This is a genomic window from Pseudidiomarina homiensis (assembly GCF_003987225.1).
Classification (GTDB): Bacteria; Pseudomonadota; Gammaproteobacteria; order Enterobacterales; family Alteromonadaceae; genus Pseudidiomarina; species Pseudidiomarina homiensis.
In genome coordinates this window covers 690919-804846 of sequence record NZ_PIPX01000001.1, presented here as the reverse complement: position 1 = coordinate 804846, position 113928 = coordinate 690919, and the positions used below count along the sequence as shown (strand labels likewise).

Genomic DNA, 113928 nt, shown 5'->3' with positions numbered 1-113928 from the left:
TTTTTACCGGCGATAATAAAGCCCATGGCGATAAATGCACCTGGTGGCAGAATAGCGAGCAACAGTGGATAGTCCACAGAGAAAATCTCGATGCGGAGCGCTGCAGCCCAATCGCCGAGAAGTAAGTCAGCGCCGTCGAACAGCGTACCGTTACCTATCACTTCGCGTATGCCACCGAGCACAATCAGCACGAGGGTAAAGCCGACGCCCATCATCAGGCCGTCAAAGGCGGCTCTTCGCCAAGGATTCTTCGAAGCAAAGGCTTCGGCGCGGCCAATAATCGCGCAGTTGGTAACGATCAATGGGATAAAAATTCCGAGTGACTGATACAAGCCGTAGACGTAGGCATTCATCAGCAGTTGAATCACGGTAACGAAGGTGGCGATGACCATCACGAAGACGGGGATGCGAATTTCTTTCGGGACCCATTCGCGCACGAGCGATACGGTGATATTCGAGCCCACTAACACTAATAAAGTTGCTAAACCAAGACCTAGGGCGTTAGTCACTGTGGCGGTGACCGCCAAGAGTGGACATAAGCCTAACAGTTGGACGAGGGCGGGATTATTCTCCCACAAGCCATTCCACGAGATTTCTTTGTAACTCATGCAGCACCTCCACAGTTCGTGGGTTGTTGCGCCCATTGTTCTTTGTTGGCTTTAAAGGTTCGCACAGCGCGGGCCACGGCTTGCACTACCGCGCGCGGGGTGATGGTCGCCCCCGTAAACTGGTCGAATACGCCGCCATCACGCTTTACAGCCCAACGTGAGTCATCACTGCCTTTCACCGTCATGTCGTTAAAACTGGTGATCCAGTTACTTTTACGACGTTCGATTTTATCGCCAAGTCCTGGGGTTTCTTGATGTTTAAGCGTACGCACACCGGCCACACTGTCGTCCCAACGAATAGCGACAAGCAGACGAATGGCTCCGGAGTAACCATTCGGTGCCACCACTTCAATCCCCGCCGCAGTCGGCTCGCCGGCCAAGGTGGCAAGGTACATCGGTGTCGGTTCGTTAGCGAGTGCATCGTGCTCAATCAAGCGACATGAGGCATACAAGTCGTTGTCGTGAATCTCGGCTGGCAGCAACTGGTTAAGTACTTGCAGCAACTCGCGTTGTTCCTCACGGGCGATAGGTTCGGCGGTCAAACGCGCGGTTAACATGACCAGTAGCGTTGCGACAATGGCAAAGGCTGCAAGGATCAGACCATTCCGTTGCATGCTTTTAGCAATCATGAGCGACCTCCGTGACCATAGGCAACGGGTTGTGTGTATTTATCGATAACCGGCACTGTCATGTTCGCCAGCAATACCGCAAAGGCCACGGCGTCGGGGTAACCTCCCCAAGTACGAATCGCGAAGACGATAAAACCAATTAGCAAGCCGAAATAAAGTCGGCCGCGATTTGAGGTTGCTGCGGTAACCGGATCGGTGGCAATAAAGAAGGCGCCGAGCATGGTTGCGCCACTTAACAAATGCATTACTGGCGATACACTTTGATCGGGTGCGAACATCCATGCCAACGTCGCAGGAACCATAAGCCCTAACAGCATCCCGCCTGGGATGTGCCAGCTGATAATACGTTGTTTCAGGAGCACCAAGCCACCCAACAAGAAAGCAAGGTTTACCCATTGCCAGCCAAGCCCAGCGAGATCGCCAAAAATCGGCTGTTGCAGCGCCTCGCCCACAGTTAACTGATGATTCAACGCTGTCCGCAGGCTATCGAGCGGCGTCGCCATGGTTAAACCATCGGCCCCCATACGCAGTTGCTCAAGGTTATAACCGGCAGGCGTGAAACCGGTGAAAATCACTGAAGCACTATCAAGAAAGCTTAACTCAAATTGACTAATTTGCTGTGGGAGCGGCCAACTGGTCATTTGCACTGGAAAGCTAATCAGCAGCAAAACATAACCGGCCATCGCTGGGTTGAAGATATTTTGCCCAACGCCGCCGTAAACGTGTTTCACGACAATGACCGCAAATGCCGTACCGATCACAATCAGCCACCACGGCGCAAGGCCAGGAATACTGATGGCTAGCAGAATAGCGGTAACTAGAGCGGTATGATCGCGCCAAGCAAAGCCAATGGGGCGACCACGTAAACTCATGCACGCAGCTTCCGCCACCCACGCGGTAATGATAGCGAGGCCAAGTTGCCAGATCACGCCCCACCCAAAGAAGTAGATTAACGCCAACAGGCCTGGAATCAACGCCATGTAGACCCAACGCATAACTTGCTGTGTAGTTCGGCGTTGATGGCTATGTGGTGAGGCCGCGAGTTTAAAGGTCATGCGTTGTTCTCTCCATCGTTAGCCTCGTTCTTGCCTTCATTCGTGGCTTCATTCGTTGCTTGCTCAGCCGCCGCTTTTTGCTGTGCGGCTTTGCGTGCTTTAGCGCGGGCAATCGCAGCTTGGACTGCATCTTGCGGATTATCGCCGCCAGAGTTCACCTGTTCTGCTTGTGCTTTCTTGCGCGCCTCAGCAGCTTTGCGGTGCCGCTCTAAACGCTCTTCCTTCTCGCGTTCGAGACGTTCTTGGCGTGCTTCGAAACGTTCGCGAGCGATCTCAGCCTTGGCTTTTTCACGCGCCATATTGCGCACTTCTGCTTTCGCTTTACGGTAATAGTGGACCAGCGGGATTTCACTGGGGCACACATAAGCGCAAGCGCCACATTCGATACAATCAAACAGATTTTGCTGTTCAAGACCGTCGTAGTCTTTCGCTTTTGCCAACCACTGCAATTGTTGCGGCAAGAGTTGCGCAGGGCAGACATCCGCGCAGGCGCCGCAGCGAATACACGGCATTTCTTGTTGCGCTGGGGCAAGCTCGCTAACGCTAGGTAGGAGCAAACAGTTGGTGATTTTGACCACCGGAACATCAGTGTCGGGCAGGGTGAAGCCCATCATGGGACCACCCATGATAATTCGCTGTTCTTCACTTTGCCGCTCAAAGCCAGCTTCGCGTAACACTTCGGCAACTGGGGTACCAATGCGCACCCAATAATTACCAGGACGTCTTACCGCTTCGCCAGTTACAGTCACTACTCGTTGCGTTAACGGCTCACCATCGCGAATTGCGCGGCTCACCGCATACGCAGTACCAACGTTTTGCATCAGCAAGCCGATATCAATCGGTAAGCCACGGCTTGGTACTTGGCGTCCTGTCAGCAATTGAATCAGTTGCTTTTCGCCACCTGACGGATATTTGGTCGGAACCACACGCAAACTAAATTGCGGGTAGTCCGCGAGTGCTTCTTTTAGTGCAGCAATGGCTTCGGGTTTGTTGTCTTCAACGGCAACCAAGCCTTTCTTGGCATCCGCTAAGTGCAATAATATTTTGGCGCCGTCTAAAATCGTCTTTGCATGTTCACGCATTAAACGGTCGTCGGCGCTAATGTAGGGTTCGCACTCAACGCCATTAATGATCAAGTAGTCAATCGGCCTTTGCAGGGCGAGCTTTTGTGCGGTCGGAAAGCCTGCGCCGCCTAAACCTGCGATGCCTGCTGCACGAATGCGTTCGAGCAAATCAGCGCGCGCTACCTGCTCGTAATCAGTTAATCCGGTGTGCGCTATTGCTTCATCGTGGCCGTCGGCAGCAATACGAATGACGATGTCGGCCATTCCTGAAGGATGCGCAATACGCCCAGGACCAATCGCGGTAACCGTTCCCGAGGTGGGGGCATGCACGGGTAAGCCCATGCTCACGCCACTCTTGGTTAATGGCTGGCCACGTAATACACGATCTCCGACCGCTACTGAGATTTCACCGGCAGCGCCAGAGTGCTGCTTGATCGGCACTATGTAGTTGTCGGCGATGGGCATTTCAGCGATCGGCGCTTGATTGGATAGTTCTTTGCGCTCGGGTGGGTGAATACCACCAGGAAACGACCAAATTTGGCCTGCTTCAATCGCTTTAATGTTTGCGCTTGAGGACATTACTGCTTCGCCTCCACAATTTGCACTGGGATTTGTTCTAAATCCCACTGCCAGTTTTCTGGTCGCGTCGGAACCGGCACCATATCAATACAGTCAACGGGGCAGGGCTCAACACACAAGTCACAGCCCGTGCACTCGTGTGCGATGACGGTGTGCATTTGCTTGGCAGCACCAAGGATTGCGTCGACGGGGCAAGCCTGAATACATTTGGTGCAGCCAATACATTCGTCTTCGCGAATAACCGCAACTTTTTTGACGTCTTCTTCACCGTGCGCGGCGTCTAACGGTTTTGCTTCCACGCCAAGCAAGTCAGCAAGCGCTTTAATGGTGGCTTCACCACCTGGTGGACATTTATTAATTTCGTCACCATTAGCAATAGCTTCGGCATAGGGGCGACAGCCAGGGTAACCGCATTGGCCGCATTGGGTTTGTGGCAGAATGGCATCGATTTGGTCGACGATCGGATCGCTCTCGACTTTAAAACGCACCGCGGCAAAGCCCAGCACGAGGCCGAATACCAGCGCTAAAATACCAATAGCAATAAGGGCAGAAACTAAACTCATGAGAGCGTCACCAAGCCGCTAAAGCCCATAAATGCGAGTGACATAAGGCCTGCGGTGATCATGCCTACGGCTGCTCCTTTGAATGGCAAAGGCACATCGGCTGCAGCCAAACGCTCACGCAGTGCTGAGAATAAAATCAGCACCAGTGAAAAACCAAGGGCGGCACCGAGACCGTAGATAATGGATTCGATAAAGTTATGGTTCTCATTAATATTCAATAACGCTACGCCCAACACGGCACAGTTTGTGGTGATCAGCGGGAGGAAAATACCAAGCAGGCGATACAAGGTCGGGCTGGTTTTATGCACCACCATTTCGGTGAACTGCACGACCACGGCAATAACAAGAATAAAGCTTAAGGTCTGTAACGCCATCAGATCGAGCGGTAACAGTAAATAATGATTGACCAAATACGAGCAAACCGAGGCAAGAGTCAGCACAAAGGTCGTCGCCGCAGACATACCCACAGCGGTTTCAAGCTTATTGGATACCCCCATAAATGGGCATAAACCAAGAAACTTTACCAACACGAAATTGTTCACTAGTACCGTTGCCACAAGCAACAGCAAGTATTCACCCATGTCTCTCGTCCAAATTTGCGCAAATAACTTGCGTATTATCGAATGTTTGAAGCTTTGAAACAACCGACAGACTGTAGTGTTATTCGACTTTTGCGGAATTTTTCGGCAATTGTCATCGAATTTTCACAAGACTGTCGCATAAACGCCATGTTTGCCGCGTACTTTAGCTGCAGTTACAGGAACCAAGGAGCCTGTTATGGTGCGTTGGCTAGCTACCTTAAGCCGTTACGACCAGCAATGGTTTTGTTGGTGTTCTGAGCGGTCGCAAAGCTTTCAGCAACAGTTCTGGATTCGCTGGGTGTCGCGCTCCGGAGATGGTTATGTTTACGCCATTGTTGCCTGCCTACTCTACCTTACTGAGCCTAAAGATGGCAGTGTTTTGCTGCAGTTACTCGCACTAGGCTTTGCTATTGAAGTTCCCCTATTTATCGCAATTAAACGTGTGCTAAAGCGCGCACGACCGTATCAGAAATTGTCGATTCAAGCCGTTATCCAGGCCCATGATCAGTTTAGCTTTCCGTCGGGGCATACCACTGCCGCATTTTTATTCGCTGGCTTAGCCGCGAGTTTCTTTCCTCAGCTTTCGTGGTTGTGGTTCAGTTGGGCCACAGCAGTAGGCTTATCTCGCTTGTTATTAGGTGTTCATTATCCGGGCGATATCGTCGCTGGTGCCTTATTAGGCACCGCATTAGCGCAATTTGTTAGGAGTTACGCATGCGAATTCTTATTGGAGTGCAGGGTACTGGCAACGGCCATTTGAGTCGTTGCAGTGCGCTTGCCGAAGCCTTAGCTTCAAAAGCCGTACAAGTCGACTATTTAGTTTCGGGGCGGGCGCCTGAACACTTCTTTGATATGGAGGCCTTTGGCACTTGGCAATGGCGTAAGGGCTTATCATTTGCGGTCAAAGACGGGCGCATCGACTTGAAGGCGACAGTGCAACAGAACGATTGGCGCCAGTTTTGGCGTGACGTTAACGCCTTAGATTTAAGCCCATACGACCTCGTTGTGACGGATTATGAGCCGGTTATTGCTTGGGCCGCTAAACGTCAAGGCAAGCGCTGTATTGGTATGGGCCGTCAGTATGCTTTTATGGGAAAGACCAAGTCGTTACAGTTGCCATGGATGTATCAGCAAATGCTGCGCTGGTTTGCGCCTGCTACAGACATCGTTGGCATGCATTGGATCAGTGATGGCGCACACATTGTGCCGCCAATTGTGCATCAACGCGTGGCAGCACAACAGCCGGAAGTAGGGCATTATCTGGTGTATTTGCCGTTTGAGTCGCTACTGAGCGTGCACCGTCTATTGGTCAAGTTTCCGCAGTATAGTTTTAGCGTCTTTCATCCCGAGGCGAAGCGGCAACGTATTGCTGGAATTGAATACTATCCGCCTTCGCGGCTACGTTTTGCTGAGCAGATTGTGCGCGCAGCTGGAGTTATCAGCAACGCTGGCTTTGAAACGAGCTGTGAAGCACTTACCTATGGCAAAAAACTGTTGGTGCGGCCGTTAGCCGGCCAATTTGAGCAGCTAGCCAATGCGCGATGTTTAGAAGAACTTGGTTTGGCGACACAGCTCACCAGTCTAACTGAGCAGGGGTTGGCGGATTGGTTCGCTACAGCTGCTACAGCTGAAGCACAACAGTGTTATTGGCCAGATGTAGCTGAAGCTTTGGCACAATGGCTTACGTCAGGTGCGCAAGAGAGTGTGGCTGAGTTAAGTAGACGTTTGTGGAAGCGTGCTGAGGTCGATAACTATCGTGCACTTTTGCGTTCGGAGTTGCTTGCTTAAAGCTTGGCTCCCCAGGTTGGATTCGAACCAACGACACATGGATTAACAGTCCACCGCTCTAACCAACTGAGCTACTGGGGAATCGATAGGGAATGTGTTGTTTAATGCTATTGAATGATGATGCTGGCTCCCCAGGTTGGATTCGAACCAACGACACATGGATTAACAGTCCACCGCTCTAACCAACTGAGCTACTGGGGAACACATCAAACAACGGATGCGAATGTTAAAGGTGCCCGCGCGGGCTGTCAATAGTAAAAACAAGCAAAAATGCGCGTTTGCACGTTTTATGTGCAGGGGCTCTGAGAATTGTTTTTGTCAAGTCGTAAAAAGCGTTGCGACTATAACATAACTCATAATACGCAATCGGTCGCGGTTATCCACAGTGAGGGCAAACTCGCGCCACTCGTGGGGTTGCCGATCTTATCCACTAAATCTGTGGATAACCTTGTGGGCAAATATGTGAGAAGCCTTGAAACTCGTGCTGTAGGGCGGAATTAAGAGGTTGCTTAAAAAGTAACTCTTGATTTTTAATCCCTTTAAAATCATAAGGTTACAGTAAGTCTTTGATTTGCGCCCAAATACATTTACACAAACTAAAAACTGTATAGCAAAGCAACAGGGGTTGTGTATTTCTTCATAACTTTGGTGAATTTTTGACAGCTCGCAAAGCCTGAAACGAAGCTGTTTCAGGCTTTGTTATAAAAAGTTCATATGACAGGACTGTCGTCTTTGTTAACGGACGTTGCTTGCGAATGCTTTAATGCGTGCGACAGCCTCTTTTAAGGTGTCTAAGTCGGTTGCAAATGACAAACGGCAGTGACCAGGGGCGCCAAACGCAGAACCAGGTACTAATGCAACCTTATTCTCGTTTAACAGCGCCTCACACCATTCAACATCGGTACTTAGGTTTTTAGCCTTCATCATTTCTTCAATATTAGCGAAGGTATAAAAGGTACCGTCGCCCTCAATGCAACGAACGCCAGGGATGTCATTCAGGGCTTTCACCAAATAATCATGACGTTCTTTGAACGCTTTGATCATGGTATCGATGCAGCTTTGGTCGCCATTTAGCGCTGCGAGCGCTGCATATTGACTGATGCTTGCAGGATTTGAGGTACTCTGTGACTGAATCTTCTTCATGGCTGCAATGAGTGGCGCTGGGCCAGCTGCGTACCCGATTCGCCAACCGGTCATGGCATAGGCCTTAGAAACCCCCGAGAGCAGTACGATGCGATCTTTAAGGTCAGGTGCCGCCATGGCGATGTTGGCAAACGGAAAATCTGCCCAGAGAATATGTTCGTACATGTCATCGCTGGCAATTAACACCTGTGGGTGCTGACGTAACACCTCAGCAAGCGCTGCGAGCTCTTCTTTGGTGTAAGCGGTGCCAGTTGGATTCGATGGGCTATTCAAAAACAGTAAACGGGTTTTTGGCGTAATTGCCGCCGCCAACTGCTCCGGGGTGATCTTGTAGCGTTGCTCAATGCCAGCTTGAATAAACTTAGGCTCGGCGCCAACGAGCTTCGCCATGTCTGGGTATGACACCCAATAAGGGGCTGGCACCAAGACTTCATCACCGGGATTCAGCCATGCGCTGAGTAGATTAAAAATACTATGCTTACCACCCGCAGAAATCAGGATCTCATTCTTTTCATAAGTAAGCTGATTGTCGCGTTTAAACTTGTCGATGACCGCTTGTTTAAGCTCGACAATACCATCTACCGCAGTGTACTTGGTGTAGCCTGCATCAATGGCTTGCTTGGCGGCCTCTTTGATGAAGTCAGGCGTATCAAAATCAGGTTCACCTACACCTAAACCAATCACATCATGGCCAGCAGCTTTAAGTTCGGCCGCCTTTTGCGAGACAGCAAGGGTAGGAGAGGGTTGGATTGCATTAACACGATCAGACAATGTGTAGTTCACGGCGATTTCCTGTGGATCTAACATAAGCAGGTGGTTCGTAAGAAGGTATGTACTATATGATCCTCACTGATTGTTGTCCATGATCGGAAGTGGATCTAGCTTGAATTTTCCGCGCTTACATGGCGCCTAAAAACGATATCCGTTACACTAGGTGACTTTATATTTGACCCGCGCAAACACTCTAGGAAGCTCAATGGCGTCAGCAGTATCGGCACGATCTTTGGTAAATGACCCTATCCCACGCACGTTGTGGCAGATGACGTGGCCAGTGATCATAGGGGTGCTGACCTTGATCAGTTTCAATGTGGTCGACACTTTCTTTGTTGGTATGCTGGGTACCGACCCGTTGGCCGCGGTCAGTTTTACCTTTCCTGTCACCTTTACCGTGGTTAGCTTGGCGATTGGTCTTGGGATTGGTACCTCCGCGGTGTTAGCCCGTAAACGTGGTGCCGGGCGCGAAGAACACGCGCGTTTTGACGGCACCATTGCGTTAGTTGCTTCGGCGTTGTTAGTGGCAAGCTTGTCGGTAGTGGGCTTGCTGTTAATGGATCCGATTTTTGCTGCGCTACAGGCACAAGAGCGACTGTTGCCACTGATTCATGACTACATGTACATTTGGTTCGCTGGGGCGACGTTATTGGTGATTCCAATGGTCGGGAACGCAGTTTTGCGCTCGTCGGGCGATACCCGAACCCCCTCATTGATTATGGCCTCCGGCGGTTTGCTCAACGCGATTTTTGATCCGATTTTGATTTTTGGTCTCGGTCCCGTGCCCGCTTTGGGCGTGCAAGGAGCAGCATTAGCGAGTCTTATCAGTTGGACCATCGGTACGGTCTTGGTGCTGTGGTATCTGAAGTACAAGGACCTGATTAGTCTTAAAGTTCCGCAAGATGCGCATCCGTTACGGTCAGCGCGACAAATTTTAGCGATTGGCATGCCGGCCGCCGGCGCTAATATGTTGACTCCACTTGCGATGGCCGTCCTCACAGCCATTATTGCTGGCTATGGTGCACCGGCGGTTGCGGCCTTTGGGGTAGGCACGCGACTTGAGTCCTTAGCTAGCGTGATCATTTTGGCGCTGTCGATGAGTTTACCCCCGCTGATTAGCCAGAACTTTGGGGCGATGCAGTTCCAACGTGTTAAGGACGCCTACACCACCGCGCTACGCGCAGTGATTGTCCTGCAACTCGGTATCTACTTACTGCTGTTGGTGACCGCGCCTTATATTGCAATGGTGTTCACCGATGACCCTGAAGTAGCGCGTTTGATTCGTTTGTTTATTTACATCATGCCGTTAGGCTACGGTATGCAGGGCGTTATCATCTTGACCAATTCGAGCTTCAATGCCATGCATGCGCCGATGTCAGCGCTTTGGCTGAGTATTGTCCGGCTCTTTGTCATGTTTGTACCACTAAGTTATATCGGCTCGTTACTGGCGGATATGACGGGGCTGTTCATTGGTGGTGTGGTTGCTAATTTTATCACTGCAATGTTGGCATGGTATTGGTTTAGACGTTTCTTGCAGAAAGAATGGGCACAAGATGTGCAAAATTCGCAACAGGAGGCTGTGTAATGGCGCGTGCTTTTGAACTGGTTTCCGATTACCAACCCGCTGGGGATCAGCCGCAGGCAATTGAAAAGCTTGTTGATAATCTCGATGCGGGGTTGGCGCACCAAACCTTACTTGGCGTAACAGGTTCGGGCAAGACGTTTACCATGGCGAATGTGATCCAGAAGATCCAGCGACCAACGCTGATCCTTGCGCACAACAAAACGTTGGCGGCCCAGTTGTACGGTGAAATGAAAGAGTTCTTTCCGAACAATGCAGTCGAATACTTTGTGTCGTATTACGACTATTACCAGCCTGAAGCCTATGTGCCAACGACCGATACCTTTATCGAGAAAGATGCGTCGATTAACGACCACATTGAGCAAATGCGCTTGTCGGCTACCAAGGCGTTGATGGAGCGTCGCGACGTCGTCTTGGTCGCATCCGTTTCATGTATTTATGGCTTGGGCGACCCTGAGTCGTACATGAAAATGATGCTGCATCTGCGCCGTGGTGACATCATTGACCAACGTGATATTTTACGCCGCCTGGCACAATTGCAATACAAACGTAACGATGCCGCGTTTGAGCGTGGTACTTATCGCGTCCGTGGTGAAGTGATTGATATTTTTCCGGCTGAATCGGATGAAATGGCGGTTCGGGTGGAATTATTCGATGACGAAATCGACCGTATTAGCTTTTTCGAGCCGTTGACCGGGCAGGTCATGCAAGCTGACGTAGCGCGCGCGACGATTTACCCGAAAACGCACTATGTCACGCCACGTGAAACCTTATTAAAAGCCATCGAGAGCATCAAAGAAGAGCTCAAAGAACGCCGTCAGCAGTTGCTCGATGCGAATAAATTAATCGAAGAGCAACGCATCACGCAACGCACGCAATACGACATTGAAATGATGCTCGAGCTGGGCTATTGCTCGGGGATCGAGAATTACTCACGCTATCTGTCGGGCCGTGCACCTGGCGAGCCGCCACCAACGTTATTGGATTATTTGCCAGACGACGCCTTGATGATTATCGACGAGTCGCACGTTACCGTGTCGCAAATCGGTGCTATGTACAAAGGTGACCGGTCGCGTAAAGAGAACCTCGTCAATTATGGCTTTCGCTTACCATCGGCGCTCGACAACCGGCCGTTGAAGTTTGAAGAGTTTGAAGCCATTGCACCGCAGCGCGTTTATGTGACTGCGACACCCGGTCCCTATGAACTGGAAAAGTCGGCCGGCGAAGTTATTGAGCAAGTTGTGCGTCCAACGGGCCTCGTTGATCCGACGATTGAAGTGCGTCCAGTGGCAACGCAAGTGGATGACTTGATGTCTGAGGTACGTGAGCGCGTGGAACGCAATGAACGTGTGTTGGCGACCACCTTGACGAAGAAAATGGCTGAGGATCTCAGTGATTACTTGGACGAGCATGGCATCAAGGTACGCTACTTACATTCCGATATCGACACCGTGGAACGTATGGAAATTATCCGCGACCTGCGCTTAGGCGAATTTGATGTGCTAGTAGGTATCAACTTGCTGCGTGAAGGCCTTGATATGCCGGAAGTCAGCTTAGTGGCGATTCTTGATGCCGATAAAGAGGGCTTCTTGCGTTCTGATCGGTCACTGATTCAGACCATGGGGCGTGCCGCCCGAAACGTGAACGGTAAAGCCATTCTTTATGCCGATAAAATTACCGGCTCAATGCGGCGCGCTATGGATGAAACCGAACGCCGTCGCGCGAAGCAGATCGCCTATAACGAAGAACACGGCATTACTCCGCAAGGTTTGAATAAACGCGTCACCGATGTGATGGACTTGGGTGGTGCACGGCAACGTCGGCGCAACTATGATGAACGCAAAGCCATCGCTGAGGCCGAAGCTAAATACGATGTTAATCTGAATGATCCCGTGGCGATCATGAAGGTCCTCGAGAAAAAAGAAAAAGAGATGTACCAAGCTGCCAAAGACCTTGAGTTTGAAAAGGCTGCGCAATTGCGTGATGATGTCGCGAAGCTGCGCGAACGCATTAAGTTATTGGGGTAGGGATGCAACTGCAATTCGGCGACGAGCGTTATCTAACCAATGATGGTCAATTGAAAACACCGCTAGCGTTGGTGTTTGTGCTGGCGTTGTTCTTGCGTGGCTACATTGCTTGGATTATCTCGCTGACCTTTAGTGAAGATCGCAGTCGGCTGTTGCAGTTTTTTTATGCGAATACGGAACAATTTGTACTGACGCTGAGCGTTGGTTTACCGGCGTTGGCTGTGCTAGTGATGTTGACCCAAATGAAGAATGAGTTGCCGGGTTGGGTGCCTAAGTTTGCTCGAATAGCGCCATGGCTATTGTGGGCGAGCTGGTTGGCTGATGGTGTACTGCTGGTAAGTTTGGTTGCGGGCAATTGGCCACATTTTGCTTTTGTGAAAGCGTTGATTATTTTTTCGTGGTTAGTGGCGTTTTGGTTGTTGTTGTATTCGCGGCATTTACGGCGGTTTTTTCAGTTGTTGGCAAGTGACCAACATCGCGAAAAGGGGTAATCTGCCCCGTAGTAGAACTACGGGCTACGAACAGCGGTGCTTCAAGGAAGTGGTGGATGGTACTGGGCTCGAACCAGTGACCCCCGCCTTGTAAGGGCGGTGCTCTCCCAGCTGAGCTAACCATCCTGGGATCGGTCTGCAGAGAAGTTAAAGAGTGGTGGATGGTACTGGGCTCGAACCAGTGACCCCCGCCTTGTAAGGGCGGTGCTCTCCCAACTGAGCTAACCATCCGTTTTCTCTGCGTTGCGGGGCGGTATTATAGGGCGCTTAGCAAGCCTGTCAACAAAAAATAATACCCGCAAGTACTGTTTGCTGTCTTTTTCACCGATTCGCGCGAGTTTCGAGCAATTCAGCTAAAAAGTCCTTCGCTTTTCGCAAAACCAGTGATGCGGCTACCCCCAGTTATTGCTAAACTACGCAGCAAAATAACCCGAATGATGCGGAGAAAGCAACTAATATGACGGTCGTAACTCGATTTGCCCCAAGCCCAACTGGTTATCTTCACGTTGGTGGCGCACGTACAGCGCTTTACTCATGGCTCGTAGCAAAAGCTGCTGGCGGAAAGTTTGTTCTACGAATTGAAGATACCGATCGTGAGCGTTCCACACAGCCAGCCATTGATGCCATTTTAGAAGGTATGGAATGGTTAGGTTTGAATTGGGACGAGGGCCCGTTTTATCAGACCAAGCGTTTTGACCGCTACCAACACTACATTGATAAGCTGCTTGAAGAAGATAAAGCTTATAAGTGTTATTGCTCTACTGAGCGTCTTGAACAAATGCGTGAAGAGCAAATGGCGAAGGGCGAGAAGCCGCGTTATGACGGCCACTGTCGTGATAACCCTAATGTGGGTGGTGATCGCTACGTGATTCGTTTTCGCAATCCGCAGGCGGGCTCAGTCAAGTTTAATGACCACATTCGCGGACCGATCGAATTTGCCAACACCGAGTTAGATGATTTGATTATTGCTCGCAGTGACGGTACACCAACCTACAATTTCTGTGTGGTGATTGACGATTGGGAAATGAACATCACCCATGTGGTGCGTGGTGAAGATCACATCAACAACACACCGCGCCAGATTAATATCTTACAAGCGCTTGGCGCTCCAGTGCCTGAGTATGCGCATGTATCCATGATCCTTGGCGACGACGGTAAGAAGCTATCGAAGCGTCATGGTGCGGTAAGTGTGATGCAATACCGCGATGACGGTTATTTACCACAAGCGGTGTTGAATTATCTGGTGCGATTGGGGTGGTCCCATGGTGACCAAGAGATTTTCAGCGTCGATGAAATGGTCGAGAAGTTTAAACTCGATGACGTCAACAAAGCCGCCTCTGCTTTTAATACTGAGAAGTTGAATTGGTTGAATCAGCACTACATGAAAGCATTGCCAGTAAGTGACGTTGCTGAGCATCTACAGTGGCATTTCAGCGATCAAGCCATTGACGTCAGTAAAGGCCCTGCGCTGGAAAAAATTATTCCGTTGCTGGCGGACCGCGTGAAAACGCTGAAAGAAATGGCCAGCTCAGCGCGTTATTTTTATGAAGAGTACGAAAGCTTTGATGAAGCCGCAGCGAAAAAACACTTACGTCCAGTCGCACGCGAAGCTTTAGAAGCAGTGCAAGACCGTTTGGCCAGCGTAAGCGAATGGAATGCGGAGCACATTCAAGCCGCGATTCAAGCAACTGCCGATGACTTAGGTGTTGGCATGGGTAAAGTAGGGATGCCATTACGTGTGGCGGCAACTGGCTCAGGCAACTCTCCCTCGCTGGATGTAACTTTAGAACTTCTTGATCAAGAGCAAGTGGTTGCCCGCATCGCCCGTGCAATTTCGTTTATTATGGAGCGCGAACAAGCGCAACAATAGGAAAATTCGAATGCCAAAAGTTCGGCAACTGATTGCCAACAACAAAGAATGGGCGAAATTGATGATCGAAGAAGATCCGCAATTTTTTGCGGATCTTGTGGCCCAGCAAAGCCCTGAGTATTTGTGGATTGGTTGCTCCGATAGCCGGGTTCCGGCGAATCAAGTGGTAGGTATGGCACCCGGTGAACTTTTTGTGCATCGCAATGTGGCTAACCAAGTTATTCAAACCGACTTTAATTGCTTATCCGTGGTTCAGTACGCCGTGGATGCCTTGCAGGTGAAGCATATTTTGGTGGTCGGGCATTACGGGTGTGGTGGCGTGCGAGCAGCCACCGAAAACTGTACGCATGGTCTTGTCGATCACTGGCTGTACCCGATCAAAGACATTTACCGTGATCACCATTTGGAGCTTGAAGCGTTAGACGAGAGCGCACGCATTGATCGTTTGTGTGAGCTTAACGTGATTGAGCAAGTGCGTAACTTGGCAAAAACCACTATCGTGCAGAACGCCTGGGAACGTGGTCAAGAGTTGGCGATTCACGGTTGGGTTTACAGTTTAGAAGACGGTTTAGTGCGCGATATGGAAGTTACCGTACAAGATCGTGAATCCCTTGAGCGTATCTATCATTTTGCCGAGTAGGGTGGTTTTTTCCCATTCGCTGGTGAGCATTTGTGCGAACTGCCTAATTTTTTAGCAAACGATTCAAATTGCCGAAAAAAAGGGTTGACGGTTAGCAACGATTTACCATAGAATTCGCCCCGCTGTCAGGGTACTGGGGCTATAGCTCAGCTGGGAGAGCGCTTGCATGGCATGCAAGAGGTCAGCGGTTCGATCCCGCTTAGCTCCACCACATACTTTGATAGGTTTGGAAGACTGCGTCCCCTTCGTCTAGAGGCCTAGGACACCGCCCTTTCACGGCGGTAACAGGGGTTCGAATCCCCTAGGGGACGCCACTTTCAAAACCGTTGTTCGCTATTCGCACGCGCACTGCGTTCGCCCTTCGTTGTTTGTTTAAACCAACAGCGAACAGCAAATAGCAAACATCGCAGTTTAGTCCGGGGTCCCCTTCGTCTAGAGGCCTAGGACACCGCCCTTTCACGGCGGTAACAGGGGTTCGAATCCCCTAGGGGACGCCAACAATTTAAAACGTTGTTCGCTATTCGCACGCTCACTGCGTTCGCTTCTCGTTTTTGGTTTAAACCAACAGCGAACAGCAAATAGCAAACATCGCAGTTTAGTCCAGGGTCCCCTTCGTCTAGAGGCCTAGGACACCGCCCTTTCACGGCGGTAACAGGGGTTCGAATCCCCTAGGGGACGCCACACTTCCAAAACCGTTATTCGTTATTCGTCCGTTCGGCTTCGCCTCACTGTTCGTCCGCTCACTGCGCTCGCTCTTCGTTGTTTGTTTAAACCAACAGCAAACAGCAAATAGCAAACATCGCTTTTAGCTCTCAGTCTTTTCCTAATAATTCCAGTAGATGCGGTTCCATGATGTCCGCAATGTCGTCCTGAGCTTCACGATTCGGATGAATTCCGTCGTTTTGCATCAATTCAGGCTTCACCGCAATCTGTTCCATGAAAAATGGAATCAATAACGTCTTAGTGCTTTCCGTAACGTCAGGGAAAATATCAGCAAACATATCGCTGTAACGGCGACCGTAGTTCGGCGGAATCCGCACCTGACTCACCGCAACTTTGATGTCTTGCTCTTGCAAACGCTCAATGATTTGTAACAAATTAGATTTAATTGCCATAGGCGTGAAACCACGTAAGCCATCATTACCACCGAGCTCAATAAAGACCGCATCGGGTTGATGGGTCTCCAGTACTCCGTTGAGGCGGTTTAAGGCACCTTGGGTGGTATCGCCACTGATGCTCGCATTGACGAGCGTGATGGAGGGGTAGGTCTGTTGCCAGCGTTGCTGTAGGATGCCTACCCATGATTCCTTTTGTGACATGCCATAACCGGCACTAAGACTATCGCCGAGCACGACCAGTGAGACATTTGCCGAAACTGGACGTATAAGGACAACGACGAACAGAATTAAACCCAATTTAACTAGGAAGTTTTTCATAGATGCTTATTCAAACCACTCGATTAAAAAAAGATGTAGAAACTAGTGAGGGTATTTTACACATTTTGCAACCCACTGACCTGCAAATTACTGCGGGCGAAACCGTTGCCATTGTAGGCGCTTCGGGTTCAGGTAAATCCACACTATTAAGTTTGCTTGCAGGCTTGGACCTCGCTAGTGCCGGTAATGTTTCTATAGATAACGTAAATTTGGGCGATTTGGATGAAGAACAACGGGCGAAAGTTCGTGCGGATAAAATTGGTTTTATCTTTCAATCCTTCTTATTGATCCCAAGTTTGACTGCGCTCGAAAATGTTATGTTGCCAGCCGAGTTGGCGGGCAACAAGGATGCCGAAAAGCAAGCTCGTGAGCTACTTACCAAGGTTGGCTTGGGCGATCGCTTAACCCATTACCCAAATCAACTTTCTGGTGGCGAACAGCAGCGGGTTGCGATTGCGCGTGCTTTTGTTGGCACTCCAAAGATTTTATTTGCTGACGAGCCGACCGGCAACCTGGATGCTGCTACGGGGCATAAAGTGGAAGACCTGTTGTTCCAGATGAATGAAGAGTCGGGTACTACCTTAGTGATGGTGACGCATGACAGCGAACTCGCTGAGCGTTGCCAGCGTGTGTTGCGTATGGAAGCTGGGCAACTAACCGAGGTGGAACGCGATGTGGCATAAGATTTCGTGGCGGCTATTAAAGCATGAACTACGCCGCGGAGAATTGACAATTATGGCTGCGGCCATTGTGTTGTCGGTTACAGCGGTATTGTCATTGGCATTGTTTACCGATCGCCTTCAGGCCGGGCTTACCGAGCGTAGCGCTGAGTTTTTAGCGGCTGATCGCGTCTTAAGTTCGCGTCGTGAAGTCAGTGAAGACTGGATTTCAAGGGCGCAAGATGAAGGCTTACAGACCGCTCAGCGCGTGGTCTTTAATTCCATGGCATTTGCTGGTGAACAGCTGGCATTGGTGGACGTTAAGGCGGTGAGTGACGGTTATCCGCTGCGTGGCGAACTCCGCGTGGCCGACCAGCCTTATGCACAAGATCGACTGGCAACAGGTCTCCCAGCTGCCGGAGAAGCTTGGGTGGCAGCAGCTTTGTTCCAAGAGCTGCAGCTAGAAGTCGGGGATACCATTGAAATCGGTGATAGTGATTTCAATGTAACACGGGTGCTGACTTATGAGCCTGATGTAGGTTTCTCGGTTTTTACCGACAGCCCAAACGTTTTAATCAACTACGCCGAGCTTGATGCTACGGGGTTGATTCAGCCGGGCAGTCGCGTGCGCTTTAATGTCCTTTACGCCGGTGATGCCGCTGCGCTTGACGCCTACGAAGAATGGTTGCGTCCGCAACTCAATGACGATACCCACAATTGGCGTAGCGTTGAAGACGGTGACTCGCCGCTAGCGCGCAGTTTGCGTCGTGCTGAGCGCTTTATGCTGTTAGCCAGTTTGTTAGGTGTGGTATTGGCGGCAACTGCTGTTGCTGTCGCAGCGCAGCGCTACTGCCAACGTAACTATGACGTGGTGGCGATTTTCAAAACTATGGGTGCACAGCGTCGTCAAATTCAAAAGATTTTCATTCTGCATTTGCTGTTACTGACCACCTTCAGTATCGGCATTGGCGTGGTGCTAGGCTGGTTAATTCAAAGCCAAGTGGTTGATCTCGTTGCCAAGTATTTCGATGTAAACTTACCGGCTGGCAGCGGACGTGGTTATTTGTTAGCCATTGGTACTGGCTTGGTCAGTGCCGTAATGTTCACGCTCTATCCGCTACTACGTCTGGTTGGCATTCCACCATTACGGGTACTGAATCGGCAATTAACTGGTACGGATCGCCTACGCTGGCTGCATTGGGTAGCTTCAGGCGGCACCATATACCTGTTGTTATGGCTCTACAGCCAACAATGGCTCTTATCAACGGCATTGTTTGTTGGCGGTGCACTGGCCGCCGTTTTGTTGCTGCTGGTCGGTCGTTTGTTTATTCGTGCGAGTCGGCAAGCAGGTATGCAAGCGGGCAGTGCTTGGCGCCTCGCTATGGCCGGACTGCAACGACGCGCACAAGCGAACAGTGTGCAAATGCTAAGCTTTTCCACCGCCATCATGCTGTTGTTATTGGTACTTGCGCTGCGGCATGAATTGTTGGCGGATTGGCAACGGCAATTGCCCGACGATGCGCCGAATTATTTTCTCGTGAATGTTGCCCAAGGTGATGTCGAGCAGCTCCAGCAACGCTTTGTGGAACGTAACGTCGAAGCTGACGACATGTACCCCATCGTGCCGGGGCGGATGACGGCAGTGAACGGCGTGCCAGTGGTGGATGAAGTTAGCAAAGAAGAACGTGAAAGTGATGCCGAAGTGCAAAGCGAGCAACGTGAAGGCTTTGGCAGAGAATTGTCATTGACTTGGCGTGACACTCTTCCACCGAATAACGAAGTGGTTGCTGGCGAGTGGTGGGGCGACAATGCTGAGCCACAGGTGTCGATCGAAAGTGAGGTGGCTGAGCGAATGCGTGTTGGCGTTGGCGATGAACTTGAGTTCAATATCGGTGGTGAGGTATTCACAGTGCCGATTACCAGTGTGCGTGAAGTCAACTGGGGCTCGTTACAACCCAATTTCTTCATGATCTTCAATACTTCGACGCTAGAAGACTTTCCCGCGACTTATATTTCGAGCTTTAACTTGCCGGAAGAGCGTAAGAAAGAGCTTTATGAATTGTTTAAGCCATTCCCACAGGTGTCGCTGATCGATCTTGATGCAATTATGGATCAGTTACGGGACGTGATTGAACAGGTCAGTGTGGCCATTCTTTTTGTCTTAATTCTAGTGATTGTTGCCGGTATCTTGGTGCTGTTAGCACAGGTGCAGGCGTCACTTGAGGAGCGCGAAAAAGAACTAGTGATTTTACGTACCCTGGGTGCACCGGCGAAACTGTTGAGTCGCGCGGTTACCTACGAGTTCGTGATTCTCGGCGCTATCAGCGGGCTTATTGCAACGCTAGCGATGGAACTGTCCTTGTACATTTTACAAACCCAAGTGTTTGAGCTTGGCGCGACGTTCCACTGGCGTTTCTGGTTGGTGGGACCGCTGGCTGGGGCAGTGATTGTGGGGCTCATGGGCCGTTTGGCTTGTGCGCGACTGATCCGTCGCAATACGGCGCAGTTGATTCGGCGCCTAGCTTAGCGCCGAGCTAGTCTTTGGTTGGTAGCGTCGCCGTCAATTGCGGCGCTAGCAACTTTTCCCAAAGTTCTTGCGCACGTGGACGAAAGAGCGAAAAGTGCCGAATGGCGTCCACTTCAAGCTGTGCCGGTGTGACAAAGTGCCGTCGTTGTGGTGCATTCGCGTAAAAGTCGTGCATAGCCGTGATATTACGCTGGGTGAGCAGCTCATCGTCACTAAATGCCAAACTAATGATTGGCGTCGACACCTCGGCGTAGCGCTGGTATAGGTTTTCGGCACCAACCAAATAATCAGGGTGCAAGCACCATTTGCGCCACTGTGCCATGGCACTGCGGGGTACATTGCCGACAATCCCAAGTCGCACGCCAGGAAAGTACCCCACCAACGGTAATAACCAGGGCACAATACCGTGCCACAACACCCATGACTTGTACTTTAAACTTGGTTTGGTGTCGCGCCAGTAGCCGGTACCAGTTGCGACGGTGACCATGCGTTCAACTTCATCGTGCCGCTCTAACATGCCGAATAGTTGCCCGCCAATGCTATGCGCAAACCACACCACCGGTACTGAAAAATGGCTAAGTGCATAATTTAATACGGCTTGCGCGTCGTAACGTGCCCAGTCGGTGATGGTGCTGTCAACTTGACGCAGCTGCTCACCGTGGCTCGCGCCAATCGCGTAGTAGTCAAAACTTAAGACGTGATAACCCTGCTGGGCGAGCCACTGACAGAAGTCATGATAATAGCTTTGCGGCACGGCCATGGCAGGTGCCATGATCACCACCTTTTGGGCGTTATCAGCACTAAAATGGTGAACGGTGATGTGCCTGCCGGCTGCGCTTTCAAGGGTGAACGGCTTACTCAATTTCTTCCGCATCCTTGTCGCGATCAGTGTGATGCTTGAACATGTAAGCACCGGTGAAAATGGTAAATACCAAGGTCGCACCTAAGGTACCGAACACTTTGAAATTCACCCAGGCATCAAGGCTCATGTATTGCGCGATATACAGGTTTACTGCGGCGAGGGCCAAGGTGAAAATGACCCATGCGTAGGTAAGCCGCCGCCAAGCGAAATCAGGCAAATTAATCTCTTCGCCCAAGAATTGCTGGAGTGGGCTGCGTTTTTTCCACTGCTGACCAATGAGCAAAAACAAAGCGATGGCGACGTAAATGACACTGACTTTGATCTTAATGAACCATTCGTCGTGTAGAAATAACGTGATGGACCCAAAAATGAGTACCATCCAGAGAATGATCCAGTGGCGCGGCGTGATCACTTCGCGCATAAACTTAAGGGCGATGATCTGTAACACCGTACCGAGCATGAGCACGCCCGTGGCAAGAAAAATGTCGCCCAATAGGTAGAAAATAAAAAACAGCGCAATAGGTAAATATTCAAGTACAAACAGCATGGTGGTTTCCGTTCACATTTTATGTGTTCGAGTTTGCCAGAAAAGTTTGTTGTCGACTACCAGCAATGACTACACTCTATTAAAGAGAAAGGTAGCTGAACGAGGAAAGATTGCATGAAACTTTTAATCACCGGTGGTACCGGCTTGATTGGTACAGAACTCGTCAAGCGACTGCGTGAGCGCTATAGCATCACGGTGTTAAGCCGCAAACCGAAGCGCGCGATCGAGCATTTCGGTAAAGGAGTGCACGCTTTAGCGAGTTTAGACGAAGTACAAAACATTGGTGATTTCTACGGTGTGATTAACTTGCAGGGCGAGGGTATCGCTGACAAACGTTGGAGTGAGCGACAAAAACTACGTATTCAACAAAGTCGCTGGGGGATAACGCGTCAGCTTACTGAACTCATTCAACAAAGTGATACGCCGCCGCAAGTTTTCATCAGTGGTTCTGCGATTGGTTATTACGGTGACCAAGGTAGCCAAACGATGACCGAGGATGAGGTGGTCGAACGCCCCGAGGATTTTGCCCAGCAACTTTGTGCCGAATGGGAACGCCTTGCCTTAGCTGCGCAATCGGAAAAAACGCGCGTGTGTATTGTGCGTACTGGGGTGGTCTTAGCAAGTGAGGGAAGTGCCTTACAAAAAATGCTTCCGCCTTATTTGTTAGGCCTTGGTGGGCCGTTGGGCTCAGGCAAACAGTACTTTTCGTGGATTCATTTGCAAGACATGGCGCGACTGCTTGAGTTTTTGCTTGAGCAAGACAGTTGCCACGGTATTTACAATGCCACTGCACCAGAGCCCGTACCGCAGGCAGAGTTTAGTGAGACGATTGCGAAAGTTTTACGCAAATCGCATTTTATGCGGGTGCCTGCTTGGACGCTCAAGTTGCTGTTGGGTGAAATGTCGCAAATGTTGCTGACTGGCCAGCGGGTGGTGCCGGCCAGGTTACAGCAAGCTGGCTTTGAATTTAACTATCCGAGCCCTGCAGTAGCGCTGCGCGATTGTTTGTTGCCGCCTTCATCGCGGCCACAAAGTTCGTAAGTTCGGTGGTCATCCGCTGCGGGTTATCGAGATGTTCGGCAATAATATTCACCACAGCTGAGCCGCTGATGGCACCCGCCGCACCTGCTGCTAAGGCAGCCTTAACATGTTCCGGTTTGGCAATACCAAAGCCGAGCAAAGGCGGTGCACTATTGGCGTCTTTCAGGGCATCAATGACCGCCGTAGCAGGGCGCTGCATACCGGTCTCGGCGCCAGTGACGCCAGCGCGACTTAACAAATACACATAGCCTTCACTTAGTTCCGCAATGCGTTGTAAGCGTTCGGCGTTCGCATCTGGCGGCGCGATGAAAATAGGTTCAATGCCGCTCGCTTTGGCTGCAGCGATAAAATGACCACTTTCACGGGCTGGTACATCAGCGATCAAAACCGAGTCGACACCAGCCTCAGCACAGCGTTGGTAAAAACGCTCGAGCCCTGAACTTGCCACTAGATTCGCGTAGACGAGCAAACCGACCGGAATGTCCGGATGACGGCTACGTATTTTGCTCAACATGGCAAAGCAGTCGGCAATTTTGGTTCCCGCGCTTAATGCACGAATCGCGGCTTTTTGGATGGTAGGGCCATCAGCCACGGGGTCTGAAAAGGGAAAGCCCAACTCAAGTGCATCAGCACCGCCAGCAACCAAAGCATCGATGATCGCAAGACTTTGTTCTGGATTAGGGTCACCCAGCGTTACAAAAGGAACGAAAGCGCCTTGGTCGGCAGCTTCGAGTTTATTGAACATGGCTTGATAGCGGCTCATGAGCGGTCCTCCGTTCCCTTTTGAGCTTCGGCCTGCGCAGCAAATATGCGACGTACATGGTCAATATCTTTGTCACCACGGCCTGACAGATTCAGTAAGAGTATTTCGGGTGCATCGGGCTCTTGCGCGCGACGGATGGCGTAGGCAAGCGCATGGGCCGACTCGAGCGCCGGAATAATCCCTTCTTTTTCAGCTAGCAGTTTAAAGGCTTCGAGCGCTTCATCGTCAGTGACGGATTCATAGCGTGCGCGACCAATACTCAGTAAGTAAGCGTGTTGTGGGCCGACGCCTGGGTAATCTAACCCGGCAGAAACGGAGTAGCTTTCTTCAATCTGGCCTTCGTCGGTTTGCATTAGAAATGACTTACAGCCATGTAAAATGCCTGGCTTGCCAGCCGTTAGGGTTGCGCCGTGATGAGCCGTTTTCACACCTTTCCCGGCAGGCTCCACGCCGACGAGGGCGACGTCTTTTTCATCAATGAAATCGGCGAACATGCCAATCGCGTTGGAACCGCCACCGACGCAGGCAATGACTTCGTCAGGCAAGCGCCCGGCTTGTTCAAGGATCTGCCGCTTGGCTTCGGCGCCAATCATGCGATGAAATTCACGCACGATGGTAGGGAATGGGTGTGGGCCCGCCGCGGTGCCGAGCAGGTAGTGAGTATCATGGTAGCTTGCAGTCCAATCGCGCAAGGCTTCGTTGACAGCATCTTTGAGTGTACCGCTACCAGTATCGACGGGGACCACTTTGGCACCCATCAGCTCCATCCGAAATACGTTCGGTTGTTGGCGTTCGACGTCTTTTTTGCCCATGTAGATGGTGCAGTCTAAGTCGAGCAGGGCGCAGGCTAATGCTGTTGCGGTACCGTGCTGGCCAGCGCCAGTTTCTGCAATAATGCGATGCTTGCCCATACGCTTCGCCAGTAACGCTTGGCCGAGTACCTGATTGGTTTTGTGGGCGCCGCCGTGCAACAAGTCTTCACGCTTAAGGTAGATTTTTGTGCCGTTTGGGCTATCCACCGGTAGGTTGCGACACAAAGAGACGGGTGTCGGGCGCCCCAAATAGTTTTTTAATAGGTCACTGAACTCTTTTTGAAACTCAGGATCTTGCTGAGCATCGTTAAAAGCCTGCTCGAGTTGGTCGAGCGCCGGCAAAAGAATTTCTGGCACAAACTGGCCACCAAATTCGCCAAAGTACGCTGGGTTATCACTCATGGTTTGTTTTCCCATACTGTCGAATGTGTTGAAAGAGCTGCAGAATTAAACCTGCATCTTTATCGCCTTTGCTGCGTTCAAGGCGTGAATTAAAATCAAACCGTGTCAGCCCAGTGGTTTGGGCCGCAACTAAGTTTGCTGGCCCTAAACCGCCAGCGAGAATGCAGCGTTGCCGCTCGTCCTCGGTGAGCTCACTTAACAACTCCCAATCAAACTGCTGTCCGCTGCCACCACTGACGTTATCAAGCAAATAAAAGTCAGCACCAATGGCGGGCAGTTGAAACGGTGGTGCAACCGATAACGCGCGCCAAATTTCCACTGTGGCGGGCAACGCCTGACGTAATTGCGTTACGTAATCAACATCTTCATGGCCGTGGAGTTGCACGGCATGAAGTTTCAGCTCCTTGGCGCTCGCCACGATGTTGTCCAGTGGTTGATCGGCAAACACCCCCACCCATGCTAATTGCGGTTCGGTAGCGATAAGCTCCGCTGCTTGTGCAACGGTTACCGCGCGCGGCGAAGAGGGGACGAATAGGAGTCCACCATAGGCCGCGCCTGCTGCGCGCACGACCATTGCATCTTGTGGTTTGCTGAGCCCACAAACTTTGTGCTTACCATACACCAACTCGCGGCAGGCCTGATCGATGTTGGCTTGTGCGGTTAACGCACTGCCGATTAAAAAGCCGTCGACAAATGGCGCACTGTCCCGTACTTGTTCATTGTTGGCATACCCTGATTCAGCCACGAGTAAGGCATTTTGCGGCGCCAACTTGCTGAGTGTTTTGCTACGCTGCGGATCAACACTAAGATCATGCAGGTTACGGTTATTGATGCCGATGATGGTCGCACCAAGTTGTTTCGCCCGCGCCATTTCCTCTTCATTGCTCACTTCAGTAAGCACGTCGAGTTGCAGTTCAGCGGCTAAGCTCGCGAGTTGTCGATACTGTTCATTGTCGAGGATCGACAGCATCAGCAAAATAGCGTCGGCACCAAAATGGCGAGCAAGCAAGACTTGCAAGGGCTCAACAATAAAGTCTTTGCATAGAACAGGCACGTCAACACTGGCGCTTACCGCACTTAAATAGGCGAAGTCACCTTGGAAAAAGTCGGGCTCGGTGAGGACCGAAATGGCATCGGCGTAACGTGCGTAGGTCTGGGCGATTTGGACTGGATGAAACTGTTCACGAATCAGCCCTTTTGATGGCGATGCCTTCTTACACTCCAGAATAAAGCTGCTACGCGGTTTTGCTAAAGCGCTGGCAAGACTTCGCGTGCTCGGGCGCAAGCTTGCCCGTAAGGCAGGTTCAGAGTAGTGCTGCGCTAGTTCAACAAGACGCCCGCGACGGCGCGTAACAATGGTGTCTAAAATACTTTTAGCCACGATTAAACTCCTGTAACTGCTGCAAGTGTTGCATGGCTTTACCACTTGCCAGGTGGGCAATGACCGCTTGGGTGGCTTCTTGCAACGTTGCATAGTGGCCGGCTAAGTAAAGTAAACCGGCGGTACTGATGGCAACCGCATCACGTTGAGCTACCGGCGCCTCGCCGGAGAGGACTTTGATCAGGGCAGCGGCATTAAAGTCTGCGTCGCCGCCACGTAACTCGCTTACTGGCGCTTGTGCAACGCCAAAGTCCGCAGGGCTAAGTTGGTATTCATGCAGTTCATTATCGCGTAATTCGACCACTTGTGTGGTGCCGTGTAAAGCGATTTCATCAAGGCCCGAACCATGTACCACCATCGCCCGTTGGCATCCTAATAAACGCAGGGTTTCCGCGAGTGGGCGTAACCATGCTGGGTCATACACTCCCAACTGTTGCACGTCAGGACTGGCGGGATTCACTAGCGGACCGAGCAGATTAAATAGCGTTCGGGTTTTCAATGTTTGGCGCACTGGCATGGCGTAACGAATGCCGGGGTGGTAATGCGGTGCAAACAGAAAACAAAAATTAAAGCGATCAAGTTGTTCAGCTGCGATCTCCGGATCTTGGGTAACTGACAAACCTAAGCTCTCAAGCACATCCGCTGAACCGGACCGTGACGATACACTGCGATTACCATGTTTAGCGACGGTCAACCCCATGCTCGCGGCGACTAATGCGGCGGTCGTCGAGATATTAATGGTGTTACTGCCATCACCACCAGTGCCGCAGCTATCCACAATTAAGCGCGCAGGTCGTTTAAAAGACTTTGCCGCACGGCGTAAAGCTAAGGCTGCCCCAGCCATTTCTTGCGGCTGTTCACCGCGCATCTTCATGGCGGTGAGGAGGGCGGTGATTTGAATTTCGTTGAGTTCACCTTTGACGAGTCGATCAAAGAGTTGCTCGGTTACCTCAAGTGAGAGGCTCTCACCAGCGAGTAGTTGTTTGATGACTTCCATTACTGCAGCTCCGTGGTAAGTAGATAGTTGACACTTTGCGCAAGCAACTGTGTGCCGCGCCCAGTTAAGATAGATTCTGGGTGAAATTGAAAGCCGACCGCATGGTGGCTCGGGAAATAGGCTGCCATAGGAATGACTTGTCCGGCGGCCTCGACGTCTGCGAGAACTTCAATTTCGTCGGGTAAGTCATAACCCGCAAGGCTGTGATAACGAGCGACCACCAGAGGATTGGGTAACTCAGCGAAAACCGCATGGGACTGACAGCGGATAGAAGAGCTCTTGCCATGTAAGGTTTCGCCGCACCGTTGCACTTTTGCGCCATAAGTCTCGAGCAACGCTTGAAAGCCTAAGCAAATGCCGAGTAGCGGATAACGCCCACGGGCATAATCAATGACTTCCATTAAATTCCCTGCTTGGCGCGGGTGGCCAGGTCCAGGTGATAAGCAAATCAATTGTGGACCTCTAAAACTATCGAGCTCAGCCTTAATAGTCGCTAGCGAAACCGTGTTGCGATACACCTTTAGTGGATAACCAAGTTGGCGCAGTTCGTCGACCAAGTTGTAGCTAAAGGAATCAATATTATCGATTAAAATAATGCGTGCTGAGCTCATGCCGGCGCCTCCATTTCACTTGAATACGTTGCTTGGATAGCGGCGATCACAGCGCGCGCTTTATTTTCTGTTTCGGCGATTTCGGCTTCAGCGACCGAGTCAGCGACGACGCCCGCACCAGCCTGGACGTGAGCCACTCCGTCCTTAACAAAGGCGGAACGAATAACAATACAGGTATCCATATCACCACGCCCATTAAGGTAGCCAACAGCGCCGCCATAGCTACCGCGGCGTTGTTGTTCGTAGTGGCGAATGAGCCGAGCAGCGCTTACTTTCGGTGCACCCACCAAGGTACCCATGTTCATACAAGCACGGTAGGCATGGAGCGCATCAAGCTCATCATCCAGTTGCGCGACCACCCGTGAGACCAAGTGCATAACATGCGAATAGCGATCGACTTGCAACAGGTCAGCAACGTAGCGCGTACCCGGTTGGGCGATGCGTGCAAGATCGTTGCGCGCTAAGTCGACCAGCATGAGGTGTTCTGCTAGCTCTTTTTGATCACAACGAAGTTCAAGCTCCAAACGGCTGTCCAAGTCTGGATTAATAGTGCCATCGTTGTTTTTTCCCCGCGGCCGCGTGCCGGCAATAGGGTAAAGCTCAACTTGATTGGTCTGCGCAGTGTACTTGAGCGCCGACTCTGGCGATGCACCGAATAACACAAAGTCGTCGCTTTGCAGGTAGAACATGTACGGCGATGGGTTGCTTGCTTTCAGTTGTTGGTAGGCCGCCAAACTATCGGGACAGGCTAAGCTGAACTGACGTGACGGAACCACCTGAAAAATATCACCGTCGGCAATGTGCTCTTGCAGTTCCTGCACCCAGCTGGCGTATGTTGGGCGGCTAGGTGAAGCGCTCACCGACCGGTCTTTGGGCGCGGTCGTCGCGTGGTTGGCCGCTGGCAGTGCCGGTAGTTGGCAATGTGCTGCAATTTCGCCAAGTTGCGCCGCGATTCGCGGGTAATAATTGGCCGATTCAGGACCACTAAGAAGGGTTGCAAGCAACTCTGTTGTTTGCGCTTGGTGATCGATCACAACCAAACTTTCGGCAAGGTAAAACTGATAATCTGGGCAGCTATTTGCGCCAGTAGGAACCTTAGGTAAATCTTCCATACTGGCAATATAGTCATAGCCAAACACGCCACCGATAAACAGCGCAAAGTCATGGTCGTGACTCGCCGCCAACGGCTTGAGCTGTTGTTGCAAAATACGTAGTACGTGTTCTGTTGAAGCTTGCCGTAGGCGTTGCACCTCGTCGATATCCTGAGTGGTTACGGCGTTGAAATAACACTGGAGGCTATCGCTATTGCCAGTGCACTTGGCATAGGGCGCAAGTTGTTGTGCCATGAAGGGTAATAATTGGGCACCGTTGGCAGTTAATGCGCGCAAGGTGACCTGTTGTGCACGACAGGTGATTTGCAGTGACGCTTGTGTCATTAACAGGCTTTTAAGGTGTTGGCGCGACTGAATCTCGGCTGAATCAAGCAGCAATGTGTGCGGCTTATTACCACACAAGGTCGCAAACAGCTGCTGCGTTGTTGCGCTGTACGGAAGTTGCATGTGCAACGTCTGGTAGTAGCCTAGTTGATTTTCAAAATGCACTTTTTTGCCCTTGTCGTTGTTTAATGACTGCGCGGGCAATAAAAAACCCGCTGATGCAGCGGGTTTCTCATGAATCGACGTGTAAACACGCACAGATGCATCGCCCGCTAGTTCGGGAAATGCCACCACCACTGTGCTGATTGTGTAGCTTGCGCTGGTACAAAGGTGTTCATCACGTTACTCAATTTAATCCAAAAAAGAAGTTGTCTAATAACTTTGGAAGCTAATTTACGGGGACAACGGCAGGCTGTCAACCCGTGCAAAGTAAAAAAATCAACGTACGCTATGTTTCAAGATGCGAGATTTTTGTCGTTGCCAATCCCGCTCTTTAATGGTGTCGCGCTTGTCGTGTGACTTTTTACCTTTCGCCAGATAGATTTCAAGCTTAACTAAATGACGCTTCCAATACATAGCGGTAGCGACAATGGCATAGCCTTCACGTTCGCTAGCACCGATCAACTTGTCTAACTCGCGTTTTTTCAACAGCAGCTTGCGTGTACGCTCGGGGTCACAGACCACATGCGACGATGCCGACAGTAAAGGCTGAATTTGCGCACCCAATAGGTAAGCTTCACCGTCTTTGACGATGACGTAAGTGTCAGCGATATTCACCTTCCCGGCGCGGATGCTTTTGACTTCCCAGCCTTGTAAGGCAATACCAGCTTCGAATTTATCTTCCAGGAAATACTCATGGCGCGCTTTTTTGTTAAGCGCGATAGTTCCTGAATTTGCGGGGGATTTTGCTTTGCTCATGGCGGCTATTATACGCATCCAATAGTAAAAGAAAATTCGTTTCTGCAGAGAAACCCATAGGACAATTGAGAATGGATGATCACACCCTGAAATTACGGTATCATGCGGGCATTTTAACGGAAGGCAAGGAATCGGTATGCCCAGCATTGAACGAAGCGCATTAGTGCCCTATAGCGATGAACAGATGTATGCGTTGGTCAATGATATTGAAAGTTATCCGCAGTTTGTGCCTGGCTGTCGTTCGGCGCAAGTACTGGAGCAGGCTGAGCAAACGAAAGTCGCCCGTTTAGATATCAGTAAAGCTGGGGTCGGGAAATCTTTTACTACCCGTAATACACTTGAGCCACCGCACCGCATCGGTATGGAATTAGTCGATGGGCCGTTTCGTTATTTGCGTGGTGGTTGGCGTTTCCAACCCCTAGATGAAAATGCTTGCAAGATTATTTTGGAACTCGAATTTGAATTTGCCAATCGCTTGCTTGGTTTAGCATTTGGTAATATCTTCAATGAATTACAAAGCCGCATGGTTGATGCTTTTGTAAAGCGTGCGGAACAGGTTTACGGGACTCCCTAAATGAGCCAAGACCAAATCCAGATCGAAGTTGCTTATGCTACTCCGGAGCGGCAGCAGATCATTCCTTTGCGGGTTCGCAAAGGAACTTCTGTGGCGGACTGTATTTCGCAGTCACAAATTACCCGTTATTTTCCTGAAATCGATCTAAACGAGCAAAAAGTCGGTATTTGGAGTAAGGCGGTTAAGCTGGAACATGAACCACGCGACGGCGACCGTATCGAAATCTATCGGCCTTTGATCGCTGATCCCAAAGCAATTCGGCGCAAACGTGCTGAGCAAGCGAAGGATGATGGTCGTGCCGACCCCGTCACCGGTGGACGTCGTCGCCGCGTTGAGAATACCGATGGTGATGAAGAGTGAAACAGCAAAGCTTTAAGCAAGTGAAGTTGTACATTATGCGCCATGGTGAGGCGATGCCCTCGCAAGCGCTGCAAGGCGATGCCATTCGACCACTAAGTCCGTACGGTGAACAAGAAGTGGTCATGAATGCGCAATGGCTGCAACAATGTCTTGCCGAGCAGGGCGTTGAGAAACTCGATTGGTTATTAGTTAGCCCCTATGTTCGTGCCCGGCAAACTGCCGCGATTCTGACGCAGCAGGTGAAAGCTGCCGAGCAGCTTGATTGTGCCGATATTACGCCGGAAGGGAATGCGCAACAGTTTGCCGACTGGCTCTTTGTGCAACTGCAGCGCCGCGGGCATGGAACACATCATGTTGCCTTGGTTTCACACATGCCATTTGTAAGTTATTTGGTGGCTGAGCTTGATGCGCGTATGGAGCCCATCTTGTTTCCCACGGCGGGTATTGCTGAGCTCACGCTTAATGCTGATGCTATGCAGGGTACCTTTGAACGTATGGCGGTTGCCGAGCCTGCCTAATTTATTTCTTTATCCGAGTGGAGAACAACGTTGACGCAGTTTGCTGAAACCACTACCGAACATTTAACTACGATTGAAGACTTCTGGCGCTGGGGAATAACTTGCCTGCACAGTGCTGAAGTATTCTTTGGGCATGGTACCGACAATGCCGATACCGAGACCCAGGTGCTATTGGCACATGTTCTTCATCTTGACCTTGCGCAATTGGATGCTTTTCGCCGTGCGACGATGACGCAGGCAGAGCGTGAGCAGTTTTTACAATTGCTTCAGCAACGGATTGAAGCGCGTAAACCAGCGGCATATTTGATCGGTGAAGCTTGGTTTGCAGGGCTGCCGTTCAAAGTTGATGAACGGGTATTGATCCCGCGCTCGCCGATTGCTGAACTGATTGAAAATGAATTCCAGCCGTGGTTAAGTCAACCGCCTCAGCACATACTTGATCTGTGTACGGGGAGTGCGTGTATTGCCATCGCGTGTGCGTATGCTTTCCCAGATGCAGAGGTGGATGCGTTAGATATTTCACCTGACGCGCTGACGGTTGCTGAAGAGAATATTGCCGCCCATCAGTTAGAACATCGGGTGTTCCCAATGGTTTCTGATCTTTACAGTGCGGTACCCGACCAACGCTACGACTTGATTGTGACCAATCCACCTTATGTGGATGCAGAAGACATGGCTGACTTACCGGCAGAATTTCATCATGAACCTGAATTAGGCCTCGCGGCCGGTGAGGATGGTCTTGACTTGGTCCGTACCATTTTGCGTGAAGCACCAGACCATCTCACCGAGCATGGCATTCTGATTTGTGAAGTTGGTAACTCAATGGTTCACATGATGGAGTTGTATCCAGAAGTACCATTTACTTGGTTGTCTTTCGAACGCGGTGGTGATGGCGTATTCTTACTGACACGACAAGAATTGCTGGAGCATCAAGCCAGCTTTTAACCTTTAGCACGTAGGATCTTCTATGCCCGGTAATAGTTTTGGTGAACTTTTTCGCGTCACTACCTTTGGCGAGAGTCATGGCCCAGCGTTGGGGGCGATCATTGACGGCTGCCCGCCGGGGCTGGAGTTGAGTGAAACTGATTTACAGTATGAGCTCGATCGTCGTAAGCCCGGGCAAAGTCGTTACACCACAGCTCGTCGTGAAGCAGACCAAGTGCGTATTTTGTCAGGCGTATTCGAGGGTCGCACCACCGGCACGCCGATTGGCTTGATGATCGAAAACACCGACCAACGTAGCAAAGATTATTCGACTATCAAGGACCTTTACCGGCCCGGTCATGCCGACTTCACCTATGATAAAAAGTACGGTTTCCGTGACTATCGCGGGGGTGGACGTTCATCTGCTCGCGAAACCGCAATGCGCGTAGCAGCCGGAGCTATTGCTCGAAAACTGTTAAAAGAACAGTTTGGGATCGAATTTTTCGCCGGCGTTACGCAAATTGGCCCGCATAGTGTTGCTCGCGATAGCGCTGACTTTGCCTGGCCGCAGGTTCATGAAAATCCTTTGTTTATGCCGAGTGCAACAGTTGCTGAAGCCGCCGGTGAGTACCTCAAAGACTTGCTTAAGCAAGGTGATTCGGTGGGAGCCAGAGTGCGATTGGAAGTGACCGGAGTCCCTGCAGGTCTAGGTGAACCGGTGTTTGATCGCTTTGATGCTGATTTAGCAAAAGCACTGATGAGTATTAATGCGGTGAAGGCCGTAAGTATCGGCGATGGTTTTGCCGTTGCTGGTCAACTCGGGAGTGAACATCGTGATGAAATTAGCCCCGACGGCTTTTTAAGTAATCACGCTGGAGGTGTGCTTGGTGGCATTAGCAGTGGGCAGACAGTCATTGCCGAAGTAGCGTTTAAGCCTACTTCAAGTATCACCAAGCCCGGGCAGACCATCGATCGCTTCAATCAGCCGCAAACAGTAGTCACGCGCGGTCGTCACGATCCCTGTGTCGGCATTCGTGGCGTTCCGATCGTAGAAGCGATGGCGGCGCTGGTCATTGCTGACCATTGGCTACGTCAACGTGCGCAAAATGGAAAGTAAGCAGCGAAAGGATTATGAGTAGTAAACATTATTCGACGCTTATCGAGCTTTTTCATCGTTGTTTCTATCAGGATTATCGTACGGTATTAGTCGCCGGTGACGATGAGCCATGGTATCGGCCTGCAGCAAACGCCACCGAAGATCACCAAATTCTATTTGCCCACGGATTTTTCGCTTCAGCGCTGCATGAGGTTGCCCACTGGTGTATAGCTGGCGCCCGACGCCGCCAACTGGAAGATTATGGCTACTGGTACGAACCCGATGGCCGCGATGCTTCACAACAAGCGCAATTTGAAAAAGTTGAACGCAAGCCGCAAGCCCTTGAATGGTTATTCTCGCGTTGTGCTGGCGTACCTTTTCAAGTGAGCGTTGATAATCTTGGCGGGTGTGAAGTGAATCGTGAAGCGTTCACCCAAGCCGTGCATGATCAACTATGTGATTACTTGGCCAGCGGATTACCCGTACGTGCGGAGCGTTTTGCGCGCCTACTCGCCGAGCATTATGGGCAACCCTGGCCGCAACTTGCTGAGCTGCGAGCGGAACGCAACCACATCCATGAACTGCAGGGGGTAGCATGACTGAATTTCGCTTAGGCTTGGTGGTTAATCCTGCTGCCGGACTTGGCGGTAGTGTTGCGCTAAAAGGCAGTGATGGTGCCGAGACTGCGGCGCGAGCGCGCGAACTGGGAGCTGAACCCAAAGCATCGAAACGCGCAGCCCAAGCCTTAAAGGAACTGGTCAATGGCAAAGTTGATTGCCGTATTTTTACTGGAGCCAATGGTCTAGGCGAGGACAGTTGTGCGCTAGCTGGGGTCCCCTGTGAAGTGATCTTCCACGGCCACGAACCAAGCACTGCTGACGACACCAAAGCGCTCACTCAGGCATTAGTTGAGAGCGGCGTCGATTTACTGTTATTTGCTGGCGGCGATGGTACGGCGCGCGACGTTTATGCGGTAGTGCCAAGTGAACAGCCGGTACTAGGTATTCCTGCTGGCGTGAAAATACATTCTGGCGTGTACGCGGTAAGTCCGCGGGCGGCGGGCAAAGTCGTGGTGCAGATCCTGCAAGGACACCTGACCACCGTGACTCATGCTGACGTGATGGACATCGATGAAACGGCATTTCGTTCTGGCACAGTGCGCGCTAAGCGCTATGGGGAAATGTTGGTACCGGAAGAATTGCGCTATGTGCAAGCGGTAAAAATGGGCGGCAAAGAGAGCGATGAACTCGTTCTTACCGACATTGCCGCTGATGTTATTGAACGCATGGAAGACGACGTACTTTACATCATGGGCTCCGGGTCAACGGTGGCTGCGGTGATGGACGAGCTGGGTCTAGCGAACACCTTGTTAGGTGTTGATGTGATTAAAAACGGTGAGCTCGTGGCGAGTGATGTTACTGCTCGTCAGCTGGAACAATGGGTGGTTACTGAACAGCAACCCGCACGCTTGGTGGTGACGGTTATTGGTGGGCAAGGCCATATTTTTGGCCGTGGCAATCAGCAACTTAGTTCGGCACTACTGGCACAGCTACTGCAAGCCGAAGGCAAAGAAGCGATTTGGGTCGTGGCGACGAAAGCAAAATTACAACAGTTAAACGGCAAGCCGTTGTTGGTTGATACCGGTGATGCTGAGGTTGATGAACAGCTCGGTGGTCTGATCCGTGTCACCACCGGTTATCATGACGAAGTCTTTATGCAGATCGATGCGCCTTAGAATTGCGAGCGCGGCATGTGCACGGTAATACCATCAAGCTCTTCAGTCATTTCGATTTGACAGCTTAAGCGGCTGTTATCTTGCGGTTCGACAGCCATGTCGAGCATGTCTTCTTCGCGTTCTGACGCAGGCGGAAGTTTGTCTTGCCATTCCTTGGGTACGTACACATGACAGGTGGCACATGACATTACGCCACCGCATTCGCCAAGAATGCCATCGATCATGTTATCTACCGCACCTTCCATAAGGTTCTGACCTACCGGTACATCTGCTTCAAATTCGCCACCATTGGCATCGATATAGATTACTTTAGGCATGAAAACTCCTTACTGCCGATCATTTTGGGGCGATTCTAACATAATTCTAAAGGAGATAGACCGAGCAATTTTGCCTGCTTTCAGGTACACTAGCGCAATTTTTTAAAGCGGTTCATTTGTGAGCGACAGAGTGGGGGAGTTGCGTGTGAGTGGATTCCAATCGGTATTGGAAAAACTTTTTAAAATCAAAGCTCAAGGAAGTTCGGTAAAGGCGGAAGTGATTGGTGGTATCACAACCTTTTTGACCATGGCTTACATTATTTTTGTGAATCCATCGATTTTGAGTCAAGCGGGTATGGACCAGGGTGCTGTCTTTGTCGCAACCTGTTTGGCGGCTGCTATTGGCTGTTTGATCATGGGCTTGTGGGCCAACTATCCAGTTGCGCTGGCACCAGGAATGGGGCTGAATGCCTTTTTTACCTATAGCGTCGTGCTGGGCATGGGCTACACGTGGCAAGCTGCGCTTGGTGCAGTGTTCTTTTCTGGGATTCTATTCTTCTTACTTTCTGCGTTACGTATTCGCTCGTGGATTATCAACTCGATACCTGCCACTTTACGCCTTGCCATTGCCGCCGGTATCGGCGCATTTTTGGCGCTCATTGGCTTGCAAAATGCCAATATTATCGTGGCCCACGAAGCCACTCTGGTAACCCTTGGCGACATGTCACAGCTGTCGGTATTGCTTGCCGGCTTAGGCTTCTTTTTGATTATTGGTTTGGTGGCACGACAAATACAAGGCGCCGCCTTAATCAGCATCCTGTTGATCACATTTATTGGCTGGATGTTGGGCGATGTAACCTATAACGGTATTGTCGCGGCGCCGCCAAGTTTAGCGCCAACCTTTATGCAGCTTGATATTGCCGGAGCTTTTGATGTAGCGATGTTGAGCGTGATTTTTGCGTTCTTATTTGTCGATTTATTCGATACCTCGGGCACCCTGATGGCCGTCGCGCAACGGGCGGGTATGACCGATAAAAACGGTAAGCTTCCGCGCCTAGAAAAAGCGCTTATGGCTGACTCGACCGCTTCAGTGGCGGGTTCGATGCTCGGTACGTCGACGACGACAAGCTATATCGAATCAGCCTCAGGGGTTGCCTCAGGCGGTAAGACAGGTCTCACTGCTGTGATTGTTGGTGTGCTTTTTGTACTGGCTATTTTCTTTGCGCCTTTGGCGGGAATGGTGCCAGCCTATGCCACCGCGGGCGCTATCATTTACGTGTCTGTGTTAATGTTGTTCACGCTACGTTCAGTAAACTGGGACGATGTGACCGAAGCTGCGCCGGTGGCGGTGGTACTGCTAATGACACCACTCACATACTCGATTGCTGACGGTATTGCACTTGGTTTTATCAGTTATGTCGTCGTAAAAGCACTGGGTGGACGTTATAAAGAGTTAAATTGGAGTGTTGCCGTATTGGCAGCGTTGTTTGTCGCAAAATTCATTTGGTTGGGGTAAGACATCATGGGATGGCATACAAATCGCGAATTTTTCGTTTCTTGGGAAGAGTTGCATCGGGCAACGAAAGAGTTGGCTCGGCGCCAGCTTCCAGCGGAACAATGGCAGGGCATTATCGCGGTGAGTCGCGGTGGTTTAGTCCCTGCGGCAATTGTTGCACGTGAGCTAAACGTGCGTTTAGTGGAAAGCGTCTGTGTAAGTTCTTACGATCACGATAGTCAACGCGATAGCGTTACGCTATTGAAAGATGTGAGCTGTACGGAAGATGGTGAAGGCTTCTTGGTGATCGACGATTTGGTGGATACCGGCAATACGCTTAAGTTCCTCCGTGAGCGTTTACCCAAAGCTAAATTCATCACGGTTTATGCGAAGCCAGCGGGTATGGAACTGGTTGACGATTATGTCGCTGATTTGGAGCAGGAAACCTGGATTCACTTTCCGTGGGACATGCACTTGCACTACGTTGAACCGTTAGCAGGCCAAGAGAGTTAAGGTAGCCCGTGGTTCTACCACGGGGCTGGCTACACGTTTGGACCATGTTTGCCTAGAGAGTAAACGTAGCCCGTGGTTCTACCACGGGACTGGCTACACGTTTGGACCATGTTTGTTCAATTCGATATAACCCGCAGTAGAACTGCGGGGTACAACGAAGTGTTTAGATAGAACCCGCAGTAAAACTGCGGGCTACAGGGCGTTTTGAACGGTAGCGACGGCGTCGCTGATGGCCACCTTGGTTTTCTCACCTGAGCGGCGATTCTTATATTCCACCGCTTGCTCGTCTAGATTACGCTCACCGATAACGATTTGATGTGGGATACCAATCAGCTCCATGTCGGCGAACATCACGCCTGGACGCTCTTTGCGATCATCGAATAAAACATCCACCCCCGCAGCTTTCAGTTCGCTGTAGAGCTGTTCTGCGGTTTCTTGTACGCGCACCGACTTGTGCATGTTCATCGGTACAATCGCAACTTGGAATGGTGCTAGAGCTTCCGGCCAAGTAATCCCGAACTTGTCGTGATTTTGCTCGATCGCGGCGGCAACAATGCGTGAAACACCAATGCCATAGCAACCCATCAGCAAATTCTCATGCTTCCCAGTTTCGGTAAGCACGCCCACTTTCATGGCGTCCGAGTACTTTTTGCCTAACTGGAAAATGTGGCCTACTTCAATGCCACGTTTAATTTGTAAGTTGCCTTGTCCACATGGGCTCGGATCACCTTCAACGACGTTGCGCAAGTCCGCAACAACTGGCAGAGGGACATCGCGCTCCCAGTTAATATTAAAGAAATGGAACCCATCTTCGTTGGCGCCGGCGCCAAAGTCCGCCATAACTGCAACGCTTCGATCAATGACCAACTCAAATGGCAAGTCGACAGGTCCTAATGAACCCGGACCCGCGCCAATAGCAGCACGAATTTCTTCGTCACTGGCAAATACCAGTGGGCTGGCCACTTGCTCGAGCTTGGCTGCCTTAATTTCGTTAAGAGAGTGGTCGCCGCGGACCATGAGTGCCACGAGTTTGCCTTCTTCACTGCCATGCACAATCAGTGTTTTAACTGTTTGCGTCATTGGCAGTTTGAATTGCTCGACCAAGGCATCGATGGTTTTCGCGTTTGGTGTGGCGACTTTTTCCATTGCCGCAGATGGCGCAGGACGCTCTGTCGCAGGAGCCACAGCTTCGGCTAACTCAACGTTGGCCGCATAATCAGAGCTATCTGAGAAGGCGATATCGTCTTCACCTGAGTCTGCCAGAACATGAAACTCGTGTGACGAACTGCCGCCAATTGAACCGGTGTCGGCAATCACTGGGCGATAATCGAGGCCGAGACGCTCAAAAATGCGGCAGTAGGCTGCATGCATGGCATCATAGCTTGCTTGCAGGCTTGCTTGATCAAGGTGGAAAGAATAGGCATCTTTCATGATGAATTCGCGCGCACGCATCACGCCAAAGCGTGGTCGAATCTCGTCACGGAATTTAGTTTGGATTTGGAACAGGTTCAAAGGGAGTTGCTTGTAACTGTTTACTTCTTTACGAACCAACTCAGAAATCACTTCTTCGTGGGTTGGACCAAGCACAAAGTCACGTTGGTTACGATCTTTTAAACGCAGCAATTCTGGACCGTAATCTTCCCAACGACCTGATTCTTCCCATAAATCGGCCGGTTGCACCATCGGCATCAACACTTCAAGAGCGCCAGCTCGTTCCATTTCTTCGCGCACCACCGCCTCAACTTTACGTAACACACGTAAACCGGTTGGCGTCCAAGTATAAAGTCCCGCTGCGACTTTACGGATCATACCGGCGCGCAACATAAGTTGATGGCTGATGACTTCGGCGTCAGCAGGAGTTTCTTTGAGTGTGCCCAAAAGATAGTGACTGGTCCGCATGATATCCCTTTTTGTATTCGTTCAGTTGCCGAGAATTCTACCAGTAGCGGCGCCCCGTCAAAAGTCTTTCGTGATGTTTATGACAAGGTTTTGTTGATCTTCGACGCGCCATTGAATGTTGAGGTCATAAAGTTGCATGCCATAAATTTGCTCTGAGGCTTTATTGCGTTTATACGCCGGCCGAGGATCTTGTTGTAAGACTTGGGTTATGAGCTCTTCTAGATTGGCGTATGCGTTGGCAAGTTCGCGCAATTGTTGCAGCGCCTGCGGTGCATAAACGACCGTTAAATGCTGTTCCGGAGCGGTATGAGCATAGCCGCCTTGCGCCGATGGGATCGCATCGACGTAGGGCAGGTACGGCTTAATATCGATAACTGGGGTACCGTTGACCCAATCGCCGCCCCGTACCAGTAATTTGGTTTTGTCATTGTGTTGCTGAATAGCGAGCAATTCGACCACTGACATACCAATACCATTGGGTCGAAAGGTAGAACGACTGGCAAAAACACCGACTTTTGTATTGCCGCCCAAACGCGGTGGACGCACCAGCGGCTGCCAACCTTGGGCTAAATTTTCATGAAACAAGAAGAACACCCATATGTGGCTGAAGTCGGTTAAACCGCGAACTGCTTCACCGTCGAAACCGGCGTAGAGTTCGATCTCAGCGCGAGCGGCGGTAACGAGACCTGGCTGCCGCGGGATTGCAAATTTTTGCGCATAGGGCGAATGTATCACCCCCACAGCTTCGATAGTGTGCGTCATGATGTTGGTGCTACTGAAATGGTTGGTGAATTTCAGCATATTTTTGTGGTTTTGGCGAATCATAGTACGACTACGCCTTCCGTTTTAAACTGTAGTAACTTTATAAGTTGCTGAATAAAAACAAATAAAAAAAGTTGGCACAGACCCTGCATAAGCTTTAGAGAACCTAAAAGTTTCTTAGTGCTGTCAACTTATTGAAGTTCATCAGCGTCTTAAGAGCCAAAGCGAACAACAAAAATTGCTAAATGTGGGAGAAATACAATGACACGCCAACAGTCTGTTTGGTTTTCCGCCTTCTTTTTAATCGCGTCTGTTACCGCGTTGAGTTTGCCTTTTGCGAGCACAGCCAATGCCCATGAACGTACCTTTAACGCTACCTACGAAGTCACCAAAGCAACCAGAATTGATATTGAAAGTGGCGTTGGTACGGTGACCTTCGAACGCTCAAGTGGTGATGAGCTGGAAGTTGAGCTGGTCGCGGAAGAAGGGGATTCAGCCTTTTTCAACGATGGTAATTTAGATGCCGTAGAGCTGGCCGCTGAGCAAAGCGGCGACACCTTGCGCTTACGTGTCCCTGAACAGGAAGATATTGAATTGCACTGGGTCATACGGATGCCGCAAGTCGCTGAAATAGATTTAGATTTGGGCGTTGGTGAAGTTAGTGGCGAATTGGATGCAGCTGATCTGCAGATTGACCTTGGCGTTGGCGAGGTAGACTTGGCTATTTACGGTGCTATCGCTGATGTTAAAACTGATGTCGGTATTGGTGAGGTGAAAATTCGCGGTGGCGACCATACCAATAATGAGCGTCACTTTATTAGCGCTTCAGGCCGTGCTTCAGGTGATGGCGATGCGCGCATTAATATCGACGCGGGCATTGGCGAAATTACCATCACGCTGCACGACTAATTAAGTATTGCCATAGAGTTTCTGACGAGTTTGACGAAGCTCGCGATCGCGCTCCAGTGATAGAAATGAACACTGGGGCTTTTTTGTGATTATTCGATATCCAACTTACCGCTAAAATCAGTTAGTCCGCCCCATTCGCAGTATACGGTTGCTTGATAGTTTACTCGTTACTTGCTAGTGATCTTATTAGATTCGTTAAATGGGAACGATAATAATATGAAAAGATACTTTTTTGTTGCCTTAGTTACATTATCAGTTAGTCTGCCATCATTGGCTGGGCAACTATTAAAAACTGAGCAGTGGCTTGATTTTGAGCGTCCTAGTGATGTTCAAGTAGCGCCTGATGCTAGTCTCGTACTTTACAATAGAACCCGCATCGATAAGTTCAACGACACATTAGACAGCGAAATATGGCAAGTGCAACCGGATGGAACCAAGCATGCTTTTTTGCTGAAGGGTAGCAACGCTAAATGGTCACCGAATGGTGACCGTATTGCTTATGTTGCTTCTGGGCAGAATGGCTCTCCGCAGCTCTTCGTGCGATTTATGGATAGTACTGCTGCTACATCGCAAATTACACATCATGCATTAACGCCGCGTAATTACGCGTGGTCGCCAGACGGTAAATACATTGCTTACATTGCACGGACAATTAAGAGTAATAAGTGGAGTATGGAACTACCCGGAAAACCACCAGGGGCAAAATGGAATGACGATCCTTTGGTAATGGATACCTTGCACTATCGGCAAGATCGTATCGGTATGACGAATACCGGCTTTGATCACGTTTTCATCGTACCGACTGATGGAGGAACAGCAAAACAGTTAACGCATGGAGAGTGGAATGTATCTCTGCGTCGGCTTGGGGCTATAGCGACTGGGGGGAACCTATCTTGGAGTGCAGATGGTAAATACCTTTACTTCGATGGACAACCCCAAAAGAATTCCGATATCGATGTTTTTAAATCTCTAATATACCGAGTTAAATTATCCTCGGGTGAGGTCGAAGCGATGACTTCGCACGATGGTTATTTCCACTCTCCGATGGTATCACCAGATGGCAAGCACGTTGCTTACATTGGTGCACCGGAATGGGCAGATGATACGTACCGACATACTCACATGTACATCATGAACATTGATGGCACTCGGCAACGTCGTTTGGTGGGAGACTTAGCTGGCGCACCGGAAGCTATGTTATGGGATGAAAGTTCTACGTCTCTTTATTTTACTTATGGTAAGCATGGGAGTATCAACATACACCGAGTCAATCTCCAAGGCGAGGTTGAGGCAATTACAAGCGGCGAGCAAGTTGTTGGCTTAGATTCTATTGCGAAAGATGGTACCTTGGGATACGTGCGCTCATCAGCTCAGCAGCCCGCCGATGTCTATATTGATGGTAAATCTGCGCCGAAAAAATTAACTGAACTTAATAATGACATTTTTGCGAATACGGATTTCGGAGAAGTGAAAGAAATCTGGTACGACAGCGACGATGGCACGCGAGTTCAAGGCTGGATGGTCATGCCGCCCAACTACGAGGAAAATAAACAATACCCTATGGTGCTCTATATTCATGGCGGACCTCACGCTATGTATAACGTTGGTTTTAACTTTACCTTCCAAGACTTTGCCGCTAATGGTTACATTGTGCTGTACACCAATCCTCGGGGGAGCACTGGGTATGGCGCCGAATTTGCGAACGCAATCCAAGGAATGTACCCCGGCCCCAAAGATGGTAGCGATTTACTCTCTGGTGTAGATACTGCTATTGAAACTGGCTTGGTAGACCCTAATCGCTTATTTGTAACCGGTTGTTCTGGGGGAGGAGTGCTAACCACTTACTTGGTTGCGGTTACTGATCGATTCAATAGTGCTGTATCCCGTTGTCCTGTTACAAGCTGGATCGCTATGGCAGGCTATTCTGACGTACCGGCTTGGGTGTATCGATTTTTTGATGAACCATTTTGGGAAAAACCTGACGCTTGGCTGAAAGATTCAACATTGCAGATGGTTGGCGATGTCAACACACCTGTTTTATTAATGACAGGGGATAAGGATCTCCGCACACCTTTTGAAGAAGCTGAGCAATATTTCTCAGCATTAAAAATGCGTGGGGTGCCAACTCGGCTCGTTGCTATGAAAGGCGAATATCACGGAACAGGTTCGATTCCCTCTAATTATTTACGTACGCAATTAATGACTCGTGATTGGTTCGAGAAGTACGACCCTGAGCTTAAGAAAGCCTCTGAAGAGGCTTCTGAATAAACGAACATCGACGAAACAAGTTGGCTCCGCTTGCACCTGCGAGCGGAGCCCGATATTGAGTTTATTAAATAAGGTAATCGTCGAGACTTTTACCTTTGGCCAATGCATCTTTCAATGCGTTGGGCATGCGACCTTGGCCGGTCCAAGTTTTGCGTTCGCCATTCGCATCAACAATGGCATATTTTGCTGGCTTAGGCGCACGCTTGCGTTTAGCTTTGCTGGTGCTTGTAACCTCGCCTTGCAATAGCTCTGATGCGTCGATTCCGGCAGCAGCCATTGCTTCACGAAGCTCTTCAATTTTTCGTTGTTTTTCAGCTTCAAGTTTCTTCAATTCGGCCTGTTCTTCACGGCGGTCAGCAATAACTTTCACTAACTTTTGTTCGACTTGTTCTAATTCTTGAATAGATAATTCCTTTACCGCAGCTTTAAGACGACGTCCGTGCGTCAGGATATCTAAAAAGTCACTCATTGTTGTTACTTCCAAAGTTATAAAAAGAAATTACATTAGATGAAAAAGAAACGCCGACGACAATCTTATTTTGTCGTCGGCGATATCATACAGCGAGTGCGAATTGATAGAAAACGTATTTACATATTAGGGTAATTAGGACCGCCGGTGCCTTCTGGAGTTACCCAAGTAATATTTTGGCTTGGATCTTTAATGTCACAGGTTTTGCAATGAATACAATTCTGCGCATTAATCTTAAAGACCGCTTGCCCATCTTCTTCAACGACTTCGTAAACGCCAGCAGGGCAATAACGTTGTGCCGGCTCTGCATACTCCGGTAAGTTTACCGTCAAGGGAATATCAGCATCCTGAAGTTTTAAATGGCAGGGCTGATCTTCTTCGTGATTGGTATTCGATAAATAGACCGACGATAGGCGGTCAAAGGTTAATTTATTATCGGGTTTTGGATAATCAATCGGTGAATAGGTACTCGCTTTTCCTAAACTCGCATAATCGGCAGTTTGATCTTTGATCGTAAAAGGTAATTTACCGCCGAAAAAGTTTTGATCAATCGTGTTATACGCTCCGCCAAACCAAGTACCAAACTTATGAATAGCTGGACCGAAGTTGCGTGAGCGATAAAGTTCATCGTAAAGCCATGACGCTTTAAAGTTATCAATAAAGCCAGTAAGTTCAGTCTGCGCCTGCTCAGCAGTTAAGGCTTCGTGAATCGATTCAGCCGCCAACATGCCGGATTTCATTGCCGTATGATTACCTTTGATTTTTGCGAAGTTCAACGTGCCAGCATTACAGCCTACTAGCAAGCCACCCGGCATGGTCATTTTAGGTAGCGAATAAAAGCCACCTTTAGCAATCGCTCGTGCGCCATAAGTCACCCGTTTACCGCCGTTCAAGACTTTGGCAATCTCTGGATGTGTTTTAAAGCGCTGAAACTCTTGGAACGGGTTCAAGTAAGGGTTTGCGTAATTAAGGTCAACGATAAGGCCGACATAAACTTGACCGTCTTCGGCGTGATAAAGATAACCACCGCCCGTAGCATCGTCATTTAATGGCCAGCCTGTGCTGTGGACCACAAGACCCGGTTGGTGCTGTTCAGCAGGAATATCCCAAATTTCCTTGAAGCCGATGGCATAGTGCTGTGGCGAAGCGTCGTCGTTGAGTTTGAACTCATCTTGCAAGCGTTTGCCTAAGTGACCACGGCAGCCCTCAGCGAAGACGGTATACTTCGCTCGGAGCTCCATTCCTGGTTCGAAACTCTCTTTTTGCTCGCCGTCAGCAGCAATCCCCATGTCGCCGGTAATGACGCCCGCTACTTTGCCGTCTTCAATGATGACATCAGCGGCCGGAAAACCAGGAAAAATTTCGACACCCAGAGCTTCGGCCTGTTCAGCTAACCAGCGGCAAACGTTGCCCATGCTGGTGATGTAATTGCCTTCATTGTGGAAGGTTTTCGGCACCATGAAGTTGGGTAGCCGACGTGCGGACTCGGCACCGTTAAAGTAAAAAATGTGGTCCTCGGTGACCGGTGTCGAAAGTGGCGCGCCAAGTTCCTTCCAGTTGGGCAGTAACTCGTCAAGCGCGCGGGTTTCAAAAACCGCGCCAGAGAGAATATGTGCGCCGACTTCTGAGCCTTTTTCAACGACGCAGATCATGCGTTCTTGTTCTTGCTCTTGGGCAAGTTGCGCAAGGCGGATTGCAGTGGCAAGACCTGCGGGACCTGCACCTACAATGACGACATCAAACTCCATACTTTCGCGTTGCATAATGGACTCCTATAAAGACGCTGATGGTGGCTGTTGCCCGACGAATGGAGCGCTTAACAGCCGACCTAATTGTGCTGCCGTAAGCGGTGGGGCTAGCAAGTTCCCCTGCGCTAGATAACAGTTTCGTTGTTTTAGAAAGTCGATTTGCTGTTGATGTTCAACGGCAACAGCAATGACCTGACAATGTGAATTTTGCGCTAGACGGATGATGCTTTCAACGAGTTCGGTTTGCACGACATCGTTAGGGATTTCCGCAATTAATTCCGGCGCTATTTTAAAGGCCTGTGGCGTACAACGTTCCATGGCCTGAAGCAATTGATGACTCACCCCTAACAGGTTAACACAGAGTCGTACGCCAAGCTTTTTAAAGCAATCTAAGGTGCTGTGATGATGTTGGCAAAGTTGCAGAAACACGGCCTCATTAATATCAAGCTGCAGGTGCTCAGGGGCGAGTTGGGCACGCTTGATGTGTTGCTCGAGAAGTTGCGGTAGCTCGGGCATAGTGAGTTGGCGTAAGGAAAAGTTCAGGCTCATAGTGAGTTGCTCTATACCTTCGCTATGCCATTGTTTTAACTGTTGGCACGCCGTTCGAATGGCAAATTCAGTCAGCGAAAAAATGAGTCCGGTTTGCTCCATCAGGTGCAAAAATTGCTGGGGTTCGATGACTTGTCCGGTTTTAGTGCGCCACCGTATGAGCCCTTCAACTCCCTCAGCACGTTGGTTTCGGAGCTGGATAATCGGCTGGTAGCTTAACTCCAACTCTTGTTTATCGAGCGCAATTCGCAACGCATGTAATCGTTCGCGGCGCTCACCTAGCGCATAGCGTTGTTCCGGTTGGTATTGTTCAATGCCGAAAAAGCCTTGTTGCTTGGCTTTATAATGGGCGGCATCGGCATTATGCAGGAGCGTCTCGAGTTGGTAGTTGGCGTCTTTCGCAAGTGCAATGCCTATGGATGTCGAACAGTAAATTTCGTGTTCATCAATAAACAACTGCGGACGAATCGCTTCACGAATTGTTCGTGCGAGGTCGAGTGCTAAATGTCCCCAGTCCTCGGTAGTATTCACGGCAACAAAGGTATCAATGTTGGTGCGCGCCAAAAATACCGACGCCGGTACGGCTTTGTTGATGCGCTGGGCAATGCGTTGAATGATTTCATCGCCAACGGGATGGCCAAGCGCGTGATTGAGCTCAGCTAACGAATCAATACTAATGATCAGTAAACTTAAGTTCTTTTGTTCGGTGGCGCAGCGCTCGAGCAGGCCCTCAAGATGGTGGGCTAAGCCATTTTTATTGGGCAATTCAGTTTGCGCATCGTGGTCGGATAAAAAGACCAACTGAGCTTCGGTCGCATGCATGTTTTTCAGACGCTTGCGCAACTGTTTTACTTCTTGATGATGCTCTTTCACCGCTTTGTGTAAACGATGCGAACGCCAGCCAAGTACTAACCCGCCCGCGGTCAGTATTAATCCTCCAAAAAAGACCAGCTTAGCGCTCGCTGAATACATGTCGGCAAGCTTTGCTGCCGTCGGCCAAAGCTCTAATTCCCATGTATTAATTGCAAACACCAAAGGCCTTTCGATTAACCACTTATCACGCAGATCGTCAGTGCCAGCAAAACGATAAATGGTCTGTTCATTCAGTTTTACCGCAACTTGATACCCTTCAGTAATTTGCTGGCGGATCAACTGATCGAAAAGTTTATGAATGTTGACGACCAAGAGTAGGTAATGCGTCTGCTCTGCAGTATTGAACGGCAGTGCAATGACAATATCGGCTGGGTTTTCAGAAAAGTTCTGTGCCGGTGCACTTTGTGCGTGCGGCAAGGCGGGTTCTTGGCGTAAGTTCTCAGCAATGATGCTGGTTGAAAAGTCTTGCGCCGGTAGCGCTTGTTCAGCATCGCGGAAACGTTCAAATTGCTTGTTGAAATCAGTGTCGAAAACCAGAATGCGTTGCAAAGAAGGGTAATAAAGAAATAGCGAAGCTGCTTCGTCACTAAGTTGTTTAGCATAGTCGATACCACCAACTTCAAGACTACGCGCAGTCCACTCGGTAGCAAAGGCATAGTTGAGCATCATCTGGCGTAATTGATGCTCAACCTGACGGCTGTCGTCGCTTAAACGTTGGCGGATGGTTTGTTCTTCGGCGAGCAAAATGAACCGGGTTGACACTAGGGTCAACACACAGCCGATAAAAAAGATCAGCAGTAACCGTCGCACCAACCGCCAACGCACTTGCATCTTGCTGACTACTCCTGCAGCTCAGAACGGTTGGCGAACTCACGCAGGGCATCCGGATTAGCTAGCGCGTCAGTGTTCTTGACTTGCTCACCGTGAATCACCTGCCGTACGGCAAGCTCAACAATCTTACCGCTAATCGTCCGTGGAATGTCATTGACCTGAGCAATCACCGCAGGTACGTGCCGAGGTGTTGCATTGGCGCGAATGGTGCTACGTATTTGCTGTTGCAACTCGTCGTCGAGGGTTATGCCATCACGTAACCGTACAAATAGCACTACACGTTCGTCATCTTGCCAGTGCTGACCGACCGCAATACTTTCGAGTACGGCATCAATTTTTTCGACTTGGCGATAAATCTCGGCGGTGCCAATACGCACACCACCCGGATTGAGTACGGCATCGGAACGGCCATAAATAATCACGCCGTCGTGATCGGTAAGCTCGGCGTAGTCACCATGGGCCCATGTGTTGTCAAAACGCGCAAAATAGGCATTAAAGTAGCGCTCACCACTGTCGTCGTGCCAAAAGCCTAACGGCATACATGGGAAGCTATTGCGACACACGAGTTCGCCTTTTTCGTTGCGTACCGCTTGCCCTTGTTCATTGAAAATTTGCACATCGAGGCCTAACCCGCGGCATTGCAGCTCACCACGGTAAACGGGCAGGATAGGGCAACCCAAGGCGAAGCAAGAAACGATATCGGTACCACCTGAAATGGATGATAAACAAAGATCAGTTTTGATATCCCGATAAACATAATCAAAGCTTTCAGGTGCCAAGACCGAACCTGTGGTAAGGATAGCCCGTAAGTCGTCAAGTTGGTGGCTGGTGCGTGGTTTACACTCGGCTTTTTCGAGCGCAGACAGGTATTTTGCACTGGTGCCAAACACGCTAATACCTTCTTGGTCGGCAATGTCCCACAACACGCTCGGTTGCGGGTAAAAAGGTGAGCCGTCGAACAGCACCAACGTGGCGCCTTGGGCAAGGCCAGACACGAGCCAATTCCACATCATCCAACCACAGGTGGTGAAATAGAAAAACACGTCATCGCGGTTGATGTCGGTGTGCAGCGCATGTTCTTTTAAGTGCTGCAATAAGGTGCCACCGGCGCCGTGCACGATACATTTGGGCACGCCGGTAGTGCCTGAACTAAACATGATGTAAAGCGGATGATTAAAGTCTGTCTGCACGAATTCTAAAGCGGGCGTTTCATGCTTGCTCGCAACAATAGCGTGCCAACCGGAACTGGCTTCGGGGAGCTCTTGCTCGAGCTCGGCGAAGGCGACAAAAATCGTCTGTTTGAGGCTTGGTAATTGCGCGCGAATGGCACTGGTCTTGTCGCTGATATCGATGGTTTTGCCATTGTAGAAGTAACCATCAACGGTAAGTAAAATCTTCGGTTCAATTTGACCGAAACGGTCGAGTACGCCTTGCACACCAAAGTCGGGTGAGCACGATGACCAAATGGCGCCCAAACTGGTGGTGGCCAGCATAGCGATAATCGTTTCACAGCAATTGGGCATCATCGCGGCAACACGGTCGCCTTTTTGTACCCCTAAACTGCGCAGATGCGCTGCAACAAGAGCAACTTGACGGTGTAACTCTTGGTAGCTCAATGCTTGACGTGCGCCATTTTCACCACGGAACACTAAGGCGATGCGCTCGTCGTTGTAGCGCATCAGATTTTCGGCGAAATTTAGGCGAGCATCAGGGAACCAACGTGCGCCTGGGAGCTTGTCCTGGTCGACCACCGTACGGTTGCCTGGCTCGCCGATAACCTCAAGATAATCCCATGCATAACGCCAAAAGTCTGCACTGTGCTCGACCGACCATTGATGTAAATCGTGGTAGTTGGCGAGCGCTAAGTTTTGGTCTTGATTCAGACATTGCATAAAATGCGTCATACGCGCATCGGCAATAGTGTCCGCTGAAGGTTGCCACAGCATTTTCGTTGTCATTTTCTGGCCCCCGTAGATTTAATTTGAGTGTTTGGCGATTTCGGCTAGCGCAACGTTTGAGCGTGGTTGTTGGCCCAAGTTGCTGCAGATACGCTTTCCAGCAGTGATCAGTTGCGCTAAATCGATACCGGTGTCGTAGCCCATACCATGAAGCATGTACACGACATCTTCGCTAGCAACATTGCCACTGGCGCCTTTGGCATAAGGACAGCCACCGAGTCCGGCAACAGCACTATCAATGGTACGAACGCCAAGTGGCAAACAGCTGGCAATGTTAGCCAGCGCTTGTCCGTAGGTGTTGTGAAAGTGCAGCGCAAGTTTTTCCATCGGTACTTTGGCGGCGACGGCTTCGAGCATGCGCTGGGCTTTTAATGGCGTGCCAACGCCAATCGTATCGCCTAATGAGACCTCGTAGCAGCCCATTTGATAAAGCTTTTCTGCGACCCATGCAACTTGATCCGGTGCGATGTCGCCGTCATAGGGGCAACCTAACACGCAGCTCACGTAACCGCGGACTTTTAGACCATTGTCAGCCGCCGCAGCTAAGACCGGGGTAAAGCGCTCGAGACTTTCAGCAATGCTGCAGTTGATGTTTTTCTGACTGAAGCCCTCTGAGGCCGCACCGAAAATCGCAACTTCGTCAGCGCGCGCGGCCATCGCGGCCTCGAAGCCTTTCAGATTTGGCGTCAATGCTGCGTAGGTAACGCCAGATTGACGTGAGATCCCGGCAAAGACGTCGCCGCTGTCAGCCATTTGCGGCACCCATTTGGGACTCACAAAAGAGCCTGTTTCGATGTAATCGACACCGGCAAGCGCGAGATCATTCACCAGTTGAATTTTGGCGGCAGTAGTAACAGCCTGCTCATTCTGCAGGCCATCGCGTGGGCCAACTTCAACAATTTTAATGCGTTCCGACATTATTCTGCCTCTTCTGCTTTGATGCTGACTAACTCAGCGCCATCGCTAACAAGGTCACCTGCGGCGTAAAATACTTGCTCAACGGTACCGGCGTGGCTGGCACGAATGGTGTATTCCATTTTCATTGCTTCCATGATCACGACGGCCTGATCAGCTTCGACGTTATCGCCTTGCTTCACGAGCACTTCAACGATGGTACCGTTCATCGGAGCATTCATCGAACCCGCAGCCGTGTCTTGCGCTAAGGTGTCGGCGACTAAATGCCGAGCAAAGCGTACACTCAAGGCGCTCGAAAATACGGTAATATCGTGTTCAGTATGCATCACATAGACGTTAAAGCTATGTCCGTCTTTGCTAACCTTGAGCTGGTCGCCGTAAAGTTCGCCCTGCCAACTACTGTCATTGTAGTTGCTCCGCCAACCGGTTGCTGTTGCCGTGAGGCTAACATTGTAGTCCTGCTCATTATGTTGCAGTTGCAAGCTAAATTGCGCAGGTTGATTCAAACGGAAGTTACGGGCATGACGCCACACATCATTGGCAGAACTTTGTTCAATCAGGTTCTCGGCTAAGGTAGCGAGCACGGCGTAGTCTTCAATGGTTGCCGCGGTAGGCGCTTGGAACAATGCATCGTGATGCTTTTCAATGAAGCGCGTGGTGAGTTCAGCACGTTGAAAGTCCTTGTGTCGCGCAATCGCGCGCAAGAAATCAATGTTGGCGCGTACGCCAGCAATCCGATAGTCATCCAAAGCTTGCAGTAAGCGGCGCAGCGCAATGGTGCGATCTTCACCCCAGACCACGAGTTTGGCGATCATTGGATCATAAAACGCGCTCACTTCGTCGCCTTCGACGACACCGCTATCAATCCGCACATGTGCTGAGGTTTGTGGCGTACGCAAATGATGCAAGGTACCGGTGCTTGGTAAAAAGTCGTTGGCCGGATCTTCGGCATAAATCCGCGCCTCAAAGGCATGGCCATGCAACATGATTTGATCTTGTGCGAGTGGTAATGTTTCACCGCTAGCAACGCGCAATTGCCACTCGACAAGGTCTTGGCCGGTGACCATTTCGGTCACTGGATGTTCAACCTGCAAACGGGTATTCATTTCCATGAAGTAGAAGCTGTTATCCGTGTCGAGTAAGAACTCAACGGTACCGGCACCTACATAGTCGATGGCTTGTGCCGCGCGCACGGCAGCTTCACCCATGGCCTTGCGCGTACGTTCGCTAAGGGCCGGGGCAGGGGCTTCTTCAATGACTTTCTGGTGGCGACGCTGTACGGAGCAATCGCGTTCCGCTAAATACACTGCATTGCCATGTTGGTCGCAGAATACCTGAATTTCGACGTGGCGTGGGCGTGTGATAAATTTTTCCACCAGCATCTTATCGTTACCAAACGAGGCTTTTGCCTCACGTTTGGCAGACTGTAAAGCTTCATCGAAGTCTTTGGCGCTTTCAACCACGCGCATGCCTTTACCACCGCCACCGTAGGCTGCTTTCAGTAGCACCGGGTAACCGATAACGTCGGCTTCAGACTTGAGTTTCTTAACACCTTGTTCGTTGCCGTGATAACCCGGCACTAAAGGTACTTCAGCTTCACTCATGATCGACTTGGCGGCGCTTTTTGAGCCCATGGCAGCGATTGCACTGGTTGGCGGGCCAACGAAGATGATGTTGTTATCAGCACAAGCATCGGCAAAGGCTTCGTTCTCAGATAAAAAGCCGTAGCCGGGGTGAATCGCATCGGCGCCAGTTTGTTTGGCGGCAGCAATGATTTTATCGATCACCAAGTAACTCTCGGCACTCGGTGCAGGACCAATGAAAATGCTTTCGTCGGCCATTTGCACATGTTGTGCGTGGCGATCCGCAGCCGAGTAGACAGCAACGGTACTGATGCCCATCGCTTGCGCCGTGCGCATGATGCGGCAGGCAATTTCGCCGCGGTTAGCAATTAGCAATTTATTGATCATTGCGGATCCTTTTTCCAGTTCGGGCTGCGTTTTTCTAAAAAAGCAGTTAGGCCTTCTTGACCTTCGGCTGAGACACGGATCTCAGCAATGCGCTCAATGGTGAGACGCTGACTTTCAGCGGCAATGGGTTGTTGGTCGATGTCAGCGATGAGTTGCTTACAGGCGCTAACAGCTGCAGGACTATTCGCCAAAAACGTGGCAAGTAAGTCATCGAGGGCGCTGTCAAAATCATCGACAATATCGTGCACCAAGCCCATTTGTTGTGCTTGGGCGGCACTAAATCGTTCCGCCGTGAGCATATAGCGGCGTGACTGTCGGGTACCGATGGCACGCATAACGTAAGGGCTGATCACCGCGGGGATGAGGCCAATTTTCACTTCACTTAAGCAAAAGCTACTGCGTTCTTCGGCAAGCACGATGTCGCTGCATGCAGCAAGACCAACAGCGCCACCAAAAGCGGCACCTTGCACCAAAGCAATCGTGGGTTTACTGAGTTCGTCCAGAGTCGCCATAAGTCGCGCTAATTCACTGGCGTCAGCAATGTTTTCGTCGTAGTTCTTGTCTGCCATGGAACGCATCCAGCCAAGGTCTGCCCCAGCAGAAAAATTGCGGCCATTAGAGCGTAACACGAGCACGCGAGCTTCATTGTCTTGATCGACCTGCGTGAGGGCATCGATAAGCTCACCAATCATAACGTCGTCAAAGGCGTTGTGAACCTCTGGGCGGTTTAACGTCAGCGTTGCAACACCGTTGCTGGTTTCGAGCGTAATATACTGATAATTCATGCAGCCTCCTCTTACATGCGGAACACGCCGAACTTGGTTTCGGCGATCGGTGCATTGTTAGCGGCAGCAAGGCTTAAGCCGAGCACGGTGCGTGTTTGTGCAGGGTCGATGATGCCATCGTCCCACAAGCGGGCGGAAGCATAATAGGGGTGTCCCTGCTGTTCATATTGCTCGACAATCGGCTGTTTAAGTTTTTTCTCTGCCGCGGCAGACATTTTTTCACCTTTGCGCGCCATATTGTCTTTGGTAACTTGCGCCATGACTCCCGCTGCTTGTTCGCCGCCCATCACGGAAATACGTGCATTCGGCCACATGAACATGAGCGTCGGGTCGTAAGCACGACCGCACATGCCGTAGTTACCTGCGCCGTAGCTACCGCCAATCAGTACGGTAAATTTTGGCACTTGCGCACAACTCACTGCGGTCACCATTTTGGCACCATGTTTAGCGATACCTTCGGCTTCGTATTTTTTACCGACCATAAAGCCCGTGATGTTTTGTAAAAACACCAAGGGAATGTTGCGCTGCGCGCAGAGTTCAATAAAGTGTGCGCCTTTTTGTGCCGACTCGGAGAATAAAATACCGTTGTTGGCAACAATACCAACCGGATAGCCGTGAATGCGGGCGAATCCAGTGACCAATGTAGTACCGTAATTCTGTTTAAATTCATCAAAGTCGGAGTCATCAACAATGCGCGCGATGACTTCATGTACGTCGTAAGGCTTGCGTAAGTCGGTGCCAACAATGCCGTACAACTCTTCAGCAGCGTAACGCGGTGGTTTGACTTCACTCGGCGTTAATGGCTGCGCTGGTTGATAGTTCAAACGTGCCACCGAGCGGCGCGCCAAGGCGAGGGCATGTTCGTCATTCATGGCATAGTGATCAGCAACGCCAGAAACCCGCGTATGCACGTCGGCGCCACCTAACTCTTCAGCGCTGACTTCTTCACCGGTCGCCGCCTTCACGAGTGGCGGGCCAGCTAAGAAAATCGTGCCTTGTTCTTTGACGATAATGCTTTCGTCCGCCATGGCTGGTACATAGGCACCACCAGCGGTGCATAGTCCCATGACCACGGCGATTTGAGGAATACCTTTCGCTGACATGTTGGCTTGATTAAAGAAAATCCGGCCAAAATGGTCGCGATCGGGGAATACTTCGTCTTGGCGTGGCAAGAACGCACCGCCTGAGTCCACCAAATAAATGCACGGCAGGTGGCAGCGTTCAGCAATTTCTTGTGCACGTAAATGTTTCTTCACGGTCAGCGGGTAGTAGGTGCCGCCTTTCACCGTGGCATCATTGGCAACGATCATGCATTGCACGCCTTCTACGGTACCGATGCCGGCAACGACACCAGCGGCCGGTACGGTATCGTCATAACATTCCCAAGCGGCAAATTGGCCAACTTCAAGGAAAGGCGAACCACTGTCGAGCAGTTTCTCAATACGTTGACGCGCAAGTAATTTACCACGTGCTAAATGGCGTTCTTGGTATTTCGGGCCGCCCCCTTGTTTGATCACGTCGACCTTTTGATAAAGATCATCGACCACTTCTTGCATGGCTTTGACATTGGCCAAGAACGTTTCGTCTTTCGGATTAATCGAACTGGTTAATACCGTCACAATAGAGCTCCTGCTTAAGCGGATTCGCTAAAAAGTTCACGACCAATCAGCATACGGCGAATTTCTGACGTACCAGCACCAATTTCGTAGAGTTTAGCGTCACGCAACAAACGGCCGGTAGGGTACTCATTGATATAACCATTGCCGCCAAGCAACTGAATCGCATCCAACGCTAATTGTGTGGCAAGTTCTGCTGCGTACAGAATCGCACCAGCGGCGTCTTTGCGAGTGGTTTCGCCGCGATCACAGCTTTGCGCTACCGCATACACATAGGCACGCGCCGCGTTGGTACGGGTATACATGTCGGCGACTTTACCTTGGATCAATTGAAATTGCCCAATGCTTTGACCGAATTGTTTGCGATCGTGAATATAAGGTACGACGACGTCTAAACAGGCTTGCATAATACCAATTGGGCCTGCGGCAAGGACGGCGCGCTCATAATCAAGGCCACTCATTAACACTTCTACACCGCCGTCAAGCTCGCCGAGAATGTTCTCAGCTGGTACTTTACAGTCTTCAAATACAAGCTCGCAGGTGTTGGAACCGCGCATGCCCAGTTTATCGAGCTTCTGTGCGGTGCGGAAACCAGGGAAGTCTTTTTCGATAATAAATGCGGTAATGCCGCGCGAATTTTTATCAGGGCTGGTTTTCGCATAAACCACGAGGACATCGGCATCAGGACCATTGGTGATCCACATTTTGTTGCCGTTCAGCACATAGTGATCGCCTTTAAGTTCAGCACGAAGCTTCATGCTCACCACATCTGAACCGGCGTTTGGCTCACTCATGGCAAGGGCACCGACATGTTCACCGGTACAAAGTTTCGGTAGATATTTTTGCTTTTGCGCTTCGTTACCATTGCGGGCAATTTGGTTGACGCAAAGATTCGAATGCGCGCCGTAGCTCAAACCGACTGAGGCCGATGCGCGGCTGATTTCTTCCATCGCGATAACGTGTTCAAGATAGCCAAGGCCAGAACCACCGTATTCTTCTGGTACGGTCATGCCAAGTAGGCCAAGATCGCCAAATTTGCGCCACAAATCAGCCGGAAATTCGTTGCTTTCATCAATTTCTGCTGCCCGCGGAGCGATTTCGTCACGTGCGAATGCATTTACCGTTTCACGGATCATGTCGGCGGTTTCACCGAGCCCAAAATTTAAACTACTGAATTGGCTAATCATAACTACTCCTGGCTAACTTTGGCTGGTTGGGCATTGGCGTCTTGCAATTCGTTTAACTCATCGCGGCAACGCTCTTCTAAATTACCCAATTCCACTAAAATAACTTTAATGTCTTCAAGTTGTTGATGCAGCGACGCACGCTTCTCATCGATCAACTCAAAAATCGTTTGTAACTGACGCGCACTACTGTTTTCCATGTCATACAGATCAAACAAACGCTTCGTTTCGGCGAGTGAAAAGCCGAGGCGCTTGCCACGTAAGATGAGTTTTAAGCGCACACGGTCTTTGTTGGTATAAAGGCGTGTCTGTCCCTGCCGACTTGGTGTCAACAGGCCCTGATCTTCGTAAAAGCGAATACTGCGGGTGGTAATGTCAAATTCCCGTGCCAATTCGCCGATGCTGTAGGTGGTGGTATCGTTCATTTTTGCTTGCATTCGGTAGTGGTAGAGCGTTAAGCTTAAATCAAGTTGACGTTAACGTAAAGGTTAAAAGCGAAGAGCGAAGAGCGATGTTTGCTATTTGCTGTTCGCTGTTTGTTTAAACCTAGAGCGTTTTTTGTTTTTGTTTCAACGAAAAGCGAACGCAGTGAGCGTGCAAACAGCGAATAGCAAACAACGCTTTTCGAATAGCGAACAGCAAACAGCGCTTTCAATGTTTTAAGAGGTATTTATGTCTGATTCTGTGGTGATTGTGGCGGCGAAACGTACGCCAATGGGTGGTTTCCAAGGTAGCTTGAGCGCGGTTGATGCGCCGCACCTTGGTGCCGCAGCGATTAAAGCAGCCGTTGCTGAGAGCGGTCTGCAAGCAAGTGATGTAAACGAAGTCATTATGGGCAACGTGCTACCCGCGGGACTAGGCCAAGCGCCAGCGCGGCAGGCGAGCTTGTATGCGGAGTTACCACAGAGTGCCGGTGCGACGACCATTAATAAGGTTTGTGGCTCAGGTTTGAAGGCGGTGATGTTTGCTCATGATTTACTGCATGTGGGTTCTGCCGACGTTGTTGTTGCTGGTGGTATGGAAAGCATGTCGAATGCTCCGTACTTGCTGAAAAAGGCTCGTGCGGGATTCCGTATGGGGCACGACGCGATTTATGACCACATGATGCTAGATGGCTTGGAAGATGCCTACGAAGGCAAAGCGATGGGGTGTTACGCTCAAGGCACGGCTGACGATTACAAATTGGATCGTGAAGCGATGGATGCGTTTGCAATTGAATCGTTAAATCGTGCGCAAACCGCTATCAAAGACGGTGCGTTTGCTAACGAGATTGTTGATGTGACCTATAGCACGCGCAAGGGCGACGTGACGGTGAGCATTGATGAACAACCGGGTAAGGCGATGCCGGAGAAGATTCCAGGCTTACGTCCTGCTTTTGCCAAAGACGGCACGATTACTGCGGCGAACTCAAGTTCGATTTCGGATGGTGCTGCGGCATTGGTGTTGATGCGTGAAAGTGATGCGCAAGCCCGTGGTTTACAGCCTTTAGCGCGCGTGGTGGGGCATGCAACGCACTCGCAGGCGCCCGCTGAATTTACCGTAGCGCCGATTGGCGCCATGACAAAGTTATTGGAACGCGTCGGCTGGCAAAAAGACGATGTGGATTTGTGGGAGATCAACGAAGCATTTGCCATGGTGACCATGCTCGCGATTCAAGAAATGCAGCTTGATCATGGCAAAGTGAATGTGCACGGCGGTGCTTGCGCTTTAGGTCATCCAATTGGCGCCAGTGGCGCGCGTTTGTTGGTCACCTTGCTGCATGCCCTGAAGCGTCAGGGCAAACAGCGCGGTGTCACGTCGTTGTGTATTGGCGGCGGTGAAGCGGTGGCCGTTGCGGTCGAAATGCTTTAAGCCACAGGTTTGCGGGAGGCAAGGTAAACGGAGCTGGCCAAAATCGCAGCTCCGAGTGCGAGGCGCAGCCAATCGACATCTTGCCCCCAAAAAACGAAGTTCACCAACAGGCCTGCGGGGATCAGCATGTTGTTCATGGTCGCCAGCTGCGCCGTGTTGACGCGCTTCGCCCCTAGGTTCCAAGCCAAGTAACCGAGACCCGAGGCAGCGAGCCCTAACCACAATAAGATTACCCATTGTAAAACGTTTGTGGGCTGCATCTCGACATTGGCAAAGGCGAGCATTGCAAGACCGGTAACGAGGGTAGCGCCGATAAAAAATAAGGCGAAGACATGCACCTGATTGCGAGCGTTACCCAGTGGTAAGCGTTTGTAGAACACTTGCCCAGCGGCAAAACAAAGGTTCGCGCCTTGGATGAGTAGAAAACCGTAAAGGTAACTATCACTTAAGGTGTTAAAGCGAATGACTGCGGCACCAAGTACGGCTAATCCGGCAGCGAGCCACCAACGTAAGGGTAAATGTTTACGTTGGAAAATCACATCGTCAATGAGCGTGACATACAGCGGTGTGAAAATGGTGAAGAGTAGAACTTCGGCGACACTCAAATACAAAAACGCATGGTAGAGCAATAAATACATTACGCCAATTTGAATGGCACCTATACCAGCAAGAGCAAGTTGTTTCGTGAGCGGTAAACGGCGTGGTCGCCAAAGCGGTAAAAATAGCAGCAGGGCTAAGACCATGCGGATAAATACGGCGATATAGCCATCAACGCGACCAGCTAAAAATTCGCCGATGAGCGAAAAGCTGGCGGCCCAAAGTAAAGTGACGGCCCAAAGGATCCACATGGAAAATTGCTCCTATTGTTGTGGTGACGAGGCTTGCGGTTGGTGGCTATCGCGATAGTCACTTGGAGCAACGCCCATGACTTTTTTAAACAGTCGCGAAAAGTAATACGGGTCATCGAAGCCAAGGCTTTGCGCTATCGCACGCACGGTGGCGGTACTGGTATCAAGCTGCCGACAGGCGAGTTTAATTTTGAGCTCATTGAAATAGCGCATTGGCGACGTACCTGTGACGGTTTTGAATTTTTTCGCGAAATGGTAGCGCGACAAGCCAGCAACAGCGGCAAGATCTTCGAGATCTAAATCGCGATGGCTATTGTCTTGCATGAACCGTTCGAGCGCAAGCAGGTCAAAACTATGATACTGCTGGGCTTGCTCGGCTAACTGCGGTAGTTGCGCCAACAGCTGTTGCAACAAGGTGGCAGCGATGACGGCATTATGTCGTTGCCAGCGTTGGTGCTGTAAATTTAGTAGCGTGGTGACGATGGGAAGCAGGTTTTGCCAAGCGCTTAAGGTGAGTACAAACTTGGCCGACTCAGCGGTCGAAGAAAGACCAAGGAAGTCCATGCTTTTAGCTGCGGAGCTTCCGCTATAGTGAGCCCAGTAGATACTCCAAGGATCATCGCTATGGGCTTGATAACGATGCGGAAAACCAGCTGGTAACAATAACAGCTGACCTGCTGAAAGTTCGCCCGTGACATTACCTTGCGGGGTGGTAATACGATAATTACCGCGCCCTTGATGGCAAAAAATGAGTAAGTAATCGGTGTGCTGGTCGCGCTCTACATGATGGCCTTTGGCAGCAATGTAATGACCATAAGCAAGAGGAAAAAGATGGCGGGTCAGCGGGTGCCCAGCTAAGTGCTCGATGAGTTCTAGCGGCATCACCACACGTGAACTACCAGAGGGTAACGGCCAGGCCGAAGGTTGGCTCATAGGCTTGTCATCCGAGAAAAGGTTTAAAATAACAATTTTGTCCATTATAGGGGCAAAATCGTCAATGTTAAAGCGACCCGTTCAATGCTTAAATACGGGTCATTAAAAACAGAACATGAGGTTATTTCCATGACGCAACAGGTCCCCCTTTATATCGATGGCGAATTCGTGCAATCGAAAACTGACAAATGGATTGATGTTACCAATCCAGCAACTCAAGAAGTTATTGCTAAAGCGCCTTGCGCAACGCAAGAAGAAATGGAAGCGGCGGTAGCCAGTGCGAAAAAGGCATTCTTAACTTGGAAAGAAACGCCAGTTTCTGAGCGCGCACGGGTGATGATGCGCTATCAAGCGTTACTAAAAGAGCACCATGATGAAATCGCCGAAATCCTTGCCAGCGAAACCGGTAAGACTTTTGACGATGCGAAAGGCGATGTTTGGCGCGGTATTGAAGTGGTTGAGCATGCGGCGAACATTCCATCGCTGGTAATGGGCGAAACCGTTGAAAACGTAGCCCGCGGTATCGATACCTACAGCTACACGCAGCCGTTGGGTGTGTGCGCCGGTATTACCCCGTTTAACTTTCCTGCCATGATTCCGCTATGGATGTTCCCGCTGGCGATTGCCTGTGGTAACACCTTTATCCTGAAGCCGTCTGAGCAAGATCCACTAACGCCAACACGCTTAGTTGAATTGTTTGAGCAAGCTGGCGCGCCGAAGGGCGTGTTGCAAGTGATTCATGGTGCTAAAGACCAAGTGGACTTTATTCTTGATGAACCAGCGGTTCGCGCGATTTCGTTTGTTGGTTCAGTGCCAGTAGGCCAATACATTTATCGCCGTGGTACCGAGAACATGAAGCGCGTGCAAGCTTTCGCTGGCGCGAAGAACCACTGCGTAATCATGCCTGATGCCAACAAGAGTCAAGTGATCAGCAACTTGGTTGGTGCCTCAGTAGGTGCTGCCGGTCAGCGTTGTATGGCGATTTCAGTGGCGGTATTTGTTGGTGCCGCGAAAGAATGGATCCCAGAGATTGCTGCAGAGTTGAAGAAAGTACGTCCTGGCGCATGGAATGATAAAGACGCGGCCTATGGCCCGTTAATCAGCCCGCAAGCGAAGCAGCGCGTCGAGAACTTTATTAAGCAAGGCCAAGCTGAAGGCGCCAGCTTGCTGGTTGATGGTCGTGACTGCCAAGTTGAAGGCTTCCCGAACGGCAACTGGGTAGGCCCAACCATGTTCAGTGACGTGACAACGGACATGGAAATCTACAAGAACGAAATCTTTGGCCCAGTGCTGTGTGCAACCAGCACCGAAACGCTTGAAGAAGCCATTGCGTTGGTTAATGCAAACCCATACGGTAACGGTACCTCTATCTTTACCGCTAGCGGCGCTGCAGGACGTAAATACCAGCACGAAGTTGAAGTGGGTCAGGTAGGGATCAATATTCCCATTCCGGTACCACTGCCGTTCTTCTCGTTCACCGGTTGGAAAGGCTCGTTCTTTGGCGATTTGCACGCCTACGGTAAGCAAGCAGTACGTTTCTACAGTGAAACCAAAACCATTACTGCACGTTGGTTCGAGAGCGATATCGCCGATGCCAGCGGCCCTAATATGACCATTCACTTGAAGTAAGAGGTGAGGCATGGATTTTAATTTAACGGATGACCAGCAGGCCTTTGTCGATACGGCGAAGGCTTTTGCCGAGAAAGAACTCGCTCCCTATGCGGCAGAGTGGGATGAAACGTCGCACTTTCCGATTGAAGTCTTTAAGAAAGCCGGTGAAATGGGCTTTATGGGCATGTACACCCCAGAAGAAGCGGGTGGTTTCGGCATGAGTCGCCTCGACGCGGCGCTGATTTTTGAACAGCTAGCGATGGGTTGCACCGCAACCACTGCGATGATGACCATTCATAACATGGTGAGCTGGATGATCGGCTCTTTCGCACAGCCAGAAGTGATTGAGCAGTGGGTACCAGAGTTGGTGACCGGCGAAAAGCTTGGTTCCTACTGTCTGACTGAGCCAGGTTCAGGTTCTGACGCTGCAAGTCTGCGTACTACCGCGAAGAAAGAAGGCGATGAGTACGTTATCAATGGCTCGAAAATGTTTATCTCAGGTGCCGGTAGTACTGACGTACTAGTAGTGATGGCCCGTACCGGCGAAGCTGGTCCTAAAGGCATTTCGGCCTTTGTGGTACCTGCCGACGCAGCGGGTATTAGCTACGGCAAAAAAGAAGATAAGATGGGCTGGAATGCGCAACCAACGCGCTTGGTGACCTTTGAAGACGTACGCATTCCTGCGGCGAATTTACTCGGCGCCGAAGGTGAAGGTTTTAAATTTGCCATGATGGGCCTTGACGGCGGTCGGATTAACATCGCGGTATGTTCGGTAGGTACGGCGCAAGCAGCACTCGAAACTGCGCGCAACTACATGTTGGAACGTACCCAGTTCGGCAAAGAAATCGGCCAGTTCCAAGCCTTACAGTTTAAGCTTGCAGATATGGCCACTGAACTTGTGGCAGCTCGTCAGATGGTGCGTTTAGCGGCCTTTAAAGTCGATAACAACGACGCTGATAAAACCACTTATTGTGCGATGGCGAAGCGTTTTGCCACTGATGTAGGTTTCCAAGTGTGTAACGAAGCACTGCAAATCCATGGTGGTTACGGTTACATCAAAGAATACCCACTTGAGCGCCATGTGCGTGACGTACGTGTACACCAGATTTTGGAAGGTACCAACGAAATCATGCGGGTTATCATTGGTCGTCGCCTGTTGGCTGACATCGACCGTGCCATTCTGTAAGCATTGTTTCAGTAGCTAGGGAGTTTGCATGAGCGTAGTGCAATTTGAAGAACGCACAACCGAGAGCGGCAAACGTATTGGTATTGCACGCTTAAATTCAGAAAAGTCACTGAACGCCTTAAGCCTCGACATGATCCAACTGCTGCAACCGCAGTTGGATGCTTGGGCAGGCGACGATGACATTGCTTGTGTTTGGCTTGAAGGTGCCGGCGAAAAGGCCTTTTGTGCAGGTGGCGACATTGTTGCCATGTACAAAGCGATGAAAGAGCAACCCGGTGAGCTCGTCGATGAAGTGGCCGATTTTTTTGGTCAAGAGTATCGCCTCGATTACACCATTCATAGCTTTCCAAAGCCCTTTATTGTTTGGGGCGATGGCATTGTTATGGGTGGCGGCATGGGCCTAATGAATGGTGCCAGTCATCGTGTGGTGACCGAAACCTCATTGTTGGCCATGCCGGAAATCACCATCGGCTTGTACCCTGATGTCGGAGCTACGCACTTTTTGAACAGCATGCCAGAAGGCTGTGGTTTGTTCTTAGGTCTGACCGGTGCACATATGAACGCCACTGATGCTTTGTTTTTGAAGTTGGCCGATCATTTTGTTGCGCGCGAACATAGAGAACAGGTTTTAGAAGCGTTGGCAGCGGTGCAGTGGGGCGAAACACAGAGCTTGAACCAGCAAAAAGTCACCGACGTCTTGAGTCAAGTAGGTGAACATGACAGTAAACTGCGTCCAGCAGGGCAAGTCGAACAGCACCATGCTTTGATCAAAGAGTTGACGGGCGGTGCTGACATTGAATCAGTGGTTGCCGCTATCACTGCAGTTGAGAGCGACGATAAGTGGCTCAGCCGGGCCGCCAAAACCTTAGCGCAAGGTTGCCCGATGACGGCTCACATTGTCTGGAACCAACTGCACCTTGGTAAAGATCTACAGTTAGCAGATTGCTTCCGCTTAGAACTGACCTTGTCGGTGAAGTGCGCCACGCGTGGTGATTTTGCCGAGGGTATTCGCGCGCTATTGATTGATAAAGATAAACAACCCAAGTGGCAACATGCCAACGTCGGTGAAGTCGATGCTGAAGAAGTTGATGCATTTTTCACTTCACCTTGGGCACAAGAACAACATCCTTTGGCGGACCTAGGTCGTTAACTTAGCTCGCTAACTCGAGCAGAGAAAAGGGGAAGAACAATGGCAAAAGTTGGATTTATTGGATTGGGCAACATGGGCGGCCCGATGGCTGCTAACCTTGTTAAAGCCGGTCATCAGGTAACGGTCTTCGATTTATCAGACGCAGCTTTAGCGCAAGCGCGCGAGGCAGGGTGCGGCGTTGCCGAGCAGTTGGTAGACGTGGCCGAAAATGCCGATTTCGTGATCTCGATGCTACCTGCTGACCACCATGTTGAAGCCGTGTATTTGGGCGAACAGGGCCTGCAGCACAAGTTAAGTAAGCGCACTTTAGTCATCGATTGCAGCACTATCAGTGCAGAAACTGCACGTAAATTGAGTGCTGAGCTCGCGCCCCATGGTATTCGCTTTATTGATGCGCCAGTGTCAGGCGGTGTCGGTGGTGCGAAAGCAGGTACCTTGACCTTTATTTGTGGCGGCGACGAGAGTGCCGTGGACGAAGCGCGCAATGTCCTCAACGGCATGGGCAAGAATGTCTTTCGTGCGGGCGATGCCGGTGCCGGACAAGTTGCTAAGATCTGCAACAACATGCTGTTGTCGGTATTAATGGCGGGAACGTCTGAAGCACTACAACTCGGTATTGCTCATGGTCTTGATCCGAAAGTATTGTCAGAAATCATGTTACAAAGCTCAGGTCGCAATTGGACCCTTGAAGTGTACAACCCGTGCCCTGGCGTGATGGACGGCGTACCATCAAGCAACGATTATCAAGGTGGCTTTTTGGTTGACCTGATGGCAAAGGATTTAGGCTTAGCACAACAAGCTGCGCTGCGTTGTGGTGCGAGCACGCCAATGGGCTCACTGACGCTGAACCTTTATCGTAGTTGGGCGCAACTTGGTCATGGTCGAGAAGACTTTTCGAGCATTTTCAAGTATGTTACGCCACAAATGAAGAAGTAGGAGTATTCGATGGAATTAGCAAAAAGCACGATTGTTATCACTGGTGGCGCCCAAGGGCTAGGCCGCGCTATGGCTGAGCATTTTGCCGCTGCAGGTGCAGCGTTAGCACTGATCGACATGAATCAAGAAACCTTGAGTGAAGCCGAGCAGATTTGCCAAGACAAGGGCGCTAAGCAAGTCAAAGGCTATGTGGCCAATGTCACTGATGAAGCGGCCGTGGAAGCTGTTTTTGATAGTATCGTTGCTGACTTTGGTGGCATTAATGTATTAATCAACAACGCAGGTATCTTGCGCGACGGCATGCTCATCAAATGCAAAGACGGCGAGATCACGCACAAGATGCCATTGCAGCAATTCCAATCAGTGCTCGACGTTAACCTTACCGGGAGCTTTTTGTGTGGTCGCGAAGCCTCGGCGCATATGGCAAAAGCAGGCAACGGTGGCGTCATCATTAATATTTCCAGTGTCGCTCGGGCCGGTAATATTGGCCAAACCAACTATGCCGCGACCAAAGCTGGTGTGGTCGCTATGACCGTGACTTGGGCGCGTGAGTTGGGCCGTTTCGGTATCCGTTGTGGCGCGATTGCACCGGGCTTTATTGAAACGCCAATGACTGCAGCGATGAAGCCTGAAGCTATCGAACGTGCGTTAAGCATGGTGCCACTGCGTCGTTGGGGCCAGCCGGACGAGATTGCGCATAGTGCACGTTACATCATTGAAAATGACTTTTTCAGTGGTCGTGTGATAGAAATAGACGGAGGCGTCCGACTCTAACCGGAAGATAATGAGAAAATTACCCCCATTAAATGCACTAAAAGCTTTTGAAGCTGCAGCGCGGCACCTGAGTTTTACCCGCGCTGCAGACGAACTTTTTGTTACGCAAGCTGCTGTTAGTCATCAAGTGAAAGGGCTCGAGGAGTTTTTGGGGGTAAAGCTCTTTATCCGCCGTAACCGCTCACTGCTCTTGACCCCCGAAGGGCAGACCTACTTTCTTGAACTTAAAGAAATCTTTGATCATCTCGTACAAGCGACCGAACGCTTGAAGAGCGCCTCGGAGCGAGGCTCGCTGACTATCAGTCTGCCACCGAGCTTTGCTATCTTGTGGTTTGTGCCACGGTTAAGTCGCTTCCGCGAAGCTTATCCAGAAATTGACGTACGTATCCGGGCGGTAGATGAAGTAGATGGTTCATTAACCGACGATGTTGATGTTGCGATTTACTACGGTGCGGGTAAGTGGCCCGGACTAAAAGCCTATAAGTTACACAACGAATATTTGCTGCCAGTGTGCTCACCCTTGCTGTTGAACGGCCCTAAACCTTTGCGCGAGCCTAAGGATTTACTTGATCACACCTTGTTGCATGACGAAACGCGCAATGCATGGAAAGATTGGTTCAAGCTCGTAGGGATTGATAAAAACAAAGGCGACAATGGTCCCGTGTTTAGCCATTCGAACTTAGCACTTAAAGCCGCTGTGCATGGGCAAGGCATTGCTTTGGCAAATAATGTTTTGGTGAAGCCTGAAATTGATGCCGGTCATCTCATCCAATTGTTCCCCGAAGTGTTGCCACGCGAGAAATCTTTTTATCTGGTTTGTCGTGACTCTCAGTCAGAAATAGGTAAAATCGCCACCTTTCGCAACTGGCTGTTGAAAGTGGTTGAAGAGGAAGAGGATGCCTATGAGTGATGCACAACGCGTGGCCATACATCGTGATAACCCTGATGGCAAGGTGCGAGTGTTGTTTGCTCATGGCGCGGGAGCCGGCTTACAAAGCGACTTTATGCAGTACTTTGCCTTGGGTTTGGCGTTGCACGATGTTGATATTGTGCGCTTCAACTTCCCTTATTGGCAGAAGTTTATGGACTCGGGTGTACGACGCCCACCGAATCCAATGCCGCAGTTGGAACATTGCATGCAGACTGTTGCCGCCCAATTTGACGACCATAAGCCGCTATTTGTGATGGGAAAGTCGATGGGCGCACGTGTTGCCTTTCGGATTGCGGATAGCGTGGGGGCAAAGGGAGCGATTGGCCTTGGTTACCCGTTCCATCCGTTAGGAAAACCCGACAAGTTGCGCCTTGATGATTTGCATAACCACTGCGCTCACAACCTTATTTTACAGGGTGAGCGTGACGGTTTTGGCAAGCCCGCGGAAGTGGCAGAATACAGCTTACCAGCGAATGTAGCGGTACACTGGCTCGCCCATGGTGATCACAGCTTTGAACCTACCAAGCGCAGCGGCGTTGAACGTCGTGAAGTTTGGCAAACAGCGATTGACCGCGTTTGTGCCTTTATTGCACAAAACGCCTGAACCTTAAGCAAAGGACGAACAATTTAATGAGTGGAATTATTGCCTATTGCCGTCCTGGCTTTGAGAGCGATTGTGCGGCGGAACTCCAAGAGAAAACCGGATTACTCGGCAGTTATGGCTATTGTCAGACGCAAGCGCAACAGGGCTATGTGATCTATCGTTGTGCGGCGGAAGAAGCCGAGCATTTAGCGAAAAAGCTAGTACTTAATGAGCTGATTTTTACCCGTCAATTCATTGCCATTCTCGCCGAAGTGAAAGACTTACCTAGTCAAGACCGTGTATCCGCGTTGCAGCTCGCCTTGCTTGATGATACGGTGCAAGAAAACTTTGCGGGCGTGAAACCTGCGGGCTCCCTGCGCGTTGAAACGCCTGACACCAACGTTGGCAAAGAACTTTCCAAATTTTGTCGGAAGTTTACCGTGCCATTACGTCAAGGCTTACGCCAAGCGGGGTGGATGACTGCCAAGGAAAGTGATCGGCGACCGACGTTGCATGCGTTTTTTATCAGTAATAGTGAAGTGGTGCTCGGCTTTTCGTATAGTTTTAACCAATCACCTTGGCTCATGGGCATTCCGCGTTTGCGCATGCCTGGCGATGCACCAAGTCGCTCAACGTTGAAGCTCGACGAGGCATTTCAAGTTTTTGTTCCGGCGCACGAGCGTGAAGAGCGGGTCTCCTCAGGCATGAATGCTGTTGACCTTGGCGCCGCACCAGGCGGCTGGACCTATCAACTCGTGCGTCGCGGAATGATGGTGCAAGCGGTCGATAACGGTCCCATGGCGGAAACGCTGATGGATACAGGTCAGGTAAAACACATTCAAGAAGATGGTTTTAAATTTCGACCGAAAAAGAAGAATGTCACTTGGTTGGTCTGCGATATGGTTGAAAAACCTGCGCGCGTTGGTGAGTTGATGACGGACTGGTTACTTGAAGGGGACTGTAAGGAAGCTATTTTTAACCTGAAATTACCGATGAAACGTCGTTACGCGGCAGTCGCTGAGTATCTTCAGCACATCAAAGACACCTTACAAGAGCATGGTCGCGGTAAGTTTGAATTACAGGCGAAACAGCTCTATCACGATCGTGAAGAGATCACCGTCCACATTCGTTGGTTATAGCTGTTTCGTTTAGAACTCTTGATAATCTTCGTAAGCATCGGCGCCCCAAGCGATAAGTGAACCGTTTTTAAACAGTAACGGTGTGCATTCGTCGCGGGTGGTGATGCCATCGGACTTCACGTGGTGTGTGCGGTAGAACAGAATGAGCAATTCCTCGCCACCATTGGTAGCCTTGGCTTCACTAATATCTGGCGAACCTAGCAAGCGAATCACCTCTTCTTTAGGGATCCCTAAGTCAAGACGACCAATTTGCTTTAGGTTAAAAGTTTCGCGCTCTTGCCAACTCATATTGTCAGGGTCGGCTTGATAGACAGCGAGAATAAGCGCAGTTATCCCAAGGTAGATAACAAACCCGATTAAAATGATTTTCATCATTTTTGACATAACTGCGCCTCGCTGATGCTTAATCCGTAATAACTCGATAACAAGGATGATAGACCGAACCAGGTAGTTTCATCCGCCCTTGTTCGACGAATGCCTGCAACAACACGTCGAGCTTCCGCATCATCTCTTTTTCGCCGTGAATTTCAAACACGCCATTAGCACGAATGGCTCGAATACCTTCATCTTTGACGTTACCTGCAACGATAGCCGAGAAGGCACGACGCAAGTCAGCGGCAAGCAGCTGAGGCTCTTGTTCACGGTGCAAGTTCAAATTTGCCACGTTTTCGTGAGTGGGTGCAAATGGCCGTTGGAACGGCTCATCAATGTGCAGGGTCCAGTTGAAGCAATAGGAGTCACCGGTTTCGCGACGATATTCTTTCACGTCGTGGGTGGCATTGCACATGTGACGCGCCACCGCTACAGGATCATCAATAATGATGGTGTAGAGTTTGCGCGCTTCTTCGCCCAACGTGGCGACGACAAAGTCGTCAATCGCTTCAAAGTAACCTTTGCTACTCGCTGGCCCAGTCAATACGAGAGGGAAGACCTGTTTGTCGTTGGCTGGGTGCATTAAAATGCCGAGAATATAAAGCAATTCTTCTGCAGTACCAGCACCACCAGGGAAGATCACGATACCATGGGCACAGCGTACAAACGCTTCTAAGCGCTTTTCGATATCTGGCATGATCACCAGCTCGTTGACGATAGGATTCGGCGGCTCTGCGGCAATGATGCCCGGTTCAGTAAAACCTAAGTAGCGACCGTCGGCGATACGCTGTTTGGCATGACCGATGGTGGCACCTTTCATTGGACCTTTCATAGCACCAGGGCCACAGCCTGTGCAGATATTAAGCGCACGTAGACCTAAGTGATAGCCAACTTCTTTGGTGTACTTGTACTCGATTTCATTGATCGAGTGACCACCCCAACAGACAATCATATTAGGTTCTAAGTTAGGTTGAACCACTTGGGCATTGCGCAAAATATCGAAGACCACATGGGTAAGTGTGTGGGTATCTGCACTATCTAAGGTTTGCGCGTTGTACCGTTCACCGGTAAAAAGAATGTCGCGCAAGACTGCTTCGACTAACTCTTGCATACCCGCGATGAGCTTGCCATCAACAAAGGCTTCTTCAGGAGGGTTGACCAGTTCAAGTTGGACACCACGTTCACACTTGATGACATTAACGTCAAAGTCTTCGTATTTATTAAAAATTTCTTCACTACTGTCGGTGTTACTTCCGGCATTCAGCACAGCTAAGCAACAATTGCGAAAAAGTCGATAGAGTTGTTCGTCACTGGATTGTTGTAAACGGTCAATTTCCAATTGTGAGAGCAGGCTCATGCTGCCCCGTGGAGAAATAGTAATTCTCATTCTGTTGTCGTTCCTTCTTTATCTTCTTATGCTTACTGACGACTCAATCTGTTCATGTTCGGAGCCGCCTCAAAGTTCGAGCGGAATGGATTGATGTCCAGTCCGCCTCGGCGCGTGTACCGCGCATAGACGCTCAGCTGTTCAATAACTAAGCGTTGGCTAAGATCCATGAAAATACGTTCGACGCATTGTTCATGGAACTCGTTATGGTTGCGAAACGAAACAATATAGCGCAGCAAACTGGCGTGGTCGATGGCTTGCCCGCGATAATGAATAAAAAGCGATCCCCAATCAGGCTGGTTGGTGATCAAACAGTTCGATTTCAATAAGTCAGTGTAGAGCGTTTCCGTGACATGTTCATGACTTGCCGGTTGTAATAGCTCAGGATTGTAATCGTAACAATCAATACTGACGCCGGTGTCGTCGATCGAGGTGGCATGCCAATGACCAATCTGATGCTGTTCCGCATGTAAGGGATGCAAGTGCACCGTTACCGGAGCACCAGCACACTCAGTTAAGTCACGACTTAAAGTTTGTTGAACGTCTTCCCAGTTTTCCCAACGACTGGCATTGAAGCTGTTTAAATACAGCTTGAATGATTTCGATTCAATTAAATTCGGGCTATCGGCAGGGACTTCAAAGTAGCCAATCGCCACCTGTGGTAAGCCGTTTTGCTGTAACCACGACAGTTCGTACCCCGTCCAATAATCGGTACCTTTAAAAGGTAAAGCTGCACCTGCCAAAATACCTATCGGCGTACGATTCAGTTGCCGTGGCACTGCCTGCAGCAGGCTTGCATCATAACGTTCAGGATAAGCGGTGGCTTGGCCCAAGTTAAGGTGGGCGAGGGGGTGTTCAGCAGAACTGTGCTTCATTGCAATCGTATACCTTGTTAAACTGCGTGTTTCGTATCCGGCTTGTCGTTCAGCCAGTCGGACATTGTACCGCCAGCACAACCTAGATGCTAGTTTGTGTGCTGACTCTTTACGCGAGAGCTATTCATGACGATCACTGCAGCATTAGACGATCTTATTCAACGTTATCAACAAGCTTACCAAGACGCTGATGTCGCCTTGGTCACCGAAGCCAATGACGAATGGCAAGCACCTATCTATTTAGGCGCTGTACGCAATGATGACACGGTGCGTTGGCAACCCGTACGGCAAGCTGAAGCACTTGACTTTACTGATCTCATGAATGCGCTCGAAGAACCCTTCCATGAGGACTTTAAAGCCTATTTTTCGCGTTGGTATAGTGCCGATTTAGCCGTGTTGTGGCAGCAACATCCGCTATGGCTTTTACACATGCATTGCGCCGAAGATGCCGAGCGTATGTTGGCGAACCAAGCTGGGCATGTTCTGATGAAACGGCGTTTGAAACAACCGATTACACTGTTCTTAGGCTTAGCGGAAGAGTCCGAAGATTTGCTCATTACCTTAGATAATGCAACGGGTGCCGTGGGTTTGGAGTTCGTTGGTAAGCCACATCATGAAATCTTAGCTGAGAGCTTAGCGGACTTTTTAAGTGAATCTACTCCGAGAGTGGTAGAAAACCCAACGGGGATGGGCTAATTTGTAAGCACTAGATTGCCAACATAAGTTGAGCACAACTTGGGTAAGGGTGCATAAAATGACAACAACAGCTACCGCTATAGAACTCCAAGGTGAACTGCGCTATTTAGTGGCGGAAGACCTAAAATACGCAGCTTCATTGCTGTATCTCGCTTATCATGACGACGAGTTGCTTATGTCGTTGTTTCAGGCCGAAAAAGTAGATTATGAAAAACGCCTGCGAGCTGCCATTCGTGAAGAGTTACATGCGTTTTGGGAAGCCGATCAGCCGATGATTGGATTGTTTGATGGCGACAGTCTGCTTGGTGTGGTTTGTCTCACCGAGCCTGGGAAAAGCTTTGGGCCAGGCCGCTACTGGCATTGGCGTTTGAAGATGCTGCTTACCGCCGGCTATGTAAGCACCAAGCAATTGGTTGAAAAAGAAGAAATTATCCAAACTGCGATCGCTCAGGAGCTGGGCTTAGAGAATTACCATATGTTGGCGTTCATAGCGGTAAATCCACGTTATCAGCAGCAAGGTTGGGGTGATATGTTAGTGCGCGCGGCGCAACAGGCACTCGAAGATGCCCCGCAATCACAAGGTATCGCTGTACTTATTACGCAGCCACACCATGAAAACCTGTTTGCAACCCATGGTTTTAAGCGAGTGAATACGTTACAGATTGGTGCCGTAAGTGGTGAGCTTTTTTTTGCTCCCGCAACAACAACTGAGGTGGCACATGGCTAAAACATTTCATTCGTTTCGCGAATTTTACCCGTATTACCTAGCGGAACACAGTGACCCGCGTTGTCGTGCCACGCACTATATTGGCAGTACCTTGGTGTTGTTGATTATTGCCGCGGCGATCGTTTTTCAGCAGTGGCTTTGGTTGCTGTGGATCCCCGTCGCAGGTTATGGCTTTGCTTGGATCGGCCATTTCTTTTTTGAGCATAATAAACCCGCCACGTTTAAACACCCTTGGTATTCCTTGTTGGGCGACTGGGTGATGTACGCTGAATTCTGGGCGCGCTTATTCCGAGGCGGAAAGTCTCAATCGTCTGGTAAGCGATAGACTGGAGTATCGACTTTTTGTAGGCGCAAATTGAGCATGGTGATTTCCCCTTCGTACCGATGTTCACGGTCGCTGCTAAAGGCAAATTGGTAGCGACTTAACCACCCCCAATGACGGCCTGATCGGGTGAATTTTCCCCCTTGCCAAGCAATATCGAGAAACTGCAGTTGGTGTTGTTGGCAATAGCGCTGAGCATGCCCACGGGCGAGCTCAGCTTGGCGCCGTCCTTGCCAAAACAACAAAGCAATAAAGCCAACCGCGATCAGTACGATCGCATCACTTAGCATGTGTAGCTCCACTAATAAAACCTTGCCATGCCTGACGAATCGGCTGAGCTAAGTCATCGCGTTGCAAGGTCACAAGCAGGTGAGGCCGCAACATCGGCAGGCGCAAGAGGTCAGTGACCAATGCGGCAAAAATCTTGTTATCATGCTGGGCAAGTGCCGTGAGCAATAGTTCTAGCTTCAGATGAGGTGTGTACAACGGGTCAAAAGCTTGCCACAAACGGGCGCAACAGATGACACATTCGTCAACACTGGCGTTGGCAAGCACTTGCTGAACAGCCTGTTGAACTGCTTCGGTAGTAGCGCTGCCAGCGAGGCTTCGCAGTAGATCAGCGCGAACCTCTCCTGTTTGGAGGTTAGCGACTTTGGTTGCTAAAGCAGTAACCAACGAACTAGGCAATTGTTGGTGTTCGAGCGCTATGGCGGCGGCTTGCCGCAAGGGCGCAGGATAACTGTCAAAGTGTTCAATAAGCGCGGTTTGGGTGGCCGGTAATTCCGCCAACCGTGCCGCGACATCATGTAACCCCTGCACGCCAACTTGCTGCCAATGTTCAGGTTGCGCAAGTGCGGTCTGCGCCAACTCGAAATGAACTGAGGGCGGCCGCTGCCAACGCAAACTGAGTTGCGCATGGAGCGCGGCACGCTTTTCTTCCGCTGGCGTAAACAAATAAGGACTTTGTTGGAGTTGTTGCTCTTGTTCCTCGGTTAAGGCATGAGTGATTTGCTGACCAAGCAAAGTGATCACCGAGGTAAGGTATTCCTGCACAGCTGCCTGTTCGAGCAGTCCGCGCTCATCAAGCGGAAACTTCAGAAACCATAAAAACGGCTCTTGCTCTGGTTTGCTCTGCTGTGGCCAGAAAATTAACGCGAAACACGCGTGCCCTTGAACTGGGTAAGGATAGGGCGCTTGTTGGCGCTCTATGGCATTGAATTCAGTGGTATGAATCGCTTGTACACGGCGGCCAAGGTCATAACAAAGGTAGTCACTTTGACTTTCACGTAATAATTGCGAGAGGGTAGAAATGCTCATTGGACTTGCATCACAGGACATTTTGCTGAAAGATGTGCGCCATTATAACGATTAAATGGTCGTGGAGGTAGTGATGGACCAACGACAACGTGCAGCACGTTTACTCGAACGCCTTGAAGCAGAGTTAAATTGCTTAGGATTATGGCAAAACGATTGTCCCGCGCCGCATGAGCTGCAAAGCAGCGAGCCGTTTGCGGTTGATAAACTCGATTTTCATCAGTGGTTGCAGTTTATCATGCTGCCGCGCATGTGGGATATGATCGATGGTGAACATCCGTTGCCGCAGAATATTGCAGTAAGTCCCATGGCAGCTCATGTGTATCGTCATGAATTGGAAAACCATGAAGGTTTGATCACGATTCTACGTGAATTTGATGTCGTACTCAGCGGTGCCGATCCACTCGCCGAAGATGTCTGATTTAAATGTTGTTTTTGAAGACGAGCATTTAATTGTCATCGACAAGCCGAGTGGTCTTTTAGTCCATCGTAGTTGGTTGGCCAAGGATGCGCGTGAATTCGCGTTGCAAAAGCTACGCGATCAAATCGGTCAACATGTTTTTCCCGCTCACCGCTTAGACCGTCCTACTTCTGGTCTGCTGCTGTTTGCCAAAGCTGCGGACACGGCTCGAGCATTAACGGCTGAGTTTACTGAACGGCGGGTTGAAAAGCGTTACCATGCCGTGGTTCGCGGCTATCTTGCTGACGGTGTTTTGGATTACCCGTTGCGTGAGGAGCTGGATAAAATTGCTGATAAATTTGCAGATCAAGATAAAGCCGCGCAGCCTGCCGTAACGGTTTATCGTTGTTTGCGTCAAGTCGAGTTGCCCTACGCCGTCAGCAAAAAACATCAAACGAGTCGTTATTCATTAATGGAATTACGGCCCCAGACTGGGCGTAAACATCAACTACGGCGGCACATGGCGCATTTGCGCCATCCGATTGTAGGCGATACGCATCATGGTGACGGTCGCCACAATAAGTTCTTTCGTGAGCATTTTGGCTGTCATCGACTACTGCTTGCCGCGACTGGACTTACTTTTCAGCACCCTCACACAAAACAGGCAGTTGCGTTACAACTGCCTGTTCCGCAAGATTTTTTATGTGCATTTAATGCCGTAGATGCACTTGATCAACGTTTACTCGGCGGCGCGTAGCAATTCGTTGATACCTACTTTCGCGCGCGTTTTTTCGTCGACTTTCTTCACGATGATTGCCGCATAGAGGCTGTAACTGCCGTCTGCACTTGGTAGTGTTCCAGGCACTACAACAGCACCAGCGGGGACGCGGCCGTAATGGATTTCACCGGTTTCGCGGTCATAAATACGAGTACTTTGACCAATGTAAACGCCCATCGAGATCACCGCGCCTCGCTCGACGATAACGCCTTCGACGATTTCTGAACGGGCACCAATGAAGCAGTTGTCTTCAATGATGGTGGGGTTTGCTTGTAAGGGTTCTAACACACCACCAATGCCCACACCGCCAGATAAATGAACATTTTTGCCAATTTGCGCGCAAGAACCAACGGTTGCCCAAGTGTCGACCATGGTACCTTCGTCAACAAATGCGCCAATATTCACGTAGGACGGCATCAAGACAACATTGCGGCCGATAAAGGCGCCTTTACGTACCATCGCTGGCGGTACCACACGCATTCCCTCGGCGCGGAAACGGGCATCATCGTAACCAATGAATTTACTGTCAACTTTGTCGAAAAAGCGGGTTTCACCGCCATTCATTAGATGGTTATCATTGATTCGGAATGACAAGAGCACTGCTTTCTTAAGCCATTCATTGACCACCCATTGACCATCTTGAGGTTCTGCCACACGCAGCTCGCCTTGGTCGATCGCTTCGATGACCTGTTCCAGATCCTTGCGCAATTGCGCAGGTACCTGCTTGGGAGAAAGCTCATTACGGTTATCAAAGGCGCTTTCAATACGGCCCTTTAAGTCATTCATGGGGATTCCTTAATTATGATCGAGTGTGGCAATAATCTGTTTACGCAATTGTATGCGTTGTTGTTCGTCTAATGCGGTATTTGCTTCAGTCGCAACAATAAATAAGTCTTCGGCTTGTTCGCCAACGGTGGATATTTTCGCGGTTAGAATATTCAAATCAAGCTCTTGTAATACGCGGGCGACTTGGGCGACGAGTCCAGGGCGATCAAGCGCCGTTAACTCAAAGGCGGTACGTCGCGCATTACGTGAAGGCACGAACTCGACTTTGGTCTGCACCTGAAAACTCCGTAAGCGCCGTGGTAATCGCCGTTGCGTATTCGGCGCTGCGGCTCGGCCGCGCAGCACATCATGTAGCTCTTGCTTCAAGGCTTCGATGCGGCGTGCATCGGTCAATGGTTCCCCGTCTTCCTGTAAGACGACGAAGGTGTCCATAACAAAGCCGTCACGGGTAGCAAGGATCTGGGCATCATGAATGCTTAAATTTTGGTGATCCAGTACTGCCGCAACTTCGGCAAACAAATGTTCATGTTCAAGGTGATAAATAAAGAGCTCGGTAGTGCCTTGGCGGTTCTCATCGCCAACCAAAATAAGAGGTAACAGGTCATCGTCACTCACATTCAAGATGTATTGTGAGTGCCAAGCTATCTGTTCAGGTTGATGGCGTAAAAAGTAATCCGCAGTGAAGCGCGACCAAAGTTCCTGTATTTCTTGTACCTCAAAACCGGCGCTCAATAAAAGCGCCATGGCATGTTGTTGATGCTGGTGGATGCGTTGCCGCATTTCTCGCTGTGGTGAAGGCTGTTGTTGTTCAAGGTAGCGTTGGGTCGCTAAATACAAGTTTTCCAGCAACGTCGCTTTCCAGTTATTCCACAGACTGCTGTTGGTGGCGCGGATATCGGCAACGGTGAGGCAGTAAAGGTAGTCGAGTCGTTGTTGATTGCCTACTTTGTTGGCAAATTCTTCAATGACCTCGGGGTCATGGATGTCGCGTTTTTGCGCAGTGACTGACATATATAAGTGCTGCCGCACTAGCCACGCAACTAAATCGGTATCTGCTTCATCAAGTCCGTGTTGTAAGCCAAAATTTCGTGCGTCATGTTCGCCTAGCTCGGAATGATCACCACCGCGGCCCTTGGCAATGTCATGAAAAATCCCGGCTAGGTAGAGGAGTTCTGGTTTAGCCATTGAAGCGATGATTTTGGCACAAAGCGGAAACTCTTCTTCAGCTTCCGGGCCGTTATAGCGATACAAATTACGCACTAAACGATAGGTGTGTTCGTCGACAGTGTAGGCATGAAACAAGTCAAATTGCATCTGTCCGACGATTTGCGCCCATTGTGGTAAATAATGGGCCAAAATCTTGTGTTTGTGCATAAGTTTGAAGGCTAAGCCACAACCACGTGGATGGCGCAGCAGTTGCATGAAACGCTCGCGACATTCGGGGATATCGCTTAACGGGTGCGTAAGTTCGCGCCTTGCGTTGCGTAACAAGCGAATGGTGTGCGCGCGCACATAACGAATCTCGGAATGCTCGGCGATCGCTAAGAAAAAATCGAGTAGGGCGCGCGGGTTTTGGAACACTTCATCGTGTTGTGCAGCGATACTCTCGCCAAGCACCTTAAACTGGTCATCGATGGCGTAGCGTTGCAAATCTTTTGCGTCGCTGAGTATCGTTTGCGCAAAAAACTGCAATAACATGTCATTCAGCTCGCTGACGCCGACCATTGCGTTAAAGAAGTCCTTCATCATGGCTTCAACAGCGGCTTTGCCAGATTCGTTATAGCCTAACCGAGCGGCCACCGCGGGTTGGTAATCGAAGAGTAAGCGATCTTCTTTTTTATCGGCTTCGAGATGCAGCGCAAAGCGGATCCGCCACAAGAACTCTTGTGATTCGCGCAATTCGAGCAGTTCTGCGGCACTGATAAAGTTATATTGCACCAAACTCTCATCACTCTGGGTGTGGAAGTGGCGCTTGGCGATCCAGCCAATGGTTTGAATATCACGTAAGCCGCCGGGGCTGCTTTTGATATTCGGCTCAAGGTTATAAGCCGTGCCGTGGTAGTGCAGGTGACGCTGGTTTTGCTCGTCGAGTTTGGCGTGATAGAACTGATCACTGCTCCACGGAAACTCAGTGTGCAAAAACTGTCGCAACGCATGTTCTTGGTCGGCATCGCCAACAATAAACCGTTGCTCGAGCATGCTCGTCGCGACACTGGCATCAGCTTTGGCTTCACGGGCGCAATCTTCAATGGTGCGGACACTGTGGCCAACGTCCAAGCGCAAATCCCAAAGCAGCTGAATGTAATGACGAATGCGTTCTTCGGTAGTAGGCGTTAAATCACCTTGAAAAAGAAACAGCAAATCAATATCAGAATGGGGGTGTAAAGTGCCACGACCGTAACCGCCGACGGCGATAAGTGCGAGTCCCTGTTCAGGGAGAGCAAGTTGTTGCCACAAGTGTTGCAGCAGTTCATCAATAAATGCGGCGCGGTCCGTTAACAAACTCTCGATGTCGGCTGTGACAAAAGCTTCAGCCGACCAATCTTGGTAGCGTGTTAAACAGTCACGCCCGGCCGTCACCGTAATCGGATCAGGCCAAGCAATGTCAGCGACTGAACGCTTCATTAGCATTAAGAGGCGGCAGCGTGCTCGATGACACGCGGAAGGTCTTCGTCACTACGCAAGGTTAAAACTTCAACCCCAGTTTCAGTGACCAGTAAAGTATGTTCCCACTGAGCACTCAGGCTCCGATCTTTGGTCAGCACGGTCCAACCGTCACGCAGCAATTTTGTGTGGCGTTTACCGGCGTTAACCATAGGCTCAATGGTGAAACACATTCCTGCTTCAAGCACATCGCCGGTGCCTGCTGTGCCGTAATGGAGTATTTGCGGTTCTTCATGAAAAACAGCACCAATACCGTGACCGCAGTACTCGCGGACAATGGAATAACCGTGTTGCTCGGCGTGCTGTTGAATGACTGCCGCAAAATCGCCGGTACGCAGGCCAGGCCGCACCATCTTAATAGCTTTGTAAAGTGACTCCTGCGTAACGCGAATGAGTCGTTCAGCAAGAATGCTGGGCTTGCCAACCACGAACATCTTCGATGTATCGCCGTGGTAACCGTCAAGCTTCACGGTGACATCAAGGTTGAGAATGTCGCCGTCCTTCAGTGGCTTCTCATTCGGAATGCCGTGGCAAACCACATGATTCAAAGAAGTGCATACGGACTTCGGGAAACCATGATAATTAAGCGGCGCCGGATAAGCATTGTGCGCAATGATGTAATCGTGACAAATTTTGTCGAGCTCTTCAGTGGTGACGCCCGCCTTAATGTGTGGCTCAATCATTTCCAGCACACTAGCTGCAAGTTTACCTGCCGCGCGCATCTTTTCGATTTCATCAGGCGTTTTAATGCTAATACTCATGCCTCGTCCTATCTATTAATAAGAACCTGTGGTTCGTCGTCATTGAATGGCGCAAAGGATAGCATTTAGGGGCGCTGCGGGGAAGTCAAAAACACCAGTAAAAACTTGCGTGCGCGGGGCTTTTCGTGGTATAAAGCGCCCGCAATTTCGATTGCATAACGAGTAATTAACTAAACCACACACATACATCGACACATAGGTCGGGGTGCTCGAAGCTGCAAGCTAAGGGTCGAACTATGGGATGTATGGAGGCATAACCCCTTAAAAAGGAAAGAGAATCATGGCAAACGTATCAATGCGTGATATGCTGAAAGCTGGTGTGCACTTTGGCCACCAAACCCGCTTCTGGAACCCGAAAATGAAACCGTTTATTTTCGGCGCTCGTAATAAAATCCACATCATCAACTTGGAAAAAACCGTGCCAATGTTCAACGATGCGTTGAACTACTTGCAGCACGTTGCTTCGAACAAAGGTAAAATCTTGTTTGTTGGTACCAAGCGTGCCGCTGCAGAATCAGTTAAAGAAGCTGCAGTAAGCTGTAACCAGTTTTATGTAAACCATCGTTGGTTGGGTGGTATGTTGACCAACTGGAAGACCGTTCGTCAGTCAATCAAGCGTTTGAAAGAGCTTGAGACAATGAGCCAAGACGGTACTTTCGAGAAGTTGACCAAGAAAGAAGCTTTGGTAAACACTCGTGAAATGGAAAAGCTTGAGAAGAGCTTGGGCGGTATCAAGGATATGGCTGGCTTGCCAGACGTATTGTTTGTTATCGACGCTGACCACGAGCACATCGCAATTAAAGAAGCGAACAACCTTGGCATCCCTGTCATTTCAGTGGTTGATACTAACTCTAACCCAGACGGCGTTGATTACGTTATCCCAGGTAACGACGACGCTATCCGTGCGGTACAGTTGTATTTGAATGCCGCTGCAGCAGCAGTGAACGACGCTCGTGGCGCAGTACCTGCCGAAGGTAATGCAGACGACTTCGTTGCAGCAGACGAAACTGAATAAGCTACTCAATTAGAGGATACTGACACATGGCTATTACAGCAGCTCTGGTAAAAGAACTGCGCGAGCGCACTGGCGCTGGCATGATGGATTGCAAAAAAGCTTTGCAAGAAACCAATGGTGACATCGAAGCAGCAATCGAAAACATGCGTAAGAGCGGTCAAGCGAAAGCAGCTAAGAAAGCTGGTCGTGTAGCTGCCGAAGGCGTAATTTTAACGAAAACTGAAGGTAACGTAGGTACTTTGGTTGAGTTGAACTGTGAAACTGACTTCGTTGCCCGTGATGAGAACTTCTTATCATTCGGTGGCAAAGTTATCGACGCAGCTTTTGCTAACAAAGAAACTGACGTTGAAAAGCTGAAAGCTACAGCAATCGACGGCGGTACTGTTGAAGAAGTACGTGAAACGTTGGTTGCCAAAATCGGCGAGAACATGAACGTACGTCGTGTTATCACCATTGAAGGTGGTGACCTCGTTGAAGCTTACGTTCATGGCGGCCGCATTGGTGTATTGGTTGCGATTACTGGTGGTGACGAAGAATTGGCGAAAGACTTGGCAATGCACGTTGCTGCAAGCGCGCCACAATTCGTGAAGCCTGAAGATGTTGACGCTGAAGTTGTTGAGCGTGAGCGTCAAATTCAGCTGGATATCGCAATGCAAAGTGGCAAGCCACAAGAAATCGCAGAAAAAATGGTTGAAGGCCGTATGCGTAAATTCACTGGTGAGATCAGCTTAACTGGTCAAGCTTTCGTGAAAGACCCTTCAATCACTGTTGGTGATTTGCTGAAGCAGAAGAGTGCTGATGTACTGACTTTCGTACGTTTCGAAGTTGGTGAAGGTATCGAGAAGAAATCTGAAGATTTCGCTGCTGAAGTACAAGCACAAATGGCTGCTGCGAAAAAGGCTTAATGCCAATGTCGCGAACGACGACGTACAGTCAGAACTAAGAAACCGCATCCCACTCGGTTGGGATGCGGTTTTTTTTCGCGTAAAGTGAAACCACTTAATTTTTACGATTCATGCTGCACATCATGCTAAACAAGGAGCACCCACAATGACCGCAATGACCAAGCCAGCTTATCGGCGTATTTTATTGAAACTGAGTGGCGAAGCATTAATGGGCGATGAGCCCTTTGGTATTGATGCCAAGGTGCTTGATCGCATGGCACATGAAATCAAGGAGCTGGTTGAACTAGGGGTTCAGGTAGGCCTTGTTATCGGCGGCGGCAATTTGTTCCGTGGCGAAGGCTTAGCGAAAGCTGGAATGAATCGTGTGGTGGGCGACCACATGGGCATGCTAGCGACCGTCATGAATGGTCTTGCCATGCGCGATGCTCTGCACCGTGCTTTCGTCAACGCGCGCTTGATGTCGGCGATTGAACTTAACGGTGTTTGTGATAGTTACAACTGGGCCGATGCGATTAGTTTATTGAAATCTGGTCGCGTGGTGATTTTCTGTGCCGGTACGGGGAATCCATTTTTCACAACTGATTCAGCAGCATGTTTGCGTGGTATCGAGATTGAAGCAGAACTCGTCTTAAAAGGAACCAAAGTCGACGGTGTGTACTCAGCAGATCCAAACCAAGATCCAAATGCACAACTCTACTCGCAAATAAGTTATAATGACGTCCTACAACAGCAACTCAAAGTGATGGACCTAGCCGCCTTTACGCTGGCACGCGACCATAAGTTGCCGATTCGCGTGTTTAATATGAATAAGCCAGGCGCTCTGCGCTCTGTAATTATGGGCACTGAAGAGGGTACCTTAATTGCAAGCGAAGAAATGCTTGAGAAGCTTTAATCAAAGAATTCAATAAGGGAAAGCACCGTGATTAATGAAATCAAACAAGATGCTAAGCAACGTATGGAAAAGTCAGTCGAAGCGTTGCGCTCGCAAATTTCTAAAATTCGCACCGGTCGTGCGCATCCGAGTTTACTTGATGGCGTGATGGTAAATTACTACGGTGTGGATACGCCATTGAAACAGTTGGCGAATATCACTACCGAAGACTCACGCACCTTAGCGTTAACGGTCTTTGATAAGTCGGCAAGCCAAGCTGTTGAAAAGGCGATCATGACCTCTGATCTAGGTTTGAATCCTGCCGCTGCCGGCACTGTGATTCGGATTCCATTACCGCCATTAACAGAAGAACGTCGCCGCGACTTAGTGAAAATCGTTCGCGCTGAAGCGGAGCAGGGGCGTGTTGCCGTACGCAATATTCGCCGTGATGCCAATAGCGATCTGAAAGAGCTGTTAAAAGAGAAAGAAATCACCGAAGACGAAGAACGTCGCGCAGCTGAAGAAATTCAAAAGCTCACCGATACCTATGTGGCTAAAATCGATGAAGCGCTGGCTGAGAAAGAAAAAGACTTGATGGAAGTTTAAGCGTTCACGCTTGATGTCATTGGTTCTAAGCGCCGTGTTCGGTTACACTCGCACGGCGTTTTTCATTTTACGGCAGCGTTGATGGATAGTATCTCGGTTGAACAATTAAGGTTACCCAAGCATGTCGCCATTATTATGGACGGCAATGGACGCTGGGCGCAGTTACGCGGTAAACATCGTACTTTTGGTCACAAAGCGGGCGCAGAGTCGGTGCGGCGTGCTGTGGCTTTTGCCCGGAAAAAGGGGATTCAATCACTTACGCTATTCGCCTTCAGTAGTGAGAACTGGAAACGCCCAGAAGAAGAAGTTTCGGTGTTAATGGAATTGTTCTTTACCGTACTCAAGCGTGAAGTCAAAAAACTCCATAAACACAACGTAAAACTGAAGATTATTGGCGATACTCAAGGTTTTTCCGAAAAACTACAACACCGCATTAAAGAAGCCGAAGCGCTGACCGCGCAAAATACCTCATTAACACTCAATATTGCTGCCAATTATGGTGGTCGGTGGGACATTACCGAGGCAGCGAGGCAGTTGGCGAAAAGTGTACAAGAAGGTAAGCTTAACGTTAACGCAATCAGCGAGGAGAAACTGGCAGAGCAGTTGACCTTGGCTGATCAGCCAGTTCCTGATCTGCTCATTCGCACTGGTGGTGAGCATCGCATCAGCAACTTTTTGCTGTGGCAACTGGCTTATGCAGAATTTTATTTCGCGGATGTACTTTGGCCTGACTTTGATGATCAGGCATTTGCACAAGCTATTGCTGACTTCAGTTGCCGAGAAAGACGTTTCGGCCTGACCAGCGAGCAAGTGCGCCAAGCCATCCTCGACACTGACGTAACTTCTGGGGAGTAACGTGTTAAAACAACGTCTAATAACAGCACTTATTTTACTGCCCTTGGCGCTTTACTGTGTCTTCGCTTTGGCGCTGGAATGGTTTGCCGCAGTTATCACCGTAGTCATGTTAGGCGCCGCATGGGAGTGGTCCCCGATAATGGGGTTACGTCGCGCTGGTAGCCGTGCACTTTATACCGCGTCGGTCGGTGGTTTATTGATTGCTTTACAGTGGTTTTTCCCGGTTACCGAAATCTGGCAGGATAAAGCATTACATCCGCTGTATTTCTGGATCCTTGTCGCGGGCGCCGTTTGGTGGGTCATCGCGACGTTGCTAGTTCTCAATTATCCGAATAGTCGACGGCTATGGTCGCGGACGCGTTCGATCGTTGGTGTTTTCGGCTATCTGACACTTGTACCAGCGGCAGCAGGGCTGTTTGCGGTGCGTTCACTGAATTATAGTGCCGAACCACTGTTTGGCGGTTTTGTTTTGTTGTTTATCTTGCTGTTGGTCTGGGCTGCAGATGTCGGCGCGTACTTTGCTGGCGTGCGCTATGGGCGAAATAAGCTTATGCCTGCGGTGAGTCCAGGCAAAACGATGGAAGGCTTACTTGGTGGCATCGCCTTGGCTTTTGTGGTGATGATGGTGGTGGCGCAATGGATGCAAGTTCCAGCTGAGCAATACAGTGGCTTTTATTTCACCGGTTTACTCACCGTTGTCGTGTCGGTCTTTGGCGACTTAACCGAAAGCATGTTTAAGCGTTGTGCTGGCGTCAAGGACAGCGGTGCTTTGCTGCCTGGTCATGGTGGTTTGTTGGATCGTATCGATAGTTTAACTGCGGCACTTCCTGTCTTTACGTTGGCTTATGTGTGGTTGTTGTTATGAGTCAGCATCGTCTTTGTATTCTCGGTGCCACAGGTTCAATAGGGTTAAATACACTTGCGGTAGTCCGTGAACACCCTGAGCGTTTTCAGATTGATGTACTTACTGCGAATACCAACGTCAAACAGATGGTGGCGCTGTGTAGCGAGTTTCGCCCACGGCAAGCCATCATGGTTTGCCCAGAGGCCGCCGCAGAACTAGCGCAGGTGCTGAGCAGTCAGCCTTCCACAGCGAAGATTGAGGTTCGGAGTGGTCTTGGCCCGTTGCAAGAGGCTGCAAGTAACGAAGCAAATGACACCGTCATGGCGGCGATTGTTGGTGGTGCTGGGTTAGCTCCGACACTTGCCGCGGTGCAAGCAGGCAAACGCGTCCTGTTGGCGAATAAAGAGGCATTGGTCATGTCTGGCCAATTGTTTATGGACGCAGCATTGACGAGTGGCGCGCAAATTTTACCCGTCGATAGTGAGCATAATGCTATTTTTCAATGTTTACCGCGCGAAGCCCAGCAGTTAGGTAGCTGCGACCTTGCCGCTGCGGGCATTGATAAAATTATTCTCACCGGCTCTGGCGGCCCATTTCGTGAGTTGCCCCTTGCTGAACTTACCGAACAATCACCTGCGGCGGCGTGCGCCCACCCAAATTGGGATATGGGCCAAAAGATTTCCGTTGATTCAGCAACGATGATGAATAAAGGCTTGGAGTATATTGAAGCCCGCTGGCTATTTAATTGCACCGCCGCACAATTGGACGTTGTGTTACACCCGCAAAGCGTAATTCATTCGATGGTGAGCTATGCGGATGGCTCGGTACTGGCGCAAATGGGGCGGCCTGATATGCGCACGCCGATCGCGCACTGTTTAAGCTTTCCAGAACGTATTGCTAGTGGTGTCGAGCCGCTCGATTTTATGGCTTTACAAAACCTGACCTTCGCTAGTGCTGACGCTGAACGTTATCCTTGTCTTGCTTTAGCGATTAAGGCTTGTTGGCAGGGGCAGTGGGCAACCACAGCATTGAATGCAGCAAATGAGGTTGCGGTTGCGCACTTTTTGAATGGTTCTTTGCGATTTACCGCTATTGCGGAAGTTTGTGCAGCGGTAGTGAAACAGCTTGAAACAACTCACGCAGGGCACGATGTGAACTCTTTAGAGGCGGTTTTGTCTGTTGATGGACAGGCGCGGGCGAACGCAACGAATTTAATTGAGATGAATTATTCATGCTAGACATTCTTTGGTCATTAGGCGCATTTGTTGTCACCTTAGGGGTATTGGTCACCTTTCACGAGTTTGGTCATTTTTGGGTGGCGCGCAAATGTGGCGTGAAGGTATTAACGTTCTCCGTTGGCTTTGGTAAAGCGCTATGGCAACGCCAAGGTAAGGACGGTACCTGCTATCAAGTAAGCCGCATCCCACTGGGCGGCTATGTCCGGATGCTTGACGAACGGGTAGATGATGTCGCACAAGACGAGCGGCACTTAAGCTTTAATAGTAAAACGGTTACCCAGCGTGCAGCTATCGTCGCCGCTGGTCCAGTGGCCAACTTTTTACTCGCTATCGTGGTGCTTTGGGGCATGTTCTTAATCGGCGTGCCCTCGGTCAAACCAGTTGTTGGTGCAGTGACACCTAATTCAGTGGCGGCGCAAGTCGATTTACCAACACCCAGCGAGATCGTCAGCGTGAACGGTCGTCGCACCGAGGACTGGCAGCAAGTTAACTTGGGCTTTGCTGCTGCTTTGGGTAATGAACGTGCAACGATTACGGTCGTTGATGAGCGTCAGCGCGAACGTACGTTTGAGTTGGATATTAGTAACTGGCGCTTGGGTGATGAACAGATCCCGACCTTCAGTGCATTAGGTTTTCAGCCATTTCAACCTGCAGTCTATACCGAGTTGGCGTTTGTCCAAGAAAATTCACCCGCTGCGCAAGCTGGATTGCAAGTTGGTGACAAAATTTTGGCGGTGGATGGAACTCTCTTTAACGAATGGTCTCAAATACGAGACGCGATTATGGCGGCGCCCGGTGCGCAAGTCGTACTTACCATCGTCCGCAATGGTACAGAAGTCGAAGTGCCAGTGACGATGGGACAACGTGAGTTCGAAGGCAGGACGTATGGTTATTTAGGGGTAGAGCCTGCACGAGATAGCTACCCAGAGGCCTATCGATTCGTACAGCAATACGGTATAGTCGATAGCCTAACAAAAGGTGCAGAACGTACGTGGAACCTTATGGTTTTGAGCGTACAAATGATAGGTAAGCTGCTCACCGGTACGGTTTCGGTGACCAACCTCAGCGGACCAGTGGCGATAGCCGAGGGAGCAGGGGTTTCAGCAAGCTATGGATTGGTTTACTTTTTAGGGTTTCTCGCGCTCATCAGTGTTAATCTCGGTATCATTAATCTGTTACCATTGCCCATGTTAGATGGCGGGCATTTACTCTTTCTGGGGATTGAAGGAGTGCGCAAAAAAGCGGTTTCAGAGCGTGTTCAAGAGATTAGTTACCGCATTGGTGGTGCACTGATATTCGCACTGATGGCAATAGCAATTAGTAATGACTTGTTGCGATTGTTTAAGTGAGATTACATTTACAATAAACAAATAAGTAGCACAGAATGACGTTGAAAAAGCTATTTTTAAGTGCCCTTATGGCGGGTGCTGCATTACCAGCCTACAGCGCTGAAACAGGCGCCGATGGCGCGGAAGAATTTGTTGTTGAAGATATTCGTGTACGTGGTTTACAACGTGTTGCGCTTGGCGCCGCTTTAACGTACATACCGATTCGTGTCGGCGATAGCATTGATAGCGAAAATATCCAAACCTCAATTCGCTCACTTTATTCCTCTACGCACTTTAATAACATCGTGGTACGTCGTGTCGGCGATACCTTGATTTTTGAGGTTACTGAGCGACCTACGATTAGTGCAATCGAGTTTGATGGCAATAGTGATATCAAGGACGAGCAGCTTGTTCAAAGCTTAACCGATCAAGGAATCATTGAAGGTGAGCCGCTCGATTTAACTACCATTGCTAGCATTGAAACCGGTCTTGAAGACTTTTATCACTCGATCGGTAAGTATAATGCGCAAGTCGAGGTAAATATCATTCGCTTGCCACGTAATCGTGTGCGTCTCGAAATTGAATTCGAAGAGGGCGATTCGGCTGAAATTCAACAAATTAACATCGTCGGGAATTCAGTTTTTAGCGACGAAGAGTTGCTTGCTAACTTTGAACTGAAAGATAAATTACCGTGGTGGAACTTCCTCGGTGCTCGTACGTATCAGAAGCAACAATTAAGTGGTGACTTAGAGACACTCGAATCGTTTTACAAAGACCGCGGTTATCTAACCTTTGCGATTGAGTCTGTGCAGGTCAGTATGACCCCAGATCGTTCGGGTGTGTATATTTCGATTCACATCAACGAAGGTGATATTTTTACCGTCAATGAAACGCGTGTTATCGGTGACCTCCGTGGTCAGCGTGACGTGGTTGAGCGGTTAACTAAAATCGATTCGGGTACGCAGTACAGCGCTGCGCAAGTCACCTATATCGAAGAAATTGTCGCCAAATTATATGGTCGCTACGGTTATGCTTACCCAGAAGTACGTGCAATTCCTGAAATCGATGAAGAGAACAAAGAAGTTGATTTAATCTTCTCGATAAATCCTGGTAAACGCGTTTACGTGAACCGCATCAAGTTCCGCGGTAACACGGTAACTGAAGATGAGGTTTTGCGGCGTGAAATGCGTCAGTTCGAAGGGGCGCCGTTAAATGACGAAATGGTCGAGCAAGGTAAGTTACGCCTTGAACGTCTTGGCTTCTTTGAAACCGTGGAAAATTCAACCACGCGGGTAAATGGTCGTGATGATCTGGTCGATATCGAATACCTAGTAAAAGAACAGCCGTCAGGTTCTTTCAACTTCATGTTGGGCTATGGTGACTATTCGAAATTGCAAATCGGTGTAGGTGTTTCACAAGATAACTTTCTTGGCACCGGTAACCGCGCAGCGATTAACATCAACACTAATCGCTTTAATCGAACTTTAAGTTTGTCTTATATGGATCGCTACTTTACAACAGACGGTGTTAACCTGTCTGGGCAGGTCTTTATGAGTGAGTTTGATGCCGGTCAGCAAGAGAACCTCATCCGCTACAATACCAAGCGGATTGGTATTGGCTCGAGTCTGAGCTTTCCAATCAGTGAAGTGAGCAGCGTTAACTTCGGTACGATGTTGCGTCGTGAAGAAGTCACCAATGTAGAAGGTTACGAGCAGGTTAAACGTTTCTATCAGCCCTACATTGATGCGCAAGATCCAAACTCTGGCGTTGCGTTTGATATGTTGTCATTAGAAGCGGGTTGGAGTCGCGTTACGTTGAACCGAGGTACGTTCCCGACCGCAGGTACAATGAACCGAGTTAATGCTGAAATTACAGTGCCGGGCAGTGATGTACGTTACTTCCGTGTAAATTACGATTTCAAACATTACTGGCCACTTACCGACGACCATAGCTTTGTGTTGTTGACCCGCTTAAATGTCGGTTACGGCAACGGTTATGGCACCGATGATAACGGCAATGATTACATCTTCCCGTTTTATGAGAACTTCCGTATCGGCGGTAACGACGATCTTCGTGGTTTCGAACCGAATACTATCGGTCCACGCGCTGTATATCGCTATCCTGATAGTATTTTAGGTCCTCCAGGTTTTGGTGGTACCCCTACGGATTTACCAGTAGGACCAGGAGCTGACACCGTTGCGGTTAGCCAGTATTCAGTCGGTGGTAACGCCATGTATGCAGGCGGAATCGAACTTATTATTCCGACGCCGTTGGTAAAAGATGAAAATAAAAACTCTGTGCGCACAAGTATTTATCTTGATGTCGGCAGTGTTTGGGATACTGAGTTCCAGTATGACGAGTATCGCCAATTACAACAGGTGGGCAACCTTAACTATCGTCTAGAAGACTTTAGTTCGCCGGATCTTTACCGTGCTTCGGCCGGTATTGCGGTGCAGTGGCTCTCACCAATGGGACCTCTGACATTTGCCTTTGGTCGTCCAATCAAGGATTATGAGGGTGATAGAGCCAAAACCTTTAGTTTCAACTTTGGTACGACATTCTAAAATAAATACTCGTGCCTGAATTTATGAATAACAGGAGTAGTTACGTGAAAGCATTAATGAAAACAACAGTAGCGGCAGCAGTACTTGCTACCTCAATGTTCGCCTCTGCGGCCGAAGCTCAACAGAAAGTTGGTTTTGTAGACATGCAAACTGTGTTGCAACAGTTACCGCAGGTACAAGAACTATCAAACCGTTTGCAAGAAGAGTTCGCTGGACGTATTAGCGAACTTGAGAAAATGCGCGGTGAAATGCAGGCTTTGAGCGAGAAAGCAGAGCGTGACGCACAAATTATGTCGCCAACTGAGCGCCGCGATTTGCAGCGTGAAATGGAAATGTTGGAAACTCAATACCAAATGAAAGCACGTGCCTTCCAAGAAGATAACGAGCGTCGTGGTAATGAAGAACGCAACAAACTCATGCGTGAAGTTTTCCAAGCATCACAACAAGTTGCTCAAGCTGAGGGCTTCGATCTGGTCCTTAACAGCCAGTCAGTTTTGTATGCTGGTGACAGTTTGAATTTGACTGACGAAGTGGTTGCAAAAATGACAGGTGGAAACTAAGTCGAATGCAAACCATGACATTGCAACAGTTGGCGTCAGTCATTGATGCCCAAGTTGTCGGTGATGGTGAACAAACCATCACTGGCGTTGCAACGCTTGCCTCGGCCACGTCGGGGCAAATTGCGTTTTTGGCCAATGAAAAATACCGAACTCAACTGGAGACGACGCAAGCCAGTGCTGTCATTGTCGCACCCAATGTTGAATTACCCGAAGGCATTGCTGCGTTGGTGACAAAAAATCCCTACGCCGGTTTCGCGAAAGTTGCGCAACAGCTTGATACGACGCCGGTGGCAGCATCAGGGATCGACAAGGCTGCGAAAGTAGCTGATTCTGCCAGCATAGGCGAGAATGTATCCATTGGAGCCTTTGCGATCGTCAGTGATAACGCCGAGCTTGGTGACAACGTGCAAATTGGCGCAGGATGTTACATTGGTCCTGGTGTGAAAATTGGCGCAAATACCAAACTTTGGCAGCAGGTGGTGATCTATCATAACTGCGTGATTGGCAGTGATTGCTTGTTGCACAGCGGTGCGGTTATCGGCGCAGATGGTTTCGGTTGGGCCAACGAACACGGCAAGTGGATTAAGATTCCACAGCTTGGCCGCGTGGTGATTCACGACCGCGTTGAGATTGGCGCGAATACCACGGTTGATCGTGGCGCACTAGACGACACAATCATTTCTAGTGGCTGTATTATTGACAATCAATGTCAAATTGCTCACAACGTCTTTATTGACGAAGATACCGCTATAGCGGGTTGTACCGTGCTAGCGGGCAGTTGTCGCATTGGTAAGCGTTGTTTAATAGGTGGTGCGACGGCGATCAACGGACACATCGAAATCTGTGATGATGTACAGATCAGTGGCTTTTCAATGGTCATCAAAGCCATTAGTGAACCTGGTGTTTATGCCTCAGGTATTCCTGCAGCGCCACATCGCGAATGGCGTCGAAATGGTGCACGTTATCGGCAGCTCGATGATCTTTTCCAACGTGTGAAGAAGATTGAAAAAAAACTTAGCGATTAAGCACTTCGGCGGCCGTAGCTTGCGGCCGCACTAGCTACGGAGATTGAATTTTGTCAGCATCTGACTCCGCTTTTGATATTCACGAAATTATGCGTTTACTACCACATCGTTATCCATTTTTATTGGTGGATAAAGTTGTTAGCTGCGATGCGGAAAAACACATTCATGCGGTTAAGAATATCAGTATCAATGAGAATTTATTTAATGGCCACTTTCCTGGGAATCCCATCTTCCCCGGTGTTTTAATTCTTGAAGCACTGGCCCAAGCGGCCGGTCTGTTAGGCTTTAAGATTACCGAAAGCAAGCCTGGAGCGAATGACCTATACTTGTTTGCAGGCATTGATAATGCTCGCTTTAAACGCCAAGTTATCCCAGGCGACCAACTTGATCTGCATGTCAGTTTTGAGAAGGAACGTCGCGGGATTTGGGTTTTTAAAGGACGTGCCGAAGTTGCTGGCGAGCTCGCTTGCAGTGCCGATATTATTTGCGCAAGAAGAGAAACTTAAGTGATTCATCCTACAGCGATCATTGATGACAAGGCGGTCATCGGGAATAACGTTGAAATTGGGCCTTACAGTATTGTTGGGCCTGATGTAGTCATTGGCGATGATTGTTGGCTTGGCCCACATGTTGTGGTTAAAGGCCCAACAGTCTTAGGTAAAGGCAATAAGATTTACCAGTTTGCTTCGGTAGGGGAAGACTGCCAAGACAAGAAATACCATGGTGAGCCGACGCGACTCGAAATTGGCGATCATAATATTATTCGCGAGTGCGTGACGATTCATCGTGGCACCATTCAAGATCAGAGCCTGACCAAAATTGGCAGCAACAACTTGTTGATGGCCTATGTGCATGTTGCCCATGACTGTATGGTCGGCGATAATGTAATTCTTGCGAATAATACGACCTTAGCGGGTCATGTGCATGTTGGTGATTGGGCGATTCTCGGTGGGTTTACCGGCGTACATCAGTTTTGCCATATCGGCGCACATGCGTTTACGGCTGTTAATTCCGTGGTCGTTCAAGACGTCCCACCTTATATTATGGCGCAGGGTCATAATGCCGTACCGCGCACGATTAATAGCGAAGGTCTGAAACGTCGTGGTTTTAGTAAAGAAGCGATTATACATATAAAACGGGCCTTTAAAACGCTTTACCGGAAGGGCTTAACCGTTGAAGAAGCCGTCGCTGAAATAGAAACGTGGCAGGCGCCAGAGCTGAATGAATTGATTCAGTTTGTACAGAACAGCTCACGCGGTATTATCCGCTGATAACCTATCTAACGACATAGCTACTATGCACGCATCACAGCCTTTGACTGTTGCTTTATTAGCCGGTGAGCACTCTGGTGACTTGCTCGGTGCTGGATTGATGCGTGCACTCAAAGAGCGTCATCAAGACGTCACGTTTATTGGGGTTGGCGGGCCGTTGATGACCGCCGAGGGCTTAACCAGTTTGGTCCCCATGGAAGACCTCGCGGTCATGGGAATTGCTGAGGTCGTAGGCCGCTTGCCGACCTTGCTGCGCCATCGTAAACAAATTGTCGCAACCTTGCTCAAACAGCGACCAGCAGTTTTTATTGGGATTGATGCCCCAGACTTTAACTTACCAATTGCCAAGCGTTTGAAGGCGCACGGAATACCTACACTGCATTATGTTAGTCCAAGTGTTTGGGCGTGGCGGCAAGGGCGCATTAAAGGTATTAAGGAAAGTGTCGATCATGTGTTATGCCTATTGCCCTTCGAGAAAGACTTTTACGACCAACATGGCTTACCCGCTACATTCGTAGGACATCCGTTAGCAGATGTTATCCCGATGCACTGGGAGAAGGCTGACGCAAGGACTGAGCTGGGCTTAACCGATAACTTTGTAGTGGCACTATTGCCGGGCAGTCGGAGCGGGGAGATCGCTCGGTTGGGACCGGTCTTTTTAGCCGCTGCGGAAAAGTTCCACGAACGGCACCCGCAGGCAAAATTTATCAGTCCGATGATTTCTAATGCCCGTGCAGAGCAGTTCCGTGCCTTACAACAACAATTGGCGCCTAACTTACCGTTAACCTTAATTGATGGACAATCGCGCACGGCCATGGCTGCTGCTGATGCCTTGCTGTTGACCTCGGGCACAGTTACGTTAGAAGCAATGTTGATAAAGCGGCCGATGGCTGTTGCCTATCGTTTTAATTGGTTGAGTTATCAATTGATCAAGCGCATGTTCAAGGCGAAATTTTTTAGTTTACCGAATCTACTTGCCGACGAAGCGTTAGTTCCAGAACTGGTGCAAGAGCAAGTCACCCCAGAAGCCTTGGTTGCTGCACTCGAAAAGCAACTCGCGGAAGCCAATGATGGCGCACTCATCGAGCGCTTCAGTGAACTTCACCGAAACTTACAGCGCGATGCCGACGTGCTGAGTGCAAGCGTGGCACTTGAACTCGCTTCCGTTAATCATTCTATTTTATCGAAAGATAAGCCCGTATAAACGCACTCATCAATCGATTTGTTTAAGATTATACTTAGGTTATCTTTCACAGACGTTGAGGTGAACATGGGATTATTAGTCGATGGCAAGTGGCACGATAAATGGTATGACACTGACAAGCATGGTGGCCGTTTTGAGCGCAGTGCTGCGCAATTTAGAAACTGGCTCAGTGACGCTCCGGATGCTGAATTTCCCGCACAAAGTGGGCGCTATCATCTGTACGTATCTTATGCGTGTCCTTGGGCGCATCGCACCCTTATTTTCCGCAAGTTAAAAGGACTTGAAGAACACATCAGTGTGTCAGCGGTTGAGCCACTGATGCTCGAAAATGGGTGGGAATTTGCTTCTGACCAGCAACAAGCCTTACATGATCCGCTTTATGACTTAGAGTTCCTCTATCAGTTATATCTGAAAGCAGATCCCAATTACAGTGGCCGAGTCACCGTCCCGGTGTTGTGGGATAAACAAAAGCAAACCATCGTGAGCAATGAATCCGCAGACATTATTCGTATGTTCAATGATGCCTTTAATGCTATTACGGGGAATCAACTGGACTTCTATCCGCAGCCACTCCGTGACGCTATCGATACCATCAATGACGAAGTTTACGACAATGTGAATAATGGCGTTTATAAGTGCGGTTTTGCCACGCAGCAAGAGGCGTATGAAGAAGCCTTCGATGCATTATTTGCAACATTGGATAAGCTTGAGAAACGTTTGCAGCAGCAGCGCTTTCTTGCCGGTGACGAAGTTACTGAAGCGGATTGGCGGCTATTTACAACACTTGTGCGATTTGACGCGGTCTATCATGGGCACTTTAAAACGAATCAACGCAGAATCGTCGATTACCCTGCGCTTTGGGACTATGTTCGCGCTTTGTATCAAGTGCCAGGCGTCGCTGAGACCGTGGTGATGGATCATATAAAGAAACATTACTATGCAAGTCATACGATGATAAATCCGACACAAATTGTGCCACGCGGGCCAGCGCTTGACTTTGCCGCGCCGCATCAGCGAGGAAAAGTACTATGACTGCTATTCTAAGTCGACATCGTGGAATGCCAGCACAAGATGGTGCTGGAGTTAAGCTTACACGCATCATTAATCAACCGAGCCTGCGTTACCAAGATCCATTTTTAATGTTGGATGAGTTCCGCTCTGATGATCCGAACGACTATATTGCGGGCTTTCCGCCGCATCCACATCGTGGTTTTGTGACGCTTACCTATATGTTGGCGGGGCGCATGGAGCACAAAGATTCAGAAGGTAACACTGGGGTGGTTGAAAGTGGCGGTGCGCAGTGGATGAAAGCCGCACGGGGCATCATTCATGCAGAGATGCCAAAGCAAGAAGAAGGGCTAATGTGGGGCTTCCAACTTTGGCTTAACTTGCCTGCAAAAGAGAAAATGAGTGCTGCGCAATGGGCGGATTATCCGGCGACGAAAATTCCAGAAGTAGCGCTTGAGGGCCTTACTTTAAGGGTCATCGCAGGTCATTTTCAGGAACACGAAGGGCCGATCCAGCAGACGGAACAACAATTTCAGATGTATGATTTAAAGTTTTCGGATGCAACACTCTGGCAGCAAGGGAAAATCAGTCAACAAACGCGTTTGGCCTATGTGTATCAGGGCGAGGTGGAGCTAAATGGCACACTACTACAACGCGGTGAATTGGTGCGCTTGGCGCCCGACGCCGAGCTTGCATTGCGCTCACATGGCGAGGCTGGCATGCTGTTATTGGCGGCCGAACCTATTGGTGAACCGATTGCGCAATATGGCCCATTTGTGATGAATACGCAGGCCGAGATTGAGCAAGCCATCAACGATTATCAACGTGGCCGCCTTGTCGCCAATTGATCATCTTTACAAGGGCAGCTTTTAATGAGTACACATACAGCGGTAGGATTTCGAGCGCAAGATGGTGAGCCGCAACGCGTGCAATTTAACTATGCAGCGCCAACCACAGACGAAGTGGTTATTGCGATTTCACACAGTGGTATGAACCGTGCGGACTTAATGCAACTCGCTGGACATTATCCGCCTCCGCCTGGTGCTTCTGAGATTTTAGGGCTAGAAGCAAGTGGCAAGGTCATCGCTGTTGGTCCAGCCGTGAGTCGTTTGCAGCCTGGTGATGAGGTATGTGCTTTGCTCGCTGCTGGAGGCTACGCCGATCATGTGGTGGTGAGTGAGCAACAAGTGGCAAAACTGCCTCGCGGGATCTCCGCTGCGCAAGGCGCCGCACTTTGTGAGGCGTTTGCCACCGCCTGGTTTAATCTTTATGAAGTTGCCGGTATACAACCGCATGAACGTTTATTACTTCATGCCGGCGCAAGTAGCGTCAGTTTAGCAGCGCTGCAACTTGCGAAGCACAACCATAATCCGGTTTTTGTCACCGCGGGTACGGACGAGAAGATCGCATTTTGCCAACAGCTAGGTGCGGAAGCAGGCTGGAATCGGCGGCAAGGAAGCTTTGTTGAGGCGGTGAAGAACTGGGGTGGGGCAGACGTTATTATTGACCCCGTTGCTGGAGACTATTTAGCACAAGACCAGCAGGTCTTGTTGCAAGATGGCCGTATCGTTGTTCTCGGCTTGATGGGAGGGCGTGAGGCTACCATTGATGCTGGCCGTCTATTGATGAAGCGTCAACGGATTCAAGGCAGTACGCTACGCAATCAACCGTTGCCAGTGAAGGCGAAGATTATGCGTGCGTTGGAACAGCATGTTTGGCCGCTGCTGGCTAGCGGGCGCTGCCAAGTGATGATCGAGAAAGTTTATCCGCTGAGCGAAATGAAGCAAGCGTTAACGCAAATGCGCCGCAACGAAACACAAGGAAAGTTGGTTCTTGCTTGGGAGAAGAGTTAATCAAAGAAAATGGTGGAGGGGGCAGGATTCGAACCTGCGAAGGCTGAGCCGTCAGATTTACAGTCTGATCCCTTTGGCCACTCGGGAACCCCTCCACGAAGGCGGGCATAGTAGCAGATTGAGGCGGCCTGTAAACCCCGCTATGATAAAAGCCAAGGTTATTTCTTGTTGTTCCACATAGGTTGTCTATTTTGTCGACAAAGCATGCTGAAATTATCGCCACCTTCCTTGATCGCCTATGGCTGAAGCAGGGCGTCAGTCCGCACACGAGCGCTGCCTATGCGACCGATTTAAAGAAATTTTTGCAGTTCATTCTGGCGCACCGCGGCGCGCATGCCGAACTACTTCAGGTGTGTAGTGCTGACGTCGAAGATTATTTGCTTTGGCGCCGGCAACAAGGTTTATCCCCGCGAAGTACCGCACGGGCGTTGAGTGCCCTGAAAAAATTTTACACCTACGCAGTACAGGAGCGCCTTTGCGCCGCTGACCCAACTGCGCGATTACGCCAACCTAAACAACCGCAAGCGTTACCCCATAGTCTTGCCGAAAGCGAGGTTGAGGCGTTATTGCAGGCTCCCGACGTAAGCGATCCGGTGCAATTGCGTGATCGGGCTATGCTCGAGGTACTTTATGCAACAGGCTTGCGAGTTACCGAATTGACACAACTGACTTTCAGTCAGATTTCATTGCAGCAAGAGTTGGTGCGAGTGGTCGGCAAAGGCAACAAGGAACGTTTGGTGCCGCTTGGTGAAACAGCTTTAGAGTGGTTGCAGCGCTACACGAAAGAAGCGCGTGTGCAATTAACTAAAGTGCCCAGCGATTATGTGTTTGTGACCCGACGCGGTGGTGCGCTCACACGGCAAGCGTTTTGGCATCGTATAAAATTCTATGCGCAGCAGGCGGATATTCGTTCGCATTTATCACCTCATACTTTGCGCCACGCTTTCGCGACCCATTTATTAAACCATGGAGCGGACCTGCGCGTGTTGCAAATGCTGCTTGGCCATAGTGATTTGTCGACGACACAAATCTATACGCATGTGGCACGTGAACGGTTACAACAACTGCATGCGACACATCATCCGCGTGCTTAGCAAAGTGGCTGCGTTTCCTAGCAAATAACGTTACACTGGACGGCATAACGAGATAACCTTTCACCTATCAATGAAGCTAAATGAGACATCTATGAAACAGTTATTTTTGGCCGCGAGTATTATTGGTTTATTGGCTTGTTCACCGCAACAAGAAGCCCAAGCGACAGCTAATTCGTCGGCCAACGCGTCTGCCGCTTTCAATACCAGTTATTTGCAGCAGATGGGCTTTACTATCGAGTCAGCAAAAGAGTCATCGATTCCTGGTGTTTACGAGGTGATTACCGATCAAGGTCTCGTTTACGTTGCGGACGATGGTAAGAAACTGATTGGCGGCCGTATTTATGACATTACCGGTAGTGAGCCGTTGAATCTTAGCGAAAATGCCATTCGTGCTATGCGTCAGCGCGATGTCGCTGCTGTTGCTGATGAAACGATCGCTTACAAAGCGGCGGATGAGGATTACGTGGTGACAGTGTTTACCGATCCTACCTGCGGTTATTGTCGTCAATTACACAACACTATCGAAAGTTATCTCAGTAAAGGCATTACAATTCAGTATCTTGCTTGGCCACGTAGTGGTCTCCAAGGCACTGCGTACCAACAGTTAAAAACAGTCTGGTGCTCGGCCGATCAAAAAGCAGCGCTTGACGCCGCTAAAAATGACAAGCGCTTACCAGCTGCTAGCTGCGATGATCCAGTTGCTGCACATTTTGCCTTAGGTAATAAATTTGGTGTGCGTGGCACGCCAGCGATGGTACTGCCCTCGGGTGAACTAATCCCCGGCTTAGTGGATGCAAACCGTTTACTGGGCATGCTAAAGCAGGGATAAAGTATGACTGATGCGCTGACGATTAAGCGCCGTGCTGACGTTGATGACAGTGGTTTACCGCCTGAGCTGCCGCACATCGTTCGCCAATTGTTGGCGCGACGAGGGTTAACAGCGGCGGAACAACTCGATCTCAGTTTACAACAACTCCCGCACTTTACCGATCTGCATGACGCTAAGCGCGCAGCGGCTAGGCTCCTGCAAGCTATTGAACAACAGGAACATATTTGCATTTGTGGTGATTTTGACGCGGACGGTGCTACGTCAACAGCTTTGATGGTATCGGCGCTGCGGGAAATGGGCGCACAGCAAGTAAGCTATTGCGTACCGAACCGTTTCACCGACGGTTATGGCTTGTCGCCCAATGTGGTGCGCTATGCGCAGCAGCAAGGGGCGCAATTGCTGGTGACCGTAGATAGCGGAATATCCTGTCACGCGGGTGTTGCCGCGGCAAACGAAGCGGGGCTTGATGTCATCATCACTGACCATCACCTTGCTGGTAGTGAATTGCCTGCGGCGTACGCGATCGTGAATCCAAATCAACCTGCGTGCGGCTTTGTTAGTAAGTCGATCGCTGGAGTTGGCGTTGCCTTCTATGTGCTGTTGGCGTTGCGCGCCTGCGCCCGTGACAAGCAACATCCAGCGGGTCGAGTTAACCTTGCCGAGTGGCTGGACCTTGTTGCTCTAGGCACAGTTGCCGATGTGGTGAAACTCGATGGCACCAACCGTGTGTTGGTGCAACAAGGCTTACAGCGCATACGCGCTGGCCACTGTCGACCGGGAATCCACGCATTATTACACGTCACTCAACGTGAGCCAGAACGCTTACAAGCTAGCGATCTTGGCTTTGCATTGGCACCACGTATAAATGCTGCGGGCCGTTTAGATGATATGGCTATCGGCATTGAATGCTTACTCAGTGATCATCTGACCATGGCCACCGAATTAGCGGCAAAACTTAATGACTTGAATGCCGAGCGGCGTTCAATTGAAACCGAAATGCGTGAGAGTGCCGCAACCTATGTTGCTGAATTACAACTTTCGGAAGAGCAGTTGCCACCGCTATTGGTGTTGCACCAAGAAGATTGGCATCAAGGTGTGGTTGGCATTGTCGCGGGCCGCGTCAAAGAACAGTTTCATCGCCCCACGATAACATTCGCGGCGGGTGATGACGGATTGCTAAAAGGTTCCGCACGGTCAATTCCCGGACTAAACATGCGTGATTTATTAGAACGCGTGCACACCTTACATCCAGAACTTATTGAGCGCTTTGGTGGACACGCGATGGCCGCAGGCCTTTCGCTGGCGCCGGAAAACCTCGAAGCATTTCAACATGCGGCCGTTGCTGTTGCGACCGAATGGTTAGAAGCTGAAGCGTTGCAACGCACCATTTTGACGGATGGTGGGCTGGACGCGTCATGTTTTACCCAAGACTTTGTCGCCCAGCTGCAGCGTTTAGGCCCCTGGGGACAGGGTTTCCCTGAACCTTTGTTTGATGACGTTTTCGAGTTGGTACAACAACGCATTGTTGGGCAAAATCATTTGAAGCTGGTGGTGCAAACGGCTGACGGAATAGTGCTTGATGCAATTGCCTTTAATGTTGATACGCAAGAATGGCCAAATTTATCTGTCCGTAAAGCTCAACTGGTTTATAAACTTCAGTTGAACCACTTTCGTGGACGCACCAATGTGCAACTGCTGGTGGAGCATTTGTTGCCTTTACGGTAAAATGCCGTCCCTTTTGTAAACAACCTTGGATGAAAGCTCGTTTTATGTTCGAAACCAATGCAACTTATGTGGCCATAAAAGAAATGCGCGAACGTAGTGAAGCGCTTCGGGGGTATCTTTGACTACGCTCAAAAAGTCGAGCGTTTAGAAGAAGTTACTCGTGAGCTTGAAGACCCAAGTGTATGGGACGATCAAGAGCGCGCGCAAGCATTAGGCAAAGAACGAGCGAGTCTAGAACAGGTCGTGGAGACCTTACAAAATTTGGCTCAAGGCTTGGATGATGTTGAAGGGCTGGTTGATTTAGCTGTAGAAGCTGAAGACGAGGATACCTACAACGAGGCCGTTAGCGAGCTCGAAGAATTAGAGCAACAACTGGCGACATTAGAATTTCGCCGCATGTTTTCCGGACCACAAGATGGCTCTGATTGCTATCTCGATATTCAAGCGGGTTCCGGCGGCACTGAAGCGCAAGACTGGGCCAATATGCTACTACGCATGTATTTGCGCTGGGCCGAGAGTCATGACTTTAAAGCTGAGATCACTGAATTATCAGAAGGTGAGGTGGCTGGTATCAAGTCGGCGACCGTCCGCATCCAAGGTGAATATGCGTATGGTTGGATGCGTACCGAGACTGGGGTTCATCGCTTGGTGCGGAAATCACCATTTGACTCGGGGAATCGCCGCCATACTTCGTTTGCGTCAGTGTTTGTTTATCCCGAGATTGACGACTCGATTGACATCGAAATTAACCCTGCGGATTTGCGGGTTGATACTTACCGCGCGTCAGGTGCCGGTGGTCAGCACGTTAACCGTACCGACTCAGCTATTCGTATCACTCACGAACCGAGTGGTATTGTTGTGCAATGTCAAAGTGACCGTTCCCAGCACAAGAACCGTGACGCAGCGATGAAGCAGTTGCGTGCCAAGTTATACGAAATGGAGCTGCAAAAGCAGCTCGCCGAGAAGCAAGCGCTGGAAGACAGTAAGTCAGATATTGGTTGGGGTAGCCAAATCCGATCTTATGTACTTGATGATGCGCGGATTAAAGATTTACGTACCGGCGTTGAGAATCGTAATACACAAGCGGTACTCGACGGTGCGCTAGACCCATTTATTGAAGCAAGTTTGAAATCTGGACTGTAAATAGGAACCAAACCATGGCAGAGAACACGCAAAACACCGAAGTCGTTGATGTAAATGAACAAATTGCACAACGAAAGGCTAAATTAAAGGCCTTGCGTGAGCGCGGTGTGGCGTTCCCTAACGATTTTCGTCGCGAAGACTTAGCTGCAGACTTGCATGCTGAGTACGACAATGTAGAAAAAGAAGCGCTCGCCGAAAAAGGTATCCGCGTTGCGGTGGCTGGGCGCATGATGACCCGCCGTATAATGGGCAAGGCGAGTTTCGCGACCATTAAAGATATGAGCGGTAGCATTCAACTTTACGTTGCGCGCGATAACCTGCCAGAAGGCTTTTATAACCAAGAATTCAAGAAGTGGGACCTTGGTGACATCGTCGGTGCGACGGGTACCTTATTCATTACGGGAACCGGCGAGTTAAGTGTGCAAGTGGATGATGTTCGTCTCTTAACTAAAGCATTGCGTCCGTTACCTGATAAGTTTCATGGTCTGGCGGATCAGGAAACGCGCTATCGTCAGCGTTATCTTGACTTGATCACCAATGATGAATCACGCCGCACGTTTATTGTGCGCTCAAAAGTTGTTGATTACATTCGTCGCTATTTAACTGCGAAGCAATTCTTGGAAGTTGAAACACCGATGATGCAAACCATTCCGGGCGGTGCGGCAGCACGACCGTTTGTGACCCATCACAACGCGCTCGACATGGAGTTGTATTTGCGTATTGCGCCGGAGCTTTATCTGAAGCGTTTGGTTGTTGGTGGGTTTGAGAAAGTCTTCGAAATCAATCGTAACTTCCGTAATGAAGGTCTATCGACCCGGCACAACCCAGAATTTACCATGCTCGAGTTTTACTGGGCCTACGCAGATTACCGTGACTTGATGGATCTCACCGAAGATATGTTGCGCGGTATGACCGAAGAAATTCTCGGTTCAAGTCAATTCACTAGCGAAGGCGTTGAGTATGACTTTAGCCAGCCGTTTGCGCGTATGAGCGTGAATGAAGCTATTTTGCAGCACCTGCCGGATGCTACTGAACAACAATTGAGTACCTTGGAGGCTGCAACCAAGCTGGCAGAAAGTATCGGTATTAAGGTCAAGCCAAATTGGGGCTTGGGCAAAGTCCAAATCGAGATCTTCGAAGAAGTAGCTGAACACAAATTGGTCCAGCCGACCTTTATTACTGCCTATCCTGCTGAGGTATCACCGCTGGCTCGTCGCAATGATGAAGATCCACACATTACGGATCGTTTCGAATTCTTTGTTGGTGGTCGTGAGCTCGCAAATGGTTTCTCAGAGTTGAATGACGCTGAAGACCAAGCTGAGCGTTTTCAGCATCAAGTGCAGCAAAAAGATGCGGGTGATGATGAAGCGATGTTCTTTGATGAAGACTATATCACTGCACTAGAGCATGGCTTACCACCAACCGCAGGTGAGGGTATTGGTATCGATCGACTGGTGATGTTGTTGACGGATTCACCTTCGATTCGTGACGTCTTGCTGTTCCCGCACATGCGTCCACGCAAAGACTAACTAATTTGCGACGAAAACAAGCCCCGAAACTGAAAGCGAAAGGTTTCGGGGCTTTTTTATGATGCTGCTTAGGGGAGCGCCTGTAGAAAATCGTCAAGGAGCTCTTGCCGGTCTTCAATGCCGCACGACATGCGCAGCAAATCTTCTGGGCACGGTGTTCCTTCGCCTTCAATGCTCGCGCGGTGCTCAATCAAACTCTCTACACCACCGAGCGATGTAGCCCGTTTCCATAGCTTGGTATGTGCGGCAACGTGAATCGCCGCATCAGCTCCACCGATTAAACGTACCGAGAGCATCCCGCCGAAGCCACCGTGCATTTGTTGTTGGGCAATCGCATGGCCAGCGAAGCTAGGTAAGCCTGGATAGAGAACCTGTGCGATGGCTGGGTGCTGTTCGAGTTGCTCAGCGATAAACTGTGCGGTTTGACACGCTTCACGCACGCGCAAATGCATGGTCCGCATACCGCGTAATAGTTGTGCAGCGTCATGTGGACTTGGTACAGCGCCATTTTGAGCGCGCACGGCACGAATACGCTGCCAGTAGGTGTCATCTCGAGCACCAATTAATGCCCCAGCGATGACATCGGAATGACCGTTGAGATATTTGGTGGCTGAATGCATCACAATATCGGCGCCGAGCTTTAATGGTTGCGTTAACAAGGGCGTTGCACAGGTGGAGTCAACGGCTACTTGCGCGCCGGCGGCATGCGCAAATTTCGCGATAGCGGCAATGTCGCTGATACACCATAGTGGGTTGCCTGGAGTTTCGAGCCAAACGAGTTTGGTTGCGCCCGTTTTAAGATGCTTGGCGACCGTTTCTGCAGCGGTCATGTCGATAAACTCGATGTTTAGTCCCCAATCTGTGGCGAAGTTGAGCAACCAATTACGCAGCGCCCAATACATCACCTTTGGCGCAAGCACGTGATCACCCGGGCGAAGTCCTTGAAATACCGCTGTCGCGGCGGCCATACCTGAACCAAAAAGCAGGGCCTCATGGCCTTCTTCTAACTTTGTTAATAATGCTTCAACGGGTTTGTACGTTGGATTGTCGGCACGGGAATAGACATTACCGGTTGGATAACTGTTATCTTTGCCGCGTAAATAGGTGGTTGCAACGTGAATCGGCGGCACCACGGCTTGCGTTTCTTGGTCAATACTGCCAAGCGATTGCGCCAGAGCTGTGGCGGGGGAATAGGGGTACGATTTCTTCGACATTCTTTGCTAAGCCTCTAACGGCGGGTGTATGGGCTTAGAGTAAAGCTTTAGGGGTTATTTGCAAAGCATAAAAAACGCACCCGAAGGTGCGTTTTTTTTCATGCTACAACGGCTTACGACTTATTCGTGATCGTGGTTGCCGTCAGCGTGAACGTGACCATGGTCGAGTTCACTTGGATCAGCGTCACGAACTTCAACAACTTCAACGTCAAAGTTAAGCGCAACGCCAGCTAATGGGTGGTTACCATCAACAGTTACTTGATCATCGTTGACTTCAACGATAACAACAGACTGTTCACCGTGATCGGTGCTGGCACGGAATTGCATGCCTGGCTCAACAGGATTGTCGCCAAATAAGCTACGCGGTACGCTCTGAATAAGACCGTCGTGACGCTCGCCGTAAGCATTCTCAGGATCGATGTCCGCGGTAAATTTGTCGCCTTCAGTTTTGCCAGATAACGCGTCTTCGAGGCCTTTGATTAACATGCCGCGACCAAAGATAAACTGCAAAGGCTGACCTTCTTTTGATTGGTCTAGCACTTGGCCTTCGGCGGTTTTCACGGTGTAGTGAATACCGACAACTTTGTCTTGGCTAATGGTTTGAGTCATGATTCATCCAATTTATAGGGCAGTGGGTAAATTTCCAAGAGACTCGCGTCATCATCTTTAATACGTAGCTTGGTGTCATTATCGAGATCACTCGGTAACACCGCCAAAATATCCAGATGTTGTTCAGTACGGCTCACTGCATTAATTACCGTACCTGCACGTCGCCAGTTTTCACCAAGCTGTTGCTCAACAGTTGCGCCTGCTGAGACCGGCTTGCCGTGACCACTTAAACGAAAAAGTGCACGCTTTTGTTTACCCAAATATTTCATTCGGGCGACCGTCTCTTGGCCGATATAACACCCCTTACTAAAGCTGATGCCATTTAAGGCTTGTAGATTCAGCATTTGGGGTACGAACTCTTGTATTGTACCTGAAAATAGGGTCGGTCGGCCACGTTCGATTTCCAGCGCCTGCCAGTAGGCAGGGGCTGAATTACTCGGTAGCGCTTCGCCCCGATTCAGACACAGGTATTGATCAGGTTGCGCACCAAGGCTCAAGACAATGGCTTGTTCGGTACGGCTTACTGCAGCAGACTCAGCACTCGCTAATGGCGCATCGAGTAACTCCGCCAAACGTGCAGGTGCTGCGGTACCAAATACGCCGAACAGTTGGAAATCCTCAGTGGCATCTCTGATCTCAACTTTATTAAAAACGCCAAACTTTTGTAGTTGGGCTAAAGAAGCTTCCATCGCAGGTTTTGACGTCACTAAAAGTACGCCATCACCCTCACGAACGAGGAAAAAGTTACTCAGTGTTTTACCTTTATTATCGCAGTGCGCTCCGTAACTCCAGTGTTCCGTATCGAGTTGCTGCAGGTCACAGGTAAATTGGCCTTGTAAAAAACTTTCGGTATCAGGTCCGGAAACCTGCAATACGCCGTGATCAGCAAGGGAAACTGTTACGTATTCCGGTGGAGCTTTGGTAAACTCTGTTGTTAGCACAATCAACCTCGTTATCTTTCGTTGATGTCAAAACGTCTATGACAGATAGGTGGGGACAGTTTTTTATTATACAAGGGGCGATGTCGGAACCTATGGAAAAATTACAACAGAATGCTGATTCTTTGCGTGACAAGAACCGTCTTCGCTGGGCTTGTCGCCGCGGGATGCTTGAACTTGATGTGCTGTTTATGCCATTTGTTGAAGAAGCCTATGATGACCTTAATGCTGAACAGCAAGCTGCTTTTCGACGTTTACTCACCTGCGATGACCCCGATCTATTTGCCTGGTTCATGGGGCATCAACAATGTGAAGATGCGGAACTTAAGAGCATGGTCGATTATATTTTAAGTCGTGTGAAGGTTTGACGTGTGGCTGTGCTGCCAACAACCTTGGCGCTGGTTATCGTTCTTGATAGCGCTGCCAACGTCGGTTTGGGCGGTAGACGAAAACGTAAACACGCTTACGTTGCTGGGGGGCGAGCGGCCCTTGGCGTTGTCTGAACCGCACTGGGTATTTGTAACACCTTGGGTAGTGTTGATTTATTTCATGCGTGTTCGTTCAAATGATCAAAGACTTGCGCCACGCTGGTGGTTTTGTTGCGGTAGCTGGACCGATGCTACCGCATATGCGCGCTGCAGGCGTTTAGCTTTGCTTTGGCGTGAGCACTGTCGGTGACGGGGCGCTAAGTAATTCTGGATAGTCGAGGGTGTAATGTAGACCGCGACTCTCTTTGCGCTGCATTGCACAATGCACAATTAATTCAGCGACCTGCACTAAGTTACGTAACTCTAAAAGATTATTACTGACGCGGAAGTTACTGTAATACTCGTGGATCTCTTGCTGCAATAACTCAATCCGCCGTAGCGCACGTTCTAAACGTTTAGTGGTGCGAACAATCCCCACGTAGTCCCACATAAACAGACGTAATTCGTGCCAGTTGTGCTGAATAATGACTTCCTCGTCGGAGTTAGTCACTTTACTTTCGTCCCAGCGCGGCAATTCAAGCTTCAGCTCGACGTCGTTGAGGCGCTGACAAATATCGGCTGCGGCAGCTTGGGCAAACACCAAGCATTCCAGCAGTGAATTGCTAGCCATGCGGTTGGCGCCATGCAAGCCGGTATAAGCAACTTCACCAATGGCATACAAATGCGGAATGTCCGTCTCGGCATGTAAGTTGGTCATAACGCCGCCGCAGGTATAATGTGCGGCTGGTACAACGGGCATTGCCTGCTGGGTAATATCAATACCCAAGCTTAAACACCTTTCATGAATGGTCGGAAAGTGCTCCTTGATGAATGCGCTGGGTTGATGCGAGATGTCTAAATACATACAGTCTGCGCCTAAACGCTTCATCTCGTAGTCGATGGCGCGAGCGACTACATCACGCGGCGCAAGTTCGGCATCCTCATGAAAATCGGGCATAAAACGTGTGCCATCAGGGCGCTTTAAGACTGCGCCTTCACCACGTAAAGCTTCGGTCAACAAGAAAGAGTGTGCATTTGGGTGAAACAAGCAGGTCGGGTGAAATTGGTTGAACTCCATATTCGCCACACGACAACCCGCACGCCAAGCCATGGCGATACCATCACCACTAGCAACATCCGGATTAGAAGTGTATTGATAAACCTTGCTGGCACCACCTGTCGCTAAGGCAACAAATCGTGCGGCGACCGTTTCGACTCTTTCGGCAGCTCGGTTCCAAATGTACGCGCCATAGACGCGCTGGCGGTCGGATGAGTTTTGCCCAGTGTGGCGTGAGGTAATCAAATCCACGGCATTATAGCGTTCTAAGACACGAATATTGGCGTGCGTTTTTACTTGTTGAACAAGGGTGGTTTGTACTGCGCGCCCCGTGGCATCTGCGGCGTGTAGAATGCGGCGATGACTATGGCCACCTTCTTGATTCAAATGAAACTTACTTTCACCGTCGGCGCTATCGACCCGATCGAAACCAACCCCAAGGTCAATGAGCCACTGCAAGCTCTTTTTAGCATTTTGTGTGGTAAAAGCGACTGCTTCTGGATCGCATAACCCGGCACCAGCAATCAAAGTATCCTGAATATGGCTTTCAATGCTATCATTCTCATCGAATACGGCGGCGATACCACCTTGCGCATAATAGGTTGAACCTTCGGTCAACGGACCTTTGGATAACACCAAGACGTTTGCATGATCAGCAAGATGTAAAGCAAGGGTTAAACCAGCAGCACCGCTGCCAATAATCAGCACGTCGCATTGATAATCGATGACTTGTTCCATAGAGTAGGGGTTTTGTAGAGCGCAATGCGCTGTTTTGCCAACGGAATAGCAGCGATTTTACTCGTTTAGAAAAAATTTGCGAACTTTTTGGGTATAGCCCTGTCTGAACCACCAGCACGCATAAATAAAGGTAGTTGGGCCTGGTTCGCAGTACAAAGATGTGGGTTAAGGAGAACAGGCTCAAATGAGCGAACAAGAAACTGATAAAGCGCTGGTGCTAAGAGTGCAGCAGGGCGACCAACAAGCATTTAATTTGTTGGTGCAAAAATATCAGCACAAGGTAATGAGCCTGATTTCGCGCTATGTCAAACAGGCTGCCGATGTGCCTGATGTAGCACAAGAAGCTTTTGTTAAAGCTTACCGTGCCATAGGAAATTTTCGTGGCGATAGTGCGTTTTATACGTGGCTTTATCGCATTGCCGTGAATACGGCAAAGAATTATTTAGTGTCCCAAGGGCGCAAACCGCCAGCAACTGATGTGGACGCTGAAGAAGCAGATTATTTAGAAAGCGCAGGAGCATTGCGCGACGGTGCATCACCGGAGAGTTTGTTGTTAACCGATGAAATTCGGAATGTGGTGATGGACACGATTGAAAGTTTGCCGGAAGACCTTCGCCGGGCAATTACATTGCGAGAAATCGAAGGACTAGGGTACGAAGAAATTGCAATTGAGATGGATTGTCCTATCGGAACCGTACGGTCACGAATTTTCCGAGCTCGAGAAGCAATCGATGCGCAACTAAGACCCTTATTAGAGCGCTAACAAAGTTTGAGGAATCCATATGACAGACCGTAGCTATGAACAACTATCAGCGTTGCTTGACGATGCAGTGCTCGATGCGCGAGAGCGTGAACAGCACCTTGATAGCTTGTTAAGCGACACTGAAGCGCAGCACGCTTGGGGGCGTTATGCGTTGATCGGTCGTATTATGAAAAACGAGGCAACTTCGGCGACTCCGGTTGATATTAGTGCATCAATTGCAGCGCAAGTTGCCCAAGAGCCACAACCAAGTAACGTTGTGCAAGGTCGATTTGGTAAAGGTCGGCAAATGGTGCAACGTCTCTTAAAACCTACTGGCAGCGTGGCAATTGCAGCCAGTGTCGCTTTAGTCGCCGTCCTTACGGTGCAGCAGACACAACCAGTGATGCCTGAAGAAAGTGTCGAGCCAGCATTTGTGACTAATCCGCTTGGCGGTCGTAGCCCAGTTAGCTACAATACGGTGTTAGAAAGCAATGAACCTACACAAGCAGAGATTGCGCAACAGCGTCGTTTGTTGCAGTTTTATTTGCTTGATCACAACAGTCAACGTCAGCTCTCTTTGCAGGCTCAGCAACTGAATGAACAAGCGCAACAGCAAGCTCCAGAAGACGAACCAACACAGGAACAGCGTCTGTCGAATGACAACTAATCTACTTGGCAGCAGCCTTGTCGGGCTGCTGCTTGCTTTTGCAAGCCCAACTTTCGCCCAAGAATCCTCGCTTTTAAACGCCTCAGCGCAATCCACACAGGTTCCAGCCGCTGAACAACGTTTTAATGAAATGTCCCAAGCTTTACGTGAACTCAACTTTGAAGCGACCTTAGTGCGCGTCTCGGGTGATCGTTTGGAGCCGATGCAATGGCTACACGGCACTTTTCCGGATGGGCTAGAGGCTGAACTCATTGTCATGTTAAACGGGCCCGACAGGCGGATTGTGCGCCTAGGACAAGAAACGTCCTACTATTCACAGTTGGTTGAACAATCTTATTCGCTCACGACAGATGTAACGTACGGTCTATTGCCAGCCGCGTTTTATCAAGACTTTGCTGCTTTGAAACCGCACTATCAAGTAAGTGCAGCTGATCGAGGCGTGCGAGTGGTGGGCCGCGAAACCAAATTTGTACGCGTGCTAAGCCGCGACAATGATCGTTATCACTACGGTCTATGGATCGATAATGATTCAGGTATGCTGTTAAAAATGCAGATGACGACCCCGCAAGGTGAGATTTTAGAGCAACTGCAAGTCACTCACTTTTATGAGGCTGATTCGGTTCCTATTAGTTTGAGTGACGTTCGCGGCGTGCAACGGCCACCGCGGTTGCTGGATAGTCGTAATCGTCAAGCGCCACAGTTCGGTGCACAACCACAATGGTTGCCTGATGGCTTTGAATTACAACGTTCTAATCATCGTTTGTTAGCGCAGACTCGTCTTCCTACGGATCACTTCTTGTACAGCGATGGCCTTACCGAGTTTTCGTTATATATTGCGGAAGGTGACGTTCAGTCACTACCGAACCTAGGCGTGCAGGGCCCTGAGTCAATTTATAATGTACAACTGCAAGGCTTGGCCGTCACTGCGGTCGGAAAACTGCCGTTGAACACGCTGCAACGTATCGCCGATAGTGTTGTGTTGACTGCGAAGTAGGGGGAGCACAATGATTCGTGAAGTTGCTGTGGTACAAGCGATCGAAAACGATCATTTAGAAGTATCGACGGAGCTGCAGACGGGGTGTGGAGGTTGCGCTCAGCAATCGACGTGTGGCGCTGGGATAATTTCCAAAGCCTTCTCTGACCGGCGTGCGACATTTCGGGTCGCACGACCAGACGGTCAGTTTACCGTTGGTGAAACCGTTGAACTGTTGATGCCTGAACAAGCACTTACCCAAGCGTCATTAATTATTTATGGTGTGCCAATACTGACGCTATTAGCCGTTGCCATTATGACGCAAGGACTATTGGGGTTGAGCGAGGGAGTCAGTATCGTGACCGCATTAGTTGGCTTCGCAGCAAGTTTTGTCGCATTGAAGCGTTGGTACCAAATGCGTGATTTGCAGGTATCAAGACTACTACAAGTACGCCAGTTGCACTGAAATTCTCCGAAAAACCTTTGTTCTGGGCCGTATTATCAGTATGATCGGCGGTTATTCACGTATTTCTTTTAGCAGTTGCGGGGGCATGAATGCCAGACAAGGCGTTTAAGCAAGCAAATATTCGAAATTTCTCGATCATTGCGCACATTGATCATGGTAAATCAACGCTATCGGATCGGTTGATCCAACATTGTGGCGGGTTGACCGATCGCGAAATGGCCGAACAGGTTCTTGACTCAATGGATCTTGAGCGGGAGCGAGGTATTACCATCAAAGCGCAAAGCGTTACGCTTCACTATACAGCGGCAGACGGTGAAACCTACCAGCTTAATTTTATCGACACGCCTGGACACGTTGATTTTTCTTACGAGGTTTCGCGCAGTTTGGCGGGTTGTGAGGGAGCTCTGTTGGTTGTGGATGCAGCACAAGGCGTCGAAGCTCAGACCCTTGCAAACTGCTACACCGCGATCGAAATGGATCTTGAAGTGGTCCCCGTGCTGAATAAAATTGACCTGCCGCAAGCTGATCCCATGCGTGTTGCGGAAGAGATTGAAGACATCGTTGGCATTGAAGCGATTGATGCGGTGCAATGTTCAGCGAAAACAGGTATCGGCATTGATGAAGTGTTGGAGCGAATTGTTAAACAAATCCCAGCTCCGCAGGGCGACGCCGAAGAACCGCTACAAGCACTCATTATCGACTCTTGGTTTGATAATTACCAAGGCGTTGTGTCCTTAGTACGAGTTAAGAATGGCACATTGCGTGCGGGCGACAAAATGAAAGTGATGTCGACTGGGCAAACGCATCAGATCGACAAAGTCGGTTTCTTCTCACCGAAGCCGACTGAAACAGGAATCCTACGTTGTGGTGAAGTAGGCTTTGTCATCGCGGGTATTAAAGACATTCTGGGTGCGCCAGTAGGTGACACACTCACGTTAGCTAAGACGCCGGCGGATAAGCCATTACCAGGCTTTAAAAAAGTTAAACCGCAAGTTTATGCCGGAATGTTTCCGATTTCATCGGATGACTATGAAAACTTCCGTGATGCGCTGGGTAAGCTGTCATTGAATGATGCCTCGCTGTTTTATGAACCAGAGAACTCAGCAGCACTTGGTTTTGGTTTCCGTTGTGGCTTCTTAGGTATGCTACATATGGAAATCATCCAAGAGCGACTCGAGCGCGAATATGACATTGATCTCATTACCACTGCACCAACAGTGGTCTACAAAGTGGTGAAAACTGACGGTGCCGAAGTGAGTGTCGATAATCCGTCAAACCTACCGCCGATCAATGATATTGAAACCATCTATGAACCCATTGTCGAAGCAAATATTTTGGTTCCGCAAGATTATTTGGGGAACGTTATTACGCTTTGTGTCGACAAGCGCGGCGTGCAAACCAAAATGGCATACCATGGCAAACAAGTAGCGGTAACTTATGAGCTGCCGATGGCCGAGGTAGTGATGGACTTTTTTGACCGCCTAAAGTCAACGTCACGCGGTTATGCGTCGCTTGATTATCAGTTTAAGCGCTTCCAAGAAGCAGACATGGTGCGCGTGGATGTGCTGATTAACGGTGACCGTGTTGATGCATTGGCGATGATCACGCATCGAGATCACGCGCAGGGCAGAGGTCGCGAACTGGTTGATAAGATGCGCGAACTTATTCCACGACAGATGTTCGATATTGCAATTCAGGCGACCATCGGCAACCACGTGATTGCCCGCTCAACGGTGAAGCAATTACGTAAAAATGTTACCGCTAAATGTTATGGCGGTGATGTAAGCCGTAAGAAAAAGCTGTTACAGAAGCAGAAAGAAGGTAAGAAGCGAATGAAGCAGCTGGGTAATGTTGAGGTTCCGCAAGAGGCTTTCCTCGCGGTGCTGAAAGTAGGGAAATAACAACAAGGTAGACCATGGCAAATTTTTACTCAGTGTTGCTGACCGCTATTACCATTGTGGCGGGGTTGATTTGGTTGTATGACGCTAAGGTGGCTAAACCTAAGCGTCGTGCCCAGGTTGAAGCCGAAGAAAAGCGTTTACAGCAAACGCTCTCAGATGACGCGAAAGAACGTATTGCGCCGCAGGGCAGCATTGCTGAGTTTGCGCAATCGGTGTTTCCGATCCTATTGGTCATTTTGGTTCTACGTTCGTTTCTTTACGAGCCTTTTCGCATTCCCTCAGCGTCGATGATGCCGACCCTGTTAGAGGGCGACTTTATTTTGGTTGAGAAATTCAGCTATAGCTTGCGCGATCCAATTTGGCGACACGAGTTGATTGAAGTTGACACGCCTGAGCGTGGTGATGTTGCGGTCTTCAAATTCCCACCGGAGCCAAGTCTCGATTTTATCAAGCGCATTGTTGGCCTCCCAGGCGATCGGATTATTTATCGGAATAAAACGTTGTACATTCAGCCGGCCTGTGAAGAAGGTATGCAGGATTGTCCTGAGCTTGAGGTGATTGAGCGCAATCTGGAAAGTACTGATGGTATTTTTTTCAATGGCGCGACGCCGTTGCAACAGTTCCGTGAACAGTTAGGGACTGTCTCGCATGCTACTCTTGTGGACCCGACGGTAGGTAATCGCTCGAAATATTATTTTCAGCAAAATGGTACCGCACGCGATGAATGGATCGTGCCAGAAGGGGCCTATTTTGCCATGGGCGATAACCGCGACAACTCAGAAGACAGTCGTTACTGGGGTTTTGTACCGCAAGAAAACTTGGTTGGTCGGGCGGTATTTATTTGGATGAGTTTTGAAATGGATCGGAAACCAACCAGTGCCTTACCGCAGTGGATCCCATCAGGTATTCGTTGGCAGCGACTTGGAGGAGTAGAGTAATCGTGAGCTTACCAAAGCCACCCTTACGCGAGCTAGAGAAAGCCTTTGGTTATACCTTTCGTGATCGTGAGCGCGCTCAACAAGCGCTCACGCACCGTAGTGCCGCCGCCCAGCATAATGAGCGACTCGAGTTTTTAGGCGACTCGGTGCTCGGTATCATCGTGAGTGAAGCTTTATTCGAGAAATTCCCCAAGATTGATGAAGGTGATTTAAGCCGTATGCGAGCGACCCTTGTGTGCGGTCGTAATCTAGCTAAAATCGCGCAACGCTTTGAAATTGGTAAGTTTCTCGTTTTGGGACCTGGCGAAATGAAAAGTGGTGGGCATCGCCGCGAATCGATTTTGGCCGATGCAATGGAAGCTTTGCTCGGTGCGATGTACCTTGAAAGCGACTTAGAAACATGCCGTAAGGTAGTACTCAATTGGCTGGCCCAACAACTGCAAACGATTCAACCGGGCGCTGGGCATAAAGATCCGAAGACACGCTTGCAAGAGTACTTGCAGGCGCAGCAATTACAGCTACCCGTTTATGATGTGGTGACGATTCAAGGGCAAGCTCATAACCAACGTTTTACCGTAAGCTGTACCGTTGAACCGTTAGCTGAACCTGTTTTAGGTTCTGGCACGAGTCGTCGTAAAGCAGAGCAGCAAGCTGCCACACAAACTTTAGAAATGTTGCAAGCGCAACAGGAGACAAACCATGTCTGACAAGTTGCCAGAGCACGATGCGGACCTAA

General features: G+C 49.9%; 111 protein-coding genes, 9 tRNA genes and 1 other annotated feature (2 of these 121 cut by a window edge). Of the genes, 71 read left to right on the top strand and 49 right to left on the bottom strand.

Annotated elements, in window-relative coordinates; all coding sequences use genetic code 11:
• The 6 genes in view from CWI70_RS03835 to rsxA are tightly spaced (each overlapping or abutting the next) and all read right to left on the bottom strand, a layout consistent with a single transcriptional unit that may run on beyond the window.
• Nucleotides 1–608: the 5' portion of an electron transport complex subunit E gene (locus CWI70_RS03835; RefSeq protein ID WP_126770713.1), read on the bottom strand. Its footprint begins 79 nt before the window's first position; 608 of the gene's 687 nt are visible here — the first part of the coding sequence; it begins with the start codon at nt 606–608; the stop codon falls past the left edge of the window.
• Nucleotides 605–1234: an electron transport complex subunit RsxG gene (gene rsxG / locus CWI70_RS03830; protein ID WP_405035614.1), complete on the bottom strand. Its 630-nt coding sequence runs from the start codon at nt 1232–1234 to the stop codon at nt 605–607. The genes CWI70_RS03835 and rsxG overlap by 4 nt, the downstream gene beginning before the upstream one ends.
• Nucleotides 1234–2292 (bottom strand): electron transport complex subunit RsxD, encoded by a 1059-nt coding sequence (rsxD, locus tag CWI70_RS03825; protein WP_126770709.1) that lies wholly within the window; start codon nt 2290–2292, stop codon nt 1234–1236. Before rsxD ends, rsxG begins: the two co-directional genes overlap by 1 nt.
• Entirely contained in the window at nt 2289–3935 is a 1647-nt protein-coding gene (gene rsxC / locus CWI70_RS03820) for an electron transport complex subunit RsxC (protein WP_126770708.1), read from the bottom strand. Before rsxC ends, rsxD begins: the two co-directional genes overlap by 4 nt.
• Nucleotides 3935–4498, bottom strand: a complete 564-nt coding sequence (rsxB, locus tag CWI70_RS03815; RefSeq protein WP_126770706.1) for an electron transport complex subunit RsxB — start codon at nt 4496–4498, stop codon at nt 3935–3937. The genes rsxC and rsxB overlap by 1 nt, the downstream gene beginning before the upstream one ends.
• Nucleotides 4495–5079: an electron transport complex subunit RsxA gene (rsxA, locus tag CWI70_RS03810; protein WP_126770704.1), complete on the bottom strand. Its 585-nt coding sequence runs from the start codon at nt 5077–5079 to the stop codon at nt 4495–4497. Before rsxA ends, rsxB begins: the two co-directional genes overlap by 4 nt.
• A 196-nt stretch (nt 5080–5275) precedes the next feature.
• Between rsxA and CWI70_RS03805 the strand changes: the two genes are divergently transcribed.
• Nucleotides 5276–5839 (top strand): phosphatase PAP2 family protein, encoded by a 564-nt coding sequence (locus tag CWI70_RS03805; protein ID WP_126770702.1) that lies wholly within the window; start codon nt 5276–5278, stop codon nt 5837–5839.
• Nucleotides 5794–6867 carry a glycosyltransferase family protein gene (locus CWI70_RS03800; protein ID WP_126770700.1) on the top strand — a complete coding sequence of 358 codons (1074 nt, stop codon included), beginning with the start codon at nt 5794–5796 and terminating at the stop codon, nt 6865–6867. Before CWI70_RS03805 ends, CWI70_RS03800 begins: the two co-directional genes overlap by 46 nt.
• Nucleotides 6868–6871: 4 nt before the next feature.
• On the opposite strand, the gene CWI70_RS03795 is transcribed toward CWI70_RS03800, so the two are convergent.
• The 3 genes from CWI70_RS03795 to CWI70_RS03785 all read right to left on the bottom strand — a co-directional run bounded on the left by CWI70_RS03795 (nt 6872) and on the right by CWI70_RS03785 (nt 8817).
• Nucleotides 6872–6948, bottom strand: a tRNA-Asn gene (locus CWI70_RS03795).
• A gap of 43 nt (nt 6949–6991) precedes the next feature.
• Nucleotides 6992–7068: transfer RNA gene (locus CWI70_RS03790), tRNA-Asn, on the bottom strand.
• Between the two features lie 534 nt (nt 7069–7602).
• The gene (locus CWI70_RS03785) at nt 7603–8817 is read right to left on the bottom strand and encodes a pyridoxal phosphate-dependent aminotransferase (RefSeq protein WP_275540745.1); all 1215 of its coding nucleotides are present in this window, start codon (nt 8815–8817) and stop codon (nt 7603–7605) included.
• A gap of 169 nt (nt 8818–8986) precedes the next feature.
• Here CWI70_RS03785 and CWI70_RS03780 point away from each other — a divergent pair, with 169 nt between their 5' ends.
• The 3 genes from CWI70_RS03780 to CWI70_RS03770 are packed head-to-tail and all read left to right on the top strand — an operon-like array spanning nt 8987 to nt 12881.
• Nucleotides 8987–10366, top strand: a complete 1380-nt coding sequence (locus CWI70_RS03780) for an MATE family efflux transporter (RefSeq protein ID WP_126770698.1) — start codon at nt 8987–8989, stop codon at nt 10364–10366.
• The gene (uvrB, locus tag CWI70_RS03775; protein ID WP_126770697.1) at nt 10366–12390 is read left to right on the top strand and encodes an excinuclease ABC subunit UvrB; all 2025 of its coding nucleotides are present in this window, start codon (nt 10366–10368) and stop codon (nt 12388–12390) included. The genes CWI70_RS03780 and uvrB overlap by 1 nt, the downstream gene beginning before the upstream one ends.
• A gap of 2 nt (nt 12391–12392) precedes the next feature.
• The gene (locus CWI70_RS03770) at nt 12393–12881 is read left to right on the top strand and encodes a DUF2919 family protein (RefSeq protein ID WP_126770695.1); all 489 of its coding nucleotides are present in this window, start codon (nt 12393–12395) and stop codon (nt 12879–12881) included.
• A gap of 50 nt (nt 12882–12931) precedes the next feature.
• Here the strand turns inward: CWI70_RS03770 and CWI70_RS03765 are convergent.
• A tRNA-Val gene (locus tag CWI70_RS03765) sits at nt 12932–13007 on the bottom strand.
• 29 nt (nt 13008–13036) lie between these two features.
• Nucleotides 13037–13112, bottom strand: a tRNA-Val gene (locus tag CWI70_RS03760).
• A 226-nt stretch (nt 13113–13338) separates the two neighbouring features.
• On the opposite strand from CWI70_RS03760, the gene gltX reads away from it, so the two are divergent.
• From gltX to CWI70_RS03730, 6 genes are all read left to right on the top strand, one after another.
• Nucleotides 13339–14751, top strand: coding sequence for a glutamate--tRNA ligase (gene gltX / locus CWI70_RS03755; protein ID WP_126770693.1), 1413 nt, complete (start codon nt 13339–13341; stop codon nt 14749–14751).
• A gap of 10 nt (nt 14752–14761) precedes the next feature.
• A complete protein-coding gene (can, locus tag CWI70_RS03750; protein WP_126770691.1) occupies nt 14762–15391 on the top strand; it encodes a carbonate dehydratase in 630 nt (209 codons plus the stop codon).
• Between the two features lie 135 nt (nt 15392–15526).
• Nucleotides 15527–15602: transfer RNA gene (locus CWI70_RS03745), tRNA-Ala, on the top strand.
• A 27-nt stretch (nt 15603–15629) separates the two neighbouring features.
• Nucleotides 15630–15705, top strand: a tRNA-Glu gene (locus tag CWI70_RS03740).
• A 107-nt stretch (nt 15706–15812) separates the two neighbouring features.
• A tRNA-Glu gene (locus CWI70_RS03735) sits at nt 15813–15888 on the top strand.
• Between the two features lie 108 nt (nt 15889–15996).
• A tRNA-Glu gene (locus CWI70_RS03730) sits at nt 15997–16072 on the top strand.
• Nucleotides 16073–16203: 131 nt separating this feature from the next.
• On the opposite strand, the gene CWI70_RS03725 is transcribed toward CWI70_RS03730, so the two are convergent.
• Nucleotides 16204–16827 (bottom strand): arylesterase, encoded by a 624-nt coding sequence (locus CWI70_RS03725; protein WP_126770689.1) that lies wholly within the window; start codon nt 16825–16827, stop codon nt 16204–16206.
• 2 nt (nt 16828–16829) lie between these two features.
• Here CWI70_RS03725 and CWI70_RS03720 point away from each other — a divergent pair, with 2 nt between their 5' ends.
• The gene (locus CWI70_RS03720) at nt 16830–17510 is read left to right on the top strand and encodes an ABC transporter ATP-binding protein (protein ID WP_126770687.1); all 681 of its coding nucleotides are present in this window, start codon (nt 16830–16832) and stop codon (nt 17508–17510) included.
• Nucleotides 17500–20013 (top strand): ABC transporter permease, encoded by a 2514-nt coding sequence (locus CWI70_RS03715; protein ID WP_126770685.1) that lies wholly within the window; start codon nt 17500–17502, stop codon nt 20011–20013. Before CWI70_RS03720 ends, CWI70_RS03715 begins: the two co-directional genes overlap by 11 nt.
• A gap of 7 nt (nt 20014–20020) precedes the next feature.
• Here CWI70_RS03715 and CWI70_RS03710 read toward each other — a convergent pair whose 3' ends face one another.
• Together CWI70_RS03710 and CWI70_RS03705 are read right to left on the bottom strand one after the other, a co-directional pair.
• On the bottom strand, nt 20021–20887 hold the full coding sequence (locus CWI70_RS03710; protein ID WP_126770683.1) for an alpha/beta hydrolase family protein: 867 nt from the start codon (nt 20885–20887) through the stop codon (nt 20021–20023).
• Nucleotides 20868–21422 carry an inner membrane-spanning protein YciB gene (locus CWI70_RS03705; RefSeq protein WP_126770681.1) on the bottom strand — a complete coding sequence of 185 codons (555 nt, stop codon included), beginning with the start codon at nt 21420–21422 and terminating at the stop codon, nt 20868–20870. The genes CWI70_RS03710 and CWI70_RS03705 overlap by 20 nt, the downstream gene beginning before the upstream one ends.
• Nucleotides 21423–21536: 114 nt before the next feature.
• Here CWI70_RS03705 and CWI70_RS03700 point away from each other — a divergent pair, with 114 nt between their 5' ends.
• Nucleotides 21537–22463, top strand: coding sequence for a TIGR01777 family oxidoreductase (locus CWI70_RS03700; protein WP_126770679.1), 927 nt, complete (start codon nt 21537–21539; stop codon nt 22461–22463).
• Here CWI70_RS03700 and trpA read toward each other — a convergent pair.
• The 7 genes from trpA to smpB all read right to left on the bottom strand — a co-directional run bounded on the left by trpA (nt 22390) and on the right by smpB (nt 29783).
• Nucleotides 22390–23226 carry a tryptophan synthase subunit alpha gene (trpA, locus tag CWI70_RS03695; RefSeq protein ID WP_126770677.1) on the bottom strand — a complete coding sequence of 279 codons (837 nt, stop codon included), beginning with the start codon at nt 23224–23226 and terminating at the stop codon, nt 22390–22392. The genes CWI70_RS03700 and trpA overlap by 74 nt on opposite strands.
• Nucleotides 23223–24440 (bottom strand): tryptophan synthase subunit beta, encoded by a 1218-nt coding sequence (gene trpB / locus CWI70_RS03690; RefSeq protein WP_126770675.1) that lies wholly within the window; start codon nt 24438–24440, stop codon nt 23223–23225. The genes trpA and trpB overlap by 4 nt, the downstream gene beginning before the upstream one ends.
• Nucleotides 24433–25821, bottom strand: a complete 1389-nt coding sequence (gene trpCF, locus CWI70_RS03685; RefSeq protein WP_241967815.1) for a bifunctional indole-3-glycerol-phosphate synthase TrpC/phosphoribosylanthranilate isomerase TrpF — start codon at nt 25819–25821, stop codon at nt 24433–24435. The genes trpB and trpCF overlap by 8 nt, the downstream gene beginning before the upstream one ends.
• Nucleotides 25814–26818, bottom strand: a complete 1005-nt coding sequence (gene trpD / locus CWI70_RS03680) for an anthranilate phosphoribosyltransferase (protein ID WP_126770671.1) — start codon at nt 26816–26818, stop codon at nt 25814–25816. The genes trpCF and trpD overlap by 8 nt, the downstream gene beginning before the upstream one ends.
• Nucleotides 26818–27429 carry an aminodeoxychorismate/anthranilate synthase component II gene (locus CWI70_RS03675; RefSeq protein ID WP_126770670.1) on the bottom strand — a complete coding sequence of 204 codons (612 nt, stop codon included), beginning with the start codon at nt 27427–27429 and terminating at the stop codon, nt 26818–26820. Before CWI70_RS03675 ends, trpD begins: the two co-directional genes overlap by 1 nt.
• A complete protein-coding gene (locus CWI70_RS03670; RefSeq protein WP_126772683.1) occupies nt 27426–28988 on the bottom strand; it encodes an anthranilate synthase component 1 in 1563 nt (520 codons plus the stop codon). Before CWI70_RS03670 ends, CWI70_RS03675 begins: the two co-directional genes overlap by 4 nt.
• A gap of 79 nt (nt 28989–29067) precedes the next feature.
• Nucleotides 29068–29164 (bottom strand) — a sequence feature (Trp leader region).
• Nucleotides 29165–29303: 139 nt separating this feature from the next.
• Nucleotides 29304–29783: an SsrA-binding protein SmpB gene (gene smpB, locus CWI70_RS03665; RefSeq protein ID WP_126770668.1), complete on the bottom strand. Its 480-nt coding sequence runs from the start codon at nt 29781–29783 to the stop codon at nt 29304–29306.
• A gap of 136 nt (nt 29784–29919) precedes the next feature.
• Here smpB and CWI70_RS03660 point away from each other — a divergent pair, with 136 nt between their 5' ends.
• From CWI70_RS03660 to CWI70_RS03630, 7 genes are read left to right on the top strand one after another with little or no spacing between them, the layout of a single operon-like run.
• Nucleotides 29920–30357, top strand: a complete 438-nt coding sequence (locus tag CWI70_RS03660) for a type II toxin-antitoxin system RatA family toxin (RefSeq protein WP_126770666.1) — start codon at nt 29920–29922, stop codon at nt 30355–30357.
• Nucleotides 30358–30717 carry an RnfH family protein gene (locus CWI70_RS03655; RefSeq protein ID WP_126770665.1) on the top strand — a complete coding sequence of 120 codons (360 nt, stop codon included), beginning with the start codon at nt 30358–30360 and terminating at the stop codon, nt 30715–30717.
• On the top strand, nt 30714–31235 hold the full coding sequence (sixA, locus tag CWI70_RS03650) for a phosphohistidine phosphatase SixA (protein WP_126770663.1): 522 nt from the start codon (nt 30714–30716) through the stop codon (nt 31233–31235). Before CWI70_RS03655 ends, sixA begins: the two co-directional genes overlap by 4 nt.
• Before the next feature lie 30 nt (nt 31236–31265).
• Nucleotides 31266–32180, top strand: coding sequence for a 50S ribosomal protein L3 N(5)-glutamine methyltransferase (gene prmB / locus CWI70_RS03645; RefSeq protein WP_126770661.1), 915 nt, complete (start codon nt 31266–31268; stop codon nt 32178–32180).
• Between the two features lie 22 nt (nt 32181–32202).
• Complete coding sequence (gene aroC / locus CWI70_RS03640; protein WP_126770659.1) at nt 32203–33276, top strand: chorismate synthase; 1074 nt, start codon at nt 32203–32205, stop codon at nt 33274–33276.
• A 14-nt stretch (nt 33277–33290) separates the two neighbouring features.
• On the top strand, nt 33291–33854 hold the full coding sequence (locus CWI70_RS03635) for an elongation factor P hydroxylase (RefSeq protein WP_126770657.1): 564 nt from the start codon (nt 33291–33293) through the stop codon (nt 33852–33854).
• A complete protein-coding gene (locus CWI70_RS03630) occupies nt 33851–34990 on the top strand; it encodes an ATP-NAD kinase family protein (RefSeq protein ID WP_126770655.1) in 1140 nt (379 codons plus the stop codon). The genes CWI70_RS03635 and CWI70_RS03630 overlap by 4 nt, the downstream gene beginning before the upstream one ends.
• On the opposite strand, the gene CWI70_RS03625 is transcribed toward CWI70_RS03630, so the two are convergent.
• Nucleotides 34987–35307, bottom strand: a complete 321-nt coding sequence (locus CWI70_RS03625; RefSeq protein WP_126770653.1) for a 2Fe-2S iron-sulfur cluster-binding protein — start codon at nt 35305–35307, stop codon at nt 34987–34989. The two genes, CWI70_RS03630 and CWI70_RS03625, sit on opposite strands and share 4 nt — an antisense overlap.
• Nucleotides 35308–35452: 145 nt before the next feature.
• Between CWI70_RS03625 and CWI70_RS03620 the strand changes: the two genes are divergently transcribed.
• Entirely contained in the window at nt 35453–36763 is a 1311-nt protein-coding gene (locus CWI70_RS03620) for an NCS2 family permease (RefSeq protein WP_275540744.1), read from the top strand.
• A gap of 6 nt (nt 36764–36769) precedes the next feature.
• Nucleotides 36770–37255 carry a xanthine phosphoribosyltransferase gene (gene gpt, locus CWI70_RS03615; protein ID WP_126770652.1) on the top strand — a complete coding sequence of 162 codons (486 nt, stop codon included), beginning with the start codon at nt 36770–36772 and terminating at the stop codon, nt 37253–37255.
• Between the two features lie 192 nt (nt 37256–37447).
• Here the strand turns inward: gpt and CWI70_RS03610 are convergent, their stop codons facing one another.
• Both CWI70_RS03610 and tsaA read right to left on the bottom strand, forming a co-directional pair.
• Nucleotides 37448–39154, bottom strand: a complete 1707-nt coding sequence (locus CWI70_RS03610) for a proline--tRNA ligase (protein ID WP_126770650.1) — start codon at nt 39152–39154, stop codon at nt 37448–37450.
• 57 nt (nt 39155–39211) lie between these two features.
• Complete coding sequence (gene tsaA / locus CWI70_RS03605) at nt 39212–39979, bottom strand: tRNA (N6-threonylcarbamoyladenosine(37)-N6)-methyltransferase TrmO (protein WP_241967813.1); 768 nt, start codon at nt 39977–39979, stop codon at nt 39212–39214.
• A gap of 198 nt (nt 39980–40177) precedes the next feature.
• On the opposite strand from tsaA, the gene CWI70_RS03600 reads away from it, so the two are divergent.
• Together CWI70_RS03600 and CWI70_RS03595 are read left to right on the top strand one after the other, a co-directional pair.
• Complete coding sequence (locus CWI70_RS03600; protein WP_126770648.1) at nt 40178–40825, top strand: hypothetical protein; 648 nt, start codon at nt 40178–40180, stop codon at nt 40823–40825.
• Between the two features lie 216 nt (nt 40826–41041).
• Nucleotides 41042–43093, top strand: a complete 2052-nt coding sequence (locus tag CWI70_RS03595) for a S9 family peptidase (RefSeq protein WP_126770646.1) — start codon at nt 41042–41044, stop codon at nt 43091–43093.
• A 64-nt stretch (nt 43094–43157) separates the two neighbouring features.
• Here CWI70_RS03595 and CWI70_RS03590 read toward each other — a convergent pair whose 3' ends face one another.
• The 10 genes from CWI70_RS03590 to CWI70_RS03545 form a co-directional block, all read right to left on the bottom strand.
• Nucleotides 43158–43562: an H-NS family histone-like protein gene (locus CWI70_RS03590; protein ID WP_126770644.1), complete on the bottom strand. Its 405-nt coding sequence runs from the start codon at nt 43560–43562 to the stop codon at nt 43158–43160.
• Between the two features lie 119 nt (nt 43563–43681).
• Nucleotides 43682–45325 carry an electron transfer flavoprotein-ubiquinone oxidoreductase gene (locus CWI70_RS03585; protein ID WP_126770642.1) on the bottom strand — a complete coding sequence of 548 codons (1644 nt, stop codon included), beginning with the start codon at nt 45323–45325 and terminating at the stop codon, nt 43682–43684.
• A 9-nt stretch (nt 45326–45334) separates the two neighbouring features.
• On the bottom strand, nt 45335–47563 hold the full coding sequence (locus CWI70_RS03580; RefSeq protein WP_126770640.1) for a putative bifunctional diguanylate cyclase/phosphodiesterase: 2229 nt from the start codon (nt 47561–47563) through the stop codon (nt 45335–45337).
• A gap of 8 nt (nt 47564–47571) precedes the next feature.
• Nucleotides 47572–49521 carry an acetoacetate--CoA ligase gene (locus CWI70_RS03575; protein ID WP_126770639.1) on the bottom strand — a complete coding sequence of 650 codons (1950 nt, stop codon included), beginning with the start codon at nt 49519–49521 and terminating at the stop codon, nt 47572–47574.
• Nucleotides 49522–49539: 18 nt separating this feature from the next.
• Nucleotides 49540–50439: a hydroxymethylglutaryl-CoA lyase gene (locus tag CWI70_RS03570; RefSeq protein ID WP_126770637.1), complete on the bottom strand. Its 900-nt coding sequence runs from the start codon at nt 50437–50439 to the stop codon at nt 49540–49542.
• Complete coding sequence (locus tag CWI70_RS03565) at nt 50439–52406, bottom strand: acetyl-CoA carboxylase biotin carboxylase subunit (RefSeq protein ID WP_126770635.1); 1968 nt, start codon at nt 52404–52406, stop codon at nt 50439–50441. Before CWI70_RS03565 ends, CWI70_RS03570 begins: the two co-directional genes overlap by 1 nt.
• Nucleotides 52403–53191: an enoyl-CoA hydratase/isomerase family protein gene (locus CWI70_RS03560; RefSeq protein ID WP_126770633.1), complete on the bottom strand. Its 789-nt coding sequence runs from the start codon at nt 53189–53191 to the stop codon at nt 52403–52405. The genes CWI70_RS03565 and CWI70_RS03560 overlap by 4 nt, the downstream gene beginning before the upstream one ends.
• An 11-nt stretch (nt 53192–53202) precedes the next feature.
• Nucleotides 53203–54810 carry a carboxyl transferase domain-containing protein gene (locus CWI70_RS03555; RefSeq protein ID WP_126770631.1) on the bottom strand — a complete coding sequence of 536 codons (1608 nt, stop codon included), beginning with the start codon at nt 54808–54810 and terminating at the stop codon, nt 53203–53205.
• Between the two features lie 14 nt (nt 54811–54824).
• Nucleotides 54825–55994: an isovaleryl-CoA dehydrogenase gene (locus tag CWI70_RS03550; RefSeq protein ID WP_126770629.1), complete on the bottom strand. Its 1170-nt coding sequence runs from the start codon at nt 55992–55994 to the stop codon at nt 54825–54827.
• A gap of 2 nt (nt 55995–55996) precedes the next feature.
• Nucleotides 55997–56416: a MerR family transcriptional regulator gene (locus tag CWI70_RS03545; protein ID WP_126770627.1), complete on the bottom strand. Its 420-nt coding sequence runs from the start codon at nt 56414–56416 to the stop codon at nt 55997–55999.
• Nucleotides 56417–56663: 247 nt separating this feature from the next.
• On the opposite strand from CWI70_RS03545, the gene CWI70_RS03540 reads away from it, so the two are divergent.
• On the top strand, nt 56664–57842 hold the full coding sequence (locus CWI70_RS03540; RefSeq protein WP_126770625.1) for an acetyl-CoA C-acyltransferase: 1179 nt from the start codon (nt 56664–56666) through the stop codon (nt 57840–57842).
• Here the strand turns inward: CWI70_RS03540 and CWI70_RS03535 are convergent.
• Nucleotides 57839–58690: an EamA family transporter gene (locus tag CWI70_RS03535; RefSeq protein WP_126770623.1), complete on the bottom strand. Its 852-nt coding sequence runs from the start codon at nt 58688–58690 to the stop codon at nt 57839–57841. The genes CWI70_RS03540 and CWI70_RS03535 overlap by 4 nt on opposite strands.
• Nucleotides 58691–58702: 12 nt before the next feature.
• The gene (locus CWI70_RS03530) at nt 58703–59623 is read right to left on the bottom strand and encodes an AraC family transcriptional regulator (protein WP_126770621.1); all 921 of its coding nucleotides are present in this window, start codon (nt 59621–59623) and stop codon (nt 58703–58705) included.
• Nucleotides 59624–59752: 129 nt separating this feature from the next.
• Between CWI70_RS03530 and CWI70_RS03525 the strand changes: the two genes are divergently transcribed.
• The 8 genes from CWI70_RS03525 to rlmM are packed head-to-tail and all read left to right on the top strand — an operon-like array spanning nt 59753 to nt 67933.
• Complete coding sequence (locus CWI70_RS03525) at nt 59753–61252, top strand: CoA-acylating methylmalonate-semialdehyde dehydrogenase (RefSeq protein WP_126770620.1); 1500 nt, start codon at nt 59753–59755, stop codon at nt 61250–61252.
• Between the two features lie 10 nt (nt 61253–61262).
• Nucleotides 61263–62420, top strand: a complete 1158-nt coding sequence (locus tag CWI70_RS03520; protein WP_126770618.1) for an acyl-CoA dehydrogenase family protein — start codon at nt 61263–61265, stop codon at nt 62418–62420.
• A 28-nt stretch (nt 62421–62448) separates the two neighbouring features.
• Nucleotides 62449–63570 carry an enoyl-CoA hydratase/isomerase family protein gene (locus CWI70_RS03515; protein WP_126770616.1) on the top strand — a complete coding sequence of 374 codons (1122 nt, stop codon included), beginning with the start codon at nt 62449–62451 and terminating at the stop codon, nt 63568–63570.
• A gap of 39 nt (nt 63571–63609) precedes the next feature.
• Nucleotides 63610–64506, top strand: a complete 897-nt coding sequence (gene mmsB, locus CWI70_RS03510; RefSeq protein ID WP_126770614.1) for a 3-hydroxyisobutyrate dehydrogenase — start codon at nt 63610–63612, stop codon at nt 64504–64506.
• 9 nt (nt 64507–64515) lie between these two features.
• The gene (locus tag CWI70_RS03505) at nt 64516–65280 is read left to right on the top strand and encodes an SDR family oxidoreductase (RefSeq protein ID WP_126770612.1); all 765 of its coding nucleotides are present in this window, start codon (nt 64516–64518) and stop codon (nt 65278–65280) included.
• A gap of 7 nt (nt 65281–65287) precedes the next feature.
• Nucleotides 65288–66190 carry a transcriptional regulator GcvA gene (locus CWI70_RS03500; protein ID WP_198677674.1) on the top strand — a complete coding sequence of 301 codons (903 nt, stop codon included), beginning with the start codon at nt 65288–65290 and terminating at the stop codon, nt 66188–66190.
• Nucleotides 66183–66815 carry an alpha/beta family hydrolase gene (locus tag CWI70_RS03495; protein ID WP_126770608.1) on the top strand — a complete coding sequence of 211 codons (633 nt, stop codon included), beginning with the start codon at nt 66183–66185 and terminating at the stop codon, nt 66813–66815. The genes CWI70_RS03500 and CWI70_RS03495 overlap by 8 nt, the downstream gene beginning before the upstream one ends.
• Nucleotides 66816–66841: 26 nt before the next feature.
• Nucleotides 66842–67933, top strand: coding sequence for a 23S rRNA (cytidine(2498)-2'-O)-methyltransferase RlmM (gene rlmM, locus CWI70_RS03490; RefSeq protein ID WP_126770607.1), 1092 nt, complete (start codon nt 66842–66844; stop codon nt 67931–67933).
• A gap of 9 nt (nt 67934–67942) precedes the next feature.
• Here the strand turns inward: rlmM and CWI70_RS03485 are convergent, their stop codons facing one another.
• The 3 genes from CWI70_RS03485 to queF are packed head-to-tail and all read right to left on the bottom strand — an operon-like array spanning nt 67943 to nt 70567.
• Nucleotides 67943–68317 (bottom strand): DUF3192 domain-containing protein, encoded by a 375-nt coding sequence (locus CWI70_RS03485; protein WP_126770605.1) that lies wholly within the window; start codon nt 68315–68317, stop codon nt 67943–67945.
• A gap of 19 nt (nt 68318–68336) precedes the next feature.
• The gene (ppnN, locus tag CWI70_RS03480) at nt 68337–69692 is read right to left on the bottom strand and encodes a nucleotide 5'-monophosphate nucleosidase PpnN (RefSeq protein WP_126770603.1); all 1356 of its coding nucleotides are present in this window, start codon (nt 69690–69692) and stop codon (nt 68337–68339) included.
• Between the two features lie 32 nt (nt 69693–69724).
• The gene (queF, locus tag CWI70_RS03475; RefSeq protein ID WP_126770601.1) at nt 69725–70567 is read right to left on the bottom strand and encodes an NADPH-dependent 7-cyano-7-deazaguanine reductase QueF; all 843 of its coding nucleotides are present in this window, start codon (nt 70565–70567) and stop codon (nt 69725–69727) included.
• Nucleotides 70568–70693: 126 nt separating this feature from the next.
• On the opposite strand from queF, the gene CWI70_RS03470 reads away from it, so the two are divergent.
• From CWI70_RS03470 to CWI70_RS03460, 3 genes are read left to right on the top strand one after another with little or no spacing between them, the layout of a single operon-like run.
• Entirely contained in the window at nt 70694–71263 is a 570-nt protein-coding gene (locus CWI70_RS03470; RefSeq protein ID WP_126770599.1) for a SecY-interacting protein Syd, read from the top strand.
• A gap of 58 nt (nt 71264–71321) precedes the next feature.
• On the top strand, nt 71322–71990 hold the full coding sequence (locus CWI70_RS03465) for a GNAT family N-acetyltransferase (RefSeq protein ID WP_126770597.1): 669 nt from the start codon (nt 71322–71324) through the stop codon (nt 71988–71990).
• Entirely contained in the window at nt 71983–72315 is a 333-nt protein-coding gene (locus CWI70_RS03460; protein ID WP_126770595.1) for an Mpo1-like protein, read from the top strand. Before CWI70_RS03465 ends, CWI70_RS03460 begins: the two co-directional genes overlap by 8 nt.
• Here the strand turns inward: CWI70_RS03460 and CWI70_RS03455 are convergent.
• Both CWI70_RS03455 and CWI70_RS03450 read right to left on the bottom strand, forming a co-directional pair.
• Nucleotides 72294–72602, bottom strand: coding sequence for a DUF3301 domain-containing protein (locus CWI70_RS03455; RefSeq protein ID WP_126770594.1), 309 nt, complete (start codon nt 72600–72602; stop codon nt 72294–72296). The two genes, CWI70_RS03460 and CWI70_RS03455, sit on opposite strands and share 22 nt — an antisense overlap.
• The gene (locus tag CWI70_RS03450; protein WP_157980857.1) at nt 72592–73629 is read right to left on the bottom strand and encodes a DUF3549 family protein; all 1038 of its coding nucleotides are present in this window, start codon (nt 73627–73629) and stop codon (nt 72592–72594) included. Before CWI70_RS03450 ends, CWI70_RS03455 begins: the two co-directional genes overlap by 11 nt.
• Nucleotides 73630–73702: 73 nt before the next feature.
• On the opposite strand from CWI70_RS03450, the gene CWI70_RS03445 reads away from it, so the two are divergent.
• Nucleotides 73703–74047: a YqcC family protein gene (locus CWI70_RS03445; RefSeq protein ID WP_126770590.1), complete on the top strand. Its 345-nt coding sequence runs from the start codon at nt 73703–73705 to the stop codon at nt 74045–74047.
• A complete protein-coding gene (gene truC, locus CWI70_RS03440; protein ID WP_420849335.1) occupies nt 74004–74783 on the top strand; it encodes a tRNA pseudouridine(65) synthase TruC in 780 nt (259 codons plus the stop codon). The genes CWI70_RS03445 and truC overlap by 44 nt, the downstream gene beginning before the upstream one ends.
• On the opposite strand, the gene dapD is transcribed toward truC, so the two are convergent.
• From dapD to map, 3 genes are read right to left on the bottom strand one after another with little or no spacing between them, the layout of a single operon-like run.
• Complete coding sequence (gene dapD, locus CWI70_RS03435; protein ID WP_126770586.1) at nt 74766–75590, bottom strand: 2,3,4,5-tetrahydropyridine-2,6-dicarboxylate N-succinyltransferase; 825 nt, start codon at nt 75588–75590, stop codon at nt 74766–74768. The genes truC and dapD overlap by 18 nt on opposite strands.
• A 9-nt stretch (nt 75591–75599) precedes the next feature.
• On the bottom strand, nt 75600–78221 hold the full coding sequence (glnD, locus tag CWI70_RS03430; protein WP_126770584.1) for a [protein-PII] uridylyltransferase: 2622 nt from the start codon (nt 78219–78221) through the stop codon (nt 75600–75602).
• Nucleotides 78221–79015, bottom strand: coding sequence for a type I methionyl aminopeptidase (gene map, locus CWI70_RS03425; RefSeq protein ID WP_126770582.1), 795 nt, complete (start codon nt 79013–79015; stop codon nt 78221–78223). The genes glnD and map overlap by 1 nt, the downstream gene beginning before the upstream one ends.
• 280 nt (nt 79016–79295) lie before the next feature.
• Between map and rpsB the strand changes: the two genes are divergently transcribed.
• From rpsB to CWI70_RS03340, 17 genes are all read left to right on the top strand, one after another.
• The gene (rpsB, locus tag CWI70_RS03420) at nt 79296–80030 is read left to right on the top strand and encodes a 30S ribosomal protein S2 (RefSeq protein ID WP_126770581.1); all 735 of its coding nucleotides are present in this window, start codon (nt 79296–79298) and stop codon (nt 80028–80030) included.
• Nucleotides 80031–80056: 26 nt separating this feature from the next.
• Nucleotides 80057–80935 carry a translation elongation factor Ts gene (gene tsf / locus CWI70_RS03415; RefSeq protein ID WP_126770579.1) on the top strand — a complete coding sequence of 293 codons (879 nt, stop codon included), beginning with the start codon at nt 80057–80059 and terminating at the stop codon, nt 80933–80935.
• A gap of 145 nt (nt 80936–81080) precedes the next feature.
• Nucleotides 81081–81827, top strand: coding sequence for a UMP kinase (gene pyrH / locus CWI70_RS03410; protein WP_126770578.1), 747 nt, complete (start codon nt 81081–81083; stop codon nt 81825–81827).
• A gap of 63 nt (nt 81828–81890) precedes the next feature.
• A complete protein-coding gene (gene frr, locus CWI70_RS03405) occupies nt 81891–82412 on the top strand; it encodes a ribosome recycling factor (RefSeq protein ID WP_373567120.1) in 522 nt (173 codons plus the stop codon).
• An 81-nt stretch (nt 82413–82493) separates the two neighbouring features.
• Entirely contained in the window at nt 82494–83267 is a 774-nt protein-coding gene (gene uppS, locus CWI70_RS03400; RefSeq protein WP_126770574.1) for a polyprenyl diphosphate synthase, read from the top strand.
• 1 nt (nt 83268) lies between these two features.
• On the top strand, nt 83269–84132 hold the full coding sequence (locus CWI70_RS03395; RefSeq protein WP_126770572.1) for a phosphatidate cytidylyltransferase: 864 nt from the start codon (nt 83269–83271) through the stop codon (nt 84130–84132).
• Nucleotides 84129–85349 carry a 1-deoxy-D-xylulose-5-phosphate reductoisomerase gene (ispC, locus tag CWI70_RS03390; RefSeq protein WP_126770570.1) on the top strand — a complete coding sequence of 407 codons (1221 nt, stop codon included), beginning with the start codon at nt 84129–84131 and terminating at the stop codon, nt 85347–85349. The genes CWI70_RS03395 and ispC overlap by 4 nt, the downstream gene beginning before the upstream one ends.
• Nucleotides 85343–86698, top strand: coding sequence for a sigma E protease regulator RseP (gene rseP / locus CWI70_RS03385; RefSeq protein ID WP_126770568.1), 1356 nt, complete (start codon nt 85343–85345; stop codon nt 86696–86698). Before ispC ends, rseP begins: the two co-directional genes overlap by 7 nt.
• A gap of 35 nt (nt 86699–86733) precedes the next feature.
• Nucleotides 86734–89241: an outer membrane protein assembly factor BamA gene (gene bamA / locus CWI70_RS03380; protein ID WP_126770566.1), complete on the top strand. Its 2508-nt coding sequence runs from the start codon at nt 86734–86736 to the stop codon at nt 89239–89241.
• A 56-nt stretch (nt 89242–89297) separates the two neighbouring features.
• Nucleotides 89298–89801: an OmpH/Skp family outer membrane protein gene (locus CWI70_RS03375; protein ID WP_157980856.1), complete on the top strand. Its 504-nt coding sequence runs from the start codon at nt 89298–89300 to the stop codon at nt 89799–89801.
• Nucleotides 89802–89806: 5 nt separating this feature from the next.
• Entirely contained in the window at nt 89807–90826 is a 1020-nt protein-coding gene (lpxD, locus tag CWI70_RS03370) for a UDP-3-O-(3-hydroxymyristoyl)glucosamine N-acyltransferase (protein WP_126770562.1), read from the top strand.
• A gap of 50 nt (nt 90827–90876) precedes the next feature.
• Nucleotides 90877–91332, top strand: a complete 456-nt coding sequence (gene fabZ / locus CWI70_RS03365; RefSeq protein WP_126770560.1) for a 3-hydroxyacyl-ACP dehydratase FabZ — start codon at nt 90877–90879, stop codon at nt 91330–91332.
• Nucleotides 91333–92097: an acyl-ACP--UDP-N-acetylglucosamine O-acyltransferase gene (lpxA, locus tag CWI70_RS03360; protein WP_126770558.1), complete on the top strand. Its 765-nt coding sequence runs from the start codon at nt 91333–91335 to the stop codon at nt 92095–92097.
• A gap of 25 nt (nt 92098–92122) precedes the next feature.
• Nucleotides 92123–93301 carry a lipid-A-disaccharide synthase gene (gene lpxB / locus CWI70_RS03355; RefSeq protein ID WP_126770556.1) on the top strand — a complete coding sequence of 393 codons (1179 nt, stop codon included), beginning with the start codon at nt 92123–92125 and terminating at the stop codon, nt 93299–93301.
• A 66-nt stretch (nt 93302–93367) separates the two neighbouring features.
• Complete coding sequence (locus CWI70_RS03350; protein ID WP_126770554.1) at nt 93368–94333, top strand: glutathione S-transferase family protein; 966 nt, start codon at nt 93368–93370, stop codon at nt 94331–94333.
• The gene (locus CWI70_RS03345) at nt 94330–95157 is read left to right on the top strand and encodes a pirin family protein (protein WP_126770552.1); all 828 of its coding nucleotides are present in this window, start codon (nt 94330–94332) and stop codon (nt 95155–95157) included. The genes CWI70_RS03350 and CWI70_RS03345 overlap by 4 nt, the downstream gene beginning before the upstream one ends.
• 24 nt (nt 95158–95181) lie before the next feature.
• Nucleotides 95182–96162, top strand: a complete 981-nt coding sequence (locus CWI70_RS03340) for an NAD(P)H-quinone oxidoreductase (RefSeq protein ID WP_126770550.1) — start codon at nt 95182–95184, stop codon at nt 96160–96162.
• 10 nt (nt 96163–96172) lie between these two features.
• On the opposite strand, the gene CWI70_RS03335 is transcribed toward CWI70_RS03340, so the two are convergent.
• Nucleotides 96173–96257: transfer RNA gene (locus CWI70_RS03335), tRNA-Tyr, on the bottom strand.
• Nucleotides 96258–96344: 87 nt separating this feature from the next.
• Here CWI70_RS03335 and xerD point away from each other — a divergent pair.
• From xerD to lysS, 5 genes are all read left to right on the top strand, one after another.
• Complete coding sequence (xerD, locus tag CWI70_RS03330; protein ID WP_420849334.1) at nt 96345–97256, top strand: site-specific tyrosine recombinase XerD; 912 nt, start codon at nt 96345–96347, stop codon at nt 97254–97256.
• Between the two features lie 91 nt (nt 97257–97347).
• Nucleotides 97348–98085, top strand: coding sequence for a bifunctional protein-disulfide isomerase/oxidoreductase DsbC (gene dsbC, locus CWI70_RS03325; RefSeq protein WP_157980855.1), 738 nt, complete (start codon nt 97348–97350; stop codon nt 98083–98085).
• 3 nt (nt 98086–98088) lie between these two features.
• Entirely contained in the window at nt 98089–99810 is a 1722-nt protein-coding gene (recJ, locus tag CWI70_RS03320) for a single-stranded-DNA-specific exonuclease RecJ (RefSeq protein WP_126770544.1), read from the top strand.
• Nucleotides 99811–99854: 44 nt separating this feature from the next.
• Nucleotides 99855–100953 (top strand): peptide chain release factor 2 gene (prfB, locus tag CWI70_RS03315; RefSeq protein ID WP_126772676.1). Its coding sequence is split into 2 segments (ribosomal slippage): nt 99855–99929 and nt 99931–100953, totalling 1098 coding nucleotides; the frame shifts between segments, so codons are not numbered across the junction.
• Nucleotides 100954–100967: 14 nt separating this feature from the next.
• Nucleotides 100968–102482 (top strand): lysine--tRNA ligase, encoded by a 1515-nt coding sequence (gene lysS / locus CWI70_RS03310; protein ID WP_126770542.1) that lies wholly within the window; start codon nt 100968–100970, stop codon nt 102480–102482.
• A 68-nt stretch (nt 102483–102550) separates the two neighbouring features.
• On the opposite strand, the gene CWI70_RS03305 is transcribed toward lysS, so the two are convergent.
• From CWI70_RS03305 to ygfZ, 3 genes are all read right to left on the bottom strand, one after another.
• On the bottom strand, nt 102551–103696 hold the full coding sequence (locus CWI70_RS03305) for a trans-sulfuration enzyme family protein (protein ID WP_126770540.1): 1146 nt from the start codon (nt 103694–103696) through the stop codon (nt 102551–102553).
• Between the two features lie 120 nt (nt 103697–103816).
• Nucleotides 103817–104305 carry an FKBP-type peptidyl-prolyl cis-trans isomerase gene (locus CWI70_RS03300; protein WP_126770539.1) on the bottom strand — a complete coding sequence of 163 codons (489 nt, stop codon included), beginning with the start codon at nt 104303–104305 and terminating at the stop codon, nt 103817–103819.
• Complete coding sequence (gene ygfZ / locus CWI70_RS03295; protein ID WP_241967811.1) at nt 104302–105246, bottom strand: tRNA-modifying protein YgfZ; 945 nt, start codon at nt 105244–105246, stop codon at nt 104302–104304. The genes CWI70_RS03300 and ygfZ overlap by 4 nt, the downstream gene beginning before the upstream one ends.
• Nucleotides 105247–105338: 92 nt before the next feature.
• Here ygfZ and CWI70_RS03290 point away from each other — a divergent pair, with 92 nt between their 5' ends.
• On the top strand, nt 105339–105611 hold the full coding sequence (locus CWI70_RS03290; protein WP_126770536.1) for an FAD assembly factor SdhE: 273 nt from the start codon (nt 105339–105341) through the stop codon (nt 105609–105611).
• A gap of 3 nt (nt 105612–105614) precedes the next feature.
• Nucleotides 105615–105746 (top strand): hypothetical protein, encoded by a 132-nt coding sequence (locus CWI70_RS12505; protein ID WP_275540743.1) that lies wholly within the window; start codon nt 105615–105617, stop codon nt 105744–105746.
• Nucleotides 105747–105888: 142 nt separating this feature from the next.
• Here CWI70_RS12505 and nadB read toward each other — a convergent pair whose 3' ends face one another.
• On the bottom strand, nt 105889–107505 hold the full coding sequence (gene nadB / locus CWI70_RS03285) for an L-aspartate oxidase (RefSeq protein ID WP_126770534.1): 1617 nt from the start codon (nt 107503–107505) through the stop codon (nt 105889–105891).
• A 184-nt stretch (nt 107506–107689) separates the two neighbouring features.
• Here nadB and rpoE point away from each other — a divergent pair, with 184 nt between their 5' ends.
• The 8 genes from rpoE to era form a co-directional block, all read left to right on the top strand.
• Nucleotides 107690–108268 (top strand): RNA polymerase sigma factor RpoE, encoded by a 579-nt coding sequence (gene rpoE, locus CWI70_RS03280; RefSeq protein ID WP_126770532.1) that lies wholly within the window; start codon nt 107690–107692, stop codon nt 108266–108268.
• 19 nt (nt 108269–108287) lie between these two features.
• On the top strand, nt 108288–108914 hold the full coding sequence (locus tag CWI70_RS03275; protein WP_126770530.1) for a sigma-E factor negative regulatory protein: 627 nt from the start codon (nt 108288–108290) through the stop codon (nt 108912–108914).
• A complete protein-coding gene (locus CWI70_RS03270; protein ID WP_198677642.1) occupies nt 108904–109908 on the top strand; it encodes a MucB/RseB C-terminal domain-containing protein in 1005 nt (334 codons plus the stop codon). The genes CWI70_RS03275 and CWI70_RS03270 overlap by 11 nt, the downstream gene beginning before the upstream one ends.
• Nucleotides 109909–109918: 10 nt before the next feature.
• Entirely contained in the window at nt 109919–110353 is a 435-nt protein-coding gene (locus CWI70_RS03265) for a SoxR reducing system RseC family protein (protein WP_126770527.1), read from the top strand.
• A gap of 89 nt (nt 110354–110442) precedes the next feature.
• A complete protein-coding gene (gene lepA / locus CWI70_RS03260) occupies nt 110443–112254 on the top strand; it encodes a translation elongation factor 4 (RefSeq protein WP_126770525.1) in 1812 nt (603 codons plus the stop codon).
• A gap of 14 nt (nt 112255–112268) precedes the next feature.
• Nucleotides 112269–113192 (top strand): signal peptidase I, encoded by a 924-nt coding sequence (gene lepB / locus CWI70_RS03255; protein ID WP_126770523.1) that lies wholly within the window; start codon nt 112269–112271, stop codon nt 113190–113192.
• Nucleotides 113193–113194: 2 nt separating this feature from the next.
• A complete protein-coding gene (rnc, locus tag CWI70_RS03250) occupies nt 113195–113899 on the top strand; it encodes a ribonuclease III (protein ID WP_126770521.1) in 705 nt (234 codons plus the stop codon).
• Nucleotides 113892–113928, top strand: the 5' end (the start) of a protein-coding gene (era, locus tag CWI70_RS03245; protein ID WP_126770519.1) for a GTPase Era. The gene runs 890 nt beyond the window's last position; the window shows 37 of its 927 coding nt (coding positions 1–37); its start codon is at nt 113892–113894; its stop codon lies off the right edge, out of view. Before rnc ends, era begins: the two co-directional genes overlap by 8 nt.

Excerpts from the sequence above, each read along its gene's own strand:
- rsxD (WP_126770709.1), bottom strand. The coding sequence starts at position 2,292 with ATGACCTTTAAACTCGCGGCCTCACCACATAGCCATCAACGCCGAACT.
- rsxC (WP_126770708.1), bottom strand. The coding sequence starts at position 3,935 with ATGTCCTCAAGCGCAAACATTAAAGCGATTGAAGCAGGCCAAATTTGG.
- rsxB (WP_126770706.1), bottom strand. The coding sequence starts at position 4,498 with ATGAGTTTAGTTTCTGCCCTTATTGCTATTGGTATTTTAGCGCTGGTA.
- rsxA (WP_126770704.1), bottom strand. The coding sequence starts at position 5,079 with ATGGGTGAATACTTGCTGTTGCTTGTGGCAACGGTACTAGTGAACAAT.
- CWI70_RS03805 (WP_126770702.1), top strand. The coding sequence starts at position 5,276 with ATGGTGCGTTGGCTAGCTACCTTAAGCCGTTACGACCAGCAATGGTTT.
- CWI70_RS03800 (WP_126770700.1), top strand. The coding sequence starts at position 5,794 with ATGCGAATTCTTATTGGAGTGCAGGGTACTGGCAACGGCCATTTGAGT.
- CWI70_RS03785 (WP_275540745.1), bottom strand. The coding sequence starts at position 8,817 with ATGTTAGATCCACAGGAAATCGCCGTGAACTACACATTGTCTGATCGT.
- CWI70_RS03780 (WP_126770698.1), top strand. The coding sequence starts at position 8,987 with ATGGCGTCAGCAGTATCGGCACGATCTTTGGTAAATGACCCTATCCCA.
- uvrB (WP_126770697.1), top strand. The coding sequence starts at position 10,366 with ATGGCGCGTGCTTTTGAACTGGTTTCCGATTACCAACCCGCTGGGGAT.
- CWI70_RS03770 (WP_126770695.1), top strand. The coding sequence starts at position 12,393 with ATGCAACTGCAATTCGGCGACGAGCGTTATCTAACCAATGATGGTCAA.
- gltX (WP_126770693.1), top strand. The coding sequence starts at position 13,339 with ATGACGGTCGTAACTCGATTTGCCCCAAGCCCAACTGGTTATCTTCAC.
- can (WP_126770691.1), top strand. The coding sequence starts at position 14,762 with ATGCCAAAAGTTCGGCAACTGATTGCCAACAACAAAGAATGGGCGAAA.
- CWI70_RS03725 (WP_126770689.1), bottom strand. The coding sequence starts at position 16,827 with ATGAAAAACTTCCTAGTTAAATTGGGTTTAATTCTGTTCGTCGTTGTC.
- CWI70_RS03720 (WP_126770687.1), top strand. The coding sequence starts at position 16,830 with ATGCTTATTCAAACCACTCGATTAAAAAAAGATGTAGAAACTAGTGAG.
- CWI70_RS03715 (WP_126770685.1), top strand. The coding sequence starts at position 17,500 with ATGTGGCATAAGATTTCGTGGCGGCTATTAAAGCATGAACTACGCCGC.
- CWI70_RS03710 (WP_126770683.1), bottom strand. The coding sequence starts at position 20,887 with ATGCGGAAGAAATTGAGTAAGCCGTTCACCCTTGAAAGCGCAGCCGGC.
- CWI70_RS03705 (WP_126770681.1), bottom strand. The coding sequence starts at position 21,422 with ATGCTGTTTGTACTTGAATATTTACCTATTGCGCTGTTTTTTATTTTC.
- CWI70_RS03700 (WP_126770679.1), top strand. The coding sequence starts at position 21,537 with ATGAAACTTTTAATCACCGGTGGTACCGGCTTGATTGGTACAGAACTC.
- trpA (WP_126770677.1), bottom strand. The coding sequence starts at position 23,226 with ATGAGCCGCTATCAAGCCATGTTCAATAAACTCGAAGCTGCCGACCAA.
- trpB (WP_126770675.1), bottom strand. The coding sequence starts at position 24,440 with ATGAGTGATAACCCAGCGTACTTTGGCGAATTTGGTGGCCAGTTTGTG.
- trpD (WP_126770671.1), bottom strand. The coding sequence starts at position 26,818 with ATGGAAGTCATCAAACAACTACTCGCTGGTGAGAGCCTCTCACTTGAG.
- CWI70_RS03675 (WP_126770670.1), bottom strand. The coding sequence starts at position 27,429 with ATGAGCTCAGCACGCATTATTTTAATCGATAATATTGATTCCTTTAGC.
- CWI70_RS03670 (WP_126772683.1), bottom strand. The coding sequence starts at position 28,988 with ATGCAACTTCCGTACAGCGCAACAACGCAGCAGCTGTTTGCGACCTTG.
- smpB (WP_126770668.1), bottom strand. The coding sequence starts at position 29,783 with ATGAGCAAAGCAAAATCCCCCGCAAATTCAGGAACTATCGCGCTTAAC.
- CWI70_RS03660 (WP_126770666.1), top strand. The coding sequence starts at position 29,920 with ATGCCCAGCATTGAACGAAGCGCATTAGTGCCCTATAGCGATGAACAG.
- CWI70_RS03655 (WP_126770665.1), top strand. The coding sequence starts at position 30,358 with ATGAGCCAAGACCAAATCCAGATCGAAGTTGCTTATGCTACTCCGGAG.
- aroC (WP_126770659.1), top strand. The coding sequence starts at position 32,203 with ATGCCCGGTAATAGTTTTGGTGAACTTTTTCGCGTCACTACCTTTGGC.
- CWI70_RS03635 (WP_126770657.1), top strand. The coding sequence starts at position 33,291 with ATGAGTAGTAAACATTATTCGACGCTTATCGAGCTTTTTCATCGTTGT.
- CWI70_RS03630 (WP_126770655.1), top strand. The coding sequence starts at position 33,851 with ATGACTGAATTTCGCTTAGGCTTGGTGGTTAATCCTGCTGCCGGACTT.
- CWI70_RS03625 (WP_126770653.1), bottom strand. The coding sequence starts at position 35,307 with ATGCCTAAAGTAATCTATATCGATGCCAATGGTGGCGAATTTGAAGCA.
- gpt (WP_126770652.1), top strand. The coding sequence starts at position 36,770 with ATGGGATGGCATACAAATCGCGAATTTTTCGTTTCTTGGGAAGAGTTG.
- CWI70_RS03610 (WP_126770650.1), bottom strand. The coding sequence starts at position 39,154 with ATGCGGACCAGTCACTATCTTTTGGGCACACTCAAAGAAACTCCTGCT.
- tsaA (WP_241967813.1), bottom strand. The coding sequence starts at position 39,979 with ATGATTCGCCAAAACCACAAAAATATGCTGAAATTCACCAACCATTTC.
- CWI70_RS03600 (WP_126770648.1), top strand. The coding sequence starts at position 40,178 with ATGACACGCCAACAGTCTGTTTGGTTTTCCGCCTTCTTTTTAATCGCG.
- CWI70_RS03595 (WP_126770646.1), top strand. The coding sequence starts at position 41,042 with ATGAAAAGATACTTTTTTGTTGCCTTAGTTACATTATCAGTTAGTCTG.
- CWI70_RS03590 (WP_126770644.1), bottom strand. The coding sequence starts at position 43,562 with ATGAGTGACTTTTTAGATATCCTGACGCACGGACGTCGTCTTAAAGCT.
- CWI70_RS03585 (WP_126770642.1), bottom strand. The coding sequence starts at position 45,325 with ATGCAACGCGAAAGTATGGAGTTTGATGTCGTCATTGTAGGTGCAGGT.
- CWI70_RS03580 (WP_126770640.1), bottom strand. The coding sequence starts at position 47,563 with ATGCAAGTGCGTTGGCGGTTGGTGCGACGGTTACTGCTGATCTTTTTT.
- CWI70_RS03575 (WP_126770639.1), bottom strand. The coding sequence starts at position 49,521 with ATGACAACGAAAATGCTGTGGCAACCTTCAGCGGACACTATTGCCGAT.
- CWI70_RS03570 (WP_126770637.1), bottom strand. The coding sequence starts at position 50,439 with ATGTCGGAACGCATTAAAATTGTTGAAGTTGGCCCACGCGATGGCCTG.
- CWI70_RS03565 (WP_126770635.1), bottom strand. The coding sequence starts at position 52,406 with ATGATCAATAAATTGCTAATTGCTAACCGCGGCGAAATTGCCTGCCGC.
- CWI70_RS03560 (WP_126770633.1), bottom strand. The coding sequence starts at position 53,191 with ATGAATTATCAGTATATTACGCTCGAAACCAGCAACGGTGTTGCAACG.
- CWI70_RS03550 (WP_126770629.1), bottom strand. The coding sequence starts at position 55,994 with ATGATTAGCCAATTCAGTAGTTTAAATTTTGGGCTCGGTGAAACCGCC.
- CWI70_RS03545 (WP_126770627.1), bottom strand. The coding sequence starts at position 56,416 with ATGAACGATACCACCACCTACAGCATCGGCGAATTGGCACGGGAATTT.
- CWI70_RS03540 (WP_126770625.1), top strand. The coding sequence starts at position 56,664 with ATGTCTGATTCTGTGGTGATTGTGGCGGCGAAACGTACGCCAATGGGT.
- CWI70_RS03535 (WP_126770623.1), bottom strand. The coding sequence starts at position 58,690 with ATGTGGATCCTTTGGGCCGTCACTTTACTTTGGGCCGCCAGCTTTTCG.
- CWI70_RS03530 (WP_126770621.1), bottom strand. The coding sequence starts at position 59,623 with ATGAGCCAACCTTCGGCCTGGCCGTTACCCTCTGGTAGTTCACGTGTG.
- CWI70_RS03525 (WP_126770620.1), top strand. The coding sequence starts at position 59,753 with ATGACGCAACAGGTCCCCCTTTATATCGATGGCGAATTCGTGCAATCG.
- CWI70_RS03520 (WP_126770618.1), top strand. The coding sequence starts at position 61,263 with ATGGATTTTAATTTAACGGATGACCAGCAGGCCTTTGTCGATACGGCG.
- CWI70_RS03515 (WP_126770616.1), top strand. The coding sequence starts at position 62,449 with ATGAGCGTAGTGCAATTTGAAGAACGCACAACCGAGAGCGGCAAACGT.
- mmsB (WP_126770614.1), top strand. The coding sequence starts at position 63,610 with ATGGCAAAAGTTGGATTTATTGGATTGGGCAACATGGGCGGCCCGATG.
- CWI70_RS03505 (WP_126770612.1), top strand. The coding sequence starts at position 64,516 with ATGGAATTAGCAAAAAGCACGATTGTTATCACTGGTGGCGCCCAAGGG.
- CWI70_RS03495 (WP_126770608.1), top strand. The coding sequence starts at position 66,183 with ATGAGTGATGCACAACGCGTGGCCATACATCGTGATAACCCTGATGGC.
- rlmM (WP_126770607.1), top strand. The coding sequence starts at position 66,842 with ATGAGTGGAATTATTGCCTATTGCCGTCCTGGCTTTGAGAGCGATTGT.
- CWI70_RS03485 (WP_126770605.1), bottom strand. The coding sequence starts at position 68,317 with ATGTCAAAAATGATGAAAATCATTTTAATCGGGTTTGTTATCTACCTT.
- ppnN (WP_126770603.1), bottom strand. The coding sequence starts at position 69,692 with ATGAGAATTACTATTTCTCCACGGGGCAGCATGAGCCTGCTCTCACAA.
- queF (WP_126770601.1), bottom strand. The coding sequence starts at position 70,567 with ATGAAGCACAGTTCTGCTGAACACCCCCTCGCCCACCTTAACTTGGGC.
- CWI70_RS03470 (WP_126770599.1), top strand. The coding sequence starts at position 70,694 with ATGACGATCACTGCAGCATTAGACGATCTTATTCAACGTTATCAACAA.
- CWI70_RS03465 (WP_126770597.1), top strand. The coding sequence starts at position 71,322 with ATGACAACAACAGCTACCGCTATAGAACTCCAAGGTGAACTGCGCTAT.
- CWI70_RS03460 (WP_126770595.1), top strand. The coding sequence starts at position 71,983 with ATGGCTAAAACATTTCATTCGTTTCGCGAATTTTACCCGTATTACCTA.
- CWI70_RS03455 (WP_126770594.1), bottom strand. The coding sequence starts at position 72,602 with ATGCTAAGTGATGCGATCGTACTGATCGCGGTTGGCTTTATTGCTTTG.
- CWI70_RS03450 (WP_157980857.1), bottom strand. The coding sequence starts at position 73,629 with ATGAGCATTTCTACCCTCTCGCAATTATTACGTGAAAGTCAAAGTGAC.
- CWI70_RS03445 (WP_126770590.1), top strand. The coding sequence starts at position 73,703 with ATGGACCAACGACAACGTGCAGCACGTTTACTCGAACGCCTTGAAGCA.
- truC (WP_420849335.1), top strand. The coding sequence starts at position 74,004 with ATGTCGTACTCAGCGGTGCCGATCCACTCGCCGAAGATGTCTGATTTA.
- dapD (WP_126770586.1), bottom strand. The coding sequence starts at position 75,590 with ATGAATGACTTAAAGGGCCGTATTGAAAGCGCCTTTGATAACCGTAAT.
- glnD (WP_126770584.1), bottom strand. The coding sequence starts at position 78,221 with ATGCTAATGAAGCGTTCAGTCGCTGACATTGCTTGGCCTGATCCGATT.
- map (WP_126770582.1), bottom strand. The coding sequence starts at position 79,015 with ATGAGTATTAGCATTAAAACGCCTGATGAAATCGAAAAGATGCGCGCG.
- rpsB (WP_126770581.1), top strand. The coding sequence starts at position 79,296 with ATGGCAAACGTATCAATGCGTGATATGCTGAAAGCTGGTGTGCACTTT.
- tsf (WP_126770579.1), top strand. The coding sequence starts at position 80,057 with ATGGCTATTACAGCAGCTCTGGTAAAAGAACTGCGCGAGCGCACTGGC.
- pyrH (WP_126770578.1), top strand. The coding sequence starts at position 81,081 with ATGACCGCAATGACCAAGCCAGCTTATCGGCGTATTTTATTGAAACTG.
- frr (WP_373567120.1), top strand. The coding sequence starts at position 81,891 with ATGGAAAAGTCAGTCGAAGCGTTGCGCTCGCAAATTTCTAAAATTCGC.
- uppS (WP_126770574.1), top strand. The coding sequence starts at position 82,494 with ATGGATAGTATCTCGGTTGAACAATTAAGGTTACCCAAGCATGTCGCC.
- ispC (WP_126770570.1), top strand. The coding sequence starts at position 84,129 with ATGAGTCAGCATCGTCTTTGTATTCTCGGTGCCACAGGTTCAATAGGG.
- rseP (WP_126770568.1), top strand. The coding sequence starts at position 85,343 with ATGCTAGACATTCTTTGGTCATTAGGCGCATTTGTTGTCACCTTAGGG.
- bamA (WP_126770566.1), top strand. The coding sequence starts at position 86,734 with ATGACGTTGAAAAAGCTATTTTTAAGTGCCCTTATGGCGGGTGCTGCA.
- CWI70_RS03375 (WP_157980856.1), top strand. The coding sequence starts at position 89,298 with ATGAAAACAACAGTAGCGGCAGCAGTACTTGCTACCTCAATGTTCGCC.
- lpxD (WP_126770562.1), top strand. The coding sequence starts at position 89,807 with ATGCAAACCATGACATTGCAACAGTTGGCGTCAGTCATTGATGCCCAA.
- lpxB (WP_126770556.1), top strand. The coding sequence starts at position 92,123 with ATGCACGCATCACAGCCTTTGACTGTTGCTTTATTAGCCGGTGAGCAC.
- CWI70_RS03350 (WP_126770554.1), top strand. The coding sequence starts at position 93,368 with ATGGGATTATTAGTCGATGGCAAGTGGCACGATAAATGGTATGACACT.
- CWI70_RS03345 (WP_126770552.1), top strand. The coding sequence starts at position 94,330 with ATGACTGCTATTCTAAGTCGACATCGTGGAATGCCAGCACAAGATGGT.
- CWI70_RS03340 (WP_126770550.1), top strand. The coding sequence starts at position 95,182 with ATGAGTACACATACAGCGGTAGGATTTCGAGCGCAAGATGGTGAGCCG.
- dsbC (WP_157980855.1), top strand. The coding sequence starts at position 97,348 with ATGAAACAGTTATTTTTGGCCGCGAGTATTATTGGTTTATTGGCTTGT.
- recJ (WP_126770544.1), top strand. The coding sequence starts at position 98,089 with ATGACTGATGCGCTGACGATTAAGCGCCGTGCTGACGTTGATGACAGT.
- lysS (WP_126770542.1), top strand. The coding sequence starts at position 100,968 with ATGGCAGAGAACACGCAAAACACCGAAGTCGTTGATGTAAATGAACAA.
- CWI70_RS03305 (WP_126770540.1), bottom strand. The coding sequence starts at position 103,696 with ATGTCGAAGAAATCGTACCCCTATTCCCCCGCCACAGCTCTGGCGCAA.
- CWI70_RS03300 (WP_126770539.1), bottom strand. The coding sequence starts at position 104,305 with ATGACTCAAACCATTAGCCAAGACAAAGTTGTCGGTATTCACTACACC.
- CWI70_RS03290 (WP_126770536.1), top strand. The coding sequence starts at position 105,339 with ATGGAAAAATTACAACAGAATGCTGATTCTTTGCGTGACAAGAACCGT.
- nadB (WP_126770534.1), bottom strand. The coding sequence starts at position 107,505 with ATGGAACAAGTCATCGATTATCAATGCGACGTGCTGATTATTGGCAGC.
- rpoE (WP_126770532.1), top strand. The coding sequence starts at position 107,690 with ATGAGCGAACAAGAAACTGATAAAGCGCTGGTGCTAAGAGTGCAGCAG.
- CWI70_RS03275 (WP_126770530.1), top strand. The coding sequence starts at position 108,288 with ATGACAGACCGTAGCTATGAACAACTATCAGCGTTGCTTGACGATGCA.
- CWI70_RS03270 (WP_198677642.1), top strand. The coding sequence starts at position 108,904 with ATGACAACTAATCTACTTGGCAGCAGCCTTGTCGGGCTGCTGCTTGCT.
- CWI70_RS03265 (WP_126770527.1), top strand. The coding sequence starts at position 109,919 with ATGATTCGTGAAGTTGCTGTGGTACAAGCGATCGAAAACGATCATTTA.
- lepA (WP_126770525.1), top strand. The coding sequence starts at position 110,443 with ATGCCAGACAAGGCGTTTAAGCAAGCAAATATTCGAAATTTCTCGATC.
- lepB (WP_126770523.1), top strand. The coding sequence starts at position 112,269 with ATGGCAAATTTTTACTCAGTGTTGCTGACCGCTATTACCATTGTGGCG.